The organism is Xanthomonas sp. (assembly GCF_017163755.1).
Taxonomy (GTDB): Bacteria; Pseudomonadota; Gammaproteobacteria; order Xanthomonadales; family Xanthomonadaceae; genus Xanthomonas_A.
Window position 1 is genome coordinate 1 of the sequence record NZ_JAFIWC010000015.1, and the last position, 115,343, is coordinate 115,343.

A 115,343-nucleotide genomic window follows, 5' to 3' on the forward strand; every position below is an offset into this window, starting at 1 on the left:
CGCCCACCCCCACCCACCACCACGGCAGCCCGGCCAGCAGCAGCGCGAACGCGCCGCTGGCGGCGATCAGCACGCCGGTGCCGAAGTCCGGCTGCAGCATGATCAGCGCGGTGGGGATGCCGATGATCACGCCGCTGACCAGCACCGTGGGCACGCGCGGCGGCAGCGGCACCCGGTGCAGGTACCAGGCGACCATCATCGGCAGGCTGATCTTCAGCAGTTCGGCCGGTTGCAGGTAGAACACCTTCAGGTCCAGCCACTGCCGGCCGTACTTGCCGGTGCCCAGCGCGAACACCGCCAGCAACGGCAGCATCGACAGCGCGTACACCAGCGGCGTCCACGCGCGCAGGCGCAGCGCCGACACCCGCGACAGGCCCCACATCGCCGCCGCGCCGATCGCGAAGCGCACGCCCTGCGCCATCACCAGATGGTTGCCGCCGGCGCTCTTGAGCACCGCCAGGCCGATCGCCATCAGCGCGCCCAGCGCCAGGCACAGCGGCCAGTCGAGGGTGCGGGCGAAACGGCCGCCGATGTCGGCCAGCCAGCGCAGGAAGTCCTTCATAGGTCCGCCGGGATCTCGTCGGGGATCGGCGGCGGCGCGTCCGGCACCGGCACCGTGCCGGCGGCCACTTCCACCGGGCCGACCAGCACCGGCCGCTCGCCGGCCTCCAGCGCGGCCGCGTCGCCGGCGCTGCGCGCGGCCGGGTCCTCGGCGTAGTACAGGTTGCCGCCGAACGCGGTGGCGCCGCGCAGGCTGTCCAGCGGCTCGACGCCGGGCGGCAGCCGCCCGAGCAGCCAGGCGTCGAAGATCTTGCGCGCCAGCGGCGCGGCCGAACTGGTTCCGTAGCCGCCGCCTTCCACCGCCACCGCCACCGCGATGGTCGGGTTGTCGGCAGGGGCGAAACCGACGAACAGCGCGCGGTGGCGCAGGTGCATCGGCAACGAGCGCGGGTCGACCGCCGACACGCCGCGGCGGCTGACCACCTGCGCGGTGCCGGTCTTGCCGGCCATCAGGTACGGGGCGCCGGTCGTCACCGAATAGCCGGTGCCGCCGGGCCGCATGGTGTCCATCATGCCTTCGCGCACCGCCTGCAGGTTGTCCGGCCTGTCGCTGATCGGCGTGCCCGGCGGCTGCGGCAGCGGCTGCCAGGCGCTGTCGAAGCCGGTGCGCTGCTGCATCACCAGGTGCGGGCGCCGCAACTGGCCGTTGGCGATGCCCGACACCCCGCGCACCAGCTGCAGCGGCGTCACCTTCCAGTCGCCCTGGCCGATCGCCACGTTGACCGTGTCGCCCGGGTACCAGCGCTCCTTGCGCGATTTCATCTTGTAGCCCGGCGACGGCAGGATGCCGCCGATCTCGCCGACCAGGTCGATGCCGGTCGGCTCGCCGAGGCCGTACTTGTGCATGTAGTTGTCGAAGCGGTCGATGCCCAGGTCCAGCGCCAGCTTGTAGTAGTAGGTGTTCACCGATTGCGCGATGGACTTGCGCAGGTCGGTCCAGCCGTGGCCGCCGCGGTGCGAATCGCCCCAGCCGCGGCTGACCCCGGGCAGGTAGAACATGCCGGTGGACAGCGTCCGGTCCTCGGGCCGGCGCACGCCGCTGTCCAGGCCGGCCAGGGCGATCAGCGGCTTGAGCGTGGAGCCCGGCGCCACCCCGCCCAGCACCAGGCGGTTGAACTGCGGCCGCGACGGATCGTCGTTGAGCGCCTTGAAGTCGGTATGCGAGATGCCGTTGACGAACAGGTTGGGGTCGTAGCTGGGCAGGCTGACCATCGCCAGGATCTCGCCGCTGCGCGGGTCCATCGCCACCGCCGCGCCCTGGTACTGGCCGAACGCGGCGACCATCGCGCGCTGCAGGTCGGCGTCGATCGACAGGCGCAGGTCGGCGCCGGACTGCGCCGGCACCCGGCCGACGGTGCGGATCGCGCGGCCCTGCACGTTGGTCTCGACCTGCTCGTAGCCGACCTTGCCGCGCAGGATCTCCTCGTAGTAGCGCTCCAGCCCCGACTTGCCGATATGGGTCAGCGCCGCGTTGCCCTCGCCCAGCGTCTCCAGGTCCTTCTCGTCGATGCGGCCGACGTAGCCGATGATGTGCGCGAACAGCTCGCCGTACGGGTAGTGGCGGGTCAGGTACGGCTCCAGCTCCACGCCCGGGAAGCGCCAGCGGTCCACCGCGAAGCGCGCGCGCTCCTCCTCGCTGACCCGCAGCTTCAGCGTGATCGGGCGGAAGCTGCGGCTGGCCTTGCGCGCGGCCTGGAAGCGCTCGACGTCTTCCGGCGCCAGTTCGATGATCTTGCCCAGCTCGGCCAGCATCGCGTTCATGTCGGCGACCTTGTCCGGGGTCACGTCGAGCCGGAACGCGGGCACGTTCTCGGCCAGCAGGCGGCCGTTGCGGTCGTAGATCATGCCGCGCCCGGGCACCACCGGCCGCGGCTTGATCCGGTTGGCCTCCGAGCGCGTGGCGTAGACGTCGTGGTCGAGCACCTGCAGCTTGAAATACCAGCCGGCCAGGCCGATCAGCGCGAGCAGCACGACGACGAAGCCGAGCACCGCGCGGCGCCGGAACTGTTCGGCCTCGGCATGCGGGTTCTTCGCCGGGCGGCGCGTGTGCAGGGCCATGCTACTTGCTCCGCCGGCCCAGCCGCAGCGCGTCGAGCAGCACGAACAGCGGCGGCCACAGCGCCATGCCCAGCAGCGGCGCCCACCAGTAGTTCCACGGCAGGGTCGGCTCGCCCACCGCCAGGTGCACCGCCGCGGCGACGATGCGGTCGTTGACCAGCAGCCCGCCGATCGCCAGCGCCTGCTGCGACATCGGGAAGAAGCGGATGCGCGCGCGGAAGCGTTGCAGGATGAAGCCCAGGATCACCAGCCGCAGCGCCTGCTCGCCGAGCACGCCGCCGTACAGCAGGTCGGCGCACACGCCCACGGCGAAGGCGAAACCCAGCCCGACCTTGTCCGGGGTCTCGATCACCCAGTACGCCACCACCAGCGCCAGCCAGTACGGACGCAGCGGCTGCAGCAGCAACGGCAACGGCAGCAGCCCGAGCAGCAGCGCCAGGATCACGCTGACCGGCAGCACCCAGCCTTTGTTGCGCAGGCGGCTCATTGTGGCTCCTGTGGCGTCGCCGGGACTCGGGACTGGGGACTCGGGACTCGGTCAGGCGTCGGGACCGGGGACCGGGGACCGGGGATCCGGTCAGGAACGGAGGCCCGGTCGGATACCGGGCCGGCCGCCGGCGCAGCAACGGACGCAGAACCGCGCCCTTGAGCCGGCCCATGCGTCGCATTGCTGTTGCTGCTACCGGGTCCCTGGTCCCCGGTCCCTGGTCCCGATTCTCCCGGCTGTCCCGGTCCCCGGTCCCCGGTCCCCGGTCCCGGCCGCCCCGACTGTCCGAGTCCCGAGTCCCGAGTCCCGAGTCCCGGCTTCAACAGCAACACATCCCGCCCGCGATCCAGCTTGGCCGCCGGTTTCAGCGCGCCGACCAGGAAGGCGTGGGTGTCGTCCGGGCGCAGCGCCGACACGGTGCCGACCGGAAATCCGGCCGGGAAGCGTCCGCCCAGGCCGGAGGTGACGATCTCGTCGCCGACCTGGACCCCGGCGCTGAGCGGCACGTCGCGCAGTTCCAGGGTGTCGCCGCGGCCGTAGACGATCAGGCGCACGCCGTTGCGCGCCACCGTCACCGGCACCGCGTGGTCCGGGTCGGTCAGCAGCAGCACGGTCGAATGCAGCGGGGTCACCTCGATCACCTGCCCCATCAGCCCGCCGGCGTCGATCACCGCCTGGCCGACGCGCACCCCGTCGCGGCTGCCGGCGTCGAGCACCAGCCGCTGCCGGGTCGGGTCCAGGTCGATGTCCAGGATCGGCGCCAGCTGCACGTCCAGGCCGCGGCGCTCGGCCACGCCGAGCAGTTCGCGCAGCTGCGCGTTGTCCAGCGCGGCGGTCTGCAGCCGGGTCAGGCGCGCATTGGCGATCAGCAGCTGGTTGCGCAGGTTGCGGTTCTCCTTGACCAGCTGCGCGTGGCTGGCGGCGTTCTCCTGCACCTGCGAGCCGAGCCGGCCCGGCAGCCCGGCCAGCGCCCAGACCGGCTGCACCAGCAGGTTGGCCTGGCTGCGCAGCCGCGCCAGCCAGCCGGCCTGGTCGTCGAGCACGATCAGGACCAGCGCCAGCGCCAGGTACGCCAGCAACCGCGGGGTGCTGGCGGCTTCGCCCGGGCGGGTGGTGACGGGAGGACCGGCGTAGGGAGGCACGGGCTAGAGCCGGGAAGGGGGAAGCGGGAAGGGGGAATCGGAAACCAACGGCGCGATTCCGGGTCGATCAGGCCCGGGCGCAGGCACGGCAGCGCACGCGGGGCCGGGAATATCGGTGCGGATGGGCGGTTCGACTCCCCATTCCCGAATCCCGATTCCCGGCCTGGCCATCACTCCGGCGCGAAGAACTCGTTGCCGTGCATGTCCACCAGCTCCAGCGCGCGGCCGCCGCCGCGGGCCACGCAGGTCAGCGGATCGTCGGCCACCTGCACGTGCAGGCCGGTCTCCTCGGAGATCAGCCGGTCCAGGTCGCGCAGCAGCGCGCCGCCGCCGGTCAGCACGATGCCGCGCTCGGCCACGTCGGCGCACAGCTCCGGCGGGGTCTGCTCCAGCGCCAGCTTGACCGCCGAGACGATGCCCGACAGCGGCTCGTGCAGCGCCTCGAGCACCTCGTTGGAGTTGATCTTGATCATCTTCGGCACGCCCTCGGCCAGGTTGCGCCCGGAGATCTCCATCTCCTGCACCTCGGCCTGCGGGTAGGCGCAGCCGATCTCCAGCTTGATCCGCTCGGCGGTGGCCTCGCCGATCAGCATGCCGTGGTTGCGGCGCACGTAGTTGGTGATCGACTCGTCGAAGCGGTCGCCGCCGATGCGCACCGACTGCGAATAGACGATGCCGTTGAGCGAGATCACCGCCACCTCGGTGGTACCGCCGCCGATGTCGATGACCATCGAGCCGCGCGCCTCGGTGACCGGCATGCCGGCGCCGATCGCCGCGGCCATCGGCTCCTCGATCAGGTACACGTCGCGCGCGCCGGCCTCCTCGGCCGATTCCTTGATCGCGCGGCGCTCGACCTGGGTCGAGCCGGCCGGCACGCACACCAGCACGCGCGGGCTCGGGCGCAGGAAGCGCGACTTGTGCACCTTCTTGATGAAGTGCTTCAGCATCGCCTCGGTGTAGGTGAAGTCGGCGATGACGCCGTCCTTCATCGGGCGGATGGTGGTGATGTGGCCGGGGGTGCGGCCGAGCATCTGCTTGGCCTCCGCGCCGACCGCGGCCACCGAGCGGGTGCCGCCGATCGCGCGATCCTGGCGCACCGCGACCACCGACGGTTCGTTCAACACGATTCCCTGGCCGCGCACGTAGATGAGGGTGTTGGCCGTGCCCAGGTCGATGGACAGGTCGTTGGAGAACATGCCGCGGAGTTTCTTGAACATCAGGGATTGTGTCCTGGGAAGCGCGCGCCCGCCGCCGAATGGCGAAAAAATGGGCAGAAACGAAGTCCGCTAGCCTAGCAACCCACCTGGGTGCGGGCAAGGAAAATTCTCGCTAAAACCGCACTTTCCGGCGATGAATGGGCGGCGCCGCACGCCGCGGTTCTGGCCCTGCCCGGCCGCAGCCGTTACCCTTTGCGCCGCGGCGACCCCGCAACCGCCCGCCGCCGCGCGGGATCCTCCCTCCGCCAAGGCCTGCCCGATGTCCGCACTGATCTGTGGTTCCCTCGCTTTCGACACCATCATGGTGTTCCCGGACCAGTTCAAGAACCATATCCTGCCGGACAAGGTGCACATCCTGAACGTGTCGTTCCTGGTGCCGCGGATGCGCCGCGAGTTCGGCGGCTGCGCCGGCAACATCGCCTACAACCTGCACCTGCTGGGCGGCAAGCCGATCCCGATGGGTACCGTGGGCCAGGATTTCGGGCCGTACCGCGAGCATTTCGAGTCGCTGGGCATCGACCTGTCGCAGGTGAAGGTGATCGAGGAGCTGTTCACCCCGCAGGCGTTCATCACCACCGACCACGACAACAACCAGATCACCGCGTTCCATCCCGGCGCGATGATGCGCAGCTACGAGAACCATGTGAAGGACGTGCCCGGGGTGACCCTGGGCCTGGTCGGCCCGGACGGGCGCGAGGGCATGCTGCAGAACGCCGAGGAATTCGCCGCCGGCGGCATCCCCTTCATCTTCGACCCCGGCCAGGCGATGCCGCTGTTCAACGGCCCGGAGCTGCGCCAGTTCATCGAACAGGCCGACTACGTGGTGGTCAACGACTACGAGTCCAACCTGCTGCAGGAGCGCACCGGCTGGGACGAGAAGGACATCGTGCAGCGGGTGCAGGCCTACATCACCACCCAGGGCCCGAAGGGCGCGCTGCTGCACACCCCCGAGAAGACCTACGACATCCCGCCGGCGCACGAGCGCCGGGTGGTCGACCCGACCGGCTGCGGCGACGCGTTCCGCGCCGGGCTGATCTACGGGATCATGAACGGCTACGACTGGATCACCACCGGGCGCATGGGCAACCTGATGGGAGCGCTGAAGGTCGAGCACCCCGGCACCCAGAACCAGCGCTTCGACTTCGCCGAGTTCAGCGAGCAGTTCAAGCAGCAGTTCGGGTATGCGTTGTAGGGCCGGGATCGGGAAAGCGGGCTTCGGGATTCGCAAAAGCCGGGGCCTGGCGCTGTAATTCCACGGAGAACCGCGCGGTTGAGCGGTTTTTTCGTTTGGGCCAGGGGCGGCTTGCCAGAGCCTGGCAGGGCGTGCCGCCACGGGGGCCGCGCGGTGGCCCGCCGTTTAGGCTGGGGGGCCGGCCGGGGCGGGAGGCGGAAGGTGCCGTCACGGGAAGCCGCGCTTGCCGCTGCCCGGTGCCGATCCAAGCCGGAAACGGGGAGCCGGCTCCGCTCAACGGAGGTCCGGGGCGGTAGTTGCGCGGAGAACGGCGCAGTTCGCGGGTTTTTCCCTTCCGCCGGCCCCTGGCGGATCCCCGCCCCGGAACGCCGCTCCTGCCAATCCAGGACCCTCGATCCCAAAATCCCGCCTTTTGCTGCACTGCGGTTTGAGCAGACCGCGCGATTGTGCGTCACTGATGACCTGATCCCTGCCATGGGGGTCGAGGGGTGCCGCCGTGTCGGAGTCCACAGTTGCCAACCTCTTGCACGCCGCCGCCACGGCGTCGACCGAGAGCCTCGTTGAACCTGCGCTGCTGGCGCGGATGCGCCGCTACCGCGATATCGAGCCGCTGCCGCCGGTGCTGGCGCGCTCCTGGCAGCGCTGCCTGGACGAATACGGACTGAACCCGGAGGCCACGCCGCGGCCGCTGGTACACGACGGCAGCGGGCTGCGCGAGCGCCAGCAGCGGCTGGACGAGCTGCTGCGCATCGCCAAGGTGGAGATGGAGAACCTCTACGAGCAGATCGCCGGCAGCGGCTATGCGGTGGTGTTCGCCGACGCCGAGGCCACGGTGCTGCACAGCATGCAGGACCCGACGCTGCTGCGCGAATTCCGCGAGGCCGGGCTGTTCTGCGGCGCCAGCTGGGCCGAGCGCTACCAAGGCACCAACGGCATCGGTACCTGCGTGGTGGAACGCAGCGCGGTCAACGTGCACCGCGGCGAGCACTACCTGGCCCGGCACCTGCCGCTGTCGTGCAGCGGCGCGCCGATCCTCGATCCGCACGGCCAGCTGCTCGCGGTGCTGGATGCGACCACGCCGGACGCGCGCGACACCAAGCTGGTGCAGCGCCACACCAGCGCGCTGGTGGCGATGTCGGCCGCGCAGATCGCGCGCTCGCACTTCCTCAACGAATTCCGCCACGCGTGGATCCTGCGCTTCCACAGCCGCCCGGAGTTCGCCGGCCTGCTGCACGAAGGCCTGATGGCGATCGGCGGCGACGGGCGCGTGCTGGCGGCCAACGAAGCGGCGCTGGAGCAGCTGGGCAAGGCCGACCGCAGCCTGCTGGTGGGCCGCGACATCTCGCAGGTGATGCAGCTGGACTTCGATACCGTCGAGCAGCGCGCGCGCAACGACGCCAGCACCTTGTGGTCGATCCGCTGCGCCTGCCACGGGCGCCGCTTCTTCGCCCTGGCGCAGCCGCCACGGCAGTCCACGGCCGCGGCCGGCGGCCACGCGCCGCATGCGCCGGCGGCCGCGCACGCCGACGAGGACGCGCCGCATGCGCGCGAACATGTCGGCTCGGACCCGCGCATGCGCCACAACCTGGACAATGCGCTGAAGCTGGCCGCGCACCGCGTCTCGATCCTGCTGCGCGGCGCCACCGGCACCGGCAAGGAGGAGTTCGCCAAGGCGGTGCATCGCGGCTCGCCGTGGGCCGGGCGCGCGTTCGTCGCGGTCAACTGCGCGGCGATTCCCGAGGCGCTGATCGAGAGCGAGCTGTTCGGCTACGCGCGCGGCGCGTTCACGGATGCCGCGCGCGAGGGCCGCCACGGCAAGCTGCTGCAGGCCAGCGGCGGCACCTTGTTCCTGGACGAGATCGGCGACATGCCGCTGCCGCTGCAGACCCGGCTGCTGCGCGTGCTGGAGGAGCAGAGCGTGACCCCGCTGGGCAGCGAGCGCGCGGTGCCGCTGGAGCTGCACGTGATCAGCGCCAGCCACCGCGACCTGGCGCAGATGGTGGCCGCGGGCGAGTTCCGCGAGGACCTGTACTACCGGCTCAACGGCGTGGTGCTGCACCTGCCGCCGCTGCGCGAGCGCAGCGACAAGGCCGAGCTGATCCGCACGCTGCTGCGCGAGGAAAGCGGCGAGCGCCATGTGCGCATCAGCGAGGACGCGCTGCACAAGCTGCTCAGCTACGCCTGGCCGGGCAACCTGCGCCAGCTGCGCAACGTGCTGCGCACCGCCGCGGTGCTGTGCAGCGACGGCCTGATCCGCATCTCCAACCTGCCGCAGGAGATCGTCGACGCCGGCAGCGGGCCGTGCCTGGTCGACGGCGACGCGGTCGCCGCCGACGACATGCCCGGGCGCGCCGCGCTGGACAGCGCCGAGCGCAGCGTGCTGCAGCAGCAGCTGGAACGGCACCGCTGGAACGTCAGCCGAACCGCCGACGCGCTGGGCATCAGCCGCAACACGCTGTACCGCAAGCTGCGCAAGCACGGCCTGGCGACGGCCTGACGCCGATCGCCGGAAGCCTCCTCTGTAGGAGCGGCTTCAGCCGCGACACCAAGGCGGGGAGGCTTCGGCTTCAGGATCGCGGCTGAAGCCGCTCCTACAGAAGAGCTTGCGCTGGCGCGGTGGTGCCCATTCGCGCAGCTGTTATGGGAGGGACTTCAGTTCCGACTACTGCCGATGTCCGAGGCCTTTCCGGCTTCGGTGTCGTGGCTAAAGCCGCGCCTACAGACGAGCCGGCGCCTGGCGCGGCGATGCCCATTCGCGCGGTTGTTGTGGGAGGGACTTCGGTCCCGACTGCTGCCAATGTCCGATTGCCTTTCCGGCTTCGGTGTCGCGGCTGAAGCCGCTCCTACAGAAGAGCCGGCGCTGGCGCGGCGGTGCTCATCGCGCGCTGTTGTGGAAGGGGCTTCGGTCCCGGCTGCTGCCGATGTCCGGTGCCTTTGCCGGCTTCGGGGTCGCGGCTGAAGCCGCTCCTACAGAAGAGCCGGCGCCTGGCGTGGTGGTGCCCATTCGCGGCTGTTGTGGGAGGGACTTCAGTCCCGACTGCTGCCGATGTCCGATGCCTTTTCCGGCTTCGGTGTCGCGGCCGATGGCCCGGGCCACCCGCGCTGTTCCTGGGAAAAGCCGCGGCCTGGCGCACCGGCCGTTCGCCAAGCATCGACCCGCGTTCGAAGTCCATGCCGCTGACGGCCGGCCTAGAACTGCCAGCGCAGTCCCACCTGGTACTGCCGTGGCGCGCCCGGGGCGACGAAGCGCGACGGGCCATCCTCGACCGCCGCGTCCTGCGGCCGCGCCAGTTCGCCATCGGGGAAAAGGTCCTCGGCGATCGCCGCATAGGTCTCGTAGCGGCGGTCGAACAGGTTGCTCACCCGCAGGTACAGCGTCAGCCCGTCGGCCAGCCGCCAGCTGCCGTGCGCGTCCACCAGCGCATAGCCGCCGGTGGCCAGGTCGTGGCGCTGCAGTTCCTCGCCGTCCTCCGGGTTCTCCACCAGGCCGTCCTCGTTGCCGCTGGCCACGCGCCGCGACACCGCGCGCAGGTCCGCGCCCAGCGCCAGCGCCGGCGACGCCTGCCATTCCAGCCCCAGTTTCAGCGTGTTGCGCGGCAGCCCGGCGATGCGCATGCCCGGCCGCAACGCGATGGCGCGCTCGCCGGACAGCAGTTCGCCGTCGCTGCGGTAGGTCGCGTCGAGGTAGCTGTAGCTGGCGAACCAGCGCAGCGGCCCGCTGGCGGTGCGGTAGTTCAGCTCCGCGCCCTGGTAGCGGGTACGGTCGACGTTGTCGAAATAGCCCAGCTGGGTGTTGGGCGCGCGCAGGAACAGGATGTCGTTGCGGTTGTCGGCGCGGTACAGCGAGGCGTTCATCGCCTGGGTCGGCGACGGGTTCCAGCGCAGCCCCACTTCGTAGGTGCGCGAGACGATCTGCTCCAGGCGCGGATCGGCCTGCAGCCCGGTCGGCAGCCGGCACGGCTGCTCCGGATCGGCGCAACCCAGCTCGATCGCGGTCGGCGCGCGGCTGTTCTGCGAGGCCGAGGCGAACGCGGTGACGCCGGCGCCCAGCCGCTGGGTCAGGCCCAGCGACGGGTTGGCCTTGGCGAACACGAAGCGCTCGCTCGGCCGCGCGCCGTCTTCGGCGGTGGACAGCACGTTGCTGACCTCGACCCGGTTCCAGCGCAGCGACGCGGTGACGTGGGTGGCCTGGCTCAGCTCCCAGGTGTCGCTGGCGAACACGCCCAGGGTGCTGCTGCGGCCGCTGACGCCGGAGAAGAACTCGCGCTCCTCGTCGGCATCGGCGGCGATCGAGCGGTCGTCCTGCACCCAGCCTTCCTGTTCGTACTGGCGGTACCGCACCCGGTTGCGGTCGTAGGTGGCGCCGACGCTGATCTGGTGCGCGCCGGCATGGCGGCTCAGGTTCAGCGCCACGCCCTGCGCGTGCTGGCGCATCTGCGTGGTGTTGAGCACGCCACTGTGCACGGCGTCGGCCTCGTCGCGCTCGACATCGCAATCGGCGTCCAGCGGCGTGCCGTCGTCGGCGTAGCCGCCGGCGCACTCCTCGACGAATTCCTCGTAGTCCTCGTTGATGTCGCCGTTGACCGTGTCGCGGCGGCCTTCGCGGTGGTAGGCGAGCACGTGCAGCGCGGTGTCGGCGTCGAGGCGGTGGTCCAGCTGCCAGGTCAGCAGCGTGTTGCGGTTGCGGGTGAGGTCGGGCGAGGTGTAGACCGCGCGCCGGTCGTCCTCGTACAGGCCCGGCTCGATGCCCTCGTCGGTATAGCGGCCGCTCGGCAGCAGGCCGTTGCCGATCAGCTTGCTGCGGCCGTGCAGCAGCGACAGGTCCCAGTCGGTGCGCTCGCCCTGCCGCCCGGCCTTGGCGAACAGCGTGCCCAGGCGGCCTTCGGACGCGTCGCGCCAGCCGTCCTCGTCGAAGCCGGTGACCGCGACGAAGGCATGCAGTCCGTCGGCGCCAGCGTAGCCGTAGGAGGCGTCCAGGCGCTTGCGCTCGTTGCTGCCGAACGAGACCTCGGCGCGCACCCCCGGCGCGGTGATGCCCGACTGGGTGGCGAAGGCCAGCGCGCCGCCCAGCGTGTTCGGGCCGAACAGCGGATTGGAGCCGGGCATCAGGGTGACGCTGCGGATCGCCGCCTCCGGCATCATGTCCCAGCTGACGATGTCGGCGAACGGTTCGTTCATGCGCACCCCGTCCAGGTACACCGACAGGCCTTGCGAGGCGCCGGGCAGCGCCGAGGCGCGGAAGCCGCGGAAGGTGATGTCGGCCTGGAATGGGCTGCCCTGCACCTCGTTGGTGTCCACGCCGTTGAGCTGCCGCACCATGAACTCGGTGAGGTTGCCGGCCTGCGCGCGCCCGATGTCCTCGGCGGTGGCCGACTGCACGGTGTACGGCAGCTGGTCGGCGTCGATCAGCGTGCCGGGGATCGGCGTGGCGGTGACCTCGACCCGGTCCAGCAGCGTGACCTGGGCATCGTCGGCGTTGACCGTGGTCTGCGCCGCGGCGGGCGCTGCCGCGAGCGCTGCGGCGATGGCGATGGCGATCGCCGAGGCGTTCGCCGCGGCACGCGGTGGAATTGCACGCATGTGTCCTCCTTGTCGGTACGGCATGCTGTTCAATAAAGCACGATCGACTTGATGCCCCGGCCCTCGCGCATCGAATCGAAGGCGCGGTTGATGTCCTGCAGCGGCAGCGTCTCGCTGATCAGCTCGTCGATGCGGATCTCCCCGCCCAGGTAGCGCTCGACGTAGCCGGGCAGCTCGCTGCGCCCCTTCACCCCGCCGAAGGCGCTGCCGCGCCACGCGCGCCCGGTGACCAGCTGGAACGGCCGCGTGCGGATCTCCTGGGCGCTCGGCGCCACGCCGATGATGATGCTCTGGCCCCAGCCCTTGTGGCAGCACTCCAGCGCCGCGCGCATCGCGCGCACGTCGCCGACGCACTCGAAGCTGTGGTCGGCGCCGCCGTCGGTCAGGTCCACGATCACCTGCTGCACCGGCGCGCCGTAGTCCTTCGGGTCCAGGCAGTCGGTGGCGCCCAGCGCGCGCGCCAGCTCGAACTTGTCGCGATTGATGTCGACCACGATGATGCGTTCGGCGCGCGCCATCACCGCGCCCTGCACCACCGACAGGCCGATGCCGCCCAGGCCGAACACCGCCACGCTCTCGCCCGGGCGCACGCGCGCGGTGTTGAGCACCGCGCCGATGCCGGTGGTGACGGTGCAGCCGAGCAGGCACACCTTGTCCAGCGGCGCGGCCGGGTGGATCTTGGCCACCGCGATCTCCGGCAGCACCGTGTATTCGGCGAAGGTGCTGGTGCCCATGTAGTGCAGGATCGGCCGCCCGCGCAGCGAGAAACGGCTGCTGCCGTCGGGCATCAGCCCGCGGTCCTGGCTGGCGCGGATCGCCTGGCACAGGTTGGTGCGTCCGGAGCGGCAGAACTTGCACACGCCGCACTCGGGCATGTACAGCGGGATCACGTGGTCGCCCGGGCGCACGCTGGTGACGCCGACGCCGACCTCCTCGACCACGCCGGCGCCCTCCTGGCCCAGGATCACCGGGAACGCCGCATCCGGGTCGGCCCCGGACAGGGTGCTGGCATCGCTGTGGCAGACGCCGCTGGCGACCAGCCGCACCAGCACCTCGCCCGGCTTCGGCGGCTGCAGGTCCACTTCCTCGATCGCCAGCGGCTGGTTTGCCGCCCAGGCGACCGCGGCTCGCGTCTTCATCGTCCGCCTCCCCACGTCACATCGCACCGCCCCATGCGGCCCTGCCCTACCGCGCGATGACCACACCCCAGGGCATGTCGCCCACCGCGATCTGCTTGAGTTCCTTCATCGTGGCCGTGTCGATCACGCTCACGCTGTTGGAGCGGCCGTTGGCCACATAGAGTTTCTTTCCGTCCGGGGTCAGCGCCGGGTTCCACGGCCGCTGTCCCACCGCGATCTCGCCGAGCGTGGCGCGCGCGGCCGGATCGATCACGCTGACCGTGCCGGCGCCGCCGTTGGAGGCGTAGATGCGGCGGCCGTCGCTGGAAATGGTCAGCCCGGCGGTGCGCTGCCCGGCCGGGATGCTGGCCACGCGGCGGCGCGCGACCAGGTCGATCACGTCGACCACGTGCGCCGATTCCTGCGCTACGTAGACGGTGTTGCCGTCCGGCGCGAACGCCATGCCGCGCGGGTGCCCGCTGGTGGCGATGACCCCGCTGGAACGCCCCGCCTTCAGGTCGATCACGTCCAGGTCGCTGGAGGCTTCGTTGCTGGTCAGCAGCCAGGCGCCGTCGGGCGTGTACAGGCAGTGCTCCGGCGCCTGGCCCTGGGTGGCAATGTGCGCGCCGATGGCGAAGCTGCGCGGGTCGATCAGCATCACTTGGTTCTGTCCTTCCACGCAGATCGCGAACTGGTCGCCGCGCGGCGACACCGCGATGCCTTCGGCGTTCTCGCCGATGTCCACGCTGCGCAGCACCCGGTCCTGGGCCACGTCCAGCTCGAGCAGCCGATGGCCCTGGGCGTCGATCACGTACAGGTGCCCGCCCGGGCCCGGCACGATCTGCTGCAGCCGCTTGCCCAGCTGGCCCTGCCCGGACAGCGTGCGCACCACCGCATCCTGGGCGGTGTCGATCACCGAGATGGTGCCGCTGCGCTGGTTGGGCACGTAGGCCAATACCGGCGTCGCGGGCGCTGCGGATGCTGCCGGCGCCGATGCGGTCGCCGCGCCGTCCGCGGGCGCAGGCGCGCGCTGGCAGGCGCCGGCGGCCAGCAGCGCCGCCGCCGCGAGCGCACCGCACATCCGCCTGGCCCATCCGGTCATGGCGCCTTGCCTGCGGTCTTCTTGATCGAATGGATGAAGGCCAGCAGCTTCTCGGTGTCGCCTTCCTTCAGCACCGGCGCGAACGGCGGCATCTGCCCGACCACGTTCTCGTGGCCGACGCGCACCTTGCCGTGCGCGGTCATGCCGGCGGTGCCTTCGTCGATCAGCACGCGCAGGGTGTCGTCGTCGCCGCCGTAGACCCACACGTCGTTGGTCAGCGGCGGGCACATGCCGCCGCCGCCGGTGCCGCCATGGCAGGCACTGCAGCCGGCGGACAGGAAGATCTTCTTGCCCTCGGCGGCCAGTTCGGGCGAGTCCTTCACTGGCGGTCCCTTGGGGATCGGGGTCACTGCCGCGGCCGGCGGCGGGGCGGCGGCTGGCGCGGGTGTCGCGGCGGCGGGTGGCGGTGCGGCGGCGGCGGCCGGCGCGGCAGGGGCCGCGGCCGGTGCCGGCGCTTCCTTGCCGCAGGCCGCCAGCACGCAGGTCAACGCCAGCAGGCACAACCGCAGGTGTTTCTGTACGACGGGGGAGAGAACGACGACGGCAGTACGCATGGACAAACCTTTTCCTTGACGATGTGGTGGGGAACGCAGGCGCACGGCCCGCGGGTGAGGCGATGGGATTCAAGCGCTCATTGCGCGCGCCGCTGCTCGGCCTCCGTCAACAGCTGCGCCAGGGGGGCGTTGCCGCGTTGTTGCGCCAGCGCCGCCGGCGTCTTGCCGTCGGCATCGCGCGTATCGGCCTTGGCCCCGGCCTGCAGCAGCCGGCGCACGATCGCCTCGCGCCCCGCCGCCGCGGCGAGCATCAACGGGGTCACGCCGGCGCGGTTGGCCTGGTCCGGCGCCGCGCCGCGCGCAAGCAGCGCGTCGAGGATCTGCATGTCGTTGCGCGCCACCGCGAACATCACCGGGGTGAACCCGGCCGGATTGCTGCGGCGCACGTCGGCGCCGGCGTCGATCAGCGCCTGCACCACGCCTGCGTCGGCATAGGAGATCGCCAGGTCCAGCGCGGTCCAGCCGTCCTTGGCCACCGTGTCGACCTTGGCGCGGCGCCCGAGCAGCTGCGACACGCTGCGCGTGTCGTTGGACCAGGCCGCCTTCATCAGCGGCGTCCAGTCGCTGCCGTCGCGGCTGTCGACGCTGGCGCCGGCGGCGAGCAGCTCGCCGACCAGCGCCGGCGCCTGGTTGCGGATGGCCTGGTGCAGCGGAGGCTCGCCGAGCAGGTTGGGCCGGTCGGCCTTGGCGCCATGGCGCAGCAGCCAGGCCACGCGCACGCCGTCGCCGGCGTCGATCGCGTGCGCCAGCTCCTGGTTGGGATCGGCGCCGTCGGCGATGCGCAACTGCAGCTGCGCCAGCGCCTGCGACGACGCCTGCGCGCTGGGCGCGGCGGCCTGCGGCGGCGCGGCGTACGGACCATGCGACGCCAGGTCGCCGGTGACGACGCAGTCCTCGCACTTGACCAGCGGCACGTGGTAGTCGCGCAGGATCGCGGCGATCTCCTCGCGCTTGTCGTGCATCGCCTGGTTCAGCGCGTCGCGCAGCGCTTCGTTCTTGCGCGAGACCGCCCAGGCCATCGAATACTCGAGCACCTCGTCGTCGATCGTGTTCAGCGGCACCATGCCCAACCCGTTGCGGCCGGCGTAGTAGCCGGCCACCGGGCCCCAGGATTCGGCGGCATCCAGCTGCCCGGCGACGACGCGCTCGGCCAGCTTGCCCGGATGCTCTTCCGGCGCGGTCGACGAATCGTAGAACAGGTACTGCACGTCGCCGGTCACGCCGTGGTCGTACAGCGCCTGCCGCGCCGGCGAACTCTGGAACACGCCGATGCGCAGCTTCTTCAGCGCCGGATCGTCGAGCGAGGCCGGCGCCAGCGCCAGGCCCTTGCGGGTCACCAGCACGTAAGTCGAACGGTACAGCGGGCGGGTGGGCAGGCCCATCTCGAAATCGCTGTTCATGTCCATCAGCACGTCGCAACGGCCGGCATTGATCGTGCTGCGCGCCAGGCCGCGCTGATAGTAGGTGCGCCACTCGTACTCGAGCCGCCGGCCCATCGCGGCGGCCAGCGTTTGCGCGATCTTGTTCTGGAAGCCTTCGCCGGCGCGGTTGGACAACGGCATGTTGCCCGGGTCGGCGCAGACCTTCAGCACCGCGCCCGCCGACGTGCCGCCGGCGGGCGTGGGCACTCCCGGTGCCGCAGCGGGCGTGGCGGCTGGCGCCGTGGCCGCTGCGGCGGAATCAGGAGCGCGAGCCGTCGAGGACGACGGCTCGCGCGTGCAACCTGCGGCGACGAGTCCGAGGCTGCAAAACAGCAGCACGGCGCGCGCGCCATGAACGCTGCGGGACGAGACGGCCGCCAATGCGCGGCCGCTCGCGACGCTGGCGCGGCGCCGCCGACTCATCGCGCCGTCTTGGCCGCACCGGCCGCCGCGCCACCTGCCGACGCGGTGGCGGTCGGGGTGACGGTCTTGCCGGTTCCGTCGATCCGGAACGTGTGCACCATGCCGCCCAGCGGGATCTTGTCGAAGCCGTTGCTGAAGGCCAGCCCGGCCGCGCCCAGTGCGCCGTAGGGATCGCCCGGATCCAGGCCGCCGGCCACCGGCAGGCCGATCCAGCCGCCGATGCCGGAGAACACCGCCACGTACTGGTGGCCGTTGGCCTTGTAGGCGATCGGGTTGCCGATGATGCCCGACGGCAGCTTGGTCTCCCACAGCTTCTTGCCGGTGTCCTTGTCCACCGCGCGGAACCAGCCGTCGAGCGTGCCGTAGAACACCAGCCCGCCGTTGGTGACCAGGGTGCCGCTCCACACCGGGAACTTCTCCTCGATCTCCCACTTCGACTTGCCGCTGACCACGTCGAACGCCTTGACGATGCCCAGCGCGCCGGGCTTGTTCGGCTTCATCATCACGTTGGCGAACACGTACGGCAGGCCCATCATGGTGTTGCCGCGCTCCTGCGGCTCCAGTTCCATGTGCCAGTTGTTGGTACCGCAGAAGAACACGTTGGATTCGGCCGGGTCGACCGAGCACGGCTGCTGGTCCTTGCCGCCCATCGCCGACGGGTACGCCTGCACCTTCTTGCCGCGCTCCAGCGGCGAATGCTCGGCGACCTTGATCGGGCGGCCGGTCTTCATGTCGATGCTCTCGGCCCAGTTGGCCGGCACGAACTTGTGCGCGCGCAGCAGCGTGCCGTCGCGGCGGTCGAGCACGTAGGCGAAACCGTTGCGGTCGAACTGCACCACCGAGGGCACCTGCTTGCCGTCGATGTCCAGGTCGACCAGGATCGGCTCGTTGACGCCGTCGTAGTCCCACTGGTCGAACGGCGTCTTCTGGTAGCCCCACACCGCTTCGCCGGTATCGATCCTGCGCGCGAACAGGGTCATCGACCACTTGTTGTCGTAGTCGCCGTTGTTGCACTCTTCCTGGGTGGTCTTGCCGCAGCGGTACGACGGGCTCCACAGGCCGGGATTGCCGGTGCCGTAGTAGACCAGCTTCAGCTTCGGGTCGTAGCTGTACCAGCCCCAGGCCGCGCCGCCGCCGCGCTTCCATTCCTCGTTGGGGAAGGTCTTGATGCCTAGGTCGCCGAGCTGGCCGTGTTGCGGGTTGGCCTTGTTGAAGTCCGCGCCCAGGCAGATCGCCTTGTCGCTGCCGGCGGCATCGCACGACCACACCTGCTTGCCGTCGGCCAGCGAATAGGCCGCGACGCGGCCGAGCACGCCGAACTCGTTGCCGCTGATGCCGGCCACGACCTTGCCGTCGGCGATGATCGGCGCCATGGTGATGGTCTCGCCCTTGTCCGGGTGCGCCATCTTCTGCTTCCACACTTCCTTGCCGGTCTTGGCATCGAGCGCGATCACGTCGCCGCTGAGGCTGGCGAACACCAGCTTGCCGTCGGCATAGGAGGCGCCGCGGTTGACCGTGTCGCAACACGCCACCGCCACCGAGCGCTCGTCCTGCTGCGGGGTGTATTTCCACAGCACCTTGCCGCCGTCCTCCTGCGCCGCCAGGTCGATCGCGAACACGTTGTTCGGATAGGCGCTGACCATGTACATCATGTTGCCGATCACCAGCGGCTGGCCTTCGTGGCCGCGGGTCGCGTCGGTCTTCATCTCCCACGACATCTTCAGGTTCTTGACGTTGTCGCGGTTGATCTCGGCCAGCGGGCTGTGCCGGGTCAGGGCGAAGTCGCGGCCGACGCCGCCCCAGTTGTCCGGGTTGCTGGCGTTGGTGGTGAACTCGCTGTCGGTATCGGCCACCGCCGCCGGCGCGGTGGCCGCCGGTGCCTGCGCGGCCGGCGCCGGTGCTGCGGCTTCTTCCTGCTTCTTGCAGCCCGCCAGGACCAGCGTGGTGGCGAGCGCCAACAGCGTCCAAGTACGGGTATGACGGTGATGACTGTGCATCGTTCTACTCCCCTCGTTGAAGAGCCGTTGCGCGTGCCGTCCAACGGCCTGCGCGGCGGGATGTGCGGAAACATCCCTGGAGATGGAGCAATGCGCGTGCCAGCGCACTGTTGCAGTGCGACATCGTTGCCGCACAAGCCTCGCATTCACGCGCGGTCGGCGCCGGTGCTATGGCTGTATCGAAAACGGCACACTCTGCGTCGCGCGTTTGTATCGGTGGCGGCGCAGACGCGCGTGCGTGGGCCCGATGTCCACCGGAACAGCCGGTGGCGAACCAGGCGCAGCGTCTGAAGCCGCGGCGGTGCCGCTCGCTGCCGGTCCCGACGTGCAGGGCCGGCAGCCCCCTGGCGACCGTGCACCCTGCGTATCGCCCGGCGTGATCCGGCCGCCTGCAGACAGACGAAAAGGCGCATCAGCGGCGGGTATCGGTGCGCGCGCTGCGGCCAAGCCGGTTCTCGCGCATCGAGGTCTTGGAACGCCGGAACCGATGGATCGAGGCCACCGGTGTTCTCCACCGCGTCCGCCCGCATCTGCGACGCGAACCGGGGGCGCCTGGCCCCGCTCGATGGCGCTACGGCGACGCGCTGGAGCGCTGCGCGCTCATCCAGGCGCTGCGATGGCGCTCGCTACGGCGGCTGCCGCCACCACGCCAGCAACGCGGCGCAATCGGCGAAATGCAGGTCGGCCAGCGCCGGCCACGGATTGTCCGCATGCAGCAGCACCGTGGTCGCGCCGGCATCGCGGCCGCACTGCAGGTCGTAGGCATGGTCGCCGACCATCGCCAGTTCGCCCGGCGCCACGCCCCAGCGGTCGGCCAATTGCAGGAGGCCGCCGGGATGCGGCTTGGGCGGCGCCTCATCGCGGCCGAGGATCGCGCCGCGTTCGAACACGTCCTCGACCCCGATCCCGCGCAGAGTCAGCTGCGCCAGTTCCAGCGCATTGCGGGTGAGCACCGCCAGGCGGCAGCCGGCCGCGTGCAGCGTGCGCAGCAGCGCCGGCGCGCCCGACGCGGCGGTCGAGGCCAGCGCCAGTTCGCGTTCGTGCTCGAGCAGCCATGCGTGCTTGGCCGCGGCCTGTTCGGCCGGCAATGCGCCCAGGTGGTGCAGGATGTCGGCCTGCGCCGGTATCTGCAGTTCGCGGCGGATCAGCGCGAAGTCGTGCACCGCGCAGGTCAGCGTGCCGTCCATGTCGAACACCCAGTGCCGCACCTGCCGCAGGCGCGCGGCGGACGGCGTCGCGCTCAGTCCCATCCCGGCATCTGCGATCCGTCCAGGCCGCCGGTCTCGAACACCGCGGTGCGGGTGCCGCCGGCCTTCACCGGGAATTCGATCTGCAGCACCGTGGTCTTGCGCGCCAGTTTCCACAGCGCCTTGTCGTCGCTGATGAACATCGCGATCGCCTCGTCGGTGTCCGGGCGCCACGCGGCGGCGGCGCGCGGCGCGGCGTCGTCGGCCTTCAGCTGCACCTTGCAGCCGCCGGCGCAGCGGAAGTCGCCGGCCTGCAGCACCAGGTAGGCGCTGCGCTTCCATTCCGGATGGTCGCGGAACACCAGCTGCACCGGCTTGGGCCCGCTGCCGTCCACATCGACCTTGTCGCGGCTGTACAGCATCGCCGAGCGCTGCGTGCCCTTGCCGGCGGGCACCTGCGAGTATTCCCACGCCGCCTGCATGCGGCGCAGTTCGCGCGCCGCCTCGCCCTTGGCCTTGACCTCGGCATAGCCGGGCTGGATGCGCTCGGCGGCGTCCGAGCCGGGATACTGCTCGAGCAGCGCTGCGCCATGGATGCGCGCCAGGTCCCAGTTGCCGGAGCTCACCGCGCCGTCGTACTGCGCGGCCAGCGCGTCGGCGGCCTGCGCCTGGGCCTGCGCCTGCGCGGCGGCCTGCGCCTTGCGTTCGGCTTCGCGGTCGCCGCAGCCGGCCAGAACGGCGGCGCACAGCGCGCCGAGCAGTATGCGTTTCATCGGGGGACTCCTCGTTGGATCAGGGCGTCGATGGCCTGCGCCACCTCGGCGGGTTTTTCGACGATGGACATGTGGCCGCTGCCGTCCAGCAGCACCTGGATCGCCTGCGGCAAGCGCGCGGCGTACAGGCCGAGCGCGCTGGCGTCGATCACCGCGTCCTGCGCGCTGTTGAGCAGCAGCGCCGGCTGGCGGATCCGCTGCGCCTCGTCGAACGGCGCGAAGGCTTCCTCGCTGCGCCCGATCCGCGCCAGCACCTGCTGTTCGAATCCGGCTTCGCGGCGGCGCCAGGCGGCGATCACCGGCACCGCCCAGCGTGGGATCCGCGGCTTGCTCGGCTCCAGCAGGAACACCGTGTCGATATAGCGGCGCAGCGAATCGGCGTCGTGCACCGCGAACGGGTTGTCGCCGTCCAGCACCGCCTGGCCGAAGGCGTTGTCTTCGAAACGCACGCCGGCGGCGTTGAGCAGGCCGACGCGGTCGAACAGCGCCGGATGGCGCGCCGCGGCGAGCGCGGCGATGCCGCCGCCCATCGAATGGCCGACCAGCACGCATTCGCTGCCCGCACGGCGCACGTACTGCGCGGCGAAAGCGGCCACGCGCTCGGCCTGCGCGGCGAAGCCGTAGTCCTGCCCGTCGATGCGTTGGCTCTCGGCCCAGCCGGGCAGATCGGGAATGAACAGGTGATAGCGCGTGCCGAGCGCATGCGCCAGCGGCAGCCAGTTCTCCTTGCTGCCGGTGAAGCCGTGCACCAGCAGCAGCGTCGGCGCGGCGGGATCGGCCGCGGCGCGGTGCAGATAGGTCCAGCGGTGCCCGGCGACCTGCGCCTGGCAGCGCTGCAGGCCGCTGCCGCGGCGCAGCCGCAGGCCCTCCATGCGCACCAGCAGGAACGGATCGCGATGCACCGCGAACATCGCGCACAGCAGCAACGCCAGCAGCACGGTCGCGGCGAGCGCCAGCAACAGCAGCAACACCATCATCAGCAACATGCAGGAGCCGGGAACCGTAAACGTGCCATGCGCCTACCTTCGCATGCGACCCGGCCTGCGCCAAGTCCTGCATGGGACGGCCTGTTATGGGCGGACTCCGGGGCGTCCGCTAACAAATGTGGGAGCGACTTCAGTCGCGACGGGCTTTATCGGTAAAGCCGTCGCGACCGAAGTCGCTCCCACAGGCGCTGTGTCTATGGCGTGCCGACCTCAGCGCGCGGCAGCGCCCTTGTCGGCCTTGGCCAGCATCTGCTCCACCGACACCGTGGTGATCGGGTGGTAGCCGGGCTTGGCCTTGGCGAAGACCTCCTTGGCGAAGGCCAGGCCTTCGGGCGTCTTCACCAGCTCGCTGTAGATCGGCAGGATCAGCTTGCGCCGGCCGACCCGCTGGATGAACTCGCCCGCCGCCGGCTGCGCCTCGGCGTAGCCGCTGCGGATCGCCAGCGGATACCAGCGCATCGCGATCTCGCCGTTGGCGGTGCCGGTGAAGTGATAGTCCTGGTCGAGCTGCTTGAGCTGCTCGGGCTTGAGCGTGGCGCCCAGGCCGCTGAGGAAGCGCACCCACTCCTGGGTGCTCCACGCGTCGGTGATCTGCTTGCTCGGCAGCGCGCCGCTGCCGGACCAGGCGATGCGCGCGGTGTCGACCATCGAGAAGCTGCGCGAGCGCGCCTTCTGCGCGAACGCAGGGATGCCCGGCTCGTCCAGCCAGGCATGCAGCTCGGCCTCGGTCACCGCGTCGGGCTTCTTGGCCAGCAGGTTCTTCTTCAGGTAGGCGACGAACTGGTCGGTGTCGGCGCTCTGGAAGGCGTGGTCGTCGAACCAGCCGCGCAGGAACGGATCGAAGGCCTCGCGGCCGAAGCGCTGCTCCAGGAACTGCAGGAACCAGGCGCCCTTGACGTAGGCGACGCTGCTCAGCGCGTCGTCCGGATCGCGCTCGGCCAGCGCCGGCAGCGCCAGCGCCTGGTCGGCCGGGCTCATGCCCTTGACCTCGTCGAGCAGGTCGGTCTGGTCGATCTCGCGCTCCATCTCCGCCGCCTCGGCGCCGTACAGGGCCTCGGTGATGCGCGCCTGCACGTAGGTGGTGAAGCCTTCGTTGAGCCAGATGTCCTTCCAGCTGGCGTTGGTCACCAGGTTGCCGGACCAGCTGTGCGCCAGTTCGTGCGCGATCAGCGACACCAGCGACTTGTCGCCGACGATCACCGTCGGCGTGGCGAAGGTCAGGCGCGGGTTCTCCATGCCGCCGAACGGGAACGACGGCGGCAGCACCAGCATGTCGTAGCGGCCCCAGCGGTACTCGCCGTAGAGCTTCTCGGCCGCGGCGATCATCTTCTCGGTGTCCTCGAACTCCTTGGCGGCCTTGTCGGCCATCGTCGGCTCGGCCCACACGCCCGAGCGCGCGGAGATCGGCTTGAACACCAGGTCGCCGGCGGCGATGGCCAGCAGGTAGGACGGGATCGGCTGCGGCATCTTGAACGTGTAGTCGCCGTCGCGCGCCGCGTTCGGGTCGTTGTCGGCACTCATCAGCACCATCACGTCGGGACGCGAGGTCACGTGCGCGCTGTAGGTGAAGCGCACGCTCGGCGTGTCCTGCAGCGGCACCCAGCTGCGCGCGTGGATCGCCTGCGACTGGCTGAACATGAAGGGCAGCTGCTTGCCTTCGGTCATCGACGGCTGCAGCCACTGCAGGCCCGAGGCGGTGGGTGCGGTGCGGTAGGCGATGCGGACCGTCTGCGGCTGGTTCGGCGCCTCGATGGTCAGCTTGCTGCCGTAGATCTTGTCGGCCGGCGCCAGCGCGTACTGCAGCGGCGCCAGCGTGCCCTTGCCGTCGTCGGCCTGCACCGACTCGATGCTCAGCTCGCGCGTGTCCAGCAACAGCTGCCTGGCGCCCTTGTCCTTCCACTCCAGCGTGTAGGTCGCGGTGCCACCGAGCTGCTGCGTGTCGAAATCGACCTTCAGGTCCAGCGCCAGGTCCTTGATGACCACCTTGGACGGCTCGGCGTAGGAGCTTTCGTCATGGCGGCGGTCGGCGGGTTTGGCCGCGGCGGCGGGCGCGGGCTTGGCGGCAGGCGCGGCCGGGTCGGTGGCGGGCTCGCGGGAACAGCCGGCCGCGAAGACCGCGGCCAGGGACAGCAGCAGGAACGGGGAACGCATTGACGGCACCGGTTCGGGGAAAACCGGCAGTTTACCTGCCCGTGCCCGCCGCTGCCGCAGCGCGAGCGAAGCGTCGGGACTGAAGGTCCCTCCCACAAGGGACGCATCGCCAGTTCGGAAACATCCTCTGCCCGAGGGACCGCCCTGCTCGCGCCAGCGTCGCGCTTTTCCGAGTCCCGAGTCCCGAGTCCCCGGTCCCGAACCGATCAGATCCTGTAGCCCGAATGGATCGCCACGATGCCGCCGGTGAGGTTCTTGTAGTGGCTGCGCTCGAACCCGGCCTCGGCCATCATCGCCTTCAGCGCGTCCTGCGGCGGGTGCTTGCGGATGCTCTCGGCCAGGTACTGGTAGCTGTCGGCGTCCTTGGCGAACAGCTGGCCCAGCCGCGGCAGGATCTTGAACGAATGGAAGTCGTAGATCGGCTTGAACCAGTCGGCGGTGACCGCGGAGAACTCCAGCACCCGCGCCTGCCCGCCGACCTTCAGCACGCGGTACATCTCGCGCAGCGCCGCGTCCTTGTCGGTGACGTTGCGCAGGCCGAAGGCGATGGTCACCAGGTCGAAGCTGCGGTCCGGGAACGGCAGCGCCTCGGCGTTGCACTGCACGTAGTCCAGGCCCGCGACCAGGCCGCGGTTGGTCAGCCGGTCGCGGCCCACCGACAGCATGCCGGCGTTGATGTCGCCCAGCACCACCGCGCCCTCGTCGCCGACGCGTTCCTTGAGCAGCGCGGCGATGTCGCCGGTGCCGCCGGCCAGGTCGAGCACGCGGTCGCCCGGCTTGACCTGCGCGGTGGCGACGAAATAGCGCTTCCAGGCCCGATGGATGCCCAGGCTCATCAGGTCGTTCATCAGGTCGTAGTTGCCGGCGACCGAGGTGAACACCTCGCCGACCAGCTTCTGCTTGTCCTTGGCATCGACGTCGCGGAAGCCGAAATGGGTGGTGCCGGTCTTGTAGGGGGATTCGCTCATGCCGGGATTATCGCACTGCTGGCGCCGTCGTGGCCTGCGGCGCCCGGTCGCAGCCGCCGCTGAGCCGGCCGCCGGCCGGGCCGGGCCGCACTGCGCGGCGATCGCGGCAGCGCGCAGCGCCGGCGTCCGCGCCGCGCCGCGCCGCGGCGACGCGCGCGCGGCGCCGGGCGATCGTCAGAACTTCAGCACCAGGCCGAAGTCCACGCCTTCGATGCCGTAGCCGCCGGCGTCGCCCTGACCCAAGTCGGCCGAGGTCTGCTCGTTGCTGTAGGCGATGGTGCAGGTGCCGCCGGCATCGTTGTGGATCCGCGCGTAGTCGGCGTAGAGATAGGCCTTGGCCGACAGCGCGTGCTGGTAGCCCACGCCCCACTTGTCGCAGGTATTGTCCACGTACGACGAATCGCGCCGGCTCCATGCCGCCTTCCATAGCCCGTTGGCGCCCATCGGCGCGGTGAAGCCCAGCAGATAGCCCTTGTGCTCGTGGTAGAAGCCAAGCGCGGCGACATCGAACGGCTGCTGGATGTCGATGCGCTCGTAGAAGCCGTACAGCTTGAGCGGACCGAAGTCGTAGCTGGCGCCGAACAGATTGATCTTGAGCCGGGTCAGCCCGGGCACGTCCTCCCACCACTCCTCTTCGTGGTCGTAGCCGATGCTCAGCGGCCCCTTGTTGTAGGCCAGGATCACCGCATACAGCGGACTGCGGCTGTCGCGGTCGCTGACCCCGAGCAGGTTGGGCGTATAGGCGAAGGTGGCGTTGAACCCTTGCCAGGTGGGCGTGACGTAGACCACCGCGTCCTTGGCCCGCGACACCACCACCTGCAGCGAGCCGGCGCTGGCGACGGAGCGGCCCTTGAACGGATCGTATTGCTTGAGCACCGCGGCGCGGCCGCCGTCGACGGTGCCGCCGAGCAGCGTGCCCCAGCCGCCGGTCGCGCCCAGCCAGGCATGGCGGGTATAGAACGTATCGCCGCCGCTGCCGGCCTCCTCGTCCCCGGTAAGGTTGACGCCGACCTCGACCTCGCCGATCAGGCGGGTGCCGTTGCCCAGGTCGTAGCCGAGCTTGAGGCCGACGTTGCTGCCGTCCGAGCCGGCCGCGCTCTGCAGGTCGTGTTCGGTGCCGGTATCGGCGACCGCGCCGTTGCCGCCGCGGCGGCCGACGTAGCCGATGTCCAGCGTGCCGTACAGCGAGGCGCTGGCCGCGCCGTCGCTCCACTGCAGCCCCTGCGCCTTTTCCTGGTCCTGCGCCTGCGCGCCGGTCGCCACCCCTGCGGCCACGGCCAATCCGCCGAGCCCTTTCCACATCGTGGTGCGCATCGCGTGTCTCCTGCAAGCGGACAACAGCGTTTCTGCAGCAAGGCCTGCGCCGAGCCGGTGATGCGGGGGATGGGGGTAGAGCGTTCATAGCCCTATTTGCGCGGTAAGTAAAGCCGGATGCGCGCGCCGTCCGCAATGCCGATGCGGCGCGCGCGGGGCGACGCACGCGCACACGGCGCCGTGCGCGCCGCACCTGGCCTGTGGTGACAGCCCGCGCCGCGATGCGCACTATGGCGATCTCCCGCCACGGAACGCCTCCGATGATCGCCACGCCCGACTACCGCGCCCTGCTCGACACCGCCATCGCCGAAGCCCGCCAGGGCCTGGCCGAAGGCGGCATCCCGATCGGCGCGGCGCTGTACCACAACGACGGCCGCCTGCTCGGCTGCGGCCACAACCGCCGCGTGCAGGAAGGCGACCCGTCGGTGCACGGCGAGACCGACGCGTTCCGCAAGGCCGGCCGCCAGCGCCGCTACAAGGACACCATCATGGTCACCACGCTGGCGCCGTGCTGGTACTGCAGCGGGCTGGTGCGCCAGTTCAACATCGGCACCGTGGTGGTCGGCGAGTCGGTGACCTTCCAGGGCGGCATCGACTGGCTGCGCGACAGCGGGGTCGAGGTGATCGACCTGCACAGCCAGGAATGCATCGACCTGCTCGGCGGCTACATCGCGGCCCATCCGGACGTGTGGAACGAGGACATCGGCGAGGACTGAGCGCGGCGCACGCGCCGCCGGTGCCGTCGCACCGCCGGCTCGGCCTGCACTGCGCGCCGGCGCTGACGGTTCGCGCCGCGTGCCAGCACCATCGGCTGCGGCTGCGGCTGCGGCTGGCGCAGGCTCGGCCGAATCCTGCCGCGCTGGTGGCGTCGGTGTAACGGATGCCCGAGTCGCGGCGGCGGTTCACCTGCACCGTATCCAGTTCCGTCGGTTCGGCTGCGGGCCCGGCCCCGCGCCGAAGGTGCCGATGCACAGGCCAGCGAACAGCGGAGCGAGAAGGGAAAAGCGACGGCGCATGCGAGCGGGCATGCGCGAGCACGCAGTCGAATGCGCCCGTGAGCGATGTTATGTTATTTCGATTCTGGCAACCCAGGTCGGCATGTCCTCCTCCATTTCCCACGAACGCCTGAAGTCGATCGATCTGCTGCGCGGCACGGTGATGCTGCTGATGCTGCTCGACCACGTGCGCGAGACCTTCTACCTGCATCACCCGGTCGGCGATCCGGTGGACGTGGAAACCGTCTCGCCGGCGCTGTTCGCCGCGCGCCTGCTGGCGCACCTGTGCGCGCCGGTGTTCGTGTTCCTGACCGGACTGTCGGCCTGGCTGTACGCGGCGCGGCAGCCGCACGGCCGTTCCGCGGCGGCGTGGTTCCTGCTCAAGCGCGGGCTGTTCCTGATCGTGCTGGAAGTGACCCTGGTGAACTTCGCCTGGACCCTGGCCTTCCCGCCGCAGGTGCTGTATCTGCAGGTGATCTGGGCGATCGGGCTGAGCATGCTGGCGCTGGCGGCGCTGCTGTGGCTGCCGCGGCCGGCGCTGGCGCTGCTCGGTGCGGTGCTGGTGGCCGGGCACAACCTGCTCGACGCGGTGCACGTGCGCGGCGATGGCCCACTGGCCGCGGCCTGGGCGGTGCTGCACGAGCGCGGCTGGCTGCAACTGGGCGACCTGCGCGTGCGCACCTCCTATCCGGTGCTGCCGTGGATCGGGGTGATCGCGCTCGGCTACGCCGCCGGCCCGTGGTACGGCAGCGCCTTCGGCGCGGCGCGGCGCCATGCGCGGCTGCTGGCCTGCGGCAGCGGCGCGCTGGCGCTGTTCGCGCTGCTGCGCTGGCACAACGGCTACGGCGACGCGCCCTGGCAGGCCCATGCCGACACCACCGGCACCGTGCTGAGCGTGTTCAACGTGACCAAGTACCCGCCATCGCTGCTGTTCGTGCTGCTGACCCTGGGCGTGGGCCTGCTGCTGTTGCGCCTGTACGAGCGTCCGGCGGTGGCGCGCGCGCTGGCACCGCTGGCGGCGATCGGCGCGGCGCCGATGTTCTTCTACCTGCTGCATCTGTACGCGCTGAAGCTGCTGTACCTGGCGGCGCTGGCGTACTGGGGCGCCAACCAGGGCGCGCTGTTCGGCGTGGACCGCGTCGCCACGCTGTGGGCGATCGCCGCGGTACTGGCGCTGGCGCTGTACGCGCCGGTGGCGGCATTCGCGCGGCTCAAGGCGCGGCGCCGCGACCTGGCCTGGCTGCGTTACCTGTGACGGCGCCGGCGCCATGCCGCCAGCGCATCGCGCGCGGGACATAGGCGGCCATCCGCTGCCTTTGATGCAGATCAAGGCGCCGTGGCGGCGGCAGGACTAGGCTGTGGCGATGTCGTCATACCTGCCCTGCATGCCCGGCGTGCGCGCCGCGCCCATCGCCATCCCGCAGGCCGCCGCTGCGGCGGCAGTGCCGAAGCGTCGCTCGCGCCGCGCCGCGGACGTAGTGCGCATGCCGCAGGTGCTGGCGCCGCTCCCGCCTTGCCAGCACAGGACACTGCGATGCGATTGGACATCATCAGCCTGACCGGCGAAGTGTGGTCGGGCGAAGTACGCGAAGTGACCCTGCCCGGCGCCGCCGGCGAATTCGGCGTGCTGCACGGGCATGCCGCGATGCTGTGCGGGCTGCGCGAAGGCATGATCCATGTGCATCCGCGCGATGGCCAGGCGCTGGAGATCTATGTCTCCGGCGGCTGCGTGGAGGTGCAGCCGGAACAGGTGATCGTGATGGCGGACCTGGCGGTGCGCGACGCCGACCTGGACCGCGCGCGCGCCGAGGCCGCGCGCGAACGGGCGCGCGCGCCGATGGCGATGGATTTCGCCGAGGAAGCCTCGATCGCGATCCATGCCGAGCTGATGCACCGCTACAGCGTGCAGCTGCGTTCCGGCGGCTGGCGCTGACCGCGCGGCGGCGGTGGCCGCGCTAGCGCAGCGCGAACGCCGCGACCGCACCGTGCTGCTGGCCGCCGAGCACGCCGGCCAACAGCAACAGCCCGAGCGCCTGCAGCGCCAGCGCGATCGCCGCCACGGCCAGCGCGCGCCACACGCTGGTGCCGAGGATGCCCGCCAGCAGCAGCGTGCCCAGTAGCAGCGAGAGCGCGAAGGCGAGCGGTGCGCTGGCGACCCAGTGGTCCACCGCCCTGGACAGGGCCGCCAGCGCGATCACCGCCAGCAGCACCGACCACGAGTCGCTGCGGCGCGCGCCGACCACGCGCGCGCCGACCATCACCGGCAGCAGGGTGAAGGCCACGACCACGACGACGAACAGGATCAAAGGCATCGCGATGCTCCACTGGCCGGTCGCGTCCGCGCGATGCCGCCGAACCGGCCGCGCGTCCGCCAGGGCGAGGATTGTAGCGAGCCGGCACCGCCGCCGTGCGGCTCATGCAGGCGGCGCACATACATCGCGCACCATCACCCGCACGTCGATGCCGCGCGGATGGCGCACGCACTCCAGCGGCTGCCAGCCCAGGCGCCGGTACAGGCCGCCGTCGTCGGCCTCGGTCTGCAGGTACAGCTGCCGCACGCCCAGCGCCGCCGCGCGCTCCAGCGCATGCGCCACCAGCCGCGCGGCCAGGCCGCGTCCGCGATGCGGCGCCGCCACGTAGACGCCGCCCAGCCAGTGTTCGCGTTCGGCCATGCTCTCGCGCTCGCGGAACCGGAGCGTGACCGCGCCCAGCAGCTCGCCGCGCTCCAGCGCCAGCACCACCAGCGGGATCCGGTCCGCGTTGCAGTAACGCGCCAGGCGCTCGCACTCGTCCTGCAGCGTCCTGCCCGGCACCCGATGGCCCCATTGGCGGAAGTACCACCGCGCCAGCGTCGGCAGCCGCTCGCGGTGGTTGGCCAGTACGTCGAATTCCATCGGCGTCTCCTTTCGGCCCAATGTAGCGCAAGCTCCGGTCGCTGCGCACGCCAAGCCGCGCCGCGCAGGCGTGCGCCCGCCCTCGCCGCCTTCGTCCGCGGCCGGCGCAAACGAAAGACCCGCCGGACGGCGGGTCTTCGTGTCTGCAACCGGCGCGGCGGATCAGAGAATGTAGCGACTCAGGTCCGGGTCCTGCACCAGCTCGCCCAGATGCGAGTCCACATAGGCGGCATCGACGGTGACGCGCTGGCCGTCGCGGTCCGGCGCTTCGTAGCTGAGCGTATCGAGCAGGCGCTCGAGCACGGTGTGCAGGCGCCGCGCGCCGATGTTCTCCTGGCGTTCGTTGACCAGGAACGCGATCTCGGCCAGGCGGTCGATGGCGTCGTCGGTGAAGCTCAGGGTCACGCCCTCGGTCAGCAACAGCGCTTCGTACTGCTTGGTCAGCGCCGCCTTGGGTTCGGTGAGGATGCGGATGAAGTCGTCCTTCGAAAGCGCCGACAGCTCCACGCGGATCGGGAAGCGGCCCTGCAGCTCCGGGATCAGGTCGCTGGGCTTGGCCAGGTGGAACGCGCCGGAGGCGATGAACAGGATGTGGTCGGTCTTGACCGTGCCGTACTTGGTGCTGACGTTGGAGCCTTCGACCAGCGGCAGCAGGTCGCGCTGCACGCCTTCGCGCGAGACGTCGCCGCCGCCGACGTTGTCTCCGCGCTTGGCGACCTTGTCGATCTCGTCGATGAACACGATGCCGTGCTGCTCGCAGGCCTCGATCGCCGCCGCGCGCACGTCCTCCTCGTTGACCAGCTTGCCGGCTTCCTCCTCGATCAGCAGCGGCCGCGCCGCCTTGATCGCCAGCTTGCGCGACTGCGACTTGCCGCCGCCCAGGTTGGAGAACATCTGCCGCAACTGCTGGCCCATCTCCTCCATGCCCGGCGGGGTCATGATGTCCATGCTGACGTTGACCGCCACGTCCAGTTCGATCTCGCGTTCGTCCAGCTCGCCGGCGCGCAGCATGCGCCGGAACTTGCTGCGGGTGTCGTTGTCCTGCGCCGAGGGCTCGTTGCGCGCCGCCTCCGGATCGAAGCCGATGCCGGCGCTGCGCCGCGGCAGCAGCGCGTCGAGGATGCGGTCCTCGGCGCGGTCCTCGGCCTGGGTGCGCACGCGGGTCTTGGCCTGTTCGCGGTACAGCTTGACCGCGGTGTCGGCCAGGTCGCGCACGATCTGCTCCACGTCCTTGCCGACGTAGCCGACCTCGGTGAAGCGCGTGGCCTCGACCTTGACGAACGGCGCATTGGCCAGCGTCGCCAGGCGCCGCGCGATCTCGGTCTTGCCCACGCCGGTGGGCCCGATCATCAGGATGTTCTTCGGCATCACTTCGTTGCGCAGCGCGTCGGGCAGCTGCATGCGCCGCCAGCGGTTGCGCAGGGCGATGGCGACGGCGCGCTTGGCGTCGTGCTGGCCGACGATATGGCGATCGAGCTCCTGCACGATCTCGCGCGGGGTCATGGTTGGGGTGTCGGGATTGGGCATTGGGGATTGGGGATTCGTAGAAGCGGAATGGGAACGATCGATGCGTGTCCGGGTACAGGGAAAGGAGCGCTTTTGCGAATCCCCAATCCCGAATCCCGAATCACAGCTCCTCGACCACCACGTTGCGATTGGTGTAGATGCAGATGTCGCCGGCGATGTTCAGCGATTCGACGGCGATGGTCCTGGCGTCGAGCGTGGTGTGGCCGAGCAGCGCGCGCGCCGCCGACAGCGCGTAGGAGCCGCCGGAGCCGATCGCGATGATGCCGTCTTCCGGCTCGATCACGTCGCCGGTGCCGCTGATGATCAGCGAGGTCTCCTTGTCGGCCACCGCCAGCAGCGCCTCGAGCTTGCCCAGCCGGCGCTCGGTGCGCCAGTCCTTGGCCAGTTCCACCGCCGCGCGGGTCAGCTGTCCGTGCTTTTCCAGCTTGGCCTCGAACAGTTCGAACAGGGTGAAGGCGTCGGCGGCGGCGCCGGCGAAGCCGGCCAGCACCTGGCCGTCGCGGCCGAGCCGGCGCACCTTGCGCGCATTGCCCTTCATCACGGTATGGCCAAGCGTCACCTGGCCGTCGCCGGCGACGGCGACATGGCCATCGCGACGCACCGACAGGATCGTGGTGGCGTGGAAAACATTGGGGTTCTGACTGGGATCCATGCGGCCTCCGGAGCGATTCCTCAGGTGTGGGGGCACGCCGCGCCCCGTTCAAGCGTCCGCCGGCCGGCCGCTACTTCTCGCATGGCCCGGGCGTTCCGGCTCCGGTTCGATGCCCCAGGCCAGATACCAGTCCTCGCCCTGCGTCTCCAGCGGATGCATGGTGCGTCCGGAGCCGTTGCCGCAGGCCAGCTGGTCCGCGGCGCAATAGCGGTCGCATCCCCAGCAGATGCGCTCGGGGTGCTTGGGGTGCAACGGAAACGGTTTCGCCATCGGCCTGTCTCATACGCTCCGGCGGACAGCGTGCCCGGCCGCGGCGCAGGACGCCTTGACCAAGCGCAAGCGCGCGCGAATCAGCCGCCCGTACCGCCTGCGTTCATGCCTGCGGCTTGCGCTTGGCGCGCGGATGCGCCGCGTCGTAGACCTTGGCCAGGTGCTGGAAGTCCAGGTGGGTGTAGATCTGGGTGGTGGCGATGTCGGCGTGGCCGAGCAGTTCCTGCACGCCGCGCAGGTCGCCGGAGGATTCGAGGATATGGCTGGCGAAGCTGTGCCGCAGCATGTGCGGGTGCACGTGCTTGAACAGGCCCTGGCGTCCGGCCAGCTGCTTGATGCGGATCTGCACCGCGCGCGCGCCGATCGGGCCGCCGCCGCGTCCGGGAAACACCGGCGCCTCGCCGGCCGGCCGCTGCTGCGCCTGCCACTCCAGCAGCGCCTTGCGCGCGTGCGAACCGACCGGCACCTGGCGCTGCTTGTTGCCCTTGCCGAGCACGGTGACCACGCCGGCGACGAAATCCAGGTCGCGCCAGCGCAACGCGCACAGCTCGCTCAGGCGCAGCCCCGACGAGTAGAACAGCTCCAGCAGCGCGCGGTCGCGCAGCCCCAGCGGCGCATCGGTGGGCACTTCGACCAGGCGCACCGCCTCGTCGGCATCGAGCACCTGCGGCAGCTTGCGCGGCGCCTTCGGTGCACGCAGCGCGGCCGCGGGGCTGGCGAGGATGCGGCCGTGCTTGAGCAGCCACGCATAGAAACTGCGGCACGCCGACAGCCGCCGCTGCAGGCTCTTGGGCGACAGCCCGCGCCGGTGTTCGGCGGCGATGAAGCCGCGCAACTGCTCCGGCTGCAGCGCCTCCAGCGCGGCGACGCCCTGCGCCTGCGCCCAGTCGGCCAGCGCCGCCAGATCGCGCCGGTAGGCATCGAGCGTATGCGCGGACATGCGGCGTTCGATCTGCAGGTAGTCGAGGAAACGGGACTCGGGACTCGGGACCCGGGACCCGGTTTCAACAGCGGCAGCATCGGCCGACGCGCCCGACTGCGCTTTTCGAGTCCCGAGTCCCGAGTCCCGAGTCCCGGCCGCTTTCATCGCTGCAACGCCACCGCCAGCGACTCGCCCATCATGCGCAGGAACAAGGTGCCCATGCCGGGGTAGAACCGGTTCGGATCGCGGCTGCCGACCGCGACCAGGCCGATGCCCGGCAGCGGCAGCAGCGCGGTGGACTGCACTTCTTCGACGCGCTCGGCGTACAGCAGCGCCTGCTTTTCCGGCTGCAGGCGCCCGCAGATCGGCTCGCCGTCCTTCAGGCAATCGCGAAACGGCGCCAGCCGCGGGTCCTCGGCGTCGAGCACCTGCAGCCACGGCGCGTCGTCCAGGCCCGGCACCGGCTGCAGCAGCACGATGCGCACCAGGTCGCCGTTGAAGTCCTCCTGCAGCGAGGCGGCCATCGCGCGCAGGGTGTCGGCCGGCGTGCGCTGCCGCATCAGCGCCAGGGTCAGCTGGTGGGTGCGCACCGCCAGGCGCTCGTTGACCTGCGCGTTGGCGGCCAGTTCGGACAGGCGCCGCGACAGCTCGCGGTTCTTGTCGCGCAGCACTTCCAGCTGGTAGGTGGCCAGCGACGCGGCCGGGCCCTCGTCGCGCGGCACCACCAGGGTCAGCGCCAGGTCCGGAAACTGCTTGAGGAAGGCCGGATGGCGGCGCAGCCATGCGGCGACTTCGTGCGCGCCGATCTTTTCCTGGATGTCGCTCATCGGATCCACTCTCCATCGAAGACGAAACTGGCCGGGCCGGACATCACCAGCTCGGCGTCGTCCTGCGGCCAGCGCACGCGCAACTCGCCGCCGGGCAGGCGGATGCGCACGTCGCGGTCGATCCGCCCGCGCTGCATCAGCACCGCGGCCGCGGCGCAGGCGCCGCTGCCGCAGGCCAGGGTCTCGCCGACGCCGCGCTCGTACACGCGCAGCCGCACCAGGGAGCGGTCCATCACCTGGGCGAAGCCGACGTTGACCGAATCGGGGAAGGACGCATGCTGCTGCAGCAACGGGCCCAGGCGTTCGACCGGCGCGGCGTCGACCAGGCCCACTTCCAGCACCGCATGCGGATTGCCCATCGACACGGCGCCGAAGCGCACCGTCTCCCCCTGCAGGGTCAGCAGGTATTCCTCGCGCGCGCGCGGAAAGCCGATCAGCGGCACCGCCTCGGGGGCGAAGCGCGGCACGCCCATCGCCACGGCGAACTGGCCGTCCTCGCCGCGCTCGATGCGGTGCGACGCGAAGGGGCTGTCGATGACGAAATCGCCGTCGCCGGCAGCGCCGTCGCGGACCAGCCAGGCGGCGATGCAGCGCGCGCCGTTGCCGCACTGCCCGGCCAGGCTGCCGTCGGTGTTCCAGATCCGGTAGCTGGCGACCGCCGCGTCGCTGCGCGGCGCTTCCACGGTCAGGATCTGGTCGCAACCGATGCCGAAGTGGCGGTCGGCCAGGCGCACCGCCAGTGCCGCGTCGGGCGGCGGATCGCCGCCGCGCAGGTCCAGCACGACGAAATCGTTGCCGGCGCCGTGCATCTTGGTGAAATGCAGGCGCGGCGCGGCGCTGGCCTCACTCATTCCCATCGGTGGTGGTGTCGTCGACCGGCTTCTGCTGGCCGTCGACCGGCTGCGCCTGGTCGGCCGGCTCGGTGGTCGCCGGCGGCGTGGCCTCGTCCGGGTTCGCCGGTGCGGCCGGGGTCTCCACCGGTACCGGCTTCTGCGGCATCACCAGCGGGCCCTTGTTTCCGCACCCGACCAGCGCCAACAGAGCGGCGCCGACCAGTGCGATACGTATCGGATGACGGAACGTTGTGCTCATGCGCCGAGTATAGCCAGAAGGGCATGAACCGGCTGTGCCGCATGCGGCATCCCGGCCCCGACAGGCCCGGCCGCGGAGGCGGTGCGGCACCGGCGCACTGCGCATTGCGCGGTGCCGACGACGACGCTGGCGGCGGCGCTGGCGGCGGCGCTGGCGGCGCGATGCCGTGGCGGCGGCCGCGCAGCCGCAGCAGGCGCACCCACATTCAGCCGTGCGGCGGCGGCTCCGGACGCAGCCACAGCCACAGCGCCACCCCGCTCATGCAGCCGATCGCCAGCACCTGCACCCACAGCCGGTGCACGAACAGCACCAGCACCAGCGCGCACACCGCCATGGTCAGGGTGGCCATCCACTTGCCGCGGCGGCTGACCGCGCCGTGCGCCTCCCAGTCGCGGATGCTGGGGCCGAAGCGCGGATCCTCCATCAGCCAGCGGCGCAGGCGCTCGGAGCCGCGCGAGGCGGCGTAGGCCGAGATCAGCACGAACACCGTGGTCGGCAAGCCCGGCACGAAGATGCCGACGATGCCCGTCGCCAGGCTGGCGTAGGCCAGCAGCCACCAGGCCCAGCGGAAACGGGAGCGGGGTTCCATCGGCCCATGATAAAGCCGCGGGCGAACGGCGACGCGGAACAGGCGCCCCGGCACCCGCCTGGTGCGGAACGAATCCAGTCGCGACGATTCGTTCGCGACGAGCGAAGCAGCCGGCCTGGCGGGCGTGATGCAGTCGGGACTGAAGTCCCTCCCGCAGCGCACCCGGCGGCACTCGGTGCCCCCACCTTGTGGGAGCGACTTCAGTCGCGACGAGCGAAGCAGCTGGCTTAGCGGGCGTGGATGCAGTCGGGACTGAAGTCCCTCCCACAGCGCGCCGGCGGCGCTCAGTGGCTCCCCCCCTTGTGGGAGCGATTTCAGTCGCGACGCGCAACCCTTCCGTCACCGGCTTCGGAATCCGCCCGACTGAAGCCGGCGCCTACACCGGCGAAGCTCCTCCCACACGTGCACCCGGTCACCGCACCGCCCGCTACTGTAGGAGCGGCTTCAGCCGCGACAGCGCGCTGCGCCGGCCGGCCTCACTTCGCCGCGTGCTCCACGCCCAGCTGGTCGAGCATGAACGCGTACGACTCGGCCATCTCGCGGTAGCGGCGGAAGCGCCCGGACTTGCCGCCGTGGCCGGCTTCCATGTTCACCCGGAACACGATCGGCCGCGTGCCGGTGTTCTCGTCGCGCAGCCTGGCCACCCACTTGGCCGGCTCCCAGTACTGCACCTGCGAATCCCACAGCCCGGTGCCGACGAAGATCGCCGGATACGCCTGGCGCGCGACATTGTCGTACGGCGAGTAGCTGAGCATGTAGTCGTAATACGGCTTCTGCTCGGGGTTGCCCCACTCGTCGTACTCGTTGGTGGTCAGCGGGATGGTCGGATCGAGCATCGTGGTGACCACGTCGACGAACGGCACCTGCGCCACCAGCACGCGATAGTCGGCCGGGGCCATGTTCGCCACCGCGCCCATCAGCAGCCCGCCGGCGCTGCCGCCGGCCGCGGCGACCCGGTCCGGCGCCGCGTAGCCCTGCTGCACCAGCGCGCGGGTCACGTCGATGAAGTCGGTGAAGGTTTTCTTCTTGTTGAGCAGCTTGCCCTGGTCGTACCAGTCGCGGCCCATCTCCTGCCCGCCGCGAATGTGCGCGATCGCGTAGACCACGCCGCGGTCGAGCAGGCTGACCACCGGCAGGTTGAAGTTGGGATCGGTGGACATGCCGTAGCTGCCGTAGGCGTACTGGTACAGCGCGGCGCTGCCATCCTTCTTGAAGCCTTTCTTGTACACCAGCGACACCGGCACCTTGACCCCGTCGCGCGCGCTCACCCACAGGCGCTCGGTCTGGTACTTGCTGGCATCGTAGCCGATCACCGGCTGCTGCTTGAGCAGGCGGCGCTCGCCGCTGCGGGTGTTGATCTCGTAGGTGGTGGCCGGCGTGGTCAGCGAGGTGTAGCTGTAGCGCAGCCACGGCGTATCCGGCTCGGCGTTGACCGACAGGCCCATCGAGTACGCCGGCTCGTCGGCCTTGACGTAGTCTTCCTTGCCGTCGGCGAAGCGCAGGCGGATGCGTTCCAGGCCGTGGGAACGTTCGGCGATCGCGGTGAAGCCGTCGAACAGCTCGAAGTCCTCGATGAACACCGCATCGTCGTAGGGCAGCCATTCCTGCCACTGCGCGCGCGCGGTGGCGCCGTCGGCGGCGGTCACCAGCCGGAAGTTCTTCGCCTTCCAGTTGGTGCGGATCACCCAGCGTCCGTCGAAGTGGTCGGCGCTGTACTCCACGTCGCGCTCGCGCGGCGCCAGCACCGTGAACACCTGCGGGTCGGCCGCCGGCGCGTAGCGCTGCTCGGAGGACACGGTGCTTTCCATGCCGATGGTGATGTACTTGTCGTCGCGGGTGCGGCCCAGGCCCATGTAGAAGCTGTCGTCGTGCTCTTCGTAGACCAGCGCGTCCTGCGCCGCCGGCGTGCCGAGCACGTGCTTCTTGACCCGCACGGTCAGCAGCGTCTCCGGGTCGTTCTCGACATAGAACAGGGTCTTGTTGTCGTCGGCCCACACCAGGTCGGGCGACACCCCGGCGATGCGGTCGGCATAGACCTCCCCGGTCTCCAGGTTCTTGAACCGCACCACGTACTGGCGGCGGCCGACATCGTCCTCGGCCCAGGCCAGGATGCGGTTGTCCTGGCTGACCACCGCGTCGCCGACGTTGAAATAGCCCTTGCCCGCGGCCATCGCGTTGACGTCCAGCAGGATCTCTTCCGGCGCGTCCATGCTGCCCTTGCGCCGCGCCTGGATCGGATAGTCCTTGCCGGTCTCGAAGCGGCTGTAGTACCAGTAGCCGCGCTCGCGGTACGGCACGCTGCTGTCGTCCTGCTTGATGCGGCCGACGATCTCCTTGTACAGCGTGTCCTCCAGCGGCTTCAGCGGCGCCAGCACCTGGTCGGTGTAGGCGTTCTCGGCGTTGAGGTGGGCCAGCATCCGCGCGTCCTCGCGCTTGTCGTCGCGCAGCCAGTAATAGGCATCCTCGCGGGTGGCGCCGAACGGCGCCTTGACCGTGTACGGCTGCTTGGCCGCGCGCGGCGGCGTGGCGTCGGTGGCGAGGGCGGAGGCGAACGGTGAGGTCATGAGCAAGAGGGTCGCTAGCAGAGGGCGGTAACGCATCAATGGGGCTCCGGCGGAGACAACGCAACAGGACGCCCGCGTACGGCGGGCGGCACGCATGCAAGGTCCCGCACAGTGCCGGCCGAGTCTCCGCGCTACGCCGCGCGCTGGCAAGCGCGGCTTGGGCTTTTCCGCGCGCCCTCTTCTATCATCGGCGCATGACCGCCCTCCCCGCCGACTCCCTCCACCCGCCGAGCACGGCGCCCGCCTACAGCCAGCGCAGCCGCGACATCGAGCCGTTCCACGTGATGGCGCTGCTGGCGCGCGCCAACGAACTGGAACAGGCCGGCCACGACGTGATCCACCTGGAGATCGGCGAACCGGATTTCACCACCGCCGCGCCGATCGTCGCCGCCGGCCAGGCCGCGCTGGCCGCCGGCCATACCCGCTACACCGCCGCGCGCGGGTTGCCGGCGCTGCGCCAGGCGCTGGCCTGCTTCTATCGCCAGCGCCACGACGTGGACCTGGACCCGGCGCGCATCCTCATCACCCCCGGCGGCTCCGGCGCGCTGCTGCTGGCCAGCGCGCTGCTGGTCGATCCCGGCAAGCGCTGGCTGATGGCCGACCCCGGCTATCCGTGCAACCGCCATTTCCTGCGCCTGGTCGAGGGCCAGGCGCAGCTGGTTCCCGTGGGCCCGGACAGCCGCTACCAGCTGACCCCGGCGCTGATCGAGCGCCATTGGGACGATGTCAGCGTCGGCGCGCTGGCCGCCTCGCCGGCCAATCCCACCGGCACCCTGCTGGATCGAGGCGAACTGGCCGCGCTGTCGCAGGCGCTGCGCGCGCGCGGCGGGCACCTGGTGGTGGACGAGATCTACCACGGGCTCAGCTACGGCATCGACGCGCCCAGCGTGCTGGAGGTGGACGAGGACGCCTACGTGCTCAACAGCTTCTCCAAGTACTTCGGCATGACCGGCTGGCGCCTGGGCTGGCTGGTGGCGCCGGCGGCGGCGGTGCCGGCGCTGGAGAAACTGGCGCAGAACCTGTACATCAGCGCCTCGAGCATCGCCCAGCACGCCGCCCTGGCCTGCTTCCAGCCGCAGACGCTGGCGATCCTGGAGGCGCGCCGCGCCGAATTCGCGCAACGCCGCGACTACCTGCTGCCGGCCGTGCGCGCACTGGGCTTCCGCATCGAGGTCGAACCGCAGGGCGCGTTCTACCTGTACGCCGACGTCAGCGCCTTCACCGACGACGCGCAGGCCTTCTGCCGGCATTTCCTGGAAACCGAGCACGTCGCCTTCACCCCCGGCCTGGACTTCGGCCATCACCGCGCACGCCACCACGTGCGCCTGGCCTACACCCAGAGCCTGCCGCGGCTGCAGGAAGCGGTCGCCCGCATCGCGCGCGGACTGCAACGCTGGGACCGCCGCTGAACCCCAACCGCGCTTCGGCCAACGGCCGCCAACGCTCCACCGATCGGAATCGGCAGGCTCGAAGCCATGCAAAGGCGCCGTAGCCCCGGCACCACACGACCGCAGCCGCTACGGCCCACACCCCGGCTTCCGCCTACTCGCTTGGCAGGCACGGTAGCCCGGCACTGTCGAACAGCGGTACACGGTGTCGCGGCCGCGTTCGTCCTGCGCGGTGGTGACAGGCCGCGCGGCTTGTTGGAGCAGCAGGTACACGCGCCGCGTGGCGGCAAGCTGCGCGCCTTTAGCTTTAGCTGTGCTTTAGCTGTGCTTTGGCTGTGCTTTGGCTGTGCTTTGGCTGTGGCTTTTTGCTTTTGACCTTATTCGCCTTCAAAGCGAGCCGAGCACCGCAGGCGCAAGCGGCCGAAGAGGCGCCCTTGTTTGAGCGAAGCGAGTTTGGGCGCCGTGCCGCTTGTGCCGAGGAGCGCAGGGAACCGATGCGGCCTCATCGCATCGGCTCGCGTCGGCGACTGCGGTTTTGGTTACTTTTGCCAAGACAAAAGTAACTCGCGCCAAGGGCGCGAAAGCCTTTGCCGTTGCTCCTGCCTTTGCTGCTAGCTCCTGCCTTTGCTGCTAGCTCCAGCCCTCGCTGCCGCCCTACCCAGCCGGAGCCCGCGCACCAAAGCGCGGACATCCAACACGGCCGGCCGCGATCGCCCTCAGTCCTTCAACCGCTCCCACAGGAAGCTGTACGCCAGCGCCTGCATATGCGCCGCCTGCGCATTGTTCGCCGCGCCGCCGTGGCCGCCCTCGATGTTCTCGTAATAGGTCACGTCCTTGTCCGCATCGATCATCTTCGCCGCCATCTTGCGCGCATGCCCCGGATGCACCCGGTCGTCGCGGGTGGAGGTCAGGAAGATCACCGGCGGATAGGTCTTCTTCGGATCGAACAGGTGGTACGGCGAGAAGGACCGGATGTAGTTCCAGTCGTCGGTGTCCGGATTGCCGTACTCGGCCATCCACGACGCGCCGGCGAGCAGGTGGCTGTAGCGCTTCATGTCCAGCAGCGGCACCTGCACCACCACCGCCCCGAACAGCTGCGGGTACTGGGTCAGCATGTTGCCGGCCATCAGCCCGCCGTTGCTGCCGCCCTGCACGCCCAGGTGCTTGGCCGAGGTGATCTTGCGCGCGGCCAGGTCCTGCGCCACCGCCGCCATGTCCTCGTAGGCCTTGTGCCGGTTCTGCTTCAGCGCCGCCTGGTGCCAGCGCGGGCCGTATTCGCCGCCGCCGCGGATGTTGGCCACCGCGTATACGCCGCCCTGGTCGAGCCAGGCGCGGCCGAGGCTGCCGGAATAGAACGGGGTCATCGAGATCTCGAAGCCGCCGTACGCGTACAGCAGGGTCGGATTGCTGCCGTCCAGCTTCAGCTGCTTCGGACGCACCAGGAAGTACGGCACGCGGGTGCCGTCCTGGGAGGTGGCGAAATGCTGCTCGATCGCGTGCCTGGACGCGTCGAAGAACGCCGGCATCGCCTTCAGCGCCTCGATGCTGCCCGCGCCGCGCTGCGCGTCGGCCAGCAGCAGCGTGGTCGGGGTCAGGTAGTCGGTGGAGGTCAGCCACACCTGGTCGTTCTCGTCGGCGTCGACCGCCTCGACGCTGGTGCTGCCGAAGGCCAGCTCGCCGACCGGCAACGGAGCGCGCGCCCATTCGCCGGCGCCGGGCGTGAGCACCCACAGCCGGCTCTTGACGTTGTCGAGCACGTTCAGCACCAGCCGCGACTTGGTCCACGCGAACGAGGCCAGCGACGCGGTCTCGGTCGGCTCGAACAGCACCTGGAACTGGCGCTTGCCGGCCATGAAGTCGTCGAAGCGGGTCGCCAGCAGTGCGCCGGCGGCGTAGGTCTTGCCCGCCACCGTCCACGGATCGCGCAGCTCCAGCGTCAGCCACTGCTGGTGCACGCGCTTGTTGGCCGAGTTCGGCACGTCGAGCTTGGTCAGGCGGCCGTCGGCGCCGCGCAGGTACAGCTCGTCGTTGTAGAACGCCAGCGTGCGGGTGACGAAATCGCGCTCGTAGCCGGGCGTATCGTCGTGCAGCGCGGCGATGTACATGTCCTCCGGCTTGCCCTCGTAGACCGGCGTGGCGCTGCTCAGCGGCGTGCCGCGCTTCCATTGCTTGACCACGCGCGGATAGCCGGAGCTGGTCATCGTGCCGGCGCCGAAGTCGGTGTAGACGTAGACCGTGTCGGCGTCGATCCAGCCCAGGCCGCCCTTGGCCTCGGGACGGAAGAAGCCGTCCTTGACCCACTGCTTGCTGCCCAGGTCGAACTCGCGGGTGACGTCGGCATCGGCGCCGCCGCGCGACAGCGCGATCAGGCAGCGGCGGTAGTCCGGACGCAGGCAGTCGGCGCCGTGCCACACCCAGTTCTCGCCCTCGGCCTTGTTCAGCGCGTCGATGTCCAGCACCGTCTCCCATTTCGGCTCGGGCTTGCGGTATTCCTCCAGCGTGGTCCGCCGCCACAGGCCGCGCTCGTGTTCGCGGTCCTTCCACAGGTTGTAGTAGTACGGGCCGATCTTCTGCACCACCGGGATCTTGGCGTCCGAATCCAGCACCTGGCGAATGCCCGACTCGCGCGCCGCGAACGCCGGATCGGCGGCCAGCCGCGCCTCGGTCTTGGCGTTCTGCGCCTTGACCCAGTCCAGCGGCTTGGCGCCGGTGACGTCCTCGAGCCAGGCATAGGGATCTTGCGACATCGCGGGTTCCTCGGCCGCGGCGGCGCCGGCGGTGATCAGGCCTGCGAGCAGGCAGGCATGGGCGAACGTGGGCATCGGCAGTTCCAGGAGAATATCGCCGGAACCCTAGCATGGCCCGCGCCGCGGCCTCCCCTGCCGAAGGTCAGGCCGCGCGCGGCAGGCGCGGCAGGCGCAGCGGCGCCGTGCGCCGGCGCCGCCGCGCCTGCACCCGCGGCCGTACCCGGGTCAGCGCGCGGCGCAGTGTCGACGTCGGCAGCGCGAAGCGATGCAGCGCCCACCACGCGCTCAGCGGCATGCCCAGCAGCCACAGCGGCCCCCAGCCCAGCCACTCGCTGTGGCCGCGCGTGGCCGGCCAGACCAGCAGCAATGCCAGTCCGGCCAGGATCGCCTGGCGCAGCAGGCGGCGCAGCCCGGGGTGCGGAGCGTGGCGCGGACGCGAGGTGGAGGGGATGGGCATGGCGGCGACTCCGGCAGCTGGGTGAGGCGTATAGACTGTGCGGCGGCCATCTCAACGGCTGCGACCCGCATTGACATTGCCTTCGCCCTGCACCGCTTAGCGTGTGCCTTCAGCCTCCGGATCCTGCCTTATGCGCCTGTTTTCGATGTTCGCCGCCATGCTGATGCTGGGCATGGCCGTGCCGCTGCCGGCGGCCCGCGCGGCGAGCGACGATCCGGCGCAGCCGCCGGTGGACCTGCAGCGCTTCATGGGCAAGTGGTACGTCATCGCGCGCATCCCCTATTTCGCCGAGCGCGGCCGTGTCGCCAGCAGCGAGGATTACACGCTCAAGGAAGAAGGCAAGATCGCGGTGCGCTACCGGTACCGCGAAGGCTTCGACGAGCCGGTCGAGGAATCAACCGCGCGCGCCACGGTCAAGGAGGACACCGGCAACCGGCGCTGGACCACCTGGCGCCTGGCCGTGGTGCCGACCAAGTACCGCATCCTGGAAGTGGCGCCGGACTATTCGTGGGCGCTGGTCGACTATCCCGGCCGCGACCTGGCCTGGGTGCTCTCCCGCGCGCCGGACATGGAGCACAAGCAGTACCGCACGCTGGTCGATCGGCTGGACCACGAGCACGGGGTCAACGTCGACAAGCTCAAGCGCGTGGCGCAGCGCCGCGACCAGGTCGGCAAGCTGGGCTTCGAAGTGCCGAAGCGGCCCTGAGCGATCGGCGCAGCTGCGCGGCCCACGCGCGGCGATTTTCCCAGCTCATCCAGTCTCGGCCCAATAAGCCCTCCTGCGGTGTCCAGAGGCTGCCGTGAGAGCGAGCTGCGTCGCGACGGACGCGGCAGAGCGCATTCCCGGTTCAGGCGCATTGGCGCTGTCGCCGCCCGCCACGGCAGCGCGCCGCCAGGCTTGGCAGGCGGCTCGACGCTGCCGCGGCGCAAGACGATCCACGATCACCCGCCGCTCATCGAAGCGACATCGCCGGCCGGTATGATCGGGCCGATTCCCCCCCGAGAGGCGCCCCGCTTGGACAGCATGCCGGCTTACGCATTGCCCGACGCCCACCCCTGCCTGCCCTGCGACCCGCCGCCGCGCGGCCAGGTGCTCGCCGCGAACTGCCCGTCGCGCGCCGTCCTCAGCCACGTGACCAGCCGCTGGGGCGTGCTGGCGCTGGTGGTGCTGCGCACCGGCACCTACCGTTTCGGCGACCTGCGCCGCCGCCTGCAAGGGGTCAGCGAGAAGATGCTGGCGCAGACCCTGCAGGCGCTGGAAGCGGACGGCTTCGTGCGCCGCACCTCGTACCCGGTGGTGCCGCCGCACGTGGAGTACGGGCTGACCGCCCTGGGCCAGGACGTGGCCGCGCACGTGCACGAACTGGTCGACTGGATCGAGACCCACATCGGCACGATCCTCGGCGCCCACGCCGAGGTGCCGAAGGCGCTGCCGGACTAGGCGCAGGCCCTGCGCCGCCGCATCGCCGCATGCGCGCGCCAATCCAGGAAGGCCGACGCCGGCAGCCAGAGCGGCTCCGGGCGGCCTTGGGGCCATCAGCCACGGCCGGACCCACAGCGCGGCCGCCCCCCTGCAAGCGCATCAGGCCATCGACACCGTCCCGGCGCCAACGCCGATCGCCGCTATCGGGCCGGGGCCCTAGTCGTCGTTGTAGTTGCTCAGCGCCAGCGACAGCAGCGACTTGGCCTGTTCGCGCAGCGAGCGCGGCTCGACGATCTCCGCATCCGAGCCGTAGTGCAGCACGTCCATCAGCAATTCGCGCGAGACGCTGTACGGCACCTTCAGCTCGTAGCTGCCGTCGGGCAGGAAGCGCCCCTGCTGCTTGGAATGCCAGTGCTCGTCGGCCACCCAGCGCGCCGCCTTGGGGCTGAACACGATCGTCGCCCAGCCCTTCGGCGCGCCGGAGAAGATCCCGTAGCTGGCGGCCAGCTGCGAATCCAGTTCCTCGTCGGCCACGTCCTGCGCCGGCTGGTCGAGCAGCCGCGCATGGTTGATGCGGTCCACGGCGAAACTGCGCACCGCGTCGCGGCCGTGGTCCCAGGCGTCCAGGTACCAGTTGTCGCGATAGTGGGTGATGCGCTGCGGCGATACGGTGCGCTTGGTCGACTCGTCGGTGGAGCGGGCGCGGTAGTCGAACGACAACCGCTTGCGCTCCAGCACCGCCGAGGCGACGCTGCGGAAGCTGGCTTCGTCCAGCTTGCGGCCGCGGTGCGGGATCACCCGCACCCGTTCCACCGGCCAATGGCTGGCGCCGGCCTGCGCCGCCAGCAGGCCCTCGATGCGCTGCTGCAGCGGCGCCAGCACCGACGACAGCACGCCGCCGCCGGTACGCGCCAGCAGTTGCTGCGAGGCTAGCAGTGCATGCAGTTCTTCCGAACTCAGCCACAGCCCGGGCAGCTCGAAGCGGTCGCTCTCGCCGGATTCGTAGCGGAAGCCGGCTTCGCCGTCGCCCTCCACCGGCGCCATCAGCGCATCGCGCAGGAACGCCAGGTCGCGGTAGACGGTGGCGCGGGAACAGCTCAGCTCGTCCTGCAGGCGCGCCACCGTCACCGGGTAGCGCGCGGACTTGAGCAGGCGGTGCAAGGCAGTGATGCGTTCGTAGCGGTCCATGGCGCCGATTATGTCTGAGTCCGCGGCCGAAAAACCGCTGCGGCGGGCCGCAGACGCACGTGCGGCGGGCGGCGGCGCCGGCACGCGCCGGGCGCCCGACCAAAATCCCGGTTAAAGCCGGGGACCGCGCGGCAGCCGGGAGGTCATGCGGGTCCGGTATGATGAAATCGTTTCCATTTCGTTAGCCGAAGGCTACGTCCTTTATCCGGAGAGAAGCCATGCCGCGCCGTGTCGCCCTAGTCCCCGTTGTCACCCTGATGCTGCTGAGCCCGGCCCTGGCCTGGGCCGACGACGTAGGCACGCCCTCCCTGGATGCGTCCAGCTCCCCCTGGAGCGGCTCGGGCGAACTGGGCTTCGCCTCCTCGCACGGCAACAGTTCCACCGAGACCTTCAACGGCCGCCTGAAGGGCCAGTACCTGGACGGCGACTGGATCCACAGCCTGGACCTGTTCGCGCTGCGCGCCAGCGCCGAGTACACCAACAGCAACGACGATGGCAGCACCGAGCGGGTACGCCAGACCACCTCCAACCGCTACACCGGCAGCGCCGGCAGCGCGCTTCAGCTCGGCGAGCACCGCCAGCTGACCGCCTCGCTGCGCTACGAGCGCGACGACTTCGCCACCTACGACCGCCTGGGCACCGTCGGCATCGGCTACGGCACGCGGGTCATGGACAGCGACCGTTACACGGTGGACGTGCAGGTCGGCCCCGGCGTGCGCCGCGCCCACGACGTGGAAGAGGACCGCAACGAGACCAGCCTGATCGGCCGCGGCCTGTTTGATTTCAAGTACGCGCTGACCGACAACACCGAGGTCGGCAACACCCTGCTGGTGGAGTCGGGTTCCTACAACACCTTCGCGCAGAACGACCTGGGCATCTCGGTCAGCATGAACTCGCACTTCGCGCTGAAGGCCGGCTGGCAGGCGCGCCACAACAGCGACGTCAGCGACGAGAAGAAGAAGACCGATACGTTGACCACGATGAACGTGGTCTACAAGTTCAAGTAGGGCCGGGACTCGGGACTCGGGACTCGGGAACAGCATGCGCCGCGACCTGGCCGATCGGCGCTGTCGCATGGGGCCGTCGACCCGGCCGTTTGCGGTCGACGGCCCCTTTTCGTAGGAGCGGCTTCAGCCGCGACAGGCGCCATCAACGATGCCGGTAGCGCCAAGCCGCTCCTGCAGCTTTGCTGTTTGCGATGGATCCCGAACCCGCCCGGCTCCGGCGAGCGCTCAGGCTGGCGCCGCGGCGTCCAGCAACGCACGCGCCCCGGCGCCCAGCAGCGCTTCGGCGACGGCCTGGCCCAACGCCTGCGGATCGTGTGCCGGACGCTGCGCATCGGCGCGCACCAGGCGTCCGTCGGCGACGCCGCCGACCAGCCCCTGCAACAGCAGGTCCCCGCCCTGCCATTGCGCGAACGCCGCCACCGGCACGTGGCAGCTGCCGTGCAGCGCGCGGTTCATCGCCCGCTCCGCCTCCACGCAGGCGCGGGTGCGCGCGTCGTCGAGCGCGGCGAACAGCGTCATGGCCTGGCCGTCGTCGCCGCGGCATTCCACCGCGATCGCGCCCTGCGCCGGCGCCGGCAGCCAGTCCGGCGCCTGCAGCCGCTGGGTGATGCGCGCGTCCAGGCCCAGCCGCTGCAGCCCGGCGCAGGCCAGCACGATCGCGTCGTAGCCGCCGTTGTCGAGCTTGGCCAGGCGCGTGTTGACGTTGCCGCGCAGGTCCAGCAGTTCCAGATCCGGCCGCCGCGCGCGCAGCTGCGCCTGCCGCCGCAGCGACGAGGTGCCCACGCGCGCGCCGAGCGGCAGCGCGTCCAGCGACGCGTACAGGTTGGAGATCAGCGCATCGGCCGGATCGGCGCGGGCCAGGATCGCCGCCAGCGCGAACGGCGGATCCAGCTCCATCGGCACGTCCTTGAGCGAATGCACCGCGCAATCGGCCTGCCCACGCAGCATCGCCAGCTCCAGTTCCTTCAGGAACAGGCCCTTGCCGCCGACCGCGGCCAGCGAACGGTCCAGCACCTCGTCGCCGCGGGTGCTCATCGGCACCAGCACCACGTCCAGCCCCGGATGCGCCGCGCGCAGGCAATCGGCGACGTGTTCGCTCTGCCACAGGGCGAGCGGGCTCTTGCGGGTGGCGATGCGCACGGTCTTCATGCCGCCATTATCGCGGAAAGCGCGCCGCCGGTCGCCGCACTCTCCCAATCCCGGATCCCCAATCCCGGCCTTCACAGATGCCGGATCTCCTGCCGCAACTGCGCCACGCAGCGCCGGCTCACCTCCAGCGGCTGCTTGCCGTGGCGCAGCACCGCCTGCACCTGGCCTTCGCCGAGGCGGCGCAGCTCGACCAGCTCGTGGCGCGCGACCAGGCAGTTGCGGTGGATGCGCACGAAGCGTTCGGCGAACTCCTCTTCCAGCGACTTCAGCGACTCCTCGATCAGGTCCTCGCCGCGCGCGTGGTGCACCACCACGTACTTTTCCTCGGCCTGCAGGTAATGGATGTCGTCCACCGGGATCAGCCGCAGGCTGCCGCGCAGCCGCGCGCACAGGTGGGTGCGGCGCTGCGCCGACACCGTGGCATCGCCGTTGCCGCGGCCGGCCATGAAGGTGCGTGCGCGTTCCAGCGCCGACGCCAGCCGCTCCGGGCGCACCGGCTTCATCAGGTAGTCGATCGCCGCCGCCTCGAACGCGGACAGCGCGTGCGCGTCGTAGGCGGTGCAGAACACCACCGCCGGCCGCGGCTCGAACGTCGCCAGGTGGCGCGCGGTCTCCAGCCCATCCACGCCGGGCATGGCGATGTCCAGCAGCACCAGGTCCGGCTGCAGCTCGGCGCAGGCGTGCAGCGCCTGCATGCCGTTCTCCGCTTCGGCCACCACGTCGATGCCAGCGTGTTCGGCCAGCAGCGCGCGCAGCCGCTCGCGCGCCAGAGGTTCGTCGTCGGCGATCACCACCTTCACGTGCGGCACCTCAGGTCAGCGGGAGCGCGATCTCGCAGGCATAGTAGCCTTCACGCCAGTGGCCCGTCATCCGCGCCCGCGGGCCAAAGCGGTAGGCCAGGCGATGGGCGATGCTGCGCTGGGCGTGACCGGCTCCGGCGCGCACCGCCAGCGCCTGCGGGTCCGGCGGCGGCGCCGGGTTGCGGATCGACACCTGCAACAGACCCTCGTGGCAACGCAGCCGCAGCACGATCGCGCCGCCTTCGGGCAGCCGGGATATGCCATGCAGCACCGCGTTCTCGACCAGCGGCTGCAGGGTCAGCCGCGGCAACGGCAACGACCATGGCAAGGGTTCCTCGCGCTGCCATTCGACCTGCAGGCGGTCGCCGAGCCGCAGCGACTCGATCGACAGATAGCGCTCGGCCAGCTCGCACTCCTCGCGCAAGGACGAATCGCCTTCGCCTGCGCCGAGCGCGGCACGGAACAGGTCGGACAGGTCGAGGACGGCGCGCTCGGCGACCGCCGGATCGCGCCGCAGCAGGCTGGCGATCAGGTTCATGCTGTTGAACAGGAAATGCGGGCGGATCCGCGCCTGCAACGCATCGGCTTCGGCGCGCGCGTTGGCGTTGAGCTGGGCTTCCCAGCGGTCGCTCACGTAGAAGTAGCGCAGCGCCAAGGCCACGATCAGGGTCACCACGCCGGCGCTGCCGAGGGTGAAACGCCAGAAGCCGACGCCGCCGCCCATCCAGCGCTGGTCGAGCGCCGCGTACAGGGCGTGCACGATGCCGGCACCCAGCATCGCGGTCACGCCGGCCAGCACGACCGCCAGCAACGCTCCCAGCTGCATCGGCGGCCGCGACAGCGGCGCGCGCAGCACGCACAGCAACCCGGCCACCGCCAGGGCCAGCCACAACGCGAAGCCGCTGGCGGACAGGAACTGGCCCACACCCCAGTGGCGCACGCCATCGGGCGTCAACGCCACCACCAGCACCACCAGCTCGGCGAGCCCGAGCAGCACCGCGATGCGGCGCAGCCGGCACAGGTCCGGCAGCCAGGGTTCGGCGCGGGTGGCCGGATCGCTCACGCCGCCGCGAAGCGCTGCGTCATCCAGTCGCCCAGGGCGTGGATTTCCTCCGCGCAGACCTGGTGCGCCATGGGGTAGCGTTGCCACTGCAGCGGCATGCCCAGCGCCTGCAGCGCGTTGGCGGTCTGCTCGGCGTAGGCGAGCGGGATCACCGGGTCGCTCTGGCCGTGGGCCATGAACAGCGGCTGCGCCAGCGCCGCCGGGGCATGCCAGGCAGCCACGCTGGCCAGGTCAGGCAGATAGGTCGACAGGCCGATCAGCCCGGCCAGCGGCCGCTCGCGGCGCAGGCCGGCCGCCAGGGTGATCGCCCCGCCCTGCGAGAAGCCGGCCAGCAGCAACCGTTCGGCCGGCACCCCGCGCTCGTGTTCGCGCTGGATCAGCGCCTCCACCTGCGCCACCGACTCGGCCACACCGGCGCTGTCGGCGCGGGTCGGGAAATCCATGCCGACGATGTCGTACCAGGCGCGCATGCGCACGCCGTTGTTGATCGTCACCGCGCGTACCGGCGCATGCGGGAAGACGAAGCGCAGCGCCGGCCAGCCCGGGCGCAGCAGTTCGGGCACCAGCGGCGCGAAGTCGTGGCCGTCGGCGCCGAGCCCGTGCAGCCACAGCACGGTCCAGCCCGGAGCGGCGGCGGTTTCGTGTTCCAGTGTTTCCAGCATGCGCGGCCTTTCCCCGTGGTGACCGGGCGCATTATGCCCGCCGCGTCAGCCGGCGGCGCGTCGCGCGGCCGCGGCGCGGCGCAGTTCGGTGGCGCGCAGCAGCACCGCCGGCGGCTGCCGCTCTTCGGGGATGGCCAGGATGCGCAGCTTGCGCAGCCACAGCCCGACCGCGCGCGAGGAAGTCAGCGCCACCACCGGGATCGCCAGCATCATGCCGATCACCACCGGCGCCATCCACAGCGCCAGCGACGGCGACACCGCGTAGGCGGCCACCCCCATCATCAGCCCGAACAGGCTGAGCCCGCCGTAGCTGCGGATCAGCGCCAGCCACGACAGCCGGCCATCGTCGCGCTGCTGCGCGTCCCAGCCCGAATCCTTGCCCGCCAGCACCTCGGCCACGCCGCGCGACTGCACGTACATCACCACCGGCGCCATCAGCGCCGCCAGCACCGTCTCCAGCAGCATGCTCAGCAGCGCGCGCAGCGCGCCGCCGCAGCCCACGCGCTCTTCGCGCTTGAGCAGCATCGCCAGGTAGCCGAACACCTTCGGCGCCAGCAGCACGAACATCGTGACCGCGAACACCCAGAACACCCGCTCGCCGTCCTGCTGGTGCCAGTAGCGCGCCGGCGAGAACGGCGGCAGCACCAGCGCGGCCAGGTCGATGCCGCTGCTCTGCAGCGGGATGGCGACGCCGATCAGCATCAGCATGGCCCACATCGGCGCGGTGAAGTAGTGGCCGATGCCGATCATCATGTGCATGCGGCTGACCCAGTGCAGGCCGCGCGCCGGCACGATCTTGGCGTGCTGGAGATTGCCCTGGCACCAGCGGCGGTCGCGCACCAGCAGGTCGGTCAGCGTCGGCGGGCCCTCCTCGTAGCTGCCCTGCAGGTACGGCACCATGTGCGTGGCCCAGCCGCCGCGGCGCATCAGCGCCGCCTCGACGAAGTCGTGGCTGAGCACGTGGCCGCCGAACGGCTTGCGCCCCGGCAACGCCGGCAGGCCGGCCTGCTCGGCGAAGGCCTGGGTGCGGATCACCGCGTTGTGGCCCCAGTAGTTGCTCTCCGAGCCGTGCCACCAGGCCACGCCGTAGGCGATCACCGGGCCGTACACGCGGCCGCCGAACTGCTGCATGCGCGCGAACAGGCTGTTGCCGTTGACCACTTCCGGCAGGGTCTGGATCAGGCCCACGTCGGGGTTGGCCTCCATGCCGGCGACCAGGCGCACGAGGGTCTCGCCGGTCATCAGGCTGTCGGCGTCCAGGATCAGCATCTGCGGATAGGCGCCGCCGAAGCGGCGCACCCAGTCGGCGATATTGCCGGCCTTGCGCTCGGCGTTGTCGAAACGGCGCCGGTAGTAGATGCGGCCATGTCCTCCGGTGCGCTCGACCAGATCGGCGTAGACCCGTTCCTCCTCGGCGCCGACCACCGCGTTGGTGGTATCGCTGAGGATGAAGAAATCGAACCGGTCGATCTGCCCGGTGGCTTCGACCGACTCGTAGATCGCCTGCAGCCCGGCCATCAGCCGGTGCGGGTCCTCGTTGTAGGCCGGCATCAGCAGCGCGGTGCGGCTGCGCAGCACCGGCAGCGGCGCGTGCGGATCGATGCCGAGCTTGCGCCCGCCGCCGAACAGCACGGTCAGGAAACCGGCCAGGGCGCTGACGAAGGACAGCGCGATCCACGCGAACAGCGGCACGAACAGCACCAGCAGGCACGCCTCGAGCACGCCCAGGCCGCCGATCAGCAGCACCTTGCCGATCAGGATGCTGGCGTAGACGGTCATCAGCGCGGTGGTGCCGAACACGTAGAGCCGGCGCCAGCCCATGCCGGCCGGCGTGCTCGGCAGGCGCCTGTTGCGCAGCCGGCCCTGGCGCAGCGACTGCACCGGCATCGGCAGCGGCGCCTCCGGCGGCAGCACCGCGTGCCCGGCATCCAGAACGTCTTCGGGGGGCAGGGTCGGTGGGGGGACGACCATGCTCATGCGATCCGCAGGCCCCGTCGCGCGATCAGGCGCGCCGCCGCGATGGCGCGGCCCGCCGCCGCGCGCGTTTCATTCCCATTGCAGCCAGTTGAAACCACGACCTCTCCTGTCCGGCAGGCAAAATTCGACCGCCACTCTAAACCGTAAATGGTAAGGCTTTCGCGAAGGCGGCCCGCGCGGCGCACGTGGCGCGGCGGCGTTTTCGTTCAGGCGTGCGTGCCGGGCTCACGTACGTTTCGCCGCAGCGGGAACCGGCGCAATGGCTGCGAGCGCGTGCCGCGAACGCTCCATGCGGTATGGCATGGAGGCGCGTAACCGCGGGCCGATCGCGGCCGGCGTCGACGGTGCGGGACGTAGCGCGGCCACCCGCTGTGTCCGGGGGAAATCCCGCACGTCGCGTCCGAATCCATCGCAATGGCGGGAAAAGCACCTGTGCACAGCAGCTTGCTCCGCGACGCGCCGGCCGCGGGCATGGCGCGTCGTCGCTCAGTCGGCGGCTTGCGGATCGCCGGGCGGGCGCTCGGCGACGTGCGGGAACGCCAGGGTGATGGTGGTGCCGCGGCCCAGTTCGGAGTCCACGTCGACGAACCCCCCGGCCTGGCGCACCAGGCCGTAGACCTGGGCCAGGCCCAGGCCGGTGCCCTTGCCTTCCGGCTTGGTGGTGAAATAGGCCTCGAACAGCCGCGACTTGGTGTCTTCCGACATGCCCGAGCCGTGGTCGCTGACCTCCAGGGTCACGTAGTCGCCGGGCTGGCGCAGCGCCGCCGCTTGCGCCGGCGTGACCTGCAGGCGGCCGCAGCGGATCGAGATCACGTCGCCCGGCACGCAGGCATCGCGCGCGTTCAGCGCCAGGTTCATCACCGCCTGCTCCACCGAGCCGCGGTCGGCGTAGGTGGTGGCGCCGCCGTCGGACGCGGCCAGCGACAGCCGCATTTCCCCGAGCGCCTGCGCCAGCAGCGGCTGCATGTGCATCACCACGTCGCACAGGTCCAGCCATTCCGGCTTGACCGGGTGGGCGCGGGCGAAGCCGAGCAGGCGCCGGCTCATCCGCGCGCCGTGCTGCAGCGCGTCGGTGGCGATGCCCAGCAGCTTGCGCTGGTCCGGCTGCAGGCGCTCCGGGTGCTCGGACACCATGCTCAGCGAGGTCATCGCGGTCTGCAGCATGTTGTTGAAATCGTGGACGATGCCCGCGAGCATGTGCCCGATCGCCTCGCCCTTCTGCGCCTGGGTCACCGCGCGCTCGGCGACGCGCTGCGCGGCCAGCGCGATGTCCAGCTGCCCGCGCAACTGGGAGTGCTCGTCCTGCCACTGCCGGCCCAGCGCCGCCACCCCGTCGGCCTCGGCCGGCAGCGGCAGGCTCGTCGCCTGCGTCGGCTGCGCCGCCGGCAGGCTGCCGTTGAGCAGCTCTAGGGCGCGTTCGATCTGGCGGTGCTCGGTGATGTCGCGGCTGATCACCAGCACGCTCTCCACCTCGCGGCGCGCATTGGCCAGCGGGCTGGTCAGCACATGCCACCAGCGCATCCGCCCGTCGAAGGTCTCGCGCTGCGCCCAGAACTCGTACTGTTCGTCGCGCAATGCCGCGGCGAACGCGCGCTCGGCGATCGGGCGCGCGTCCTGCGGCCACAGCGACACCCATTCGCGACCGACCACGAGCGCCGGTTCCGGCGCGCACAGCAGGCCCATGCCATGGGTGTTGACCGAGCGCACGATGCCGTCGCGGCCGATTTCCTTGATGCAGTCGCGCGAAAGCTCCACGACTTGCCGGTAGCGTGCATGGATGGGCACGGTGCGCCTCGTTTCGATTATGTCGAGCATATCGGCATCGCCTCGGCCTCACCAGCGCTTCACTGCGCAGCGCCGAAGCTGCTGGCACTGAAGCCGACTTGGCGCTGCATATGGGCGGTCTCTCTGCCCCGACCACGATCCTCCTGGTGGAGGACGACCACATGACCCGCGAACTGGCCGCGCTGATGCTCGGCGACGACGGCTACCTGGTGCTGTCGGCCGGCACCGCGCAGGAAGCCCTGTCGCTGCTGGGCCAGCATCCGGAGGTGGACCTGATCTTCAGCGACGTGCAGATGCCCGGCGGTTGCGACGGCATGACGATGGTGCGCGAACTGCGCCGCCGCGCGGTGGCGATCCCGGCGCTGCTGACCTCCGGCGGCATGAGCCAGGCCGACGCGACCGCGCTGCCGGCGCATACGACCTTCCTGCCCAAGCCCTACAGCCGCTCCGGGCTGCTGGCGGCGCTGCAGCGGATGCGCCCACGGCCCGACCCGGGCGCACGACGGGTGGCGTGAACGCCGCGAACGCCGCGTTGGCGCCAGTTCGGCCGCGCAACGGCTGCGCGACGGCGAAGCGCCCGCTGGCGGCAACGCGAAACCAAGGCTCCCTCCGAGGCATGCCGACGCGCTGGTGCGCGGCGCGCACGCCGGCGCAGCCGCCGCCGAAGCTAAACGATTCATTGGACCTCCCCGCCTTGCCCGGCCACGCCTGCGCCCATCGCCACTGTGCGCGTCCGGTCCGCACGCGAGGTAGACAACCCCGATCACTTCACGCCCCTTTTATCGAGGCGCTCTTAGATTTACCTGAAGGGGCGCTGACCCGCTCCCGTCCGCAGCATCCTTAGCTTTCGTCGCAGCACATCGCAGGCCCGTCCAGGGCCGGCGCTAGCCATCGTTTTCCCGTGTGACCGTCTCCCCCTCCCCGACGGATTCGCCATGAGCCCACCCAGTTCCGCCGATCTACCCGACAGACAACGCGATACCCATCCGGTCTCGCTGCCGCCTCGGCGCCGCCATCGCGACGCGCGCGGCCGTTTCATCCGCCATGCCGATGTGACCGTCAAGTTGCAGCCGACCCCGCGTCGCTCCAGCCTGTTCGTGACCTCGGAAATGGCCGACTTCATCAAGGCCGGCGGCCTGGGCGACGTCGCCGCGGCGCTGCCGCGCGCGCTGCGCGACTTCTGCGACATCCGCGTGCTGATCCCGGGTTACCCGGCGGTGCTGCGCAAGACCGGTCCGCTGGAGGTGGTGGGCAACATCGCCGCCCACGCCGGCCTGCCGGCCTGTTCGATCGGCCGCACCCAGCAGCCCGACGGGCTGTCGGTCTACGTCCTGTTGTGCCCGGCGCTGTTCGAGCGCCAGGGTTCGCCGTACGTGTCCAGCGAAGGCCGCGACTGGGAGGACAACGCGCTGCGCTTCGCCACGCTGTCGCACGCCGCCGCGCAGATCGCCGCCGGCCGCGCCGGGCTGGAGTGGACGCCGGACCTGCTGCACCTCAACGACTGGCCGTGCGCGCTGGCCGCCGCCTACGTGCGCTGGTCCGGCGGCACCACGCCGTGCCTGCTGACCATCCACAACCTGGCCTACCAGGGCCTGTTCCCGTATTCGCTGGCCGCCAGCCTGGGCGTGCCCAGCGAAGGCCTGCAGGACCTGGAGTTCTACGGGCAGATGTCGTTCCTGCGCGCGGGCATCGTCCATGCCGAGCACGTCAACACGGTCAGCGTCAGCTACGCCGCGCAGATCACCGGCCCGGCGCAGGGCTGCGGGCTGGAATCGCTGCTGGCGCGGCGCGCGGCCAGCGGGCGGCTCAGCGGCATCGTCAACGGCATCGACGCCAGCTGGGACCCGCGCACCGACGGCCACCTGCACACCCATTTCGGCATCAACCAGTTCCAAGGCAAGCGCGAGAACGCCGCGCAGGTGCGCCGCGAATTCGGCCTGCTCAACAGCGACGGCCCGCTGTTCGCGGTGGTGTCGCGGCTGGTGCACCAGAAGGGCCTGGACCTGATCTGCGAGGTGGCGCCGCAGATCGTCGCCGCCGGCGGCCAGATCGTGGTGATCGGCGGCGGCGAGCCGCAGATCGAGCAGGCGGTGGCGGCGCTGGCGCGGCGCTTCCCCGGCCATGTCGGCGCGTTCATCGGCTTCGAGGAAAGCCTGGCGCGGCGGATGTTCGCCGGCTCGGACTTCCTGCTGATGCCCTCGCGCTTCGAGCCGTGCGGGCTCAGCCAGATGTACGCGCAGCGCTTCGGCAGCCTGCCGATCGCGCATGCCACCGGCGGCCTCATCGACACCGTCGACGACGGCGTCACCGGCTTCCTGTTCCAGGATCCGTCGGCCGACGGCCTGCGCCGCTGCCTGCAGCGCGCGTTCCGCACCTTCCGCATGCCCGGGCTGCTGCAGGCGATGCGGCGCGCGGCGATGCTGCGCCCCAGCGGCTGGGAACTGGCCGGGCGCAAGTACATGGCGCTGTACGACCGTACCGCGGCAACGGCGGTGGCATGAGCGAACGGGAACAGGCGCTGGCGCAAGTGGAGTCGGATACAGACGCGGACGCCGAACGCGGCACGCGCGAGCAGGCGGCCTTGCAGGCGCTGGCGCTGGGCGAGGCGGCGGATCCGTTCGCCTGGCTGGGCCCGCATGCGCAAGGCGGCGGCGCGGTACGCGTGCGCGCGCTGGCACATGGCGCCGAGGCGCTCGGGCTGCTGGACGCGAACGGCAAGCTGGTGGCGCGGATGCAGGCCCACCCGCTGGCCGAGGGCGTGTTCGAAGGCCACCTGAAGACCGCGATGCCGTACCGGCTGCGCATCGTCTGGCCGGAGCGGGTGCAGGAAACCGACGACCCCTACGCGTTCGGCCCGGTGCTCGACGAGGCCAGCCTGCGCGGCATCGCCGAGGGCGATGGCCAGTCGCTGCGGCGCGCGCTGGGCGCGCACCACGACCGCATCGGCGGCGTGGCCGGGGTGCGCTTTGCGGTATGGGCGCCGAACGCGCGGCGGGTGTCGCTGGTCGGCGACTTCAACGACTGGGACGGACGCCGCCATCCGATGCGCCTGCGCCCGGCCGCCGGGGTCTGGGAGATCTTCCTGCCCGGGCTGGCCGGCGGCGAGCGCTACAAGTACGAGATCGTCGCCGCCGACGGCACCCGCCTGCCGCACAAGGCCGACCCGCTGGCGCGGCAGACCGAGGCGCCGCCGGCCACCGCGTCGGTGGTGCCGACGGCGGAAGAATTCCCGTGGCACGACGCGGCGTGGATGCGCCAGCGCGACGAGCAGGCCGGCAGCGCGCAGCCGATCAGCATCTACGAACTGCACGCCGGCTCCTGGCGCCACGACGCCGACGGCCGGCCGCTGGACTGGGACGCGCTGGCCGCGCAGTTGATCCCGCACGTGCGGGAACTGGGCTTCACCCACATCGAGCTGATGCCGGTGACCGAGCATCCGTTCGGCGGCTCCTGGGGCTACCAGCCGCTGGGCATGTACGCGCCGACCGCGCGCCACGGCACGCCGGCCGCCTTCGCCCGCTTCGTCGACGCCTGCCACCAGGCCGGCATCGGCGTGATCCTGGACTGGGTCAGCGCGCACTTTCCCGATGATGCGCACGGCCTGCAGCGCTTCGACGGCAGCGCGCTGTACGAACATGCCGATCCGCGCGAAGGCGTGCATCGCGACTGGAACACCCTGGTCTACAACTACGGCCGCGGCGAGGTGCTGGCCTACCTGGTCGGCAGCGCGCTGGAGTGGATCGAGCGCTACCACGTCGACGGCCTGCGCGTGGATGCGGTGGCCTCGATGCTGTACCGCGACTACAGCCGCAACGAGGGCGAATGGGTGCCCAACGCCCACGGCGGGCGCGAGAACCTGGAAGCGGTGGCGTTCCTGCGCCGGCTCAACCAGCAGATCGCGCAGCGCTTTCCCGGCGTGCGGGTGATGGCCGAGGAATCCACCGCCTGGCCCGGCGTCACCGCGCCGATCGCGCAGGACGGCCTGGGCTTCAGCCACAAGTGGAACATGGGCTGGATGCACGACACGCTGAGCTACATGCAGCGCGATCCGCTGTACCGCCAGCACCACCACAGCGAGATGACCTTCGGCCTGGTGTACGCGTTCTCCGAGCACTTCGTGCTGCCGCTGTCGCACGACGAGGTGGTGCACGGCAAGGGCTCGCTGCTGTCGAAGATGCCCGGCGACACCTGGCAGCGCTTCGCCAACCTGCGCGCCTACCTGGCCTTCATGTGGGCGCACCCGGGACGCAAGCTGCTGTTCATGGGCGGGGAGTTCGGCCAGTGGCGCGAATGGGACCACGACCGCGCGCTGGACTGGGAACTGCTGCAGCGCGAGGAGCATCGCGGCCTGGCGCGGCTGGTCGGCGACCTCAACCGGCAGCTGCGCGCGCAGCCGGCGCTGTACCGCAGCGACCGCGCGCCGGAAGGCTTCGAATGGAGCGTTGGCGACGACCACCGCAACAGCGTGTTCGCCTTCGTCCGCTACGATCGCCACGGCGATGCGCCGCCGCTGCTGGCGGTGAGCAATTTCACCCCGACCCCGCGCTTCGACTACCGGGTGGGCGTACCGCGCGCCGGCAGCTGGCGCGAGGTGCTCAACAGCGACAGCGCCTACTACGGCGGCTCCAATCACGGCAACGGCGGCGGGCTGCACACCCAGGCGCAAGCGATGCACGGACATCCGCAATCGCTGGCGCTGACGCTGCCGCCGCTGTCCACCATCTGGCTGCAAGCGGAGCACTGATCATGGAAAACGCAGGACAGGGAACCGGAAATGGGACGCCGGGAGGGCCGCGTGCTGCCTGGCGCCCGGGGGCGTGGCCGAGCGACGACGGCCAGGTGACGTTCGCGCTGTGGGCGCCGGACGCCGCGCGCGTGGAACTGGTGTTCGACGACGGCGCGCGCCACGCACTGCCCGCCACCGGCGACGGCTATTTCGCGCAGACCCTGGCCTGCGCGCCCGGCACGCGCTACCGCTACGCGATCGACGGCGGCCATCCGCTGCCCGATCCGGCGTCGCGCTGGCAGCCCGACGGCGTGCACGGGTCCAGCGCGGTGCTCGCCACCGACGGCCATGCATGGCGGCACGAGGGCTGGCAGGGGCGGCCATGGGCCGAGACGGTGTTCTACGAACTGCACGTCGGCGCCTGCGGCGGCTATGCCGGCGTGCGCGAGCAGTTGCCGGCGCTGGCGGCGATGGGCGTGACCGCGATCGAGCTGATGCCGCTGTCGGAGTTCCCCGGGCGCCGCAACTGGGGCTACGACGGCGTGCTGCCCTACGCCGCCGCATCGGCCTACGGCCATCCGGACGAGTTGAAGGCGCTGATCGACGAGGCGCACGGGCTGGGCCTGAGCGTGTTCCTGGACGTGGTCTACAACCACTTCGGCCCGGACGGCAACTACCTGGGCCAGTACGCCTCGGCGTTCTTCCGCGAGGATGCGCCGACCCCGTGGGGCGCGGCGATCGACTTCCGGCTCGGACCGGTGCAGCGCTACTTCATCGACAACGCGCTGATGTGGCTGCACGAGTACCGCTTCGACGGCCTGCGCCTGGACGCGGTGCACGCGATCGTGCCCAACGCGTTCCTGGACACGCTGCGCGAGGCGATCACGGCCAGCGTTCCGCCGGGGCGCCACGTGCACCTGGTGCTGGAGAACGAGGCCAACCAGGCCGGCGTGCTGGCGCGCGGCTACAGCGCGCAGTGGAACGACGACTTCCACAACAGCCTGCACGTGCTGTTGACCGGCGAGCACGAAGGCTACTACGCCGGGTTCGCCGACGCGCCGGCGCAACACCTGGCGCGCGTGCTCGGCGAAGGCTTCGCCTACCAGGGCCAGGCCGACCACCGCGGGCACCGCCGCGGCGAGCCGAGCGCGGCGCTGCCGCCGGACAAGTTCGTGATCTTCGCGCAGAACCACGACCAGATCGGCAACCGCGCGCGCGGCGAACGGCTCAGCGCGCTGGTCGGCGAGCCGGCGTTGCGCGCGGCGCTGGCGCTGACCGCACTGACCCCGATGATCCCGCTGTTCTTCATGGGCGAGCCGTGGGGCAGCCGCACGCCGTTCCTGTTCTTCACCGATTTCGCCGCGCCGCTGGACGAGGCGGTGCGCGAAGGCCGGCGGCGCGAGTTCGCGCACTTCGCCGCGTTCGCCGATCCGCAGCAGCGCGCGACGATCCCCGATCCGAACGCGCTGGCCACCTTCGAGGCGTCGATCGCCGACATCGGCGAGGCCGCGCACGGCGACGGCGCGCGCTGGCGCGACTGGTTCGCCGCATTGATGGCGCTGCGCCGCGAGCGGCTGATGCCGGGCCTGGCGCAGGCGCGCTCGGCCGGCGCGCGGGTGATCGGGCCCGGCGCGGTGGCCGCGGCGTGGGCGCTGGACGGCGGCCACTGGCATGTCGCCGCGAACTTCGGCGCCGAGCCGGTGCCGCTGGACCTGCCCGGCGACACCGTGCATGCGGAGAACGCCGGCGACGATCCGGCGCAGCTGCCGCCGAACGGCTTCGTCGCGCGCTACCTGGCCGGCGCCGCGGCATAACCCGGGCCGCATCGCGGAGCGGCATCGCGACGCCGTCGCGACGCCGCACCCGGCAAGGTGATCCCTGTACCGCGCCAGCGCGCGGCGTCGGCGCATCGGCGCCGCGCCGCTGCCGCGCCGCGTTTCCCTTCCTCCCATTCGGCCGCATTCCGCACATCGCCATGACCGACACCCCTCTGCATGCCCTGGCCTCCGCGGCCGGCCTCCTGACCGACTGGATCGACGCGTCGGACACCCCGCGCACGGTCGAGGCGCCGACGCTGCGCCACGTGCTCGGCGCGCTCGGCCTGGACGCGGACAGCGACGCGTCGTGCCGCGACAGCCTGCGGCGGCTGCAGGCCGATGCCGCCGCGCCGCCGCTGCTGGGCGCCGATGTCGGCGCGCCGATCGATGCCGGCGGCGCCGCGGGCGCGCGCTACCGGCTCAGCGACGAACGCGGCGACAGCCGCGACGGACGCTTCGATGCGCAGGGCCGGGTCGCGGCGATCGACACGCCCGGCTACTGGACCCTGGAGCACGGCGACAGCCGCACCACGCTGGCGGTGGCGCCTGCGCGCTGCTTCCGCGTCGCCGACGCGGTAGGCCAGGCGCGGCCGCGGCGCTGGGGGCTGTCGCTGCAGGTGTATTCGGCCGGCGCCGAACACGATGCCGGCATCGGCGATGCCGCCGGCGTGGCCGCGTGGGCCGAGCGCATCGGCGCGGCCGGCGGCGATGCGATCGCGTTGAGTCCGGTGCACGCGGCGCGCCCGATCGGCGACCACTACAGCCCCTACTCGCCCGGCGACCGCCGCTTTCTGGATCCGCTGCAGGCCGCGCCGGCGCGCGTGCTCGGCGCCGACGCCGCGCTGCGTGCGCTGCGCGCGGCCGGGCTGGAGCAGGCCTTCGCCGAGGCGCACGCGCGCACGCTGATCGACTGGCCGGCCTCGTCCGCGGCCAAGTGGCGCTGGCTGCGCCAGTTGCACGCCGACTTCACCCAGACCGATGCCGCGCTGCATGCCGATTTCGCCGCCTTCCAGCGCGAACGCGGCGACGCGCTGCGCCAGTACGCCGCGTTCGCCGCGCGCGATTTCGGCGACGGCGACGCCGACCTGCACACGTTCGCGCAATGGCTGGCCGCGCGCAGCTGGGCCGGCGTGCAGCGGCAGGCGCGCGAGGCCGGCATGGGCATCGGACTGATCGCCGACCTGGCGGTGGGCTTCGACCCCAACGGCGCCGAGGCGGCGGCGTGGCCGGAGGCGGTACTTCGCGGCCTGGAACTGGGCGCGCCGCCGGACGCGTTCAACGCCGACGGCCAGGCCTGGGGCATCGGCGGCTATTCGCCGACCGGGCTGCGCGCCAGCGGCTACGCGCCGTTCATCGAGCTGCTGCGCGCGGTGATGCGCGACCGCGGCGGCGTGCGCATCGACCACATCCTCGGCCTGCTGCGGCTGTGGGTGATCCCGCGCGGCGCCGCGTCCGCCGACGGCGTGTACCTGCGCTACCCGCTGCACGACCTGCTGCGGCTGCTGGCGCTGGAATCGTGGCGGCAGCGCGCGATCGTGATCGGCGAGGACCTGGGCGTGGTGCCCGACGGCATCCGCGCCGAACTGTCGCAGCGCGGGGTGATGGGCATCGACGTGCTGCTGTTCACCCGCGATGCCGACGGCGCGTTCCTGCCGCCGGCGCAGTGGCGCGACGACGCCATCGCCACCACCACCACCCACGACCTGCCCACGCTGTGCGGCTGGCGGCGCGGCGAGGACATCGACTGGCGCAGGCGCCTGGCACTGTCCGACGCCGCGCAGCAGCAGGCCGACCACCGCGCGCGCCGCGCCGACGTGGCGCGCATGGACCAGGCCGTCGCCGCCGCACTGCCGGGTCCGGCCGCCGGCGACGACGCCGCCGAACGGGACGCGCTGCGCTTCGTCGCCGCCACCCCGTCGCCGCTGGCGCTGCTGCCGGCCGAGGACGCGCTGGGCCTGGAGCAGCAGCCGAACCTGCCCGGCACCGTCGACAGCCATCCGAACTGGCGCCGGCGCCTGCCGCAGCCGCTGCCCGAGGCGACGCTGGCCGCGCATCTGGACGCGTTCGCCCAGGCCCGCCGCGACGCCGCGTCCGCCCTCCCAGGAACCGCCCGATGAGCACCCCCGCGCTGCGCGCCACCGCCCGCCTGCAACTGCATGCCGGCTTCACCCTGCTCGACGCCGCCGCGCAGGTGCCCTACTACGCCGGCCTGGGCATCAGCCACCTGTACCTGTCGCCGATCGGCACCGCCACGCCCGGTTCCACCCACGGCTACGACGTCACCGACCCGCGCGAGGTCAATCCCGAGCTCGGCGGCGAACCGGCCCTGCTGCACCTGTCCGCGCGCGCGCGCGCGCATGGCATGGGCCTGGTGCTGGACATCGTGCCCAACCACATGGCCGCGCACGCGGCCAATCCGTGGTGGTGGGACGTGCTCAAGCACGGCCGCCGCAGCCGCCATGCCGGCTGGTTCGACATCGACTGGCGCGCGCCCGGCCGCGACGGCAAGCTGTGGCTGCCGGTGCTGGACCGTCCCTACGCGCAGGCGCTGGGCGAAGGCGCGCTGCAACTGCAGGTGGACGACAGCGGCGAGGTGCGGCTGCTGCATCACGACCAGCCGTTCCCGATCCGCCTGGAAGGGGCGATCGCCCACGATCCGCTGCCGACGCGGCAGGCGTGGGCCGCGCGCCTGAACGAGGCGGCGCGGCTCGGCGACGACGGCCTGCACCGGCTGCTGGAACGCCAGTGCTACCGGCTGGCGTGGTGGCAGGTCGGCAACGACATGCTCAACTACCGCCGCTTCTTCGACATCACCTCGCTGGTGGCGTTGCGCGTGGAGCAGAACGACGTGTTCGCCGCGGTGCATGCGCTGCCGCTGCGGCTGGTCGCCGAAGGCCATGTCGACGGGCTGCGCGTGGACCATGTCGACGGCCTCGCCGATCCCACCGCCTACGTGCAGCGCCTGCGCGTCCAGCTCGACCGCGCCGGCCGCCGGCGCGGCGTGGCGGCCGGCGGCATCGCGCTGTACGTGGAGAAGATCCTGGCCCCGGACGAGATCCTGCGCGAGGACTGGCCGTGCGACGGCAGCACCGGCTACGAGTTCATGGACCAGGTCGCCGGCGTGCTGCACGATCCGGCCGGCGCCGCGCCGCTGACCGCGCTGTGGCGCGAGCACACGGGCCGCAGCGGCGACTTCGGCCAGGAACAGCGCGCCGCGCGCGACGAGATCCTGCAGGGCTCGCTGCAGACCGAGTTCGTGCGCGCGGTGCAGGCGCTGTCGGCCGCCGCGCACCTGGACCCGCCGACCCGCGAGTTCAGTCCGCAGATGCTGGCGCGCGGCCTGGCCGCGCTGCTGCGGCAGTTCCCGGTGTACCGCACCTATGCCGGCGCCGATGGCCTGGACGATGCCGACGCCACGCGCCTGGCGCAGGCCGCGCAGCGCGCGCGCGAGGGCGCCGAGCCGCGCGTGCGCGCGGCGATCGACGCGATCGAGCGCTGGAGCCGCGACGGCCGCGGCGTCGGCAAGGCGCAGGTGGCGCTGCGGCGCATCGTGCGCCGGCGCATCGAGCAGCTGTCGGCGCCGCTCAACGCCAAGTCGGTGGAAGACACCGCGTTCTATCGCCACGGCGTGCTGCTGTCGCGCAACGAGGTCGGCAGCGACCCGGACGTGTTCGCGCTGTCGCCGGCCGACTTCCATGCCGCCAACGCCGCGCGCGCGCAGCGCCATCCGCGCGCGCTGCTGGCCACCGCCACCCACGACCACAAGCGTGGCGAGGACCTGCGCATGCGCCTGGCCGCGCTCAGCGCGCACGCGCAGTGGTGGACGCAGCAGGTCGCGCGCTTCCAGGCGCTGTCGGCCGACCTGCTGCCGGCCGGCGGCGCGGCGCCGTTGCCGGGCGACGTGCTGATGCTGTGGCAGATGCTGGTGGCGGCCTGGCCGCTGGAGCTGTCGGCCGACGACGCCGCCGGGCTGCGCGACTACGCCGAACGCATCGCCGCCTGGCAGCTGAAGGCCGCGCGCGAAGCCAAGCTGCGCACCTACTGGACCTGGCCGGACGAAGCCTACGAACGCAGCGCGCGCGCGTTGCTGGACGCCGCGCTGCTGGACGCGGCCGGGGCGCCGCTGCGCGCGGCGCTGGCGCAGGCCGCCGCCGCGCTGGCCCCGTCCGGCGCGCTCAACGGCCTGGCGCAGACCACGCTGCGGCTGACCGTGCCCGGCGTGCCCGACCTGTACCAGGGCAGCGAGGGCTGGGACCTGTCGCTGGTCGACCCGGACAACCGCCGGCCGGTGGACTACGCGCTGCGCGAAACCTGGCGGCACGACGACACGCCGCCAGACGCATTGCTGCGGCAGTGGCGCAGCGGCCAGCTCAAGGCCTGGCTGATCGCGCAGCTGCTGCAGCTGCGCGGCGCGCACCCGGCGCTGTTCGCGCACGGCGATTACCGGCCGCTGTCGGCCAGCGGCGCGCGCGCGCAGCAGGTGCTGGGCTTCGTCCGCGAACACGACGGGCAATCGCTGCTGGTGGTGGTGCCGCGCCTGGCCGGCGCGCTGCAGGCGCCGGACCCGGCGACGCCGCTGAGCGCGCTGGTGGACTGGGAAGACACTGCGCTGACATTGCCCGCGGCACAGTACCGCAACGTGTTGAGCGGGCAACCCGTCGCGACCTCGGCGCCGCTGCCGTTGCGCGACCTGCTCGCCGATTTCCCGGTGGCCGTGCTGGCCACGTTCTCCTGACCGACGCTTTCCATGGACGCCGCCACACGCACGCAACGCATCGAGCAACTCGCACACGAGATCTGGGAGGCCGAAGGCCGGCCCGACGGCCAGTCGGCCAGGCACTGGGCCATGGCCGAGCGCCTGGTCGATGCCGAGGCGCGCGCCGCGCAGCAGGACCCCTCCCCCGACGCCGGCGACGGCGCCCCCTAGCACCAAGGACCCCGCATGGCCCTCCGTAAACTCACCCGCCGCTCCCGCATCCGCGAAGGGCGTCCGTTCCCGCTGGGCTCCACCTGGGACGGCCTGGGCGTCAACTTCGCGCTGTACTCGGCCAACGCCACCAAGGTCGAACTGTGCCTGTTCGACGAGCGCGGCCGCGAGATCGAACGCATCGCGCTGCCCGAATACACCGACGAGGTCTGGCACGGCTACCTGCCCGACGCGCGCCCGGGCCAGCTGTACGGCTACCGCGTGCACGGGCCGTACGCACCCGATGCCGGGCACCGCTTCAATCCCAACAAGCTGCTGCTCGATCCGTACGCCAAGCAGCTGGTCGGCGAGCTGAAATGGGCGCCGGCGCTGTTCGGCTACACCATCGACCACAAGGATGCGGACCTGAGCTTCGACCGCCGCGACAGCGCCGCCTACATGCCCAAGTGCGCGGTGATCGACCAGGCCTTCACCTGGGGCAAGGACCAGCGCCTGCAGACCCCGTGGGACCAGACGGTGATCTACGAGGCCAACGTGCGCGGCACCACGATGCGCCACCCGGCCGTGCCCGAGGCCTGGCGCGGCACGTTCTCCGGGCTCAAGGTGGACGAGGTGGTGGAGCACATCAAGCGGCTCGGCATGACCGCGGTGGAGCTGCTGCCGGTGCACGCCTTCATCGACGACGAATACCTGCTCAAGCAGGGCCTGCGCAACTACTGGGGCTACAACACCATCGGCTTCTTCGCCCCGCACCCGCGCTACATGGCCTCGCGCACCGTGGCCGAGTTCAAGCAGATGGTGGCGCGGCTGCACCACGCCGGGCTGGAGGTGATCCTGGACGTGGTCTACAACCACACCGCCGAAGGCAACGAGCTAGGCCCGACGCTGTCGTTCAAGGGCATCGACAACGCCAGCTACTACCGCCTGGCGCAGGACCGCCGCTTCTACATCAACGACACCGGCACCGGTAATACGTTCGACCTGACCAATGCCGGCGCGCTGCGCATGGTCAACGACTCGCTGCGTTACTGGGTCTCGGAGATGCACGTGGACGGCTTCCGCTTCGACCTGGCCACGATTCTCGGCCGCGAGCACCACGGCTTCGATCCCAAGGGCGGCTTCCTCGACGCCTGCCGCCAGGACCCGCTGCTGAGCCAGGTCAAGCTGATCGCCGAGCCGTGGGACGTGGGCCCGGGCGGCTACCAGGTCGGCGGCTTCCCGCCGGGCTGGTCGGAATGGAACGACAAGTTCCGCGACAACGTGCGCGCGTTCTGGCGCGGCGACGAAGGCCAGCTGGCGGAGCTGGCCACGCGCCTGACCGGCTCGGCCGACGTGTTCAACCACCGCGGCCGCCGTCCCAGCGCCTCGGTCAACTTCATCACCGCGCACGACGGCTTCACCCTGCACGACCTGGTCAGCTACGAGCACAAGCACAACGAGGCCAACGGCGAGGACAACCGCGACGGCTCGGACAACAACATCTCGGCCAACTACGGCGTGGAAGGCGAGACCGACGACCCGGCAATCAACGCGCTGCGCCTGCGGCAGATGCGCAACCTGCTGGCCACGCTGCTGCTGTCGCAGGGCACGCCGATGCTGCTGGCCGGCGACGAGTTCGGGCGCAGCAAGAACGGCAACAACAACACCTACTGCCAGGACAACGAGCTGACCTGGCTGAACTGGGACAGCGACGAACGCGCGCAGAACCTGACCCGGTTCGTCTCGCGCCTGACCCACCTGCGCGCGCACTACCCGCTGCTGCACCGCGCGCGCTTCTTCGACGGCGTCTACGACGAGGAGCTGGGCATCAAGGACGTGAGCTGGCTGTCGCCGACCGGCGAGGAGATGACCGAGAGCGCGTGGCACGACCCGCACGCGCGCGCGCTGATGATGCGCCTGGACGGCCGCGCGCCGTCCAGCGGCCTGCGCCAGGCCGCCTCCAACGTCACCTTGCTGATGATCATCAACGGCGCCGAGGAGGACGTGGACTTCCACCTGCCGCTGGTCGAGGGCGAGCACTGGCGCGTGCTGATCGACACCGCCGAGCGCGAAGGCGAGCACGGCCTGCCGGGCGGCACGCAATGGCACGGCATCGGCCGTTCGCTGACCCTGCTCGCGGCCGAACGCGACAGCAAGGTCGCCGCGTCCCATCACCAGAACGCGGGCGCGACCGGCGCAGGATGAGCGGCCTGTCGCCTTGCGCGTCGGCACCCGCCGGGCGCCGGCGCGCGAGGTACGGCTTCGTTCGTCGCGGCTGAAGCCGCTCCTACAGGGACGGGCAATTTTCCGGCGCGGTATTGCAGGGAGCTGTGTACTGCCATTCCCTGTGGGAGCGACTTCAGTCGCGACGGCGTTACCGGTAGAGCCTGTCGCAACTGAAGTCGCTCCCACACAAGCAAAGAATCATGCAGTCGCATGCATCGCATGCATCTGTACGGCCTGCACCTGCGCCAGGCCCACCGCGCCGCCGACCAGGATCACGCCCGGCGCGCCAGCGCTCAGGCCGTCCACATCGGCCGCCAGGCGGTCGAGCGTGGTCAGCAGCTGCGCCTGCTGCGGCAGGCTCGCCGACTGCACCACCGCCGCCGGCGTGTCGCCGGGCAGATGCCGCAGCAGGCCGGCGGCCAGCGAGGCGACCCGGCCCATGCCCATGTAGATCGCCAGCGTGGTGCGGGTGGCGCACAGCGCCGCCCAGTCCGGCTCGCCGTGGTCCTGGGTGTGCGCGGTGACGAAGGTGATGCCGTGGCAGTGCTCGCGATGGGTCAGCGACATGCCCAGCCCCGCGGCCGCGGCGAACCCGGCGCTGACCCCGTTGACGATGCGCACCTCCACGCCCGAGTCGCGCAGGAACGCGATCTCCTCGCCGGCGCGGCCGAACAGCAGCGCATCGCCGCCTTTCGCCCGCACCACCTTGGCGCCCTGCCAGGCGTAACGCCGCATCAGCCGGCAGATGAAGGCCTGCGGCGTGGAGCGGCAGCCGCCGCGCTTGCCGACGCGGATCACCCGCGCGTGCGGCGCGAACTGCACGATCTGCGGATTGACCAGGTCGTCGAGCAGCAGCACCTGCGCCGCGGCCAGCGCCTTGACCGCCTTGAGCGTCAGCAGTTCCAGGTCGCCCGGCCCGGCCGACAGCAGCACCACCTCGCCGCCGGGGCGGCGTACGCCGGATACGTTTGCAGGGTTCATCGCAGACTCCGCACAGGAAGAAGGAACAACGTGGAAGCGGCGGCCGCGTTCATGCGCGCGCGGCCGTGGCGCACAGGCGCCGCACCTGCGGCAGGCACGAACCGCAGACGCTGCCGCAGCCCAATCGCGCGCCGACCTCGCCGGCATCGGCGCCGCGCGCGGCCTCGGCACGGATCGCCGACTCGCGCACCTGCTTGCAGTGGCACACCAGCGGATCGCGCGCGCCGCCGCCGGCGTGGGCGAACACCGCCAGCCGCGGGCCGTGCCACGGCGCGCCGGCCAATGCGGTATCGAGCAGCGCCTCGCCCGCCGCGTCGCGGCGCGCGCCGGCCAGCAGCAGGCCGTCGAGATGGCTGGCGGCCGCATCGCCGCGCCAGGCCACGCGCTTGAGCAGGCCGCGGCGCGCGTCGCGGTATTCCAGGGTGTCGGCGCCGGCGTCCAGCGCCAGCGCCGCGGCCAGCGCGTCCAGGCGCGCGTTGTCCGGCGCCTGCAGCGCCGCCGCGCGCAATACCAGCCACGCGGTGGCGTCGTCGGCGCCCGCTTCGGCGTACAGGCCCAGCGCGGCGAAGCCGAATTCCTTCAGCCACGGCTGCGCGGCGGCCTGCAGCGCGAGCACGTCGCCGCGCCGCGCCAGCAGCAGGTGCCAGCCGAATTCGGCCTTCTCCACCCGCACCGCGGCGTGCTTGAGCTCGGGCTGCTGCGAATGCGCGTCCACCGCCGGGTGGCTGACCTCGTTGATGCCGCCGCTGGACAGGAACTGCGCGCTCCAGTGCATCGCCGCGAACACCGTACCCGAACTCATCTCGTCCGACAGTTCCAGCGGCAGCACCAGTTCGCCGCGCTTGCTGCTGACCCGGACCAGTTCGCCGGCGACCAGGCCGCGGCGCGCGGCATCGTGCGGATGCATGCGCAGGCCCGGCTCCGGGCTGTGCGCGAACAGCCCCGGCACGCGCCCGCTGCGCGACATGCCATGCCACTGGTCCCGCAGGCGCCCGCTGAGCAGGCGCAGCGGGAAGCGCGCCGAGGTCGGTTCGGCGACCGGCTTGTACGCGGTGGGATGGAACCGCGCGCGGCCGTCGGCGGTGGCGAACACGCCGTCGGCATAGCGCCGCGCGGTGCCGTGCGCGGCGCCGGCGGGCAACGGCCATTGCTGCGGGCCCTGCGCGTCCAGCCGCGCGTAGTCGAGCCCGCCGATGTCCAGGTCGCGGCCGACGGTCAACCCGCGGTGCTCGTCGAACACCGCCGCGGTGTCGGCGAACGCGAAGCGCGTGTCGGCGCCGGGCGCGCCCAGGCGCGCCTCCAGGCGCCTGGCCACCTCGTTGGCGATCCACCAGTCCGGCTTGGCCGCGCCCGGCGCCGGCAGCGCCTGGCGCACGCGCGAGATGCGGCGCTCGGAATTGGTCACCGTGCCGTCCTTCTCGCCCCAGCTGGCCGCCGGCAGCAGCACGTCGGCGAACGGCACCGTGTCGGTGTTGGCGAAGGCTTCCTGCACGATCACCAGCTCGGCGTGGCGCAGCGCCTCGCGCACGCGCTCGATGTCGGGCATCGAATGCGCCGGGTTGGTGCAGGCGATCCACACTGCCTTGACCCGGCCGCTGCGCAGCGCGTCGAACAGCGCCACCGCCGGCAGGCCCGGCCGCGCCGACAGGTGGTTGGCCGGCAACGCCCACAGCCGCTCCAGTTCCGCGCGGTCGGCGTCGCTGCCGATCTCGCGGTGCGCGGCGAGCGTCGTCGCCATGCCGCCGACCTCGCGCCCGCCCATCGCGTTGGGCTGCCCGGTCAGCGAGAACGGGCCGGCGCCGGGCTTGCCGATCTGCGCGGTGGCCAGGTGCAGGTGGATCAGCGCCAGGTTCTTGTCGGTGCCGTGCGCGGACTGGTTCAGGCCCATGCAGTACAGCGACAGCGCCGGCAGCTCGCGCCCGAACCATTCGGCCGCCTGCACCAGGTCGGCGACCGCAATGCCGCAGAGGTCGGCGGCCATCGCCGGGGTGTATTCGCGCAGCGTGCGCCGCAGTTCGGCGAAGCCGGCGGTGTGCGCGGCGATGAACCCGCGGTCGATGCGGTCTTCCCAGATCAGGTGGTGCAGCATGCCGTTGAACAAGGCCACGTCGGTGCCCGGCTGGATCTGCAGGTGCAGGTCGGCCATCGCCGCGGTATCGGTGCGGCGCGGGTCGACCACGATCCAGCGCACGTCCGGATCGCGCGCGCGCGCCTCCTCGAGCCGGCGGAACAGCACCGGATGCGCATAGGCCATGTTGCTGCCGGCCAGCAGCACGGTACGGGCCAGCTCCAAGTCCTCGTAGCAGGTGGGCGGGCCGTCGGCGCCGAGCGCGAGCTTGTAGCCGCTGACCGCGCTGGACATGCACAGGCGCGAATTGGTGTCGATGTTGTTGGTGCCGATCAGGCCCTTGGCCAGCTTGTTGAAGACGTAGTAGTCCTCGGTCAGCAACTGCCCGGACAGGTAGAACGCCACCGCGTCGGGCCCGTGCCGCTCGACGATGCCGGCCAGGCGCTCGGCCACGCTGTCCAGCGCCACCGCCCAGTCCACCGCGCGCCGCGGCGCATCGCGCTGCTGGCGCAGTTCCGGCTGCAGCGCGCGCCCCTGCAGGCTGCGCGCGGTCTGCGGCAGGGTGCGGCCCTTGGTGCACAGGCGGCCGTGGTTGGCCGGGTGCTCGGGGTCGCCTTCGATGCCGACGATGCGCGCCGCGCCGTCGGCGGCGTGCTCGGTGTGGATCAGCACGCCGCAGCCGACCCCGCAGTAGCAGCAGGTCGAGCGCGTCACCGCGCGCCGCGGCGCCGTCGGCTCTGTCTCGGCCGGCGTGGCGAAACGCGCGCCGTCCATCAGCCGGCGCCCGGCAACGACAGCCAGACCTCGCCGTCGTCCACCCGCACCGGAAAGCGCCGCGCGCAGCCCACGTCCGGCGCGCAGGCCTGGCCGCTGTCCAGGGCGATGTTCCAGTTGTGCAGCGGGCAGGTGACGCTGTCGCCGGCGACGATGCCTTGCGACAGCGGCCCGCCCTTGTGCGGGCAGCGGTCGACCAGCGCGAACACGCGGTCGCCGGCGGTGCGGAACACGGCGATCGGGGCGCTGCCGTCCAGTTCCAGCACGCGCGCGCCGAGCGCCGGGATTTCGTCGAGCCGGCAGATGCGGATCCAGTCCTGGGTGATCCAGGCCGGGGCGATCCAGTCGGGCGCTACGCTCATGGTTCAGCCCTCCACCAGGGTCAGCGGCGCGGCCACGCGCAGCGGCTGGTACTCGCGCTGCCTGGCCCCGGCGATGCGCTCGGCCCACGGATCGGGCAGGCCTTCCAGCGCGTACAGCAGGCGCTCGTACAGCGCGCGGCGGTTGTCGGCGTCGTCGATCACGCGCTGGCGGATGTAGTCCATGCCCACGCGCTCGATGTAGTGCACGGTGCGGTCCAGGTAGTACGCCTCTTCGCGGTACAGCTGCAGGAATGCGCCGGTGTATTCCTTCACCTCCTCGGCGCTGCGCACCTTGACCAGGAACTTGGCTACCTCGGTCTTCATGCCGCCGTTGCCGCCGATGTGGATCTCCCAGCCCGATTCCACCGCGATGATGCCCACGTCCTTGATCCCGGACTCGGCGCAATTGCGCGGGCAGCCGGACACCGCCAGCTTCACCTTGTGCGGGCTCCACATGTTGGCCAGCATGGTTTCCAGGTCGATGCCCATCTGCGTGCTGTTCTGGGTGCCGAAGCGGCAGAACTCGCTGCCCACGCAGGTCTTCACCGTGCGGATCGACTTGCCGTAGGCGTGGCCGGAGTTCATGCCCAGGTCCTTCCACACCCCGACCAGGTCCTCCTTGCGGATGCCGAGCAGGTCGATGCGCTGGCCGCCGGTGACCTTGACCATCGGCACCGCGTACTTGTCGGCCACGTCGGCGATGCGGCGCAGTTCCGAGGCGTTGGTGACGCCGCCCTTCATCTGCGGGATCACCGAGAAGGTGCCGTCCTTCTGGATGTTGGCGTGCGCGCGCTCGTTGATGAAGCGCGACTGCGGATCGTCCACCGCCTCGCGCGGCCAGCTCGACAGCAGGTAGTAGTTGATCGCCGGGCGGCAGGTGGCGCAGCCGTTGGGGCTGCGCCACTGCAGCTGCGCGTACACCGCCGCGTGGCTGAGCAGCTTCAGCTCGCGGATCGCCTGGCGCACCTCGCCGTGGCTGTGGTCGGTGCAGCCGCACACCGCCTTGGTCTTGGCGCTGGGCTGGAAGTTGGAGCCCAGGCAGTTCATCAGGATCTGCTCGACCAGGCCGGTGCACGAGCCGCAGGAACTGGCGGCCTTGGTCTGCTTCTTGACCTCGTCGACGGTGAACAGGCCCTGCGCGTTGATCGCCTTGACGATGGTGCCCTTGCACACGCCGTTGCAGCCGCACACCTCGTCGCTGTCGCGCATCGCGCTGGCGCGGTCCTGGCCGGCGGTGCCGGCGTCGCCGAGCGCGCTTTCGCCGAACATCAGCCGCTCGCGGCGCTCGCCGATCGCGCTGCCGTCCTTGAGCAGCTGGAAATACCAGCCGCCGTCGCCGGTGTCGCCGTACAGGCACGCGCCGACCAGCTTGTCGTCCTTGAGCACCAGCTTCTTGTACACGCCGCCGGCCGGGTCGGACAGCACGATCTCCTCGCTGCCGTCGCCGCCCATGAAGTCGCCGGCGGAGAACAGGTCGATGCCGGTGACCTTGAGCTTGGTCGAGGCGACCGAGCCGCGGTAGATGCCGATGCCGTAGCTGGCCAGGTGGTTGGCGCAGATCTTGGCCTGTTCGAACAGCGGCGCGACCAGGCCGTAGGCGATGCCGCGATGGCTGGCGCATTCGCCGACCGCGTACACGCGCGGGTCGAAGGTCTGCAGCGTGTCGTTGACCACGATGCCGCGCGTGCAGTGGATGCCCGAGGCCTGCGCCAGGGCGATGTTGGGGCGGATGCCGGCGGCCATCACCACCAGGTCGGCCGGTACCTCGCTGCCGTCGGAGAACTTCACCGCCACCACCTCGCCGTCGGCGTTGCCGATCAGCTCGGTGGTGGAGGTGTTGAGGCGGAAATCCAGGCCGCGTTCGCTGAGCGAGCGCTGCAGCAGCTGCCCGGCCACCGGGTCGAGCTGGCGTTCCAGCAGCCAGCCGGCCAGGTGCACCACGGTGACCTGCATGCCGCGCAGCTTCAGCCCGTTGGCCGCCTCCAGCCCGAGCAGGCCGCCGCCGATCACCACCGCATGGCGCTTGCGCGTAGCGGTGTCGATCATCGTCTGCGTGTCGTGCATGTCGCGATAGCCGATCACGCCCTTGAGGTCCTTGCCCGGCACCGGCAGCACGATCGGCAGCGAACCGGTGGCCAGCAGCAGGCGGTCGTACTCTGCCTCGGTACCGTCGGCGGCGATCACCTTGCGCTGCACGCGGTCGATGCGCACGACTTCCTTGCCCAGGTGCAGGCGGATGCCGTGCTCGGCGTACCAGGACAGCGGGTTGAGCACGATGTCGTCGAACCGCTGCTCGCCGGCCAGCACCGGCGAGAGCAGGATGCGGTTGTAGTTCGGATGCGGCTCGGCGCCGAACACGGTGATGTCGTACATCTCCGGCACCAGCTTGAGCAGTTCTTCCACGGTGCGGATGCCGGCCATGCCGTTGCCCACCACCACCAGTCTTGGCTTCTTCATTCGGCTATCTCCGCTGAGGGTCATCACACGCGCGCGGCGGTGGTCGCCGCCCATTGGCTGCGCCAGTGCTGCTTGACGTTGGACAGCAGGCCCCACGCCAGCAGCGCGCAGCCGGCGAACAGCCACAGCCCCAGCGCGTAGCTGCCGGTGTGCTGCTTGAGCACGCCCAGCCCGGCGGCGAGCAGGAACCCGCCGATGCCGCCGGCCATGCCGATCAGGCCGGTCATCAGCCCGATGTCGCTGCCGAAGCGCTGTGGCACCAGCTGGAACACCGCGCCGTTGCCGGTGCCCAGGCACAGCAGCGTGACCACGAACAGCGCCACCGTCGCCGCCGGGCCGCCGACGCCGATCGCCGCGGCGGCGACCAGCAGCGCCACCAGCAGGTAGATCGACAGCAGCGCGCGGGTGCCGCCGACGCGGTCGGCGATCGCCCCGCCCAACGGGCGCATCACCGAGCCGGCCAGCACGCACGCGGCGGTGGCCCAGCCGGCGATCTTGGGACTGAAGCCGAACTGGTCGTGGAAGTAGCCCGGCAGCGCGCTGGCGAAGCCGGCGAAGCCGCCGAAGGTGATCGCGTAGAACAGCATGAACCACCACGAATCGCGGTTGCCGACCAGCACCCGCGCGTAGTCGGCCAGGCGCCGGCGCGGCACCTCCACCGGCGCGTCCTTGGCGCACAGCGCGAACACCAGCAGGGTCAGCGCCAGCGGAATGCACGCCAGCCCGAACACCGCCTGGTAGCCGAACGCGGTGGCCAGCGCCGGCGCCAGCAGCGCCGCGAACACGGTGCCGGAATTGCCGGCGCCGGCGATGCCCATCGCCGTGCCCTGGTGCTGCGGCGGATACCAGCGCGAGGCCAGCGGCAGCGCCACCGCGAACGAGGCCCCGGCCACGCCGAGCATCAGCCCCAGCAACAGCACCTGGGCGAAGCTGTGCACGCCCAGCTGCCAGGCCACCGCCAGCGCCGCGATCACCAGCACCTGCGCCAGCATCCCCGCGCGCTTGGCGCCGATGGTGTCGGCGAGCATGCCCAGGAACAGCCGCAGCACCGCCCCGCACAGGATCGGCACCGCCACCATCAGCGCGCGCTGCTGCGTATCCAGCTGCAGCGCCGCGGCGATCTGCACCTGCAACGGGCCGAGCAGGTACCAGACCATGAAGCTCAGGTCGAAATACAGGAACGCCGACAACAGCGTGGGCGTGTGCCCGGCCTGCCAGAAGGATCGGTTCATCCGCGTCGTCTCCGAAACGTTGGGCCGCAGCGCTGCACACCACACGCAGCTCGCGGTAGTTGGGGGGAGGAGAAAACGAAAACGGCGCCGTCCGGTTCGCACCGGAAGACGCCGTTGTCTGGGCGCGCGGACCGCCATTGGCCCGCGCGCCGGAATCGAGTTGGTGCGGACACCCCGTTGCATCCGCAGCGGGACTATCGCAATCGCCGTGCCAACTCTTGGCAGCCGCGAGATAGCCGGCGAATCGCCAGCAAATTCAATGCGCTGGCCGATTCGGCAGCCGCCTGGAGCGTGGCATCGCGCTGGCCACAGCCTGCGGCCATGAACACAAGTGGTGCGCGCCGCACCGTTGTTGTGCGTCGCGGGAACCGGGACTCGGGACTCGGGACTCGGGACTCGCAAGGAGTTTTGCAGAACCCCGCAGCAGTGCGGGGGTCTGTCGTTATAGCGGTCGCAATGGGGAACAGCCCCAAATCGTGGCGAGGGTCGCTGTCGTGTCGCCTCGCTTGCAACCGCGCGGCGCGACCTGCCAACCTCGCCCGAGCGGCCCGCAAAAACTCCTCGCGGACCCGAGGCGCATCCGGCGGGCGCGCGGGCGCGGGACCTCGCACGGGCCCGGTCCCGCGGGACGGCGCACAAAAAAACCCGGCGAGCCGCTACACTAAGCAATGTGATTATCATTCGCATCTAGGATCCTGCATGTCCCCCTCGCTGTTCCCGCGCTCGGTGCTGGCCACCGGCTTGCTGCTGGTGTTGTCCGACGTCCACGCCCAATCGGTGTCCCAGGCGGCACCGGATCCGGACGTCACCGAGCTGGACTCGGTCCGGGTCGTAGGCCGGGCACAGACCCTGTACAAGGCGGAGGACGCGGCCGTGGCGACCCGCACCGACACCCCGCTGTCGCTGGTGCCGCAGTCGGTGCAGGTGCTGCCGCGCGAACTGATCGACGACCAGGCCGCGCGCCAGGTCACCGACCTGTACCGCAGCATCAGCGGCATCAGTTTCTTCAGCTACGCCGGCGTGACGCTGCGCGGCTTCCGCCAGGAGAACGTGCTCTACGACGGGCTGCGCGGCGATCCCTATGCCGGCTTCTCCGTGCCGCAGCTGTTCAACATCGAGCGGGTCGAAGTGCTGAAGGGGCCGGCCGGCGCGCTGTACGGCGGCGGCAATGCCGGCGGCGTCATCAACTACGTCACGCGCAAGCCGCAAGCCAAGGCGCAGCGGCGGCTGGAGCTGCAGGCCGGCAACGAGGATTTCGCCGCCGCGTCGTTCGAGGCGACCGGCCCGGCGAACGCGTCCGGCAGCGTCCGCTACCGGCTGGGCGTCTATGGCGACGGCGAGGAAGGCGTGCGCTGGAATGCCGACAGCCAGAGCCTGATCGGGGACGCGTCGGTCGCCCTGGATGTCGGCGACACCGGCGAACTGACCTTGCAGTACACCGACATCACGCAGAACCTGGGCGGCAACCGCCTGCGCGGCGTGCCGGTCAACGACAACGGATATTTCCTGACCGACAGGCGCTGGAACCACAACGAGGCGTCGGACTTCCTCGACATGCAGGCGAAGGTGGTGCTGGCCCAGTACCGCTTCCACCCTTCGCAGGCCTGGGACGTGGACTTCGCTGCGCGCTGGTTCGAGAACAGCGAGCACCAGATCTACCACGAGCCGACCGGACTGATCGACCGCGATGGCGACGGTACGGCCGAATGGATGACCCGGCAGCTGCGCAACCAGTATCGGGACAACGATGCCGTCGCGTTCAACGGCAATGCCGTCTGGCGTGTCGCCATGGGCGCCATCGAACACAAGCTGCTGTTCGGCGCCGACTACTACCGCGGCGACTCGGACTTCGACGCGCAAACCGCCAACAGCGCCGACCTGGCTCGCAATGCAGGGCCGGTGCCGGGCATCGACCTGTTCGATCCGGTCTACGGCATGACCTCCTACCACGACTACGGCCTGGCCGGCCTGCCATGGCGCGGGACGCGTACGCGCGGCGTGCGCTACGGCGGCTATCTGCAGGACGAAGTGACCCTCACGCCGCGCTGGTATCTGCTGGCCGGGCTGCGTTGGGACGGTTTCGAAGACGAAGACCGGGTCGCCCGCAGCCGGATCGACGGCCACGACCTGAGCTGGCGCGTCGGCAGCACCTTCGTGCTGCGCGAAGGACTCAACGCCTACGCCAGCGTGGCCAGCGGATTCGTTCCGCAGGCCACCGGCAACCAGGATCCGGCCGCCGGCGGCCCGTTCGATCCGGAACAGAGCAGGCAATGGGAGGTGGGCCTGAAGAGCCTGCTCGGCAACGGGCGTTTCACGCTGAACACCGCGCTCTACCGGATCGAGCGCAGCAACATCGTGCAATCCACCAGCCGGGTGGTCGAGGGCGTGAACCAGCTGGCCGCGCTCGGCCTGGTCCGCAGCGAAGGCCTGGAGATCGACGTGCTGGCGGACCTGACCGATCGGTGGGTGCTGAACCTGGCGTACGCCTACAACGACGCGCGGGTCGTCGATGCCGGTACCGACGGCGTCACCGACGCGTCCGGCGACCGCTTCGCCAACGCCCCGCGCAACAAGCTCGGCCTGTGGACGCGCTACGACCTGCCCGCCATCGCCTCGGCGATCGGCCTTGGCATGGACTACACCGACGAACGCATCAGCCTGGAGGGGCAGCGGGTCAAGCCGTACACGATCTTCGACCTGAGCTGGCAGACGCAGTGGAACCGCTGGAAGTTCCAGGCCAACGTCAAGAACCTGTTCGACAAGGTGTACGCCGCCAGCGGCTTCACCGAGCGCACCGGTCACTTCCCGGGCGAACCGCGGCGCCTGTACCTGCAAGCGGCGTACACCTTCTGAGCCACGACATCATGCGCCAGCCCGCGCCAGCGCCCGCCGCGAATTCCGCCTCCAAGGGCAAGGGGCGCCGCCTGTGGTTCGACCTGCACAGCTGGGTCGGCCTGAAGCTGTGCCTGTTCCTGGGGTTCGTCTGCCTGACGGGCACCTTGGCGGTGTTCGCCCAGGAAATCGACTGGGCGTTGCATGCGCAAATGCGGGTGACTCCGGGTCCGGAACGGGCGAGCTGGGGACAGCTCGTCGCCGCGGCGCAGCAGGCCCATCCCGACTGGACGCTCGAAGCGGTGGCTGCGCCGCATGCCTCGCGCTTCGCCGCCGCGGCGCAGATGCGAACGCCCGATGGACGCCGCAGGTTCGTGTGGATCGACCCGTATCGCGGCCGCGTGACCGGCGATACCCACTGGTTCAACGCCCACCGCTTCCTGCGCAACACGCACCGGCATCTGATGCTGCCGGTGAAGTACGGCGTCCCCCTGGTGGCGGCGCTTTCGCTCCCGCTGCTCATCACCTTGACCAGCAGCCTGTTCATCTACAAGCGCTGGTGGCGCGGGTTCTTCAGCTGGCCACGTGGCGACCGCCCGCGGCGACTGTGGGGCGACCTGCACCGCCTGCTGGGCGTGTGGAGCCTGTGGTTCATCGCGTTGATCGCCGCGACCGGTGGCTGGTACCTGGTCGAGTCGTTGGGCGGCAAGGCACCGGTGCCGGCCAGGATCGCGCTTCCCGAAGACGACGGGAACCGCCGGCGCGCCGACCCGCATGCGATCGATCGCGCCGTGGCGACGTTGAATCGGCGCTGGCCCGCGCTGCAGATCCGTGGCGCCGAGCCCAGTGCGGACGGCCGCAGCCTGCTGCTCGATGGCCAGGCGCAAGCATGGCTGGTCCGCGACCGCGCCAACGTCGCCGGCTTCGACCTGCGGTCCGGCCAGCTCATCGATTGGCGGGACGGACGCGACCTGGGCGTGCACCAGCGCATCTCCGAGATGGCCGATCCATTGCACTTCGGCAGCTTCGGCGGTTGGCCGGTGCGCCTGCTGTGGTTCCTGTTCGGCAGCGCCATGACCGCCCTGTGCTTCACCGGCGTCTACCTGTACGGGCTGCGCGTATCCGATGCGATCAGGTCTGCGCTGAGGAGGAACAAGCCATGAGCGAGCCGGACAAGCGGCCCTGGAAGCTCGCCTGGAAGGGCATGGGCGGCTGGCGCTGGCTGTGGCTGGCCCTGCTGCTGGTGTGGATCGCGCTGATCCCGCTCGAGGTCGCCAGGTAGCGCAGGTTCGCCGCGCCGCCGGCAGCAGGCGGGCGGCGGCATCGTCCAGCCAACGGCAGATCGGGTCGCGTCCGGGCCGATGCGCCGCCGGGTTCTCAACCGTCGGTCGAACGCGTCAGCTGCTCCCATCGCGCGAGTTCTTCCTGCAGGCTGGCGAGCTTGTCGCGGACCAGGTGCAGCGCGTCGCTGCCCAGCAGCAGATGGGCCGGCGGCGCATCGCTGTCGATGATCCACAGCATGGCCCGCGCCGCCTTGTCCGGATCGCCCAACTGCTTTCCGCTGAGCTCCTGCCGCCGCTGGCGGACAGGATCGAACACGCGGTCGTAGTCGCCGATGGAACGTGCGCTGCGGACCATGGAACGGCCGGCCCAATCGGTACGGAACGAACCCGGCGCCACGGCGGTCACGTGGATGCCCAGTTCGCGCACCTCCTTGCCCAGCGCCTCGCTGATGCCCTCCAGCGCGAACTTGCTGCCGCAGTAGTAGGCGATGCCCGGCATGGTGACGAACCCGCCCATCGACGTGATGTTGAGAATCCTGCCGGCGCGGCGCGCACGCATGCCGGGCAGCACCGCCTTCATCATCGCCACCGCGCCGAACACGTTGACCTCGAACTGGCGCCGCATCTCGCTCAGCGGCGACTCCTCCATCACGCCTTCGTGGCCGTAACCGGCGTTGTTCACCAGCACGTCGATCGCGCCGAACGTGGCTTCGACCTCGGCCACCACCGCATCGATCGCGTCGACATCGGTGACATCGAGGATGCGCGCATGCGCGCGTGCGGGCGCCAGCGCCTGGAACGCGTCAACGGCTTCGGCATCGCGCAGCGTGCCGACCACGCGGTGCCCCGCCGCCAGCGCCGCGCGCGCCAGTGCGCGGCCGAAGCCGCTGCTGACGCCGGTGACGAGGATGAGTTTCGGATGCTCCATTGCGCGCTCCCAGGCTTGAATGGAGCGCACAATACGCAGGGCCGTCACCGCCGGTAAGGCGCACAAGGCTCACAAAATTGCCTATTCCCATGAAACCGCCGCACGCTTCCGTCCCGTTGCAGGCCGCCGCCGGCCTGGCGCCGCTGGCCCCCCTCGTCCTGGCGCTGGCGCCGCGCGAGGGCTACACCCCGACCGCGCTGCCCAGCGTCCGCCTGCTGCGGTCGGACCGTCCGCTGGCGCGCACCCCGGTGCTCTACGATCCGGGCATCGTGATCGTCTGCCAGGGGCGCAAACGCGGCTATTTCGGCCAGCGCACCTACATCTATGACGCGCACCAGTACCTGGCGGTATCGGTACCCGTACCGTTCGCCATGGAGACCGAGGCCTCGGCCGAGACGCCGCTGCTGGCGCTCTACCTGCACCTGGACTTTCCGCTGGCCGCCGGGCTCATGCTGGAGATCGATCGCCACGCAGGCGCTGTGGACAGCGCGCAGCCGCAGAGCATGCTGTCCAGCCCGATCGACGAGGCCATGCACCTGTCCGTGCAGCGCCTGCTGCTGGCACTTGCCGATCCGAGGGAGGCCGCCATTCTCGGCCCTCAGCTGCTGCGCGAGCTGTACTACCGCATCCTGACCGGGCCGCAGGGACCCACCCTGCGCTCGGCGCTGGCCATGCAGGGCAGATTCGGGAAGATCGGCAAGGCGCTTCGGCTCATCCACACCGCGTACGCCCAGCCGCTGGACGTCGCCCGGCTGGCGCAGGAAGCGGGCATGAGCGCGCCTTCGTTCCACAGCCACTTCAAGGCGGTGACCTGCACCTCGCCCATGCAGTACCTCAAGTCGACGCGGCTGCACCAGGCGCGCCTGCTCATGGTCCAGGACGGGATGACGGCGGCGGCCGCCTGCCATGCGGTGGGGTTCGAAAGCACATCCCAGTTCAGCCGCGAGTTCAGGCGCTTCTTCGGGCTCACGCCCGCCAAGGAAGCGCGGCGCATGCGCGAAAGCTTCGCGCTTCCGCACAGGCAGCCGGACGCCGTATACGTGTCCTCGCACTAGCGAGGAATCCACCTACCCGAACCGGTGGCATCGTGCGGCTCCGCGCAGCGCCGCGACACCTGCGTCGAGCGCAGGCCTGCGCTTCAGCCAGGCGCCTGCACCGCATGCCAATCCGGCAATCCGTCCTCGCGCGCGTCGCGCTCGGGCAACGCCACGCCCAGTTGCGCGGCGGCGGCGCGGTAGGTGTCCAGCCGATGCACGCGGGCGACAAGTTGCGCATCGTGCGCCGCATCCTGCGCGGCGCCTTCGGCGCTCGCCGGCAGCCAGCCCCAGCGGCGGAACTGCTGCAGGAACCAGCGCCCGTCCGACAGCCACGGCAGGTTCGCCAGGCCGCCGGCATGGAAGCGCAGCCCCTGCGGATCGGCGCCGTCGTCCGCCGCGCCACCCGGCAGCAGGCATGCGGCGATGCGCTCGGCCGGCAGCCCGATCACCTCCGCGTCGGCCAGCCACGCCACCGCCTGGCGCCGGTGCGCGGCATCGTCGAGCCAGCGGCAGGCCTCCAGCAGCGTGGCGGTCAGCGCGCGCGCCAGTTCCGGCTGCAGCGCGGCGAAGGCGCGGCGGCAGGCCAGCACCTTTTCCGGATGCCCGGGCCACAGCTCGCCGCTGCGGATCACCCGCCGGCCCGCGCCCATCGCCTCGGCCTGCGCCGCCCACGGCTCGCCGGCGCAATAGCCGTCCAGCTCGCCACGCGCCAGCGCGCCGGGCATCTGCGGCGGCGGCAGGGTCACCGCCTGGATCGCGCGCATCGGGTCCACGCCCTGCGCCGCCAGCCAGTAGTACAGCCACATCGCATGGGTACCGGTGGGAAAGGTCTGCGCGAACACCGGCATGCGGCCCAGCGCGGCCAGCGCCTCGCGCAGCGGCACGCCGCCCGCCAGCGCGTCGGCCAGCGCCGGCGCCAGGGTGATCGCCTGGCCGTTGCGGTTGAGCGTGAGCAGGATCGCCAGCTCCGCCTGCGGCCCGGCGATGCCGCATTCCACGCCGTACACCAGCCCGGACAGCGCATGCGCCGCGTCCAGTTCGCCGGACAGCAGCTTGTCGCGCACCGCCGCCCACGAGGCCTGGCGATGCAGTTCCAGGCGCAGGCCGTGGCGGCGGTCCAGCCCCAGCCGCACCGCCGCCACCAGCGGCGCGCAGTCGATCAGCGGCATGTAGCCCAGGCGCAGGCTGCGCGGTTCGGCGTTCGAAGCTGTGTTCATCCGTGTCTCATCCGGCGGTTCATCCCAGCAGGTCGGCCATCGCCAGGATGCGCCGGGCCACATCGGCCAGCTTCAGCCCCTGCTTCATCGCCTGCTGGCGCAGGGCGGCGTAGGCGTCGTTCTCGCTCATGCCGCGCTTGTCCATCAGCAGACGCTTGGCGCGGTCGATCTGTTCGCGGTCCTGCAGCTTCTGCTGCACCTCGTCCAATTGCCGGCGCATCCCCGCTTCCTGCTCGAAGCGCGCCAGCGCCACCTGCACGATCGGCGCCAGCCGCGCCGGCGACAGCCCGTCGACCACGTAGGTGGTGACGCCGGCGCCGACCGCGGCGCGGATCAGCTGGTCGTCGCCGTCGGCGGAGAACATCACCACCGGGCGCGGCGCCTGGCGGTGGATCAGCGCCAGTTGCTCGAGCGTGTCGCGCGAGGGCGAATCGACGTCGATGATCACCACGTCCGGCTGCTGCGTGGCCACCGCCTTCAGCAATGCCGGCGCCGCCGCCACCTCGTCCAACACCTCGTAGCCGGCATCGAGCAGCGCCTGGCGCAGCTGCCCGATCGGCTTTTCGGTATCGTTGACCAGCAGGACGCGCAGCATGGGGGCGTGGCTAACGGAAGTTGGCTGACCCGCATGGTGCCATGCAACATGCGTCCCCGCACCGTTCCCGCCGCAGGAGTCCGCATGCCGCTCTATCCGTTGTTCGCCGATCTGGCCGGGCGCCGCGTGCTGGTGGTCGGCGGCGGCGAGGTGGCGATGCGCAAGATCGAGGCGCTGCTGCATGCCGGTGCGCAGGTGCAGGTGTATGCGCATGCGCTGAACGACACCGTGGCGCAGTGGCTGGCGCAGGGCCGGCTGCAGCGGGTCGATGGCGCGTTCGACCCGCAGTGGCTGGACGCCGCCTGGCTGGTGGTCGCGGCCACCGACGACAACGGCTTCAACCGCCAGCTCGCCGCGCAGGCCGGGCAGCGGCGCAAGCTGGTCAACGTGGTCGACGATGCCGAACTGTCCACGTTCCAGGTGCCGGCGATCATCGACCGCGATCCATTGCTGGTGGCGATCTCCTCCAGCGGCGCGGCGCCGATGCTGGCGCGGCGCCTGCGCGAGCGCTGGGAGACCGAGCTCGACCACTCCTACGCGCAGCTGGCGCAGCTGTTCGCGCGCCACCGCGAGGCGATCCGCGCGCGCCTGCCGCAGCTGGCGCTGCGCCGGCGCTGGTTCGAGCAGGTGCTCGAAGGCCCGGTGCAGGCGCTGCTGCAGAGCGGCCAGCGCGATGCCGCCGAACAGGCCTTCGCCGACAGCCTGCAGCGCAGCGGAGAGGTCACGCGCCGCGGCAGCGTCTGGCTGGTCGGCACCGGCAACGGCGACCCCGGCGCGCTGACCCTGAAAGCGCTGCGCGCGCTCAACCAGGCCGACCTGCTGCTGTGCGATCCGCAGGTCGGCGACGCGGTGCTGGGCCTGGCGCGGCGCGACGCCGCACGCCGGCCGCTGCCTGCGGACGACGCCGCGCACCTGGCGCTGCTGCTCGAACAGGTGCAGGCCGGGCAGCGCGTGGTCAGCCTCAAGCCCGGCGATGCGTTCCGCCAGGCGCCGCACGATCGGCTGGCGCCGCAGCTGGCCGCCGCAGGGATCGCCTGCGACGTGGTCGCCGGGGTGCTGCCGTAGCGCCGGTGCGCGACGGACAACGGCCGTATTTGCAGCGGCATCCGTTTGCGTGCCGCTTGCAGCTGCAGGCCGGCTTCCAGCCCGGCGAGCGCATCGTCCACATCGGCGAGCGCCCGCGATACCCAACCCTAGAGCGCGGGTTCACCTGGCCGGTGCCGCCTGCGGCGTTCCCGCCGGCCCTGCCCGCTTGAACACCGGCCGACCCTCCGTGGACCAGGTGATGCGTTGCATCCGCGGCGAGCGCTGCGCCGTGCATTTCATGTCCGCCGCGGGATTGGCGTGGTACACGATCCAGGTTTCCTTGCCGCCCGGGGTATCGAAGAAACCGTTGTGTCCCGGCGCGAATTCCTGGCCGTGCGGATCCTTGGCGAACACCGGGCCATCGGCCTTGCTCCAGCTGCCGGCGTTCAATGGATCGCTGCCGGCCGGCGCGCTCAGCAGGCCGATGGCGTAGTCGTCCGACCAGCAGGCGCTGCCCGAGTAGGTGAGGAACAGGTCGCCGCGCGGCCCGCGCAGGAACTGCGGCCCTTCCAGGATCTGCCGCCCGCCTTGCCGCTCCCACGCCCGGTCGGGCCGGGCGATGACCGTCTCCTCGCCCTCCAGGGTCCACGGATTGGACATCGCCACGATCGACAGCACGCTGTCCGGGCCGACGTAGGGCGAGTACACGAAGTAGCGCTTGTCGTCGTGCTCGAAGGTGGTGCCGTCGATGCCGGGATGCGCGGTGCGCAGGCGGCCGCGGTCGATCCAGGTGCCCCGGGTGGGGTCGGGATGGGCGTTCTCGAGCACGAACACGCCGCGGTGCGCGTCGTCGTTGTGCACGTCGTCCGAGGCGGTGTAGTAGATGAACCAGCGTTCGCCGATGCGGTGCAGCTCGGGCGCCCAGATGGATCTGGCGTTGGCGCCGGTGGCCGGCGAGGTCCACACGGTGACCTCCTTCGCCTCGGCCAGCCTGGCCAGGTCGTCGGTCTTGCGGATCGTCAGCCGGTCGCCGCGCGTGCTCATGAAGAAATAGGTCGTGTCCAGCCGCGCGATCCACGGATCCGGGCCGGAAGGCAGCAGCGGGTTGGTGAAGGTTTCGGCGGCCAGCGCCGGCGCCGCCGGGACCGCGAGCAGGAAGGCAAGCAACAGGACGTTCGCACGGCGAAAGGACATGGCGGTCTCCAAGGGGATGGTCGGATGGACGGGGCGCGGCGGGACGGTGGCGCCTGCGCCGCCGCGTGCCGGCCGGCGCAGGCGCTGCACGCTGGCCTCACCGCGCCTGCGAAGGCTCGGCCTCCACGATCTGGCCGAAGCGGATCTGCACGCCGCCGGCGACGTTGTTGATCACGCCGATCTCGCCCTGGCCCAGGTCGTACAGCGCCGGCCACGAGTGCTGGAAACCGAACGGCCACGCCGGCTCGCCGGTGAGCTGCCAGCTGGCGCCGGCCGTATCGCTCCAGGCGACCTGGTTCAGGCACGAGGTGGCGAACACGGTGCCCTGCGCGGTGGCCATCACGTGCGGGCCGCAGCGCTGGTGCTGCAGCGGCGTGCCCAGCCCCTGCGGCCACTGCACGCCGTCGGCCGAGTACTTCATCGACACCGGGCACTGCGGGTCCGCGCCGCAGATCTCGAACACCAGCAGGTAGCGGCCATCGCGCAGCCGGGTCATCACCGGCATCCCCGGCCGCAGCCGGCCGCCGCCCGGCTCGGCCACGATGCTGGCCTTCGGCCCCCAGGTCCTGCCGCCGTCGCGCGACAGGCGCTGGGTCACCACCTGGTTGTAGGCCGGCGACGCGTCGGCGTGGGTCTCGTCGGCGTACAGCACGGACAATGCACCATCGGGCAGCGCCGACAGCATCGGCTCCCACAGGCCGCGATCGTTGCGGCCCTGCGGCGCTTCGTTGGCGTCGATGACGCCGACGAACGCCCAGCTGCGGCCGCCATCGCCGCTGTCGTACAGGTGCAGGCGGTAGGACGCGCCGGCGATCAGCGAACGCATCGCCAGCAGCACGCGGCCATCGGGCAGCGCCAGCAGTTCGCCGTTGTCGATCTGGCGACCGTCCTCGGCCACGCTGGACAGCGCCGTCCAGGTGCGCGCGCGGTCGCCGCTGACCGACAGCGCCAGCGTGGAAGGCGCATCCGGATGGAAGCGCGTGGTGACCGCCAGCCAGCGGCCATCGGCCAGCTGCGCCATGCGCCCCCAGCCGGCGTCGCGCGCGGCCACGGTCGCGGTATCGCCCCAGCGCACCTGCGCCTGCGCCGCCGCCGGCAACATCCAGGCCAGCGCACCGGCCGCGGCCGCGGCCGCAAGCACCCATCGCGTCATGTGCTTCATGCGTTTCTCCCTGCCTCGTTGTGTCGATGCCGGCGCATCGCGTTCACCAGAACGTGGCGTACAGCGCGACCAGCACGGCGACGATCGCCAGCGAGGCCACGTTGAACGAGGGCGTCGTGGCATAGCTGACGTCCTGGGTCTGGATGCGGTCGCGCGCGCCGGTGGCGGTGGTCGACAGCGCCACCGCCGTGGCCAGCGCCAGCGACGCCAGGAACACGATGCCGATGCGGTCCATGAACGGCACCTCCGGCAGCGCCAGCTTGAGCGCCAGCGACAGCACGAAGGAACTGACGGCCGCGGCGAGCGCGCCGGCCTCGTTGGCGCGCTTCCAGAACAGGCCCTGGAAGAAGATCACCACGATGCCCGGGGTGAAGAAGCCGGTGAACTCCTGGATGTACTGGAAGCCCTGGTCGAAGCTGCCCAGCAACGGGCGCGCGGTCAGCACGGCGAGGGCGATGGCGGCGATGGCGGTGATGCGCCCCACCCGCACCAGCTTGCGCTCGGACGCGTCGGGGGCGCGCTTGGCGTAGAAGTCCAGGGTGAAGATGGTGGCGACCGAATTGATCTTCGACGCCAGCGACGCGACGATCGCCGCGATCAGCGCGGCGAACACCAGCCCCAGCACGCCGCTGGGCAGCAGCCGCATCATCGTCGGATAGGCTTCGTCCGGGCGCTCCAGGTCCGGGGCGATCATCACCGCCGCGATGCCCGGCAACACCACGATGGCCGGGATCAGCAACTTGAGGAACGCGGCGAACACCACGCCCTTCTGCGCTTCCTGGATGCTCTTGGCGGCCAGCGCGCGCTGGATGATGTACTGGTTGAAGCCCCAGTAGCTCAGGTTGGCGATCCACATGCCGCCCAGCAGCACGCTCAGGCCCGGCAGGTCCTTGTAGAAGGGATCGTCCGGCGACAGGATCATCTGGAACTTCTCCGGATGCCGCGCCCACAGCGTGGTGAAACCCTGCACGATGCTGCCCTCGCCCAACCGGCTCAGGGTGATGGCGGTGACCATCAGCCCGCCCAGCACCAGCAAGGTGACCTGCACGATGTCGGTGAGCGCCACCGCCTTCAGCCCGCCGTAGAGCTGGTAGGCCAGCGCGAACGCGCCGAGCAGCACCAGCGCGACGGTCTGGTCCATGCCGGTGACCTGGGCGATGGCAATCGAGCCCAGCCACAGGATCGAGGTCAGGTTGACGAACACGTACAGCGCCAGCCAGAACACCGCCATCAGCGTGCGGATGCGGTTGCCGTAGCGCTCCTGCAGGAACTGCGGCATCGTCGTGATCCGGTTGCGCAGGAAGATCGGCAGGAACCACTTGCCGACGATCAGCAGGGTCAGCGCGGCCATCCACTCGTACGAGGCGATCGCCAGGCCGATGGCGTAGCCCGACCCGGACATGCCGATGATCTGCTCGGCGGAAATGTTCGCCGCGATCAGCGACGCGCCGATGGCCCACCACGGCAGCGACTTGCTGGCCAGGAAATAGTCCTCCGCGCTCTTGCTGTGCCCGGCCTTCTCCCGCGACACCCACTGCGCCAGGATGAAGATGCCGGCCAGGTAGACCAGCACGATGGTGATGTCGAGGGGGGACAGGCTCATTTGCGGTTCTCCACGAACGGATGGGCACCGGCGCTCATGGCCGGTCGCCGTCGACGATGAAAGGCTGGCTGGCGCCCATGCGGCCGCTGCCGGCCGCCGGCAACGGCGGCATGCACTCCGGATATGCCGTGCGCGCAGGTCGGCACGGGTGCGGGGCCGGCATCTGCCGAGCGCTGCGCGACGACGCCGGACGCCGGCAGCGCGCCGGCAGCGGCCGCGCGCGGCGCAGCGAGCGCTTGCGCGATACGCATGCCCATATCGGCCAGGAATATACGGACGGTCAGCGCGCGCTGCGGCGCGGATCCCCGCACGCTCGCATCCTGTGAACGAGATCGCGACCCTGCGCGGCCGCTGCCGGCCGTCAGGCGGAGGTCGTGCGCGCCCGCGAGCGGCGTTTGATGTTGGCGCGCGAGTCGGCGATCATCCCGAGCATCGCGGCGCGCGCCGCCTCCGGGCGCTTGAGGCGGATGGCATCCAGCACCGCCAGGTGGCGCGGCAGCGAGTACTTGAAATCGGCGGCCTTTCGCGCGGACAGCAGCAGGTAGGCGCCAAGCGCCGCATCGATCACCGAGAACAGCGAGCCCATCAGTTCGTTGTTGGCCGCGTCCAGCACGCACTCGTGGAAGTCCAGGTCGGCCTTGGCCCACGCGTCCATGTCCTGCGCCGCGGCCATGGCCTCGTAGGCCGCCTTGATCCGCGCCAGTTGCGGCGGCGAGCGGCGCTTGGCCGCCGCCGCCGCCGCGGCCGGTTCGATGATCTCGCGCATCTCCACCAGCTTCTCGACGAAGTCGTCGGTCGGCATCGAGGCGCAGCGCCAGGCCAGGATGTCGGCGTCGAGCTGGTTCCAGTAACGCGGATCGCGGACCCGGGTGCCGGTCTTCTGCTTGGTTTCGATCAGGCCCTTGGAGCCGAGCACCTTCAGCGCCTCGCGCAGCGCCGAGCGGCTGACCGCCATGTTCTGCGCGAACACCTCTTCGCGGGGCAGCAGCTCTCCAGGCTTGATCTCGCCACTGATGATCATGCGGCCGATCTCCTGGATCACCTGGCCGTGGAGGTTGCGAACCGCGATGTGTCTCACTGTAACCCCTTCGGAAGGACGAGCCGCGCGCCGCGGCTGCTGCGATTATCCGACAATAGGGGCTAGCGGTGGTGCCAGGCAACCGATGGCTTGCGGGACTCATGGCGCAATCGCCTCGATATCCAGCGCGTCGCGGTCCAGCAGCCAGGCGGGAGTGCCGATCGCCACGCGATTGGCGCCGGCCTTCAACGGAGCCTGGAACTGGGCCGCGCGCCAGGCGTCGGCGGCGGCACCGGCACGTTCGGCAGGCACTGGCGGCGAGGTTGCCGCGTGCAGCATGCGTCCATCGGCCGCCAGTCGCGGCACGGCGGCGAAACCCATCTTGAGCGCCGGCAGCATCCGGCCTTCATCCGCCGCCGGCTGCTGCGACAGGCGCACCGCCGTCGCGCAGCCCACGCCTGCGGCGAGGCGGCGCGCGACCGGCGCCGTCTCCTGCGCGAGCTGCGCGACCGCAGCGCCGATGCAGGGCATCTGCAGTGCCGGCAGCGCGGCGATGGATCCGCCCGTATTCACAGCTTCAACCGCACGCCCAGGCCGAAGGTCTTGTCCTGGAAGCGGATGTCGCGCGGCCGCGAGGTGCCGCTGCCCCAGTACTGGTGGAAGTTGTCGTCCAGCAGGTTGGTGGCCGAGAACACCAGCGTCGCGTGGCGGTTGAGGTCGTAGCTGACCGAGAAGTCCAGCGAGTTGGCCGGTACCACGTGGTCCTCGTTGCCGGCCACCGTGTCCTGGGTGAACGAGGCGATGTAGCGGCTGCGATAGCCGTAGGCCAGGCGCGCGGAGAGGCCGAAGTTCTCGTAGAACAGCACCGCGTTGTAGTTGGTCTTGGACACGTTCTGCAGCGGCCGGGTCACCATCGGCCCGCCGACCGTCGCCGGCGCCTCGGTGTCGCCGTCGATGTAGGTGTAGTTGAACTGCGCGCCCAGGCCGCTCCAGGCGCCGGGCAGGAAGTCGAAGGTCTGCTGCCAGGCCGCCTCCACACCCTGCAGGTGGCCGCTGCCGGCGCTCTGCGGCGACGACAGCAGGTAGTCCTCGCCACCGATGACGGTCTCGGTGATGTAGGTCTGGATGTAGCCGTCGATGTCGCGATAGAACACGCCCACGCTCGCCGAGCCCACCGGCGAGAAGTACCACTCCAGCGACATGTCGTAGTTCTTCGACTCGATCGGGGTCAGGTCGGGGTTGCCGCCGGCGGCCTGGCCGGCGCGGTTGATGGTGCCGGGATTGAGCGACAGCGACGGGTTGAGCGCGCCGAAATCCGGATAGCTCAGGGTCTTGGCCGCCGACGCGCGCAGCTGCCAGTCCGAACCGAAGTGGAACACGGCGCTGGCGTTGGGCAGCACATTGACGTCGCTGGTCTTCTCCGACAGCGCGCTGTAGACGGACGTGGCGGCATCGAACTCGAATGCGTTCAAGTCGCGGCGCACCTTCTCCGCGCGCACGCCGATCAGGCCATCGACCCGCACCGTGTCGCTCAGCTCGAGGTCGTACTTGGCCTGCAGGTAGCCGGCCAGCTTCTTTTCGCCGATGTCGAAATAGCGGCCCGGGTTCTCGCCGGCCAGGCCCGCGGGCAGGCCGTACAGCGCACGCAAGGCGTCGGCGTTCTGGATCAGGTAGCTGTAGCACGGGGCCAGCCAGTCCTGCTTCATCGCCGCGTTGCTGCCCTTGGTGCACAGGACATCGGCGCCGGGAAACCGCACCGGCACCTGGTTGGCCGGGTTGGGCGCGGCGGTCGAACCCTGCCCGCCCGGCGGCGGCGTGGACCGCTCGACGCTGCCGCGCGCCAGCGCGTTGCGGTCGGCATAGCGCAGGCCGAACTGGAGCGATGCGATCGGGCCGTCGATGAAATCGAAGCGGCCGTCGCCGTGCCACGCGTTCTCTTCGCCGTAGGTGTAGCTCCAGGTCTGGAACAGGCCGGCCAGGTAGAAGTTGGCCGGATTCAGCGCCGGATCGCCTTCCAGGTACCAGTTGGTGTGGCTGCCGGCGTTGCCTTCCCACACCGTGGTGAGGGGGCCTTGCAGGTAGGTGTCGATGATGAAGTTGCGGTCGCGGTAGTAGCCGGAGGTGCGCGACAGCTCACTGGACAGGTGCAGCTGGTCGCCGTCCCACTTCACTCCCAGCGCGTTCTGGATGTCCTGGCCGCGCTGCTTGTGCGCCTGCATGCTGGTGGCCGAATAGTTGTCGCCGGTCCAGCGGCCCGAGGAGGCGTCGCAGATGGTCTGGCCGCTGTAGAGCGGGTCCTGCTGGGGCGTCAGCTGGTTGGCGTAGCAGGTGTCGGACACGCTGATCGCGGCCGGGTCGATCACGCTGGTCGGGAAGCTGAAGAAGTACGCCTGGCCGTAGCTGTCGCGCACGTAGTCGTACAGCCCTTCCAGGTACACCTCGGTGCTGTCGTTGGGCTTCCACTGCAGCGCGTAGTTGAACGCGCCGCGGCGGCGGTTGCCGTCGTTGTAGGCGGTGCCGAAGCCGTTGGGCGCCGAGATCAGGTTGCCCTCTTCGGTGCGGAGGGCGGTGCCGCTGCCGTCGGTCAGCACCCGCGGCGTGTCGGCCCACACCGCGTCGTAGGCGTATTCGGTGGCCATGTAGCCGAGGTTGACCAGCGCGCCGAACTCGCCGGCGCCGGTGTCCCAGCGGTTGCTCAGCAGCAGGCTGGCATTGGGGTCGTGCTCGCCGCCGTAGTTGCTGTGGGTGAGGTCGTAGGTCGCGGCCACCTGCGGCCCGTCGAAATCGAACGGCCGGCGCAGCTGGATGTCGACCAGGCCGGCGATGCCGCCCAGCGGCAGCGAGGCTTCGCTGGTCTTGTAGACGCTCAGGGTCTTGACCGCGGTGGCCGGCAGGTTCTGGAACGCATAGCCGCGGCCGGAGGCGCTGAAGATCTCGCGCCCGTTGAGCGTGCTGATGACGTTGGGCAGGCCGCGGATCACCACGCCGGCGGTCTCGCCCTGGCTGCCCTGCGCGATCTGCACGCCGGTGATGCGCTGCAGCGCGTCGGCCACGCTGTTGTCGGGCAGCTTGCCGATGTCCTCGGCCACGATCGAGTCCACGATCATGTCCGAGCTCTGCTTGATGTTCTGCGCCGTCTCCAGGCTCTGCCGCAGCGCGGTGACCGTGACCGCATCCAGGTCGGTGGTGGTGGGGCTGGCCGCGGCGGTCTGCTGGGCGTGGGCCAGGGCCGGCAGCAGCAGCGCCGAGAAGATCGAAAGCGACAACAGCGAGTGTGGAAAACGCCGATTCATGCATCGTCTCCGGACGAAGGCGTGGGTGTCCGCATCGGTCGCGTCGGCGGCCTGCGGCGTGGATAGACAGAAGGCGGGGCTTCAGTGCGTGGCGGTGCGGACAGCGTCTTGCGCGGATCCGGGCATGCCTTCGGCGTTCGCGATGGCGATGCCATCGCGTCGTACGGGCAGCGGGGCCGGAGGGGCGCCGGTCAGCGCGGTTTGCGTTTGCCCCGGTCGGTGCTGAATCGGTAGACCATGCGATTGCTGTACTGCTCGCCGGGCGCCAGTCGCGCCGAGCCGAACGTAGGTTGGTTGGGCGTATCCGGGAACAGCTGCGGTTCCAGCACGAACGCATCGCCCTGGCGATACAGATGGCCGCGCTTGCCCACCGTGGTGCCGTCGAGGAAGTTGCCGGAATAGAACTGCAGCCCGGGCTGGGCCGAGCTCAGCGTCAGGATGCGGCCGGAGCGCGGATCGTGCACGCGCGCCACTTCGCGCGGCTGCCTGGACACGCTGCGGCTCACCACCCAGTTGTGGTCGTAGCCGCGGCCCAGCGCCAGCTGCGGTTCCTCCTTGGCCTTGCGCACGTCCTGGCCGATGGGCTTGGGCTTGCGGAAGTCGAACACGGTGCCGGCGACGGAGCGGATCTCGCCGGTGGGAATCAGCGTGGCGTCGACCGGCGTGTACGCATCGGCGGCGATGGTCAGTTCGTGCTCCATCGCCGTGCCGCTGCCTTCGCCGGAAAGATTCCAGTAGGTGTGGTTGCTGAGGTTGACGATGGTCGGCGCGTCGGTGGTGGCGCGGTACTCGATGGCCAGCGTGCCGTCGCCTTCAAGCGCATAGGTGGAGGTGACGGTCAGCGTGCCGGGATAGCCCTGGTCGCCGGCGGGGCTGACATGGCGCAGGGTGACGCGGTCGGCCTTGGCCTCCACGACCTCCCACACCACCTTGTCAAAGCCCTTGCTGCCGCCGTGCAGGCTGTTGGGCCCGTCGTTGACCGGCACGCTGTACTGGCGTTTGTCCAGGGTGAACCTGCCCTGCGCCAGGCGGTTGGCGAAACGGCCGACGATGGTGCCGAAATACTGCGGCTTGTCCAAGGTGGCCTTGAGCGTGGCGTCGGCCAGCACCACGTCGGCGAGCTTGCCGTCGCGGTCCGGCACCTCGAGCGCGACCAGCGCCGCGCCGAGGGTCAGCACCCGCGCCTGCATGCCCGCGCCGTCGCGCAGGGTGATCGCCTCGACGCGGCTGCCGTCGGACGTGGTGCCGACGACGCTGCGCTCCTGCCCCGCCGCCGATGCGGTGACCGCCAACGCGGCGGCCGCCGCGCAGATCCGTGCCTTGCCTGGTGTGAGCGCCATGATCGAAGTCTCCCCTCAACGAAGGCGCGTACTAAAACATATAATCGGACAATTCAAACGCTGCACCGCAACAGGTTGGAGCGCCGATTTCATTAGTGCACGGCATCGATCTTGCTGCATATCGCGCCTCGCACAGGGCCGCGGCGCACCCATCGCCGCTGGCCTCGATCTCCACACGCAGCGCCGGATCGCGAGCGTCACGAGCCCCGGCTTCGTCCGCCGAACAGAACACCGTCAGCAACTGCGATCCCTCCGGGTCCCAAGTCCCGAGTCCCGGGTCCCGCAGACCCGTACGACGCGGTCAGCGCGCCGGCACCGGGCGGCCCTCGCGCCAGTCCAGGGGCAGGATATACATCGCGCGGTAGCGGGGCTTGCCGGATGCGGCCGGACGCCAGCCGTGGAAGGCGATCCAGCTGCGGCCGGCATGGCGGAACACGCTCTGGTGCCCGGGCCCGACCAGCGCCGGCGGGCCGGGCTCGCTGCGCAGGATCGGGTTCTCCGCGGCGTCGTGGCAAGGCCCCATCGGGCCGTCGCAGCGCGCGTAGCCGGTGGCGTAGGCGCCGCTGCCATAGTCGTTGCCGGCATAGAACAGCCACCAACGGCCGTGCGCGCGCACCATCTGCGGCGCCTCGACGACCTTGCCCTCCCAGGGCTGGTCGTTGCGCACGCCGTCGAGTACCTGGGCCGGGCCTTCCAGCGCCAGCCCGTCCTCGCGCAGGCGCTGGACGAGGAAGCTGGTGGCTGCGCCGCAGCAATTGCCGTCGGTCTTGTACAGCAGCCACAGCCGTTCGCGGCCGTCGGCATCGGGCGCGCGCAACGGGCTGACGTCGATGACGCCGTGCGCGCCGCCGCAGCTCAGCGGCGCGTCCAGCGGCACGAACGGGCCGGTGGGCGAAGCCGCCACCGCCGCGCCGATGCACAGGGTCAGCCCGTCGGCACGGCGCAGGCTTGCATGGCGCGCACTGAAGAACACGATGTAGCGCTCGCCGACGCGCATCGCCTCCGGCGCCCAGATGTCCGGGTGCTGCGCCCGCGCCCACGGCGGCGGCGCAGGCATGGCCTCGGCCGGACGGCTCCAGTGCACGCCATCGGCCGAGGTCGACACCGGCAGATGCGTGCGCGTGCCGTCGGCCTCGGTGCGGTTGGTGGCGTAGGCCACCAGGCGGCCGCCGTCGACCGGCAGCACGAAGGGATCGGCGAATTCGCCGTCCAGCACCGGCGCAATCCCCGGTGGGTCGGCGCGGCGTGAAGATTGCTGTGCCGCACAACCGACCATGACGCAGGCTCCCAGCAGACAGGCAAGAATGTGGCGATGCCGCATCGGATTTCCCGTTGTAAAAATCATATTGTCGGATAATATGGTCGGCGTTCGGACGATGCCAGTCCGGGCCGCATCCGATCGATAGCCGCGCACACTCTGGGAGGGGACATGCGCCAAGCAGCAGGTCGTACACGCCCGTGTGCGGGCGTTCCGAAGATCATGTTCCGCGATCCACGCCGCGCCCGCATCGGCACGGCGCGGCGCCACCGCGCGCGCCTGTCCGCGCCCGCCACGGCGCTCCCCTTCCGACCCGCCCCATTGCGCGCCGCGCCGGACGCAGGCACGCATCGCGCCTGGCCGACGCCGCGGCGATAGCGCCCCTTTTTCCCATACCCAACGGAGCACACCATGCCTCGCCTATCCGCCGCACTGTTCGCCCTCTGCCTGCTGCTTCCCGTCGCGCACCCCGTGCATGCGCAGGCGCCCGACGCGGCCGCGCGCTCGGCCGCCATCGCCGGCGCGCCGGACCGCTGGACGCCCGAGCGCGCCAACGCCTGGTACAAGGAACAGCCGTGGCTGGTGGGCAGCAACTACATCCCGGCCAACGCGATCAACCAGCTGGAGATGTTCCAGGCGCAGACCTTCGATCCGCAGCGCATCGACCGCGAACTCGGCTGGGCCAAGACCCAGTTCGGCATGAACACCATGCGCGTGTACCTGCACGACCTGCTGTGGAAGCAGGACGCCAAGGGCCTGCTGCGGCGCATGGACCAGTTCCTGGCCATCGCCGACAAGCACGGCATCAAGCCGATCTTCGTGCTGTTCGACAGCTGCTGGGACCCGGATCCGGCGCTGGGCGCGCAACACCGCCCGATCCCCGGCGTGCACAACTCCGGCTGGGTGCAGAGCCCGGGCCGCCACGACCTGGTCGATCCGGCCAACGACGCGCGCTTCCGCAGCTATGTCGAAGGCGTGGTGGGTGCGTTCGCCAAGGACAAGCGCGTGCTGGCCTGGGACATCTGGAACGAGCCGGACAACGAGGGCGGCGGCAGCTACATGGGCAAGCAGCTGCCGCGGGAGCAGGAGCGCATCGCCGAACTGCTGCCCAAGGCCTTCGCATGGGCGCGTTCCAAGGGCCCGATCCAGCCGCTGACCAGCGGCGTGTGGATCGGCGACGACTGGTCGCCCGGCGCGCCCGGCCTCAACGCGATCCAGCGCGCGCAGCTGGCGCATTCGGACATCATCAGCTTCCACAACTACGAGCAGCCCGAATCGTTCGAGGCGCGCATCGCGCAGCTGCGTCCCTATGGCCGCCCGCTGATCTGCACCGAGTGGATGGCGCGCGGCAGCGGTTCGGCGGTGGACACCATCCTGCCCATCGGCCGCCGCGAGAACGTCGGCATGGTGAACTGGGGCCTGGTCGACGGCGCGATCCAGACCCGCTTCCCGTGGGACAGCTGGGAGCGTCCGTACACGATGAAGGAACCGGTGCTGTGGTTCCACGACCTGATCAAGGCCGACGGCACGCCCTACCGGCCGCGCGAAGCCGAGCTGTTCCGGCGCCTGGCCGGACAGGACGGCGCGGCCGCCGCGGCGCCCTGACCGCGGCAACAAAGAAGGCCCCCACGCCCTCGAACGCGGCCACTGAAGGCCCACCACCCGGAGCACCGGTATGAGCATTGCACGCATGTCCCTCACCGCCAGCCTGCTGGCCACGGCGATCGCCGCGGCGTTGGCGGCCACCCCTGCCGCCGCGCAGCAGGCGCCCCAGGACGGCGCGTCCGGCGCAGCCGCGCAGGCGAGCACGCCGCAGGACGCCGCACCCGCCAGCGGCGTCCAGGAACTGGATGCGGTCATGGTGGTCGGGCTGCGGCAAAGCCTGCAGTCGGCCCAGGCGATCAAGCGCGATTCGACGCAGATCATCGATTCCATCGTGGCCGAGGACATGGGCAAGCTGCCCGACGTCACCGCGTCGGCCTCGCTGGCCCGGGTGACCGGCGTGCAGGTGACCCGCGCGGCCGGCGAGGCCGCCGACGTGCAGGTGCGCGGCCTGCCCAACCTGACCACCACCTACAACGGCCGCGAGATCTTCACCGCCGAGAACCGCAGCGTGGCGCTGCAGGACTTCCCCGCCGGCGGCGTGGCCGGCCTGGACGTCTACAAGTCCAGCACCGCCGATCTGGTGGAAGGCGGCATCGCCGGCCTGATCGACGTGCGCTCGCGCCGGCCGTTCGACTTCGAGGGCCGCGAACTGTCCGGTTCGCTCAACTACGCGTACCTGGACCAGTCCGACAAGGGCGACCTCAACGGCAACTTCCTGTTCAGCGACCGCTGGGACACCGGCGTGGGCGAGATGGGGTTCCTGGTCAACGCGGCCTGGAACCGCCTGCGCTTTCTGGATTCCACCCGCGAGAACTCGCTGGTGATGGGCGTGGCCCAGCCCAACCAGACCGACCAGCCCGGCTTCCGCTACCCCGACGGCATCGGCACCTTCTACGGACAGGGCATGCGCACGCGTCCGTCGGTCAACGCCGCCTTCCAGTGGAAGCCGAGCGAGCGCTGGGAGCTCAACGCGGACTTCCTGTACCAGGGTTTCCGCAGCCGCGATGCCGACAGCTACATGTTCGTGCCGCTGTACACCGGCGACACGCAGTTCTCCAACGTGGTGCTGGCGCCGGGCCAGCAGGCGCCGCAGGCGCAGAGCCTGACCGCGAGCGGCGGCCTGCGCCCGGAGGGCTACCAGGCCTCCACCGATGCCAGCACCGACACCTACCAGATCGGCCTGGGCGCGGTGTACCGCGAAGGCGGCGTGCGCTGGTCGGCCGACATCGCCGCCACCGACTCCACCTACAAGCTCAAGCAGGCCAACATCGACTACGCGTTCGCCTCCGCGCCGGTGGTGGACGTGGACTACCGCGTGCCCGGCGGCGACGGCGGCGGCAGCTACAGCTTCCGCGACTTCGACCTCACCAATCCGGAAAACTTCGTGCTGCGCGGGCTCTACGACCGCAACTACGAGGCCTCCGGCAACGACGTGCAGGCGCGCACCGATTTCGAGTTCGCGCCCGAGAGCGGGCCGATCACCGCCTACCAGGTCGGCCTGCGCTACACCGACCGCGACGCCGAGCGCCGCAGCGGCGACCGCTACGGCTACGTGGAACCGGCCGGCATCGGCTACCTGGATCTTCCCGTCGGCCTGTCGCTGACCGGCGGCGGTTTCGAGGGCGACGACCATGCGCCGCCGCGGCGCTGGATCAGCCCGACCCGCGACAGCATCCGCCACAACGTCGACGCCCTGCGCGCGCTGACCGATTCGCTGCTGCCGGCCGACAACACCGACTTCGACGCGCTGGGCAATCCGGCGTTCAACGAACTCAACACCTTCACCGCCAACGAGAAGGCGTCCACCGGCTATGCGCAGGTCAAGTACGCGTTCGACACCGCCATCCCGATCGACGGCGCGCTGGGCATGCGCGTGGTGCGCACCGAGACCGAGGTCAACGGCAACTCGCGCGACGTGCTGACCAACACCTTCTCGCCGGTCAGCAGCACCACCCGCTACACCGACTACCTGCCCAACGCCAGCATCCGCTTGCGCCTGAGCGATACGTTCCAGATCCGCGCGGCGGCGACCAAGACCCGCACCCGGCCCAACTTCGACCAGCTCAATCCCTCCACGATCATCAATTCGCCCGAAGGCGCGTGCAACACCGATCCGGGCAGCCCCAACTGCTTCCGCACCGCCTCCAGCGGCAACCCCGGGTTGTCGCCGCTGGAATCGGAGAACTACGACCTGTCGTTCGAGTACTTCTTCTCGCCGACCGGCTCGGCCACGCTGGCGCTGTTCCGCCGCGACGTGAAGGGCTTCATCGCCAACGTCACCACCGACCAGCCCGATCCGGTCTACGGGTCGCTGCGCCTGACCCGGCCGGAGAACGGCGGCGAAGGCAAGATGCAGGGCGCGGAGTTCGCCTTCACCACCTTCCTGGATTTCGATCCGCTGCCGCCGTGGGCGCGCAACTTCGGCGTGCAGGCCAACTACACCTACATCGATGCCGGCGCCGAGCAGGGGCCGACGGTGGCCGCGTCCATCCCCGGCGAGCCGCGCGTCCCGGGCGTGTCCAAGAACTCCTACAACCTGGTGCTGCTGTTCGAGCAGACCGAGTTCTCGGCGCGCCTGGCCTACAACTGGCGCTCGAAATGGGTGCAGGAGTACTCGCAGGTCTACGACCCGGCGCTGGGCGTGTCCGGCCCGTTCTTCCCGCTGGTGCAGGACGGGCGCGGCACGCTGGACATGTCGCTCAACTACACGCCGATGCCGGCGCTGACCTTCGCGCTGGACGTGTCCAACATCCTCGGCGACCCGATCACCAACTCGCGCACCTACAACGTGGAGGGCGACAGCTACATGCGCCAGGTCAAGTACCTGGAAACGGTGTACTCGCTGGGCGTGCGCTTCCGCTTCTAGCGCGCGGGCTCCCGGGCCGGAACGCACGAACCGCAACGGCACCCGTTGCGGTTCGTCGTGCCACCTTCGCGACGGCCCGCCTTCGCGACGGCGTATCGCCGCGCGGTCGCCTCGGCCGCTGCCGGGCGCACAAGCGCAGGCTCTGCGATCAGCCCGCGCTGGCGCGGTCAGCGCAGATTGGTCTTCATCAGGTCGATCACCGCGTCGCCGCGCCCGCTCATCACCGCGCGCAGCAGGTACAGGCCCATGCCCTTGGCCTGTTCCAGCTTGATCGCCGGCGGGATCACCAGCTCCTGGGTGGCCACGCGCACGTCCACCAGCACCGGGCCCGGATGGGCGAAGGTCTGGCGCAGTGCCGGCTCCAGTTCCGCCGATTCGTTCACCCGCAGGCCGAGGATGCCCATCGCGTTGCTCATCGCGGCGAAGTCCGGATTGCTCAGGTCGGTGCCGGTGTCCAGGTAGCCGGCCGCCTTCATCTCCATCGCCACGAAGCCCAGCGAGCCGTTGTTGTAGACGATCACCTTCACCGGCAGGCCCAGCTGCGCCAGCGAGATGAAGTCGCCCATCAGCATCGAGAAGCCGCCGTCGCCGGACAGCGAGATCACCTGGCGGCGCGGAAACTGCGCCTGCGCGCCGAGCGCCTGCGGCATCGCGTTGGCCATCGAGCCGTGGTTGAACGAACCGAGCAGGCGGCGCCGGCCGTTCATGCGCAGGTAGCGCGCCGCCCACACCGTCGGCGTGCCGACGTCGCAGGTGAAGATCGCATCGTCGTCGGCCAGGTCGCTGACCAGGCGGGTCACGAACTGCGGATGCAGCGGCTCGCCCGGCGCGGCGGCCACCGCCAGCTCGTCCAGGCCTTCGCGCGCCTTGCGGTAGTGCGCCAGCGACTTGTCCAGGAAGCTGCGGTCGTCGCGGCGCTGCAGTTTCGGCAGCAACGCGGCCAGCGTCTCGCGCACGTCGGCGGCGATGCCCAGCCGCAGCGGCGCGCGCCGTCCCAGCGCGGCAGGGTCGCGGTCCACCTGCACGATCGCCGCATCGGCCGGGTAGAACTGGCGGTACGGGAAGTCCGTGCCGAGCATCAGCAGCGTGTCGCAGTGGAGCATGGCGCGGTAGCCGGAGCTGAAGCCGATCAGGCCGGTCATGCCGACATCGAACGGGTTGTCCCACTCCACGTGCTCCTTGCCGCGCAGCGCGTGCACGATCGGCGCGCCCAGCGCGTCGGCCAGCGCGACCAGTTCGTCGTGGGCGCCGGCGCAGCCGCTGCCGCACAGCAGCGTCACCGCCTTGCTCGCTCGCAACAGCTCGGCCAGGCGCTCCACGTCGTCGTCGGCCGGCACGATGCGCGGCTGCGACAGCGCCGGCCAGGCCGAACTGGTGTCCTTGGGCAGTTCCTGCAGGGCGACGTCGCCGGGAATCACCACCACCGCCACGCCGCGTCGGAGGATCGCGGTGCGCATCGCGCGGTGCAGCACCTCGGGCATCTGCGCCGGGTTGCTGACCAGTTCCACGTAGTGGCTGCACTCGCGGAACAGTTCCTGCGGATGGGTCTCCTGGAAGTAGCCCAGCCCGATCTCCGAGGACGGAATGTGCGCGGCGATCGCCAGCACCGGCACGTGGCTGCGGTGGCAGTCGAACAGCCCGTTGATCAGGTGCAGGTTGCCGGGGCCGCAGCTGCCGGCGCACACCGCCAGCTTGCCGCTGACCGCCGCCTCGGCGCCGGCGGCGAACGCCGCCACCTCCTCGTGGCGCACGTGCATCCACTCGATGCTGTCCATCTGCCGCAACGCGTCGGTGAGGCCGTTGAGGCTGTCGCCGGTCACGCCCCAGATGCGCTCGACCCCGGCGCTTTCCAGGGTTTCGGCCAAGTGGCGGGCGAGGTTCTTCTTGGGCATGCGCGCAGGTCCGTGGGGGGCGTGAGCGCGCTAGCGTGGCACCGCAGGCGTAAGCCGCACGTTACGGACCCGGCGCCACGGGTTCGGCGCCGCACGCGCGTGCGTGCCGGCGCATGCGTCGTCGCCTGCGTTACGCGCCCTTGTCGCGGCGGTCGTCGCGCTCGCCGCCCTGCCGGTCGCCGTCGTCCTCGTGGTAGCCGCCGCTGGCCGCCTTGCCGTGCGCGCCGCCGGCGTGTTCCCCGGTCGCGCCGTAGGTGCCGCCCTGGCCGAAGTTGGGCTGGGTGGTGCCGCTGCGGTCCTCGCCGGCGTTGGTTGGAGGCGCGCTGGCGGTATCCAGTTTCGACGCCACCGCGCGCTCGCGGCCGTCCGGCACGCCGGAGCCTTCGCTGTCGCGGGAAGTGCCGCGGTAGGCGCTCTGGCGCACGTCGTGCTCGGGCAGGGATTTGTTGTCGGCCATGGCGGTCTCCTCGGTGCTGTGGATGGATGCGCGAGACGCATGCGCTGCGGCGATGACGCCGCACGCCGCGCCGCGAACCGTTCCGACCGTAGACCTGCGCCCGTTAGCGAAGCCGCAATGGCGGGTGACGACCACGCCAAGGCCATCGCGAGCGACGCGCCGCCGAACGTCCGTGCGGCATGCGGCGATCCGACTGACGCGCGCTCGACGCCTCAGCGCTGCGCAGGCTCGGCGCGCGCCGCATCGGCCGCCGCCTCGGTCACGCCCGGGATCGGGCGCGCCTGCGGGAACTGCGCGCGCAGCGCATCCACGCCGGCCTGCGGGCGCGCCAGCGGCAGCAGGTCCTGGCGCTGCTGGCGCCGCTGCTCGGTATCGATGTCCAGGTTGCGGTCGCGCGCGGCGACCAGCGCCGGCTGCACCTCGCCGTCGCGGTTGAACGACCACGCCAGCATCGCCTCGCCCAGCGGCAGCGTCGTGGCCGGCTTGCCGCTGCCGCTGCCGCTGCTGTGCCAGGTATGCCAGGTCTTGCCGTAGCTGTTCATCTTCTTGCGCATCAACTCCTTCTCGGCGGCCTGCGGCAGCCCGGGCGCCACCAGCTGGCCGGACAGGATCTCGCCGTTGTGCGGGTGCCAGTACTGCCGCTCCTCCTGCGGCAGCTGCTGGAACAGGCTCTCGGAGATGATGTACTCCAGGCCGTTGAGGTTGGCCTGGGCGGTATTGCCGTCGAACAGCACGCACTGGGCGAAGTCCTCGTTGACCTGGCGGCAGTAGTGGTGCGCCTCCATCTGCATCTGCGGCTGCGCCTTCATCGGATGGAAGCCGACCAGGTAGATGTCGAACGTGCCCACCGGCGCATTGCCCTGCAGCGCCTTCGCCCCGGCCTCCAGCACCTGCGTCTTGGGCGTTTCGGCGGCGCCGGGCGGTTGCAGCGACGGAGCGTCGGCGTCGCGGCCGCTGCACGCGGCGAGCAGCAGCAGGGCGAGCGGTGAGGCGCGCTGGACCGGCGTGGACATGCGATGTTTCTCCGCATTGGCAGCGCGCGCGAGATGCGGCGCTCGGCAGCAAAAGGCTAGGCCGGCGCATGTCCGCGGCGCGCGAAATCGCGCCGCTGTCTACGCGGCTCGCCGCTGCGCGTCACGGCATCGCGCGCCGCATGCATGGGCTACACGTCGTGCTCACCGCCGGCGCCGGACGATGGCCCCCCGCAATCACAGGAGCACCCCATGGGCACCATCATGAAGCTGGCCGTGGTCGGCGCGGCCGCCGCGGCATACATGGCCTACCGCAAGCGCGGCGCGTCCGGCGCGGCGTCGGACACGGTCGGGCCGTTCCAGACCGAATCCGACAGCGGCGACGCCACGCCGCCGCACGGCGACCCGATGCGCGCGCAGGCCGCGGGCGACGCCGGCGCGGCGACCGGCACCGGCAGCAGCACGGGCACGTCGGGGTCGGCCGTTCGCGGCCAAGGCAGCGGCAACGACGCAGGCAGCGCGGGCGGCGACCGCGACGAACCGTTGGCGGGCGGCGTGCACTGAGCCCAGGCGCGTCGATCGCACGCGCCGCGCGAAAAACCTGGCGCGTAAACGGGAACAGGCGGGACATCCCGCCTGTTCTTCGTGTATGCGACGCTGCGGATCAGCCCGCCTGCGCGGCCTGCTCCCGCTCCACCAGGCGCCGCGCCGGCCTGGGCCGGCTCGGGAACGCATGGCGCACGATCCGCCACATCACCTGGCCGAACTGCCGCGGCAGCGAGCCGGTGTTGTAGTGCTGGCCGTAGCGCGCGCAGATCGCCTTCACCTCCACCGCCAGTTCCGCGTAGCGGTTGGCCGGGATGTCCGGATAGAAATGGTGCTCGATCTGGTGGCTCAGGTTGCCCGACAGCACGTTCAGCAGCTTGCCGCCGGCCAGGTTCGACGAACCGCGCAGCTGGCGCAGGTACCAGTGGCCGCGCGACTCGTTGCGGATCGATTCCTTGGGGAAGGTCTCCGCATCGGCGGTGAAGTGGCCGCAGAAGATGATCACGAAGGTCCAGATGCTGCGCAGCACGTTGGCGGTGAGGTTGCCCAGCAGCACCGGCAGGAAGAACGGACCGGCCAGCAGCGGGAAGATCACGTAGTCCTTGAGTATCTGCCGGCCCATCTTGCGCCCCACCGGCGCGAACGAACGCCGCAGCTCGGCCGCCTTCATCTTGCCGGCGAACCAGCGCCCCAGGCGCAGGTCCTGGATCGCCACGCCCCATTCGAACAGCAGCGCGAACACCACCGCCACGAACGGCTGCGCCAGGTAGAACGGGCGCCAGCGCTGCTCGGGGAAGATGCGCAGCAGCCCATAGCCGATGTCGTCGTCCAGGCCGCGCACGTTGGTGTAGGTGTGGTGCTTGAAGTTGTGCGTCTTGCGCCAGTTGTCGCCGGTGGCGACGATGTCCCACTCGTAGGTGTTGCCGTTGAGCTGCGCATCGCCCATCCAGTCGTACTGGCCATGCATCACGTTGTGGCCCAGCTCCATGTTCTCCAGGATCTTGGACAGGGTCAGCAACGCCACGCCGGCGATCCACGCCGGCCACAGCACGCTGTGCACGAACGCGCCGAGGAACAGCAGCGCGCGCCCGGCCAGGCCGGTGTAGCGCACCGCGGCGACGATGCGGCGGATGTAGCGCGCGTCGCGCGCGCCCAGTTCGGCGACGGTGCGCGCACGCAGCGCGTCCAGTTCGTCGCCGAAGCGTTGCAGCTCGGCGGGGGACAGCGCGCGGTTGCGGGGAGCGGCCATGGCAGGGGTCCTCAAAGGTCCAGGATCAGGTCGCTGCTGGCGCTGTTGACGCACAACTTGAGCATCGACCCGGGTTCGGCGGCATGCGCGCCGGTGAGCAGGTTGCGGGTCACGCCGGACCGCTTGCCGCAGGCGCAGCTGTTGCAGATGCCCATGCGGCAGCCGTGCTTCGGGCGCAGGCCTTCGGCTTCCAGCGCGGTGAGCAGCGACTGCCCGCGCGGCAGCTGCAGCACGCGGCCGCTGCGCGCCAGGGTCACCGCGACCGCGCCGTCCTCGGCATCGTCGAGCACCGGCGCGGTGAACGCCTCGGCCTGGAACGAGGCCACCCGGCCCTGCAACCGCGCGCGCGCGGCCTGCACGAAACCGCCCGGGCCGCAGGCCAGCACCTGTGCCTGCGCGAGCCCGGCCACGTGCTCCAGCGGCAGGCGGTCGATGCGCGGCGACGGCGCCTGCGCATCGCCGGTGATCGCCAGCTGCAGGCGGAAGCGCGGATGGACCGCGGCCAGCGCCTGCAGTTCGTCGACGAAGCACAGCTGGTCGCGCTGCCGCGCCCAGTAGATCAGGTCCACGTCGGCCGGCATGCCGGCGTCGCCCAGCTGCCGCAGCAGCGCGCGCATCGGGGTGATGCCGCTGCCGGCGGCCAGCAGCAGCCAGCGGCCGCGCGCGGTGTCGGGCAGCACCATCTCGCCGAAGGCCTGGCCCAGTTCGAACACCGCGCCGAGCGGCGCCTGCGCCAGGTACCGGCTGACCCGGCCGCCCTCGATCGCCTTCACCGTGATCGCCAGGCGCCCGCCGGGCAGCGGCGTGGGGCTGTAGCTGCGGATCAGGCGGCGCCCGTCGATCTCCACGCCCAGTTCCACGTGCTGGCCGGCGCGCAGGCCACGCCAGTGGCGGTTGGGCTTGAGGATCAGCGTCACCGCGTCGCGGCTGGCCGGCAGGCGTTCCAGCAGCCTGGCGCGCGGACGCTGCCAGGTCCACAGCGGATGCACCCGGGTGGACCAGAAGTCGAAGATCTCCGGCTGCACCCAGGCGCGCAACGCGCGGGTCGCCGGGTGGGCGCGGGTGGTACCAGGACGGCGGGCAGCGTTCATGGGGCCACTATACACACGCAAATACAGGTGTGCATACAGTTGTGCATTCAGTGAGGGCGTATGATTCAGGCCTAGCCTTTCGCGCCGCGCCCATGACCTCGATCACCCTGCCCCTGCCCGACGACGCGGTGCCCGCGCGCAAGAGCGCGATCTCGCGCGAAGACCTGCTGGCCGCGGCGCTGAAGCTGATCGGGCCGCATCGCAGCGTGTCCACGCTGAGCCTGCGCGAGGTGACCCGCGAGGCCGGGATCGCGCCGAACAGCTTCTACCGCCAGTTCCGCGACATGGACGAACTGGCGGTGGCGCTGATCGACCTGGCCGGCAGCTCGCTGCGCAAGATCATCGGCCAGGCGCGGCAGCGCGCCGCCGGCAGCCACCGCAGCATCATCCTCAGCTCGGTGGAAACCTTCATGGAGCAGCTGCGCGCCGACGACAAGCTGCTGCACGTGCTGCTGCGCGAAGGCACGGTGGGCTCGGACGCGTTCAAGCAGGCGGTGGACCGCGAACTGAACTACTTCGAGGACGAGTTGCGGGTGGACCTGATCCGCCTGGCCGCCGCCGACGACGCGCCGCTGCACGCCCCGGAACTGGTGTCCAAGGCGATCACCCGCCTGGTGTTCGCGATGGGCGCCACCGCGATGGACCTGCCGCCGGAAAAGGACCCGGAACTGATCCGCCAGATCACCACGATGCTGCGCATGATCATCGTCGGATCGCGCGCGATCGCCGCATCGGCGTAGTCGCAGCGCCCACCCGGATCCGCTGCGCGCGCGGATCCGGCGATAACGGACGCGCATCTGCAACCACGTGCAACGCACGGTGTCCGCGTCCGCGGCGGTCCGATCGCATCCGCTGCGCTTTTTCTGGCCTGTACACGCATTTCCTTCTTCGTGCTCGCCGGCAACAGCGCCGCTTCCTGCGCGAGGACGGCATCGTGATGGGCGCCATCATCGCCTTGGCAGGGGTATCAACGCGCCGGACGTACGCTTCGTCCGTCGCTTGCCAGCGGCCGCGCATCGCGCGCTGATGCCGTGGCGAGCGCCCGGCATGCGGCGACGTCGCGCTCGCAACCTGCCGAACCATCTGTTTTCCAGATGGATATCATCCAAAGACATAGCCTATTCGGATGCATCGCACCGCCCTACGCTGGCCTCACTTCGCAACGAGGCCACCGCCATGAACTCCGCCGCCACCGTCCCCCGCCCTTCCACTGCCGTCCCCGCCACCGCGCCGGCGCGCCCGCGTCGCATCGTCCACCAGAGCCAGGGCCGCCGGCATGGGCCGATCACCCGCCTGGTCAGCCCGCACGACCTGGGCGAGCGGATCAAGCCGTTCGTGTTCCTGGACCACGGCACGCTGCCGCCCACCGGCGGCACCTTCTTCGGCATCCATCCGCATTCGGGCATCGCCACGCTGACCCTGGCGCTGGTCGGCCGGCTGGACTACGAGGACACCACCGGCCAGTCCGGCACGGTGGCGGCGGGCGGCCTGGAATGGATGCAGGCCGCGGCGGGCGCGTGGCACGACGGGCGCGTGCCCGGCCCCGAGCCGCTGTCGTTCTTCCAGCTGTGGCTGGCGCTGCCGGCCGAACGGGAGAACGCCGCGCCGCTCGGCCAGCACGTCGCGCCGCAGGACGTGCCGCGCGTGGGCCCGGTGTCGGTGCTGCTGGGCGACTACGCCGGCGCCGCCAGCCCGATCCAGGCGCCGGACGGCGTGCGCTACTTCCATGTGCAGCTCGCCGACGGCCAGGCGTGGCGCTACCAGCCCGCCGCCGGCCACGAGGTGGCCTGGATCGCGGTGCACCAGGGCGTGGCGAAGGCGCCGACGCCGGTCCGTGCCGGCGAGATCGCGGTGTTCGACGCCTCCGACGCCGCCCTGCACTTCGTCGCCCAGGGCGCGACGTCCTTCGTGATCGGCATCGCCGCGCCGCATCCGCACCCGCTGGTCACCGGCTACTACTCGGTGCACACCAGCGCCGAGGCCCTGCAGCGCGGCGAAGCGGAAATCGCGCGCATCGGCGAGCGGTTGCGCGCCGCCGGCCGCATCGCCTGAGCGTCTCCCACCGCGCCACCGTTCGCCACAGCCGTCCCATCCGTTCCACCTCTTCCACCCGATCGCTTGCCACCACCCAAAGGAGTTCCGTCATGTCCAGCAACCTGTCCACCCCCTCCATCGCCACCCCCACCGACACCGCGCGCAACAGCGCCGAACTGGGCGGGCGCGTCCTGCTCGCCGCCCTGTTCCTGCTCTCCGGGGTGGGCAAGATCGGCGCCTACGCCGCCACCGCCGGCTACATGGCCTCGATGGGTGTGCCCGGCGTCGCGCTGCCGCTGGTGATCGCGCTGGAAGTGCTCGGCGCGGCGGCGATCATGCTCGGCTGGCGCACCCGCATCGTCGCGTTCCTGCTCGCCGGCTTCACCCTGGTCACCGGCATCGTGTTCCATGCCGATTTCGGCGACCAGATGCAGACGGTGATGTTCCTGAAGAACGTCTCGATCAGCGGCGCGTTCCTGCTGCTGGTCGCGCACGGCGCCGGCCGCTACAGCCTGGACGCGCGCCGCGCGCGCTGATCCATCACCCTTCCCCATCGTGTTTGCGCGGCGGCCGGCCCGGCCGCCGCTCCATTCGAGGTCATCGTCATGAGCTACGCCATCATCGGTTCCGGCGCCATCGGCAGCGCCATCGCGTCGCATTTCGCACGCATCGGCCAGGACGTGCGGGTCGCCAACTCGCGCGGCGCCGCCGCGGTCGGCGAACTGGCCGCGCGGCTGGGGCCGCATGTCCAGCCCAGCGACACCGCGCAGGCCTTGCAGGCCGACGTGGTGATCCTGGCGGTCCCGTTCGGCCAGGCCGCGCAGTTGGCGGCCGGCGTCGGCGACTGGCAGGGACGCATCGTGGTCGATGCGACCAACGCGGTCGACTTTCCCGCGTTCACCCCGTCCGACCTGGGCGGGCGCGCATCCACCCAGGTGCTCGCCGAGGCGTTGCCCGGCGCGCGCGTGGTCAAGGCCTTCAACACCCTGCCGGCCGCGGTGCTGGCGCAGTCGCCCGACAGCGACGGCGGCCGCCGCGTGCTGTTCGTCTCCGGCGACGATGCGCAGGCCAACCGGAGCGTCGCCGCACTGGCGCAGGCGCTGGGCTTCGACGCCATCGTGCTCGGCGCGATCGGCGCCGGCGGCCTGCTGCAACAGTTCGGCGGCCCGCTGGTGGCGCAGAACCTGAGCCGCCATGGCTGACGCGTGCGGCGCAGCGCGGGCGCCCATGCTGCATCCGCATCGAAACGCGTCCGGCGCGGCGCGAAACCTGCGCCGGCGCCCAGGCTTGCACACGCCACGCGCACATCCTCTTGGCCGTGCTTTTACTTCGCCGGGCGCATCGTGGCCGTGATTTCCCCTACGAGGCACCGACGATGGCCGTACCGAACTATCCGTATCCTCCGTTCAAGCCGCAGCAGCAGTCGTTCCCCGGGCTGACCGACAAGATGGACCCGAAACCGGACCATGGCGAAGACAGCTATGTGGGCCATGGCCTGCTGCAAGGCAAGAAGACCCTGGTCACCGGCGGCGACAGCGGCATCGGCGCCGCGGTGGCGATCGCCTACGCGCGCGAAGGCGCGGACGTGGCCATCGCCTACCTGCCGACCGAGCAGCACGACGCCGAGCGCATCGCCAAGCTGATCGAGACCGCCGGCGCGCGCGCGCTGCTGTGCCCGTGCGACATCAGCGACCGCGCGCAGGCGCAGGCGCTGGTGGACAAGGTGGTCGCCGAGTTCGGCGGCGTGGACGTGCTGGTCAACAACGCGGCCTACCAGCGCTACTTCCACAGCTTCGACGAGATCACCCTGGACGAATGGGAGAAGACCTTCGCCACCAACGTGCACGCGCCGTTCAACCTGGTGCGGCTGCTGGTGCCGCACATGCCCGAGGGCGGCTCGATCATCAACACCGCCTCGGTCAATTCGAAGAAGCCCACGCCCAACATCCTGCCGTACTCCACCACCAAGGGCGCGGTCGCCAACATGACCATCGGCTTGGCCGGCCTGCTCGCCGAACGCAAGATCCGCGTCAACGCGGTGCTGCCCGGCCCGATCTGGACCCCGTTCATTCCCGCCGGCATGGACGAGGAAGCGGTCAAGGATTTCGGTTCGCAGACGCCGTTCGGCCGCCCCGGGCAGCCGGTGGAATTGGCCTCGGCCTACGTGATGCTGGCCGCCGATACGTCCAGCTATACCTCCGGCGCGCTGCTGACCATCTCCGGCGGCGCGGTGACGCTGTAGCCTGCGCGCCTCTGGCGGACACGGGCGTGGAAAGCCGCCCGCGTCCGCTGCCGCTGCAACCGATTTCTTTCATCGCGGTGCGCACCTTCTATGCGGCGTCGATCTTCATGTCGTGTTGCGCTGTGCCCTGCGTACAGCGCGGCTTCCGGTGCGCTGGGCACAAGCCGCCCATACATGCTGAACCATTTACCCGACAACACGGCCTGTCCGGGCACCGAGCGCCCGACCTGACAGCAGGCTTGGCAAAGATGCGTCTGCGCGTTGCAAACGCTTGCGACCGGGCGCGCGCTCGTCCACGCGTGCGATTCGGTCCGCCGCAGGCGCCGTAGACGGTGGCCTCACCCGCACCCTGCCCACGGCCGGGGAAGGTATACAGTGGCGGCATATCTCTCAGGTACGCGCAAAGGCAATGGATAACCCAGCGCTATCTGCCGCTGTCGCCATGCTCGAAACACAAGCGATCGACGGCGCCGAAGCGCCGAGGATCGCCGCCTCCGTGGTCTCCATCTGGCAACAGATCGAACAGGCGCTGACGCCGATCCTCGGCGCGCGCGGCGTGGCCGCGCTGTTCAAGCGCGCCCTGTTCCTGACCAAGGACCGGTATCCGTGGCTCGAGGAGGCCTTCGCCGCGATCGAGGCCTCCGGCGGGCGCAGCGCGGCGGACCTCTTCGGCCTCGTGCTGGGCCGGCAAAGCGCCGCCAGCGCCGCGGCGGGCGGCGCCGCGTTCCTCTCCACCTTCCACGCAGTGCTGGTCAGCATGATCGGCCCGACCCTCACCGAACGGCTGTTGCTGTCGGTGTGGACCACCTTTTCCAGCGGGCCTCCCGCGCAGGACATCTCCCCATGAGCAGCAAAGTCGCCATCCAATGCCTGCGGACCGGCGTCCCCGGACTCGACGAGGTGCTGGGGGGTGGATTGCCCGAATTCTCGTTCAACCTGATCGCCGGCCCGCCCGGCTGCGGCAAGACCACGCTCGCGCACCAGATGATGTTCGCGCTGGCCACGCCCGAGCGTCCGGCGCTGTACTTCACCGTGCTGGGCGAGCCGCCGTTGAAGATGCTGCGCTACCAGCAGCAGTTCGACTTCTTCGACACCGCGTCGATCAACGCCACGATCCACTTCGTCAACCTCTCCGAGGAGACCCTGGCCGGCGATCTGGACCAGGTGCTGCGGCGCATGGTCGCCGAGGTGGAAGCGCACCGGCCGGCGCTGGTGTTCGTCGATTCGTTCCGCTCGGTGGCGCTGGCCAGCACCGCCGACGGCAACATCCACAACCACCTGCAGCGCTTCGTGCAGCAGTTGGGCATGCTGATGACCAGCTGGCAGGCGACCACCTTCCTGATCGGCGAATACTTCGCCGAGACCGACGCCAATCCGGTGTTCACCGTCGCCGATGGATTGATCTGGCTGCGCCAGAGCGTGGAGCGCAACTCCATGGTGCGCAAGATGGAGATCATGAAGATGCGCGGCGGGCCGTCGCTGCCGGGCCTGCACACCTTCCGCATCGACCGCAGCGGGATCCGCGTGTTCGCGCCGATCCAGCCGGCAGCGGCCGGCCTGGAAGAACCGCCGGCGGCCACCCAGGTGCCGCGCCTGCCGATGGGCATCCCCGGGCTCGATGCGATGCTCGGCGGCGGCCTGCCGCAGGGCTACTCGCTGCTGGTCGCCGGCCCGTCCGGTTCGGGCAAGAGCCTGCTCGCCGCGGAGTTCCTCGCCGAGGGCGCGCGCAACGGCGAGACCGGGGTGCTGGCGCGGTTCGAGCAGCGCGGCCAGCGATCGCGCATGCCGGCGCTGGCGGCGCTGATCGCCAGCGGCCAGGTCGGTGTCGTGGACAGCCGCGCTCCGGACCTGTCGATCGACGAGATCCTGCTGTTGCTGCTGCGCGAGATCGCCCGCCTCGGCGCCAGGCGGGTGGTGATCGATTCGCTGTCCGCGTTCGAACTGGCGCTGGCGCCGACCTTCCGCGAAGACTTCCGCGAATCGCTTTCGCGCATGGTGGTGGCGCTGGCGGCGACCGGCGCCACCGTGTTGATGACCTCCGAGCTGGAAGACCGCTACACCGACCTGCGCTTCAGCCCCTACGGCACCGCGTTCATGACCGACGCGATCATCGTGCAGCGCTACATCGAGGTCGACAGCCGCCTGCGGCGGGTGCTGGCCGTGGTCAAGGTCCGCGCCAGCGCGCATTCGGACCAGTTGCGCGAGTTCAGCATCGACGATGCCGGCATCCATATCGGCGCGCCGCTGGCGCACCACGAAGGGCTGCTCGGCGGGCGGCCCACGCGCAAGCCTGCGCAGGGAAGCGCCCCCGACGATGGATGAGCGCGCATGACCACGCAACCGCTCCCGGAACAGTCCGCGGCCGACACCGCCAAGCTGGAGCTGTTCGAGTTCCGGCGCCAGGCGCTGATCGCCCGGCTGGAGCTGGACGGCCTGCAGCAGGACGTGGCGAACCTGCGGACCCGCTTTCCGCCCGGCCCGATCAGCGAACTGCAGGCGGCCAACGAGCAGTTGCTGCTGTCCACGTTGCGCACCCAGGCGCGGCTGGACGATTACGAACACGCGCTGGCCGAAGCGGCGCGCAACGCCACGCGCGATCCGCTGACCCAGCTGCCGAACCGCTCGCTGTTGTTCGAGCATCTGGACCGCGCCATCGCCGGCGCCGCATCTCAGCGCAGCCGCATCGCGGTGCTGTTCGTGGACTTGAACGAATTCAAGCAGATCAACGACCTGCTCGGCCACGCCACCGGCGATGAATTCCTGCGCCTGGCGGCGGAACGGATCACCGCGGCCGCCGGCACGAACGCCTTCGTCGCCCGCTACGGCGGCGACGAGTTCGTGGTGGTGCTGGACGAATCCAGCGACGACGGCGCCGCCTGCATGGTCGGCCGGCTGGTGGCAGGCCTGGAAGCGCCTTGCGTGGCCGGCGGGCATGCGCTGCAGCTGGGCGCGAGCATCGGCATCAGCCTGTATCCGGACGATGCCGATACCGGCATGGCGCTACTGCAGCGCGCCGACGATGCGATGTACTGCGTCAAGCGCCAGACGTCGGCCAGCTTCAGGTTCTATGGCCAGTGCAGCGCCGAGGAACTGCACGCCCGTCGCCCGGCGCGGGCCTCGCCCGCCGCCGCGCCGGCCACGCCCGCCGACGATCCCCACGACGCCCTGCGCCAGGCCAACAGCCAGCTGGTGCTGGCCGCGCTGAACGCGCAGGAGCTGCAGGCCGCGGCCGAGCAGGCGTTCCAGCGCCAGAACGAGATGCTCGCCTTCGTCGCCCACGAACTGCGCAACCCGCTCACCCCGATCCGCATCGCCGGCGCCATGCTGGACACCCTGCCCGGCACCGAACTGCTGCGGATGCAGCAGATCATCGAGCACGAAGTGGTGCACATGAACCGCCTGATCGGCGACCTGCTCGACGTGTCGCGGGTGCGCACCGGCAAGCTGCGCGTCCTGAAGGAGCGCGTGGACCTGCACGACATCGTCGAGGCGGCGGCCACCGCCTGCCGCCCGGCGATGGACGCGCGCCGGCAGCGTTTCGAACTGCAGCTGCAGGCGCGGCCGATGATGATCCACGGCGACGCGATACGCCTTTCGCAGGTGCTGAGGAACCTGCTGGACAACGCGTCCAAGTACACCCCCGAAGGCGGCTGGATCGGCCTGGCGCTGCGCGCCGACGGCGATGGCGACGGCGCGAGCATCGTCGTGTCCGACAGCGGCATCGGCATTTCCGCCGACGCGCTGCAACGCATCTTCGAGCCGTTCGTGCAGGACCCGCATGCGGTCGGCTTCAACGGCGCCGGGCTCGGCATCGGGCTCACCGTGGTGCGCGAGATCCTCGCCGCGCACGGCGGCAGCGTCGCCGCGTACAGCGCCGGCATCGGCCTGGGTTGCGAGTTCTCGATCTCGCTGCCGCTGTACCAGCGCCCCGGCACCGGCGCGGGCTAGCGCCGGCCGCCAGCCGCGCCCCGGCGCACGCTCATCGATCCGGCAACAGCGCCGGCACCTCGGCGGCGATCTCCCGCGCCAGCGGCCCCAGCGGCCCCTGCCGCCGCGCCAGCGCGGCGCCGGCCTGGGCATGCAGGTACACCCCCCACACCGCCGCCTGCGCGGCGTCGGCGCCGCGCGCGACCAGGCCGGCGACGATCCCGGACAGCACGTCGCCCGAACCGGAGGTGCCCAGGCTCACGCTGCCGCCGTCGTGCACCCACATCCGGCCGTCGGGCGCGGCGATCACGGTCGTGGCCGACTTCAGCACCAGCACCGCGCCGCTGCGCTGCGCGAACGCCGCGGCCGCCGCCTGCGGGTCGGCGCCGATCGTTTCCACGTCCGCTCCGCTCAGCGCCGCCATCTCGCCATGGTGCGGCGTGAGCACCACCCGCGACGGGTCGGGAAGCCCGCGCACGTCGAGCAACGCGCCGGCATCCAGCACCACGCCGCAGCCGGTGGCCCGCAGCAGCCTGGACACGGCGCCGCGCAACGCCGGGCGGCGGCGCATGCCCGGGCCGAACACCACCGCATCGGCGCGCGCGGCATCCTTCAGCAGATCGGCGCGTAGGCCGCGCAGTTCGCCGTCGGCCCCGGTGGCCACGCCGACCACCCGCGCCTCCGGGCACGCCACCGCCATCGCCACCGCGGCCTCCTGCGCGGTGGCGATCTGCAGCTTGCCGGCGCCGGCGCGCAGCGCCGCGACCGCAGCGAGCATCGCCGCGCCGGGGATCTCGCGGCTGCCGCCGATCACCAGCACGCGGCCGCGGTGCTCCTTGCTGGTGGCGCCGGCCGCGTCCGGCAACGGCCAGTGCCGCAACAGCGCCGCGGTCACCGGCCTGGCCCTGGCGCTCATCGC

94 protein-coding genes and 1 pseudogene (1 of these 95 running past the window's edge) are annotated in these 115,343 nt (G+C 70.8%); 33 read left to right on the top strand and 62 right to left on the bottom strand.

All coding sequences use genetic code 11. The annotated features are described in order from the left end of the window. The 5 genes from JR065_RS11330 to JR065_RS11350 form a co-directional block, all read right to left on the bottom strand. A partial coding sequence (locus tag JR065_RS11330) for an FtsW/RodA/SpoVE family cell cycle protein (RefSeq protein WP_206234283.1) occupies positions 1-562 on the bottom strand: 562 nt, incomplete at its 3' end. After that, positions 559-2,619, bottom strand: coding sequence for a penicillin-binding protein 2 (mrdA, locus tag JR065_RS11335; RefSeq protein WP_206234285.1), 2,061 nt, complete (start codon positions 2,617-2,619; stop codon positions 559-561). The genes mrdA and JR065_RS11330, both read right to left, overlap by 4 nt. A gap of 1 nt (position 2,620) precedes the next feature. After that, positions 2,621-3,106, bottom strand: a complete 486-nt coding sequence (mreD, locus tag JR065_RS11340; protein WP_206234286.1) for a rod shape-determining protein MreD — start codon at positions 3,104-3,106, stop codon at positions 2,621-2,623. After that, positions 3,103-4,248, bottom strand: a complete 1,146-nt coding sequence (gene mreC / locus JR065_RS11345) for a rod shape-determining protein MreC (protein ID WP_206234287.1) — start codon at positions 4,246-4,248, stop codon at positions 3,103-3,105. The genes mreD and mreC overlap by 4 nt, the downstream gene beginning before the upstream one ends. Positions 4,249-4,418: 170 nt before the next feature. Further along, positions 4,419-5,465, bottom strand: a complete 1,047-nt coding sequence (locus tag JR065_RS11350) for a rod shape-determining protein (protein ID WP_128419354.1) — start codon at positions 5,463-5,465, stop codon at positions 4,419-4,421. Positions 5,466-5,724: 259 nt separating this feature from the next. Between JR065_RS11350 and JR065_RS11355 the strand changes: the two genes are divergently transcribed. Further along, complete coding sequence (locus JR065_RS11355) at positions 5,725-6,657, top strand: carbohydrate kinase family protein (RefSeq protein ID WP_206234288.1); 933 nt, start codon at positions 5,725-5,727, stop codon at positions 6,655-6,657. Between the two features lie 496 nt (positions 6,658-7,153). Continuing rightward, positions 7,154-9,154, top strand: a complete 2,001-nt coding sequence (locus tag JR065_RS11360; protein WP_206234290.1) for a sigma 54-interacting transcriptional regulator — start codon at positions 7,154-7,156, stop codon at positions 9,152-9,154. 692 nt (positions 9,155-9,846) lie between these two features. On the opposite strand, the gene JR065_RS11365 is transcribed toward JR065_RS11360, so the two are convergent. The 12 genes from JR065_RS11365 to JR065_RS11420 all read right to left on the bottom strand — a co-directional run bounded on the left by JR065_RS11365 (position 9,847) and on the right by JR065_RS11420 (position 26,231). After that, positions 9,847-12,237 (bottom strand): TonB-dependent receptor, encoded by a 2,391-nt coding sequence (locus JR065_RS11365; protein ID WP_206234291.1) that lies wholly within the window; start codon positions 12,235-12,237, stop codon positions 9,847-9,849. Between the two features lie 29 nt (positions 12,238-12,266). Further along, a complete protein-coding gene (locus tag JR065_RS11370) occupies positions 12,267-13,376 on the bottom strand; it encodes an S-(hydroxymethyl)glutathione dehydrogenase/class III alcohol dehydrogenase (protein WP_206234292.1) in 1,110 nt (369 codons plus the stop codon). Positions 13,377-13,422: 46 nt separating this feature from the next. After that, positions 13,423-14,457, bottom strand: a complete 1,035-nt coding sequence (locus JR065_RS11375; RefSeq protein WP_206234293.1) for a beta-propeller fold lactonase family protein — start codon at positions 14,455-14,457, stop codon at positions 13,423-13,425. Continuing rightward, complete coding sequence (locus tag JR065_RS11380) at positions 14,454-15,050, bottom strand: c-type cytochrome (protein WP_429001860.1); 597 nt, start codon at positions 15,048-15,050, stop codon at positions 14,454-14,456. Before JR065_RS11380 ends, JR065_RS11375 begins: the two co-directional genes overlap by 4 nt. A 38-nt stretch (positions 15,051-15,088) precedes the next feature. Beyond that, entirely contained in the window at positions 15,089-16,855 is a 1,767-nt protein-coding gene (locus tag JR065_RS11385) for a quinoprotein dehydrogenase-associated putative ABC transporter substrate-binding protein (protein ID WP_206234295.1), read from the bottom strand. Beyond that, positions 16,852-18,852, bottom strand: a complete 2,001-nt coding sequence (locus JR065_RS11390) for a methanol/ethanol family PQQ-dependent dehydrogenase (RefSeq protein ID WP_206234297.1) — start codon at positions 18,850-18,852, stop codon at positions 16,852-16,854. Before JR065_RS11390 ends, JR065_RS11385 begins: the two co-directional genes overlap by 4 nt. A gap of 626 nt (positions 18,853-19,478) precedes the next feature. Then, entirely contained in the window at positions 19,479-20,102 is a 624-nt protein-coding gene (locus JR065_RS11395; protein WP_206234298.1) for an HAD family hydrolase, read from the bottom strand. Further along, positions 20,093-20,812 (bottom strand): hypothetical protein, encoded by a 720-nt coding sequence (locus JR065_RS11400; protein ID WP_206234300.1) that lies wholly within the window; start codon positions 20,810-20,812, stop codon positions 20,093-20,095. Before JR065_RS11400 ends, JR065_RS11395 begins: the two co-directional genes overlap by 10 nt. Further along, a complete protein-coding gene (locus JR065_RS11405; RefSeq protein WP_206234301.1) occupies positions 20,809-21,798 on the bottom strand; it encodes an alpha/beta fold hydrolase in 990 nt (329 codons plus the stop codon). The genes JR065_RS11400 and JR065_RS11405 overlap by 4 nt, the downstream gene beginning before the upstream one ends. Before the next feature lie 210 nt (positions 21,799-22,008). Next, the gene (locus tag JR065_RS11410; protein WP_206234302.1) at positions 22,009-23,949 is read right to left on the bottom strand and encodes a M1 family metallopeptidase; all 1,941 of its coding nucleotides are present in this window, start codon (positions 23,947-23,949) and stop codon (positions 22,009-22,011) included. Positions 23,950-24,155: 206 nt separating this feature from the next. Further along, positions 24,156-24,917 (bottom strand): bifunctional demethylmenaquinone methyltransferase/2-methoxy-6-polyprenyl-1,4-benzoquinol methylase UbiE, encoded by a 762-nt coding sequence (gene ubiE, locus JR065_RS11415; protein ID WP_206234303.1) that lies wholly within the window; start codon positions 24,915-24,917, stop codon positions 24,156-24,158. Positions 24,918-25,091: 174 nt separating this feature from the next. Further along, complete coding sequence (locus tag JR065_RS11420; RefSeq protein WP_206234304.1) at positions 25,092-26,231, bottom strand: porin; 1,140 nt, start codon at positions 26,229-26,231, stop codon at positions 25,092-25,094. Positions 26,232-26,491: 260 nt separating this feature from the next. On the opposite strand from JR065_RS11420, the gene JR065_RS11425 reads away from it, so the two are divergent. The 3 genes from JR065_RS11425 to atpC all read left to right on the top strand — a co-directional run bounded on the left by JR065_RS11425 (position 26,492) and on the right by atpC (position 29,159). After that, entirely contained in the window at positions 26,492-26,947 is a 456-nt protein-coding gene (locus JR065_RS11425) for a nucleoside deaminase (protein ID WP_206234305.1), read from the top strand. A gap of 382 nt (positions 26,948-27,329) precedes the next feature. Then, positions 27,330-28,481: a DUF1624 domain-containing protein gene (locus JR065_RS11430; RefSeq protein WP_206234307.1), complete on the top strand. Its 1,152-nt coding sequence runs from the start codon at positions 27,330-27,332 to the stop codon at positions 28,479-28,481. Between the two features lie 279 nt (positions 28,482-28,760). After that, the gene (gene atpC / locus JR065_RS11435) at positions 28,761-29,159 is read left to right on the top strand and encodes an ATP synthase F1 subunit epsilon (protein WP_206234308.1); all 399 of its coding nucleotides are present in this window, start codon (positions 28,761-28,763) and stop codon (positions 29,157-29,159) included. A 22-nt stretch (positions 29,160-29,181) separates the two neighbouring features. Here the strand turns inward: atpC and JR065_RS11440 are convergent, their stop codons facing one another. The 11 genes from JR065_RS11440 to JR065_RS11490 all read right to left on the bottom strand — a co-directional run bounded on the left by JR065_RS11440 (position 29,182) and on the right by JR065_RS11490 (position 38,563). Beyond that, positions 29,182-29,538: a hypothetical protein gene (locus JR065_RS11440; protein ID WP_206234309.1), complete on the bottom strand. Its 357-nt coding sequence runs from the start codon at positions 29,536-29,538 to the stop codon at positions 29,182-29,184. A gap of 102 nt (positions 29,539-29,640) precedes the next feature. Next, positions 29,641-30,120 (bottom strand): GNAT family N-acetyltransferase, encoded by a 480-nt coding sequence (locus JR065_RS11445; RefSeq protein ID WP_206234310.1) that lies wholly within the window; start codon positions 30,118-30,120, stop codon positions 29,641-29,643. A gap of 162 nt (positions 30,121-30,282) precedes the next feature. Then, positions 30,283-31,647, bottom strand: coding sequence for an ATP-dependent protease ATPase subunit HslU (gene hslU, locus JR065_RS11450; protein ID WP_206234311.1), 1,365 nt, complete (start codon positions 31,645-31,647; stop codon positions 30,283-30,285). Positions 31,648-31,747: 100 nt separating this feature from the next. After that, positions 31,748-32,299 carry an ATP-dependent protease subunit HslV gene (hslV, locus tag JR065_RS11455; protein WP_206234312.1) on the bottom strand — a complete coding sequence of 184 codons (552 nt, stop codon included), beginning with the start codon at positions 32,297-32,299 and terminating at the stop codon, positions 31,748-31,750. 48 nt (positions 32,300-32,347) lie between these two features. Further along, positions 32,348-32,569 (bottom strand): DUF3079 domain-containing protein, encoded by a 222-nt coding sequence (locus tag JR065_RS11460; protein ID WP_206234313.1) that lies wholly within the window; start codon positions 32,567-32,569, stop codon positions 32,348-32,350. A gap of 103 nt (positions 32,570-32,672) precedes the next feature. Continuing rightward, entirely contained in the window at positions 32,673-33,656 is a 984-nt protein-coding gene (gene xerC, locus JR065_RS11465) for a tyrosine recombinase XerC (protein WP_206234314.1), read from the bottom strand. After that, positions 33,653-34,318, bottom strand: a complete 666-nt coding sequence (locus JR065_RS11470; RefSeq protein ID WP_206234316.1) for a DUF484 family protein — start codon at positions 34,316-34,318, stop codon at positions 33,653-33,655. The genes xerC and JR065_RS11470 overlap by 4 nt, the downstream gene beginning before the upstream one ends. Next, positions 34,315-35,169, bottom strand: coding sequence for a diaminopimelate epimerase (dapF, locus tag JR065_RS11475; protein WP_206234317.1), 855 nt, complete (start codon positions 35,167-35,169; stop codon positions 34,315-34,317). The genes JR065_RS11470 and dapF overlap by 4 nt, the downstream gene beginning before the upstream one ends. After that, a complete protein-coding gene (gene lptM / locus JR065_RS11480; protein ID WP_206234319.1) occupies positions 35,162-35,410 on the bottom strand; it encodes an LPS translocon maturation chaperone LptM in 249 nt (82 codons plus the stop codon). The genes dapF and lptM overlap by 8 nt, the downstream gene beginning before the upstream one ends. A gap of 205 nt (positions 35,411-35,615) precedes the next feature. Beyond that, on the bottom strand, positions 35,616-35,999 hold the full coding sequence (locus tag JR065_RS11485) for a YbaN family protein (protein WP_206234320.1): 384 nt from the start codon (positions 35,997-35,999) through the stop codon (positions 35,616-35,618). 476 nt (positions 36,000-36,475) lie between these two features. Then, positions 36,476-38,563: a S9 family peptidase gene (locus JR065_RS11490; RefSeq protein ID WP_206234322.1), complete on the bottom strand. Its 2,088-nt coding sequence runs from the start codon at positions 38,561-38,563 to the stop codon at positions 36,476-36,478. A 194-nt stretch (positions 38,564-38,757) separates the two neighbouring features. Here JR065_RS11490 and JR065_RS11495 point away from each other — a divergent pair, with 194 nt between their 5' ends. After that, entirely contained in the window at positions 38,758-39,972 is a 1,215-nt protein-coding gene (locus JR065_RS11495; protein WP_206234323.1) for a pyridoxal phosphate-dependent aminotransferase, read from the top strand. Between the two features lie 151 nt (positions 39,973-40,123). Here the strand turns inward: JR065_RS11495 and JR065_RS21525 are convergent. From JR065_RS21525 to JR065_RS11505, 3 genes and pseudogenes are all read right to left on the bottom strand, one after another. Continuing rightward, a pseudogene (locus JR065_RS21525) lies at positions 40,124-40,251 on the bottom strand (pseudouridine synthase); the annotation flags it as partial. Positions 40,252-40,667: 416 nt separating this feature from the next. Then, positions 40,668-42,773: a prolyl oligopeptidase family serine peptidase gene (locus JR065_RS11500; RefSeq protein WP_206234324.1), complete on the bottom strand. Its 2,106-nt coding sequence runs from the start codon at positions 42,771-42,773 to the stop codon at positions 40,668-40,670. Positions 42,774-42,840: 67 nt separating this feature from the next. Further along, entirely contained in the window at positions 42,841-43,155 is a 315-nt protein-coding gene (locus tag JR065_RS11505) for a hypothetical protein (protein ID WP_206234325.1), read from the bottom strand. A gap of 130 nt (positions 43,156-43,285) precedes the next feature. Here JR065_RS11505 and JR065_RS11510 point away from each other — a divergent pair, with 130 nt between their 5' ends. Then, a complete protein-coding gene (locus tag JR065_RS11510) occupies positions 43,286-43,861 on the top strand; it encodes a lipocalin family protein (RefSeq protein ID WP_206234326.1) in 576 nt (191 codons plus the stop codon). 333 nt (positions 43,862-44,194) lie between these two features. After that, positions 44,195-44,596 carry a winged helix-turn-helix transcriptional regulator gene (locus tag JR065_RS11515; RefSeq protein ID WP_277420142.1) on the top strand — a complete coding sequence of 134 codons (402 nt, stop codon included), beginning with the start codon at positions 44,195-44,197 and terminating at the stop codon, positions 44,594-44,596. 198 nt (positions 44,597-44,794) lie between these two features. Here JR065_RS11515 and JR065_RS11520 read toward each other — a convergent pair whose 3' ends face one another. Then, complete coding sequence (locus tag JR065_RS11520; RefSeq protein ID WP_206234329.1) at positions 44,795-45,766, bottom strand: helix-turn-helix transcriptional regulator; 972 nt, start codon at positions 45,764-45,766, stop codon at positions 44,795-44,797. A gap of 218 nt (positions 45,767-45,984) precedes the next feature. Between JR065_RS11520 and JR065_RS11525 the strand changes: the two genes are divergently transcribed. Next, the gene (locus tag JR065_RS11525; RefSeq protein WP_206234330.1) at positions 45,985-46,773 is read left to right on the top strand and encodes a DUF481 domain-containing protein; all 789 of its coding nucleotides are present in this window, start codon (positions 45,985-45,987) and stop codon (positions 46,771-46,773) included. Between the two features lie 225 nt (positions 46,774-46,998). Here JR065_RS11525 and hemC read toward each other — a convergent pair whose 3' ends face one another. From hemC to JR065_RS11555, 6 genes are all read right to left on the bottom strand, one after another. After that, positions 46,999-47,922 carry a hydroxymethylbilane synthase gene (gene hemC / locus JR065_RS11530; protein WP_206234332.1) on the bottom strand — a complete coding sequence of 308 codons (924 nt, stop codon included), beginning with the start codon at positions 47,920-47,922 and terminating at the stop codon, positions 46,999-47,001. A 71-nt stretch (positions 47,923-47,993) separates the two neighbouring features. Beyond that, on the bottom strand, positions 47,994-48,722 hold the full coding sequence (locus tag JR065_RS11535; protein ID WP_206234333.1) for a response regulator: 729 nt from the start codon (positions 48,720-48,722) through the stop codon (positions 47,994-47,996). 10 nt (positions 48,723-48,732) lie between these two features. Continuing rightward, complete coding sequence (locus JR065_RS11540; protein ID WP_206234408.1) at positions 48,733-49,752, bottom strand: sensor histidine kinase; 1,020 nt, start codon at positions 49,750-49,752, stop codon at positions 48,733-48,735. A gap of 29 nt (positions 49,753-49,781) precedes the next feature. Next, positions 49,782-50,447: an alpha/beta hydrolase gene (locus JR065_RS11545; protein WP_206234334.1), complete on the bottom strand. Its 666-nt coding sequence runs from the start codon at positions 50,445-50,447 to the stop codon at positions 49,782-49,784. A gap of 45 nt (positions 50,448-50,492) precedes the next feature. Beyond that, positions 50,493-52,424, bottom strand: a complete 1,932-nt coding sequence (mdoH, locus tag JR065_RS11550; protein ID WP_206234336.1) for a glucans biosynthesis glucosyltransferase MdoH — start codon at positions 52,422-52,424, stop codon at positions 50,493-50,495. Positions 52,425-52,910: 486 nt separating this feature from the next. Continuing rightward, positions 52,911-54,209, bottom strand: coding sequence for an ATP-binding protein (locus JR065_RS11555; protein ID WP_206234337.1), 1,299 nt, complete (start codon positions 54,207-54,209; stop codon positions 52,911-52,913). A 110-nt stretch (positions 54,210-54,319) separates the two neighbouring features. Here JR065_RS11555 and JR065_RS11560 point away from each other — a divergent pair, with 110 nt between their 5' ends. The 8 genes from JR065_RS11560 to glgX all read left to right on the top strand — a co-directional run bounded on the left by JR065_RS11560 (position 54,320) and on the right by glgX (position 67,863). After that, positions 54,320-54,724 carry a response regulator gene (locus JR065_RS11560; RefSeq protein WP_206234338.1) on the top strand — a complete coding sequence of 135 codons (405 nt, stop codon included), beginning with the start codon at positions 54,320-54,322 and terminating at the stop codon, positions 54,722-54,724. 420 nt (positions 54,725-55,144) lie between these two features. Continuing rightward, positions 55,145-56,710 carry a glycogen synthase GlgA gene (gene glgA, locus JR065_RS11565; protein ID WP_206234339.1) on the top strand — a complete coding sequence of 522 codons (1,566 nt, stop codon included), beginning with the start codon at positions 55,145-55,147 and terminating at the stop codon, positions 56,708-56,710. Continuing rightward, the gene (locus JR065_RS11570; RefSeq protein ID WP_206234340.1) at positions 56,707-58,953 is read left to right on the top strand and encodes a 1,4-alpha-glucan branching enzyme; all 2,247 of its coding nucleotides are present in this window, start codon (positions 56,707-56,709) and stop codon (positions 58,951-58,953) included. Before glgA ends, JR065_RS11570 begins: the two co-directional genes overlap by 4 nt. 2 nt (positions 58,954-58,955) lie before the next feature. Then, positions 58,956-60,749 carry a malto-oligosyltrehalose trehalohydrolase gene (treZ, locus tag JR065_RS11575; RefSeq protein ID WP_206234342.1) on the top strand — a complete coding sequence of 598 codons (1,794 nt, stop codon included), beginning with the start codon at positions 58,956-58,958 and terminating at the stop codon, positions 60,747-60,749. Between the two features lie 161 nt (positions 60,750-60,910). Continuing rightward, entirely contained in the window at positions 60,911-62,869 is a 1,959-nt protein-coding gene (malQ, locus tag JR065_RS11580; protein ID WP_206234343.1) for a 4-alpha-glucanotransferase, read from the top strand. After that, on the top strand, positions 62,866-65,487 hold the full coding sequence (gene treY / locus JR065_RS11585) for a malto-oligosyltrehalose synthase (RefSeq protein ID WP_206234344.1): 2,622 nt from the start codon (positions 62,866-62,868) through the stop codon (positions 65,485-65,487). The genes malQ and treY overlap by 4 nt, the downstream gene beginning before the upstream one ends. Before the next feature lie 12 nt (positions 65,488-65,499). Further along, complete coding sequence (locus JR065_RS11590; RefSeq protein ID WP_206234345.1) at positions 65,500-65,679, top strand: DUF2934 domain-containing protein; 180 nt, start codon at positions 65,500-65,502, stop codon at positions 65,677-65,679. Positions 65,680-65,694: 15 nt separating this feature from the next. Further along, complete coding sequence (gene glgX, locus JR065_RS11595) at positions 65,695-67,863, top strand: glycogen debranching protein GlgX (RefSeq protein WP_206234347.1); 2,169 nt, start codon at positions 65,695-65,697, stop codon at positions 67,861-67,863. Between the two features lie 219 nt (positions 67,864-68,082). On the opposite strand, the gene cobA is transcribed toward glgX, so the two are convergent. The 5 genes from cobA to JR065_RS11620 all read right to left on the bottom strand — a co-directional run bounded on the left by cobA (position 68,083) and on the right by JR065_RS11620 (position 75,719). Next, complete coding sequence (cobA, locus tag JR065_RS11600; protein WP_206234410.1) at positions 68,083-68,820, bottom strand: uroporphyrinogen-III C-methyltransferase; 738 nt, start codon at positions 68,818-68,820, stop codon at positions 68,083-68,085. Positions 68,821-68,914: 94 nt separating this feature from the next. Then, a complete protein-coding gene (locus tag JR065_RS11605; RefSeq protein ID WP_206234348.1) occupies positions 68,915-71,707 on the bottom strand; it encodes a nitrate reductase in 2,793 nt (930 codons plus the stop codon). Then, positions 71,707-72,069: a nitrite reductase small subunit NirD gene (gene nirD, locus JR065_RS11610; protein ID WP_206234349.1), complete on the bottom strand. Its 363-nt coding sequence runs from the start codon at positions 72,067-72,069 to the stop codon at positions 71,707-71,709. The genes JR065_RS11605 and nirD overlap by 1 nt, the downstream gene beginning before the upstream one ends. A 3-nt stretch (positions 72,070-72,072) precedes the next feature. Beyond that, a complete protein-coding gene (gene nirB / locus JR065_RS11615; RefSeq protein WP_206234350.1) occupies positions 72,073-74,526 on the bottom strand; it encodes a nitrite reductase large subunit NirB in 2,454 nt (817 codons plus the stop codon). A 23-nt stretch (positions 74,527-74,549) separates the two neighbouring features. Continuing rightward, a complete protein-coding gene (locus JR065_RS11620; protein ID WP_206234411.1) occupies positions 74,550-75,719 on the bottom strand; it encodes a nitrate/nitrite transporter in 1,170 nt (389 codons plus the stop codon). Between the two features lie 738 nt (positions 75,720-76,457). Here JR065_RS11620 and JR065_RS11625 point away from each other — a divergent pair. Genes JR065_RS11625 through JR065_RS21720 form a run of 3 tightly spaced genes read left to right on the top strand, consistent with a single transcriptional unit; the run spans position 76,458 to position 79,872 of the window. Further along, positions 76,458-78,611, top strand: coding sequence for a TonB-dependent siderophore receptor (locus JR065_RS11625; RefSeq protein WP_206234352.1), 2,154 nt, complete (start codon positions 76,458-76,460; stop codon positions 78,609-78,611). A gap of 11 nt (positions 78,612-78,622) precedes the next feature. Continuing rightward, positions 78,623-79,753, top strand: a complete 1,131-nt coding sequence (locus tag JR065_RS11630; RefSeq protein WP_206234412.1) for a PepSY-associated TM helix domain-containing protein — start codon at positions 78,623-78,625, stop codon at positions 79,751-79,753. Continuing rightward, positions 79,750-79,872: a hypothetical protein gene (locus tag JR065_RS21720; protein ID WP_277420143.1), complete on the top strand. Its 123-nt coding sequence runs from the start codon at positions 79,750-79,752 to the stop codon at positions 79,870-79,872. Before JR065_RS11630 ends, JR065_RS21720 begins: the two co-directional genes overlap by 4 nt. A 95-nt stretch (positions 79,873-79,967) precedes the next feature. Here the strand turns inward: JR065_RS21720 and JR065_RS11635 are convergent, their stop codons facing one another. Further along, positions 79,968-80,801, bottom strand: coding sequence for an oxidoreductase (locus JR065_RS11635; protein WP_206234353.1), 834 nt, complete (start codon positions 80,799-80,801; stop codon positions 79,968-79,970). Between the two features lie 89 nt (positions 80,802-80,890). Between JR065_RS11635 and JR065_RS11640 the strand changes: the two genes are divergently transcribed. Then, positions 80,891-81,856: an AraC family transcriptional regulator gene (locus JR065_RS11640; protein WP_206234354.1), complete on the top strand. Its 966-nt coding sequence runs from the start codon at positions 80,891-80,893 to the stop codon at positions 81,854-81,856. A gap of 83 nt (positions 81,857-81,939) precedes the next feature. On the opposite strand, the gene JR065_RS11645 is transcribed toward JR065_RS11640, so the two are convergent. Further along, positions 81,940-83,055 (bottom strand): CmpA/NrtA family ABC transporter substrate-binding protein, encoded by a 1,116-nt coding sequence (locus tag JR065_RS11645; protein WP_206234356.1) that lies wholly within the window; start codon positions 83,053-83,055, stop codon positions 81,940-81,942. Positions 83,056-83,074: 19 nt separating this feature from the next. Then, positions 83,075-83,647 carry an ANTAR domain-containing response regulator gene (locus tag JR065_RS11650; protein WP_206234413.1) on the bottom strand — a complete coding sequence of 191 codons (573 nt, stop codon included), beginning with the start codon at positions 83,645-83,647 and terminating at the stop codon, positions 83,075-83,077. 87 nt (positions 83,648-83,734) lie between these two features. On the opposite strand from JR065_RS11650, the gene JR065_RS11655 reads away from it, so the two are divergent. Continuing rightward, on the top strand, positions 83,735-84,715 hold the full coding sequence (locus JR065_RS11655; protein WP_206234357.1) for an NAD(P)-dependent oxidoreductase: 981 nt from the start codon (positions 83,735-83,737) through the stop codon (positions 84,713-84,715). A gap of 141 nt (positions 84,716-84,856) precedes the next feature. Here the strand turns inward: JR065_RS11655 and JR065_RS11660 are convergent, their stop codons facing one another. The 9 genes from JR065_RS11660 to JR065_RS11700 all read right to left on the bottom strand — a co-directional run bounded on the left by JR065_RS11660 (position 84,857) and on the right by JR065_RS11700 (position 95,502). Next, positions 84,857-85,870: a glycoside hydrolase family 43 protein gene (locus JR065_RS11660; protein ID WP_206234358.1), complete on the bottom strand. Its 1,014-nt coding sequence runs from the start codon at positions 85,868-85,870 to the stop codon at positions 84,857-84,859. Between the two features lie 97 nt (positions 85,871-85,967). After that, positions 85,968-87,032 carry a sialidase family protein gene (locus JR065_RS11665; RefSeq protein WP_206234359.1) on the bottom strand — a complete coding sequence of 355 codons (1,065 nt, stop codon included), beginning with the start codon at positions 87,030-87,032 and terminating at the stop codon, positions 85,968-85,970. A 43-nt stretch (positions 87,033-87,075) separates the two neighbouring features. Beyond that, positions 87,076-88,635, bottom strand: a complete 1,560-nt coding sequence (locus tag JR065_RS11670; RefSeq protein WP_206234360.1) for a sodium/sugar symporter — start codon at positions 88,633-88,635, stop codon at positions 87,076-87,078. Next, positions 88,632-88,946: a hypothetical protein gene (locus JR065_RS11675; protein ID WP_206234361.1), complete on the bottom strand. Its 315-nt coding sequence runs from the start codon at positions 88,944-88,946 to the stop codon at positions 88,632-88,634. Before JR065_RS11675 ends, JR065_RS11670 begins: the two co-directional genes overlap by 4 nt. Before the next feature lie 50 nt (positions 88,947-88,996). Next, entirely contained in the window at positions 88,997-89,713 is a 717-nt protein-coding gene (locus tag JR065_RS21820) for an FCD domain-containing protein (protein WP_206234363.1), read from the bottom strand. Between the two features lie 99 nt (positions 89,714-89,812). Continuing rightward, entirely contained in the window at positions 89,813-90,226 is a 414-nt protein-coding gene (locus JR065_RS11685; RefSeq protein ID WP_206234364.1) for a hypothetical protein, read from the bottom strand. Beyond that, complete coding sequence (locus JR065_RS11690) at positions 90,223-92,946, bottom strand: TonB-dependent receptor (RefSeq protein WP_206234365.1); 2,724 nt, start codon at positions 92,944-92,946, stop codon at positions 90,223-90,225. The genes JR065_RS11685 and JR065_RS11690 overlap by 4 nt, the downstream gene beginning before the upstream one ends. Positions 92,947-93,137: 191 nt before the next feature. Then, entirely contained in the window at positions 93,138-94,286 is a 1,149-nt protein-coding gene (locus JR065_RS11695; protein ID WP_206234366.1) for an aldose epimerase family protein, read from the bottom strand. Between the two features lie 301 nt (positions 94,287-94,587). Beyond that, positions 94,588-95,502 carry a glycoside hydrolase family 43 protein gene (locus JR065_RS11700; RefSeq protein WP_206234367.1) on the bottom strand — a complete coding sequence of 305 codons (915 nt, stop codon included), beginning with the start codon at positions 95,500-95,502 and terminating at the stop codon, positions 94,588-94,590. 453 nt (positions 95,503-95,955) lie between these two features. Here JR065_RS11700 and JR065_RS11705 point away from each other — a divergent pair, with 453 nt between their 5' ends. Both JR065_RS11705 and JR065_RS11710 read left to right on the top strand, forming a co-directional pair. Beyond that, positions 95,956-97,149, top strand: coding sequence for a cellulase family glycosylhydrolase (locus JR065_RS11705; RefSeq protein WP_206234369.1), 1,194 nt, complete (start codon positions 95,956-95,958; stop codon positions 97,147-97,149). A 70-nt stretch (positions 97,150-97,219) separates the two neighbouring features. Beyond that, positions 97,220-100,015 carry a TonB-dependent receptor gene (locus tag JR065_RS11710; RefSeq protein ID WP_206234370.1) on the top strand — a complete coding sequence of 932 codons (2,796 nt, stop codon included), beginning with the start codon at positions 97,220-97,222 and terminating at the stop codon, positions 100,013-100,015. Between the two features lie 167 nt (positions 100,016-100,182). On the opposite strand, the gene poxB is transcribed toward JR065_RS11710, so the two are convergent. The 3 genes from poxB to JR065_RS11725 all read right to left on the bottom strand — a co-directional run bounded on the left by poxB (position 100,183) and on the right by JR065_RS11725 (position 103,377). Next, positions 100,183-101,907, bottom strand: a complete 1,725-nt coding sequence (gene poxB / locus JR065_RS11715; RefSeq protein ID WP_206234371.1) for a ubiquinone-dependent pyruvate dehydrogenase — start codon at positions 101,905-101,907, stop codon at positions 100,183-100,185. Between the two features lie 130 nt (positions 101,908-102,037). Beyond that, positions 102,038-102,364, bottom strand: coding sequence for a hypothetical protein (locus JR065_RS11720; RefSeq protein ID WP_206234372.1), 327 nt, complete (start codon positions 102,362-102,364; stop codon positions 102,038-102,040). 212 nt (positions 102,365-102,576) lie between these two features. Next, a complete protein-coding gene (locus tag JR065_RS11725; RefSeq protein ID WP_206234373.1) occupies positions 102,577-103,377 on the bottom strand; it encodes an OBAP family protein in 801 nt (266 codons plus the stop codon). Between the two features lie 210 nt (positions 103,378-103,587). On the opposite strand from JR065_RS11725, the gene JR065_RS11730 reads away from it, so the two are divergent. Continuing rightward, the gene (locus JR065_RS11730; RefSeq protein WP_206234375.1) at positions 103,588-103,899 is read left to right on the top strand and encodes a hypothetical protein; all 312 of its coding nucleotides are present in this window, start codon (positions 103,588-103,590) and stop codon (positions 103,897-103,899) included. 100 nt (positions 103,900-103,999) lie between these two features. Here JR065_RS11730 and JR065_RS11735 read toward each other — a convergent pair whose 3' ends face one another. Then, positions 104,000-105,130, bottom strand: a complete 1,131-nt coding sequence (locus JR065_RS11735; protein WP_206234376.1) for a fatty acid desaturase family protein — start codon at positions 105,128-105,130, stop codon at positions 104,000-104,002. Positions 105,131-105,141: 11 nt separating this feature from the next. Beyond that, positions 105,142-106,221, bottom strand: coding sequence for a ferredoxin reductase (locus JR065_RS11740; RefSeq protein WP_206234377.1), 1,080 nt, complete (start codon positions 106,219-106,221; stop codon positions 105,142-105,144). Positions 106,222-106,313: 92 nt separating this feature from the next. Between JR065_RS11740 and fabR the strand changes: the two genes are divergently transcribed. From fabR to JR065_RS11780, 8 genes are all read left to right on the top strand, one after another. Then, the gene (gene fabR, locus JR065_RS11745) at positions 106,314-106,961 is read left to right on the top strand and encodes an HTH-type transcriptional repressor FabR (protein ID WP_206234378.1); all 648 of its coding nucleotides are present in this window, start codon (positions 106,314-106,316) and stop codon (positions 106,959-106,961) included. Positions 106,962-107,397: 436 nt separating this feature from the next. Beyond that, on the top strand, positions 107,398-108,273 hold the full coding sequence (locus JR065_RS11750) for a pirin family protein (protein WP_206234380.1): 876 nt from the start codon (positions 107,398-107,400) through the stop codon (positions 108,271-108,273). A 92-nt stretch (positions 108,274-108,365) separates the two neighbouring features. After that, positions 108,366-108,791, top strand: coding sequence for a DoxX family protein (locus tag JR065_RS11755; RefSeq protein ID WP_206234381.1), 426 nt, complete (start codon positions 108,366-108,368; stop codon positions 108,789-108,791). A 69-nt stretch (positions 108,792-108,860) separates the two neighbouring features. After that, a complete protein-coding gene (locus tag JR065_RS11760; RefSeq protein WP_206234382.1) occupies positions 108,861-109,457 on the top strand; it encodes an NADPH-dependent F420 reductase in 597 nt (198 codons plus the stop codon). 173 nt (positions 109,458-109,630) lie between these two features. Continuing rightward, positions 109,631-110,497, top strand: coding sequence for an SDR family oxidoreductase (locus JR065_RS11765; RefSeq protein WP_206234383.1), 867 nt, complete (start codon positions 109,631-109,633; stop codon positions 110,495-110,497). 442 nt (positions 110,498-110,939) lie between these two features. Then, positions 110,940-111,344, top strand: coding sequence for a hypothetical protein (locus tag JR065_RS11770; protein WP_241093565.1), 405 nt, complete (start codon positions 110,940-110,942; stop codon positions 111,342-111,344). Next, on the top strand, positions 111,341-112,819 hold the full coding sequence (locus tag JR065_RS11775; RefSeq protein ID WP_206234385.1) for an ATPase domain-containing protein: 1,479 nt from the start codon (positions 111,341-111,343) through the stop codon (positions 112,817-112,819). Before JR065_RS11770 ends, JR065_RS11775 begins: the two co-directional genes overlap by 4 nt. A gap of 6 nt (positions 112,820-112,825) precedes the next feature. Beyond that, a complete protein-coding gene (locus JR065_RS11780; protein ID WP_206234387.1) occupies positions 112,826-114,445 on the top strand; it encodes a diguanylate cyclase domain-containing protein in 1,620 nt (539 codons plus the stop codon). 31 nt (positions 114,446-114,476) lie between these two features. Here the strand turns inward: JR065_RS11780 and JR065_RS11785 are convergent, their stop codons facing one another. Continuing rightward, positions 114,477-115,340 (bottom strand): NAD(P)H-hydrate dehydratase, encoded by an 864-nt coding sequence (locus JR065_RS11785; protein WP_206234388.1) that lies wholly within the window; start codon positions 115,338-115,340, stop codon positions 114,477-114,479. Then, positions 115,337-115,343: the 3' end of a histidine phosphatase family protein gene (locus JR065_RS11790; RefSeq protein WP_343237265.1), read on the bottom strand. Its footprint extends 749 nt past the window's final position; only the last 7 of its 756 coding nucleotides appear in the window; its start codon lies beyond the right edge, outside the window — the gene reads right to left on this strand; the stop codon is at positions 115,337-115,339. Before JR065_RS11790 ends, JR065_RS11785 begins: the two co-directional genes overlap by 4 nt.

Bases quoted from the DNA above. Each gene is read 5' to 3' on its own strand.
- mrdA (WP_206234285.1), bottom strand. From the start codon at position 2,619: ATGGCCCTGCACACGCGCCGCCCGGCGAAGAACCCGCATGCCGAGGCC.
- mreD (WP_206234286.1), bottom strand. From the start codon at position 3,106: ATGAGCCGCCTGCGCAACAAAGGCTGGGTGCTGCCGGTCAGCGTGATC.
- JR065_RS11350 (WP_128419354.1), bottom strand. From the start codon at position 5,465: ATGTTCAAGAAACTCCGCGGCATGTTCTCCAACGACCTGTCCATCGAC.
- JR065_RS11355 (WP_206234288.1), top strand. From the start codon at position 5,725: ATGTCCGCACTGATCTGTGGTTCCCTCGCTTTCGACACCATCATGGTG.
- JR065_RS11365 (WP_206234291.1), bottom strand. From the start codon at position 12,237: ATGCGTGCAATTCCACCGCGTGCCGCGGCGAACGCCTCGGCGATCGCC.
- JR065_RS11370 (WP_206234292.1), bottom strand. From the start codon at position 13,376: ATGAAGACGCGAGCCGCGGTCGCCTGGGCGGCAAACCAGCCGCTGGCG.
- JR065_RS11375 (WP_206234293.1), bottom strand. From the start codon at position 14,457: ATGACCGGATGGGCCAGGCGGATGTGCGGTGCGCTCGCGGCGGCGGCG.
- JR065_RS11385 (WP_206234295.1), bottom strand. From the start codon at position 16,855: ATGAGTCGGCGGCGCCGCGCCAGCGTCGCGAGCGGCCGCGCATTGGCG.
- JR065_RS11390 (WP_206234297.1), bottom strand. From the start codon at position 18,852: ATGCACAGTCATCACCGTCATACCCGTACTTGGACGCTGTTGGCGCTC.
- JR065_RS11395 (WP_206234298.1), bottom strand. From the start codon at position 20,102: ATGGGACTGAGCGCGACGCCGTCCGCCGCGCGCCTGCGGCAGGTGCGG.
- JR065_RS11400 (WP_206234300.1), bottom strand. From the start codon at position 20,812: ATGAAACGCATACTGCTCGGCGCGCTGTGCGCCGCCGTTCTGGCCGGC.
- JR065_RS11405 (WP_206234301.1), bottom strand. From the start codon at position 21,798: ATGTTGCTGATGATGGTGTTGCTGCTGTTGCTGGCGCTCGCCGCGACC.
- JR065_RS11410 (WP_206234302.1), bottom strand. From the start codon at position 23,949: ATGCGTTCCCCGTTCCTGCTGCTGTCCCTGGCCGCGGTCTTCGCGGCC.
- ubiE (WP_206234303.1), bottom strand. From the start codon at position 24,917: ATGAGCGAATCCCCCTACAAGACCGGCACCACCCATTTCGGCTTCCGC.
- JR065_RS11420 (WP_206234304.1), bottom strand. From the start codon at position 26,231: ATGCGCACCACGATGTGGAAAGGGCTCGGCGGATTGGCCGTGGCCGCA.
- JR065_RS11425 (WP_206234305.1), top strand. From the start codon at position 26,492: ATGATCGCCACGCCCGACTACCGCGCCCTGCTCGACACCGCCATCGCC.
- JR065_RS11430 (WP_206234307.1), top strand. From the start codon at position 27,330: ATGTCCTCCTCCATTTCCCACGAACGCCTGAAGTCGATCGATCTGCTG.
- atpC (WP_206234308.1), top strand. From the start codon at position 28,761: ATGCGATTGGACATCATCAGCCTGACCGGCGAAGTGTGGTCGGGCGAA.
- JR065_RS11440 (WP_206234309.1), bottom strand. From the start codon at position 29,538: ATGCCTTTGATCCTGTTCGTCGTCGTGGTCGTGGCCTTCACCCTGCTG.
- JR065_RS11445 (WP_206234310.1), bottom strand. From the start codon at position 30,120: ATGGAATTCGACGTACTGGCCAACCACCGCGAGCGGCTGCCGACGCTG.
- hslU (WP_206234311.1), bottom strand. From the start codon at position 31,647: ATGCCCAATCCCGACACCCCAACCATGACCCCGCGCGAGATCGTGCAG.
- hslV (WP_206234312.1), bottom strand. From the start codon at position 32,299: ATGGATCCCAGTCAGAACCCCAATGTTTTCCACGCCACCACGATCCTG.
- JR065_RS11460 (WP_206234313.1), bottom strand. From the start codon at position 32,569: ATGGCGAAACCGTTTCCGTTGCACCCCAAGCACCCCGAGCGCATCTGC.
- xerC (WP_206234314.1), bottom strand. From the start codon at position 33,656: ATGAAAGCGGCCGGGACTCGGGACTCGGGACTCGGGACTCGAAAAGCG.
- JR065_RS11470 (WP_206234316.1), bottom strand. From the start codon at position 34,318: ATGAGCGACATCCAGGAAAAGATCGGCGCGCACGAAGTCGCCGCATGG.
- dapF (WP_206234317.1), bottom strand. From the start codon at position 35,169: ATGAGTGAGGCCAGCGCCGCGCCGCGCCTGCATTTCACCAAGATGCAC.
- lptM (WP_206234319.1), bottom strand. From the start codon at position 35,410: ATGAGCACAACGTTCCGTCATCCGATACGTATCGCACTGGTCGGCGCC.
- JR065_RS11485 (WP_206234320.1), bottom strand. From the start codon at position 35,999: ATGGAACCCCGCTCCCGTTTCCGCTGGGCCTGGTGGCTGCTGGCCTAC.
- JR065_RS11490 (WP_206234322.1), bottom strand. From the start codon at position 38,563: ATGACCTCACCGTTCGCCTCCGCCCTCGCCACCGACGCCACGCCGCCG.
- JR065_RS11495 (WP_206234323.1), top strand. From the start codon at position 38,758: ATGACCGCCCTCCCCGCCGACTCCCTCCACCCGCCGAGCACGGCGCCC.
- JR065_RS11500 (WP_206234324.1), bottom strand. From the start codon at position 42,773: ATGCCCACGTTCGCCCATGCCTGCCTGCTCGCAGGCCTGATCACCGCC.
- JR065_RS11505 (WP_206234325.1), bottom strand. From the start codon at position 43,155: ATGCCCATCCCCTCCACCTCGCGTCCGCGCCACGCTCCGCACCCCGGG.
- JR065_RS11510 (WP_206234326.1), top strand. From the start codon at position 43,286: ATGCGCCTGTTTTCGATGTTCGCCGCCATGCTGATGCTGGGCATGGCC.
- JR065_RS11520 (WP_206234329.1), bottom strand. From the start codon at position 45,766: ATGGACCGCTACGAACGCATCACTGCCTTGCACCGCCTGCTCAAGTCC.
- JR065_RS11525 (WP_206234330.1), top strand. From the start codon at position 45,985: ATGCCGCGCCGTGTCGCCCTAGTCCCCGTTGTCACCCTGATGCTGCTG.
- hemC (WP_206234332.1), bottom strand. From the start codon at position 47,922: ATGAAGACCGTGCGCATCGCCACCCGCAAGAGCCCGCTCGCCCTGTGG.
- JR065_RS11545 (WP_206234334.1), bottom strand. From the start codon at position 50,447: ATGCTGGAAACACTGGAACACGAAACCGCCGCCGCTCCGGGCTGGACC.
- mdoH (WP_206234336.1), bottom strand. From the start codon at position 52,424: ATGAGCATGGTCGTCCCCCCACCGACCCTGCCCCCCGAAGACGTTCTG.
- JR065_RS11560 (WP_206234338.1), top strand. From the start codon at position 54,320: ATGGGCGGTCTCTCTGCCCCGACCACGATCCTCCTGGTGGAGGACGAC.
- glgA (WP_206234339.1), top strand. From the start codon at position 55,145: ATGAGCCCACCCAGTTCCGCCGATCTACCCGACAGACAACGCGATACC.
- JR065_RS11570 (WP_206234340.1), top strand. From the start codon at position 56,707: ATGAGCGAACGGGAACAGGCGCTGGCGCAAGTGGAGTCGGATACAGAC.
- treZ (WP_206234342.1), top strand. From the start codon at position 58,956: ATGGAAAACGCAGGACAGGGAACCGGAAATGGGACGCCGGGAGGGCCG.
- malQ (WP_206234343.1), top strand. From the start codon at position 60,911: ATGACCGACACCCCTCTGCATGCCCTGGCCTCCGCGGCCGGCCTCCTG.
- treY (WP_206234344.1), top strand. From the start codon at position 62,866: ATGAGCACCCCCGCGCTGCGCGCCACCGCCCGCCTGCAACTGCATGCC.
- JR065_RS11590 (WP_206234345.1), top strand. From the start codon at position 65,500: ATGGACGCCGCCACACGCACGCAACGCATCGAGCAACTCGCACACGAG.
- glgX (WP_206234347.1), top strand. From the start codon at position 65,695: ATGGCCCTCCGTAAACTCACCCGCCGCTCCCGCATCCGCGAAGGGCGT.
- JR065_RS11605 (WP_206234348.1), bottom strand. From the start codon at position 71,707: ATGGACGGCGCGCGTTTCGCCACGCCGGCCGAGACAGAGCCGACGGCG.
- nirD (WP_206234349.1), bottom strand. From the start codon at position 72,069: ATGAGCGTAGCGCCCGACTGGATCGCCCCGGCCTGGATCACCCAGGAC.
- nirB (WP_206234350.1), bottom strand. From the start codon at position 74,526: ATGAAGAAGCCAAGACTGGTGGTGGTGGGCAACGGCATGGCCGGCATC.
- JR065_RS11625 (WP_206234352.1), top strand. From the start codon at position 76,458: ATGTCCCCCTCGCTGTTCCCGCGCTCGGTGCTGGCCACCGGCTTGCTG.
- JR065_RS11630 (WP_206234412.1), top strand. From the start codon at position 78,623: ATGCGCCAGCCCGCGCCAGCGCCCGCCGCGAATTCCGCCTCCAAGGGC.
- JR065_RS21720 (WP_277420143.1), top strand. From the start codon at position 79,750: ATGAGCGAGCCGGACAAGCGGCCCTGGAAGCTCGCCTGGAAGGGCATG.
- JR065_RS11635 (WP_206234353.1), bottom strand. From the start codon at position 80,801: ATGGAGCATCCGAAACTCATCCTCGTCACCGGCGTCAGCAGCGGCTTC.
- JR065_RS11640 (WP_206234354.1), top strand. From the start codon at position 80,891: ATGAAACCGCCGCACGCTTCCGTCCCGTTGCAGGCCGCCGCCGGCCTG.
- JR065_RS11645 (WP_206234356.1), bottom strand. From the start codon at position 83,055: ATGAACACAGCTTCGAACGCCGAACCGCGCAGCCTGCGCCTGGGCTAC.
- JR065_RS11655 (WP_206234357.1), top strand. From the start codon at position 83,735: ATGCCGCTCTATCCGTTGTTCGCCGATCTGGCCGGGCGCCGCGTGCTG.
- JR065_RS11660 (WP_206234358.1), bottom strand. From the start codon at position 85,870: ATGTCCTTTCGCCGTGCGAACGTCCTGTTGCTTGCCTTCCTGCTCGCG.
- JR065_RS11665 (WP_206234359.1), bottom strand. From the start codon at position 87,032: ATGAAGCACATGACGCGATGGGTGCTTGCGGCCGCGGCCGCGGCCGGT.
- JR065_RS11670 (WP_206234360.1), bottom strand. From the start codon at position 88,635: ATGAGCCTGTCCCCCCTCGACATCACCATCGTGCTGGTCTACCTGGCC.
- JR065_RS11690 (WP_206234365.1), bottom strand. From the start codon at position 92,946: ATGAATCGGCGTTTTCCACACTCGCTGTTGTCGCTTTCGATCTTCTCG.
- JR065_RS11695 (WP_206234366.1), bottom strand. From the start codon at position 94,286: ATGGCGCTCACACCAGGCAAGGCACGGATCTGCGCGGCGGCCGCCGCG.
- JR065_RS11705 (WP_206234369.1), top strand. From the start codon at position 95,956: ATGCCTCGCCTATCCGCCGCACTGTTCGCCCTCTGCCTGCTGCTTCCC.
- JR065_RS11710 (WP_206234370.1), top strand. From the start codon at position 97,220: ATGAGCATTGCACGCATGTCCCTCACCGCCAGCCTGCTGGCCACGGCG.
- poxB (WP_206234371.1), bottom strand. From the start codon at position 101,907: ATGCCCAAGAAGAACCTCGCCCGCCACTTGGCCGAAACCCTGGAAAGC.
- JR065_RS11720 (WP_206234372.1), bottom strand. From the start codon at position 102,364: ATGGCCGACAACAAATCCCTGCCCGAGCACGACGTGCGCCAGAGCGCC.
- JR065_RS11725 (WP_206234373.1), bottom strand. From the start codon at position 103,377: ATGTCCACGCCGGTCCAGCGCGCCTCACCGCTCGCCCTGCTGCTGCTC.
- JR065_RS11730 (WP_206234375.1), top strand. From the start codon at position 103,588: ATGGGCACCATCATGAAGCTGGCCGTGGTCGGCGCGGCCGCCGCGGCA.
- JR065_RS11735 (WP_206234376.1), bottom strand. From the start codon at position 105,130: ATGGCCGCTCCCCGCAACCGCGCGCTGTCCCCCGCCGAGCTGCAACGC.
- JR065_RS11740 (WP_206234377.1), bottom strand. From the start codon at position 106,221: ATGAACGCTGCCCGCCGTCCTGGTACCACCCGCGCCCACCCGGCGACC.
- fabR (WP_206234378.1), top strand. From the start codon at position 106,314: ATGACCTCGATCACCCTGCCCCTGCCCGACGACGCGGTGCCCGCGCGC.
- JR065_RS11750 (WP_206234380.1), top strand. From the start codon at position 107,398: ATGAACTCCGCCGCCACCGTCCCCCGCCCTTCCACTGCCGTCCCCGCC.
- JR065_RS11755 (WP_206234381.1), top strand. From the start codon at position 108,366: ATGTCCAGCAACCTGTCCACCCCCTCCATCGCCACCCCCACCGACACC.
- JR065_RS11760 (WP_206234382.1), top strand. From the start codon at position 108,861: ATGAGCTACGCCATCATCGGTTCCGGCGCCATCGGCAGCGCCATCGCG.
- JR065_RS11765 (WP_206234383.1), top strand. From the start codon at position 109,631: ATGGCCGTACCGAACTATCCGTATCCTCCGTTCAAGCCGCAGCAGCAG.
- JR065_RS11770 (WP_241093565.1), top strand. From the start codon at position 110,940: ATGCTCGAAACACAAGCGATCGACGGCGCCGAAGCGCCGAGGATCGCC.
- JR065_RS11775 (WP_206234385.1), top strand. From the start codon at position 111,341: ATGAGCAGCAAAGTCGCCATCCAATGCCTGCGGACCGGCGTCCCCGGA.
- JR065_RS11780 (WP_206234387.1), top strand. From the start codon at position 112,826: ATGACCACGCAACCGCTCCCGGAACAGTCCGCGGCCGACACCGCCAAG.
- JR065_RS11785 (WP_206234388.1), bottom strand. From the start codon at position 115,340: ATGAGCGCCAGGGCCAGGCCGGTGACCGCGGCGCTGTTGCGGCACTGG.